Origin of the sequence: Chlorogloeopsis sp. ULAP02 (assembly GCF_038404745.2) — a bacterium.
Classification (GTDB): Bacteria; Cyanobacteriota; Cyanobacteriia; order Cyanobacteriales; family Nostocaceae; genus Chlorogloeopsis.
On the sequence record NZ_JAYKTT020000005.1, the window covers coordinates 173,015 to 288,357 of the forward strand.

119 protein-coding genes and 1 pseudogene (2 of these 120 running past the window's edge) are annotated in these 115,343 nt (G+C 41.4%); 43 read left to right on the plus strand and 77 right to left on the minus strand.

Features of this window, described 5'->3' with window-relative positions:
* A protein-coding gene (locus U2718_RS04695; RefSeq protein ID WP_341995519.1) for a response regulator transcription factor crosses the window boundary here: on the plus strand, positions 1 to 381 show its 3' portion. The gene continues 267 nt to the left of window position 1, outside the view; 381 of the gene's 648 nt are visible here — the last part of the coding sequence; the start codon falls outside the window, past its left edge; the stop codon is at positions 379 to 381.
* Positions 382 to 392: 11 nt separating this feature from the next.
* On the opposite strand, the gene U2718_RS04700 is transcribed toward U2718_RS04695, so the two are convergent.
* Together U2718_RS04700 and U2718_RS04705 are read right to left on the minus strand one after the other, a co-directional pair.
* A complete protein-coding gene (locus U2718_RS04700; RefSeq protein WP_016873032.1) occupies positions 393 to 602 on the minus strand; it encodes a hypothetical protein in 210 nt (69 codons plus the stop codon).
* Between the two features lie 210 nt (positions 603 to 812).
* On the minus strand, positions 813 to 1,331 hold the full coding sequence (locus tag U2718_RS04705; RefSeq protein ID WP_341995522.1) for a hypothetical protein: 519 nt from the start codon (positions 1,329 to 1,331) through the stop codon (positions 813 to 815).
* Positions 1,332 to 1,770: 439 nt separating this feature from the next.
* Between U2718_RS04705 and U2718_RS04710 the strand changes: the two genes are divergently transcribed.
* From U2718_RS04710 to U2718_RS04720, 3 genes are all read left to right on the plus strand, one after another.
* Complete coding sequence (locus U2718_RS04710; RefSeq protein ID WP_341995525.1) at positions 1,771 to 2,043, plus strand: GlsB/YeaQ/YmgE family stress response membrane protein; 273 nt, start codon at positions 1,771 to 1,773, stop codon at positions 2,041 to 2,043.
* 156 nt (positions 2,044 to 2,199) lie between these two features.
* Complete coding sequence (locus U2718_RS04715; protein WP_341995527.1) at positions 2,200 to 2,955, plus strand: thioesterase II family protein; 756 nt, start codon at positions 2,200 to 2,202, stop codon at positions 2,953 to 2,955.
* 214 nt (positions 2,956 to 3,169) lie between these two features.
* Positions 3,170 to 3,505, plus strand: coding sequence for a hypothetical protein (locus tag U2718_RS04720; protein WP_341995529.1), 336 nt, complete (start codon positions 3,170 to 3,172; stop codon positions 3,503 to 3,505).
* A gap of 271 nt (positions 3,506 to 3,776) precedes the next feature.
* Here the strand turns inward: U2718_RS04720 and U2718_RS04725 are convergent, their stop codons facing one another.
* From U2718_RS04725 to U2718_RS04740, 4 genes are all read right to left on the minus strand, one after another.
* Entirely contained in the window at positions 3,777 to 4,130 is a 354-nt protein-coding gene (locus U2718_RS04725) for a hypothetical protein (RefSeq protein ID WP_341995531.1), read from the minus strand.
* Between the two features lie 122 nt (positions 4,131 to 4,252).
* On the minus strand, positions 4,253 to 5,737 hold the full coding sequence (locus U2718_RS04730; protein WP_341995534.1) for a CIA30 family protein: 1,485 nt from the start codon (positions 5,735 to 5,737) through the stop codon (positions 4,253 to 4,255).
* A 38-nt stretch (positions 5,738 to 5,775) separates the two neighbouring features.
* The gene (locus tag U2718_RS04735; RefSeq protein ID WP_341995536.1) at positions 5,776 to 6,042 is read right to left on the minus strand and encodes a Ycf66 family protein; all 267 of its coding nucleotides are present in this window, start codon (positions 6,040 to 6,042) and stop codon (positions 5,776 to 5,778) included.
* A 144-nt stretch (positions 6,043 to 6,186) separates the two neighbouring features.
* A complete protein-coding gene (locus U2718_RS04740; protein ID WP_341995538.1) occupies positions 6,187 to 7,494 on the minus strand; it encodes a protein kinase domain-containing protein in 1,308 nt (435 codons plus the stop codon).
* A gap of 189 nt (positions 7,495 to 7,683) precedes the next feature.
* Between U2718_RS04740 and U2718_RS04745 the strand changes: the two genes are divergently transcribed.
* Positions 7,684 to 8,616, plus strand: coding sequence for an alpha/beta hydrolase (locus U2718_RS04745; protein ID WP_341995540.1), 933 nt, complete (start codon positions 7,684 to 7,686; stop codon positions 8,614 to 8,616).
* Here the strand turns inward: U2718_RS04745 and U2718_RS04750 are convergent.
* The 4 genes from U2718_RS04750 to U2718_RS04765 form a co-directional block, all read right to left on the minus strand.
* Positions 8,606 to 9,808, minus strand: a complete 1,203-nt coding sequence (locus U2718_RS04750; protein WP_341995542.1) for an alpha/beta hydrolase fold domain-containing protein — start codon at positions 9,806 to 9,808, stop codon at positions 8,606 to 8,608. The genes U2718_RS04745 and U2718_RS04750 overlap by 11 nt on opposite strands.
* A gap of 274 nt (positions 9,809 to 10,082) precedes the next feature.
* Entirely contained in the window at positions 10,083 to 10,973 is an 891-nt protein-coding gene (locus tag U2718_RS04755) for a Uma2 family endonuclease (RefSeq protein WP_341995544.1), read from the minus strand.
* 103 nt (positions 10,974 to 11,076) lie between these two features.
* The gene (locus U2718_RS04760; RefSeq protein WP_341995546.1) at positions 11,077 to 11,730 is read right to left on the minus strand and encodes a methyltransferase family protein; all 654 of its coding nucleotides are present in this window, start codon (positions 11,728 to 11,730) and stop codon (positions 11,077 to 11,079) included.
* 516 nt (positions 11,731 to 12,246) lie between these two features.
* Positions 12,247 to 12,642: a hypothetical protein gene (locus U2718_RS04765; RefSeq protein ID WP_341995548.1), complete on the minus strand. Its 396-nt coding sequence runs from the start codon at positions 12,640 to 12,642 to the stop codon at positions 12,247 to 12,249.
* Between the two features lie 452 nt (positions 12,643 to 13,094).
* On the opposite strand from U2718_RS04765, the gene U2718_RS04770 reads away from it, so the two are divergent.
* The 5 genes from U2718_RS04770 (at position 13,095) to U2718_RS04790 (ending at position 16,736) form a co-directional block, all read left to right on the plus strand.
* On the plus strand, positions 13,095 to 13,346 hold the full coding sequence (locus U2718_RS04770; protein ID WP_341995550.1) for a UPF0175 family protein: 252 nt from the start codon (positions 13,095 to 13,097) through the stop codon (positions 13,344 to 13,346).
* A gap of 12 nt (positions 13,347 to 13,358) precedes the next feature.
* A complete protein-coding gene (locus U2718_RS04775; protein ID WP_341995551.1) occupies positions 13,359 to 13,850 on the plus strand; it encodes a DUF3368 domain-containing protein in 492 nt (163 codons plus the stop codon).
* Positions 13,851 to 13,939: 89 nt separating this feature from the next.
* Positions 13,940 to 14,185: a DUF433 domain-containing protein gene (locus U2718_RS04780; protein WP_341995553.1), complete on the plus strand. Its 246-nt coding sequence runs from the start codon at positions 13,940 to 13,942 to the stop codon at positions 14,183 to 14,185.
* Positions 14,186 to 14,235: 50 nt separating this feature from the next.
* On the plus strand, positions 14,236 to 14,424 hold the full coding sequence (locus U2718_RS04785) for a hypothetical protein (protein WP_341995555.1): 189 nt from the start codon (positions 14,236 to 14,238) through the stop codon (positions 14,422 to 14,424).
* A 413-nt stretch (positions 14,425 to 14,837) separates the two neighbouring features.
* Positions 14,838 to 16,736, plus strand: coding sequence for a PBS lyase (locus U2718_RS04790; protein ID WP_341995556.1), 1,899 nt, complete (start codon positions 14,838 to 14,840; stop codon positions 16,734 to 16,736).
* Between the two features lie 12 nt (positions 16,737 to 16,748).
* On the opposite strand, the gene U2718_RS04795 is transcribed toward U2718_RS04790, so the two are convergent.
* Positions 16,749 to 17,303, minus strand: a complete 555-nt coding sequence (locus U2718_RS04795; RefSeq protein ID WP_341995559.1) for a pyridoxamine 5'-phosphate oxidase family protein — start codon at positions 17,301 to 17,303, stop codon at positions 16,749 to 16,751.
* 198 nt (positions 17,304 to 17,501) lie between these two features.
* Here U2718_RS04795 and U2718_RS04800 point away from each other — a divergent pair, with 198 nt between their 5' ends.
* Together U2718_RS04800 and U2718_RS04805 are read left to right on the plus strand one after the other, a co-directional pair.
* The gene (locus U2718_RS04800) at positions 17,502 to 17,801 is read left to right on the plus strand and encodes a DUF433 domain-containing protein (protein ID WP_341995561.1); all 300 of its coding nucleotides are present in this window, start codon (positions 17,502 to 17,504) and stop codon (positions 17,799 to 17,801) included.
* Positions 17,798 to 18,181 carry a DUF5615 family PIN-like protein gene (locus U2718_RS04805; protein WP_341995562.1) on the plus strand — a complete coding sequence of 128 codons (384 nt, stop codon included), beginning with the start codon at positions 17,798 to 17,800 and terminating at the stop codon, positions 18,179 to 18,181. The genes U2718_RS04800 and U2718_RS04805 overlap by 4 nt, the downstream gene beginning before the upstream one ends.
* A 95-nt stretch (positions 18,182 to 18,276) precedes the next feature.
* Here the strand turns inward: U2718_RS04805 and U2718_RS04810 are convergent, their stop codons facing one another.
* Positions 18,277 to 18,888, minus strand: a complete 612-nt coding sequence (locus tag U2718_RS04810) for a heme-copper oxidase subunit III (RefSeq protein WP_341995564.1) — start codon at positions 18,886 to 18,888, stop codon at positions 18,277 to 18,279.
* Between the two features lie 83 nt (positions 18,889 to 18,971).
* Between U2718_RS04810 and U2718_RS04815 the strand changes: the two are divergent.
* Positions 18,972 to 19,340: pseudogene (locus U2718_RS04815) on the plus strand (four helix bundle protein).
* Between the two features lie 81 nt (positions 19,341 to 19,421).
* Here U2718_RS04815 and ctaD read toward each other — a convergent pair.
* The 4 genes from ctaD to U2718_RS04835 all read right to left on the minus strand — a co-directional run bounded on the left by ctaD (position 19,422) and on the right by U2718_RS04835 (position 23,281).
* On the minus strand, positions 19,422 to 21,086 hold the full coding sequence (ctaD, locus tag U2718_RS04820) for a cytochrome c oxidase subunit I (protein ID WP_341995566.1): 1,665 nt from the start codon (positions 21,084 to 21,086) through the stop codon (positions 19,422 to 19,424).
* Positions 21,087 to 21,100: 14 nt separating this feature from the next.
* A complete protein-coding gene (locus tag U2718_RS04825; protein ID WP_341995568.1) occupies positions 21,101 to 22,105 on the minus strand; it encodes a cytochrome c oxidase subunit II in 1,005 nt (334 codons plus the stop codon).
* A gap of 73 nt (positions 22,106 to 22,178) precedes the next feature.
* Positions 22,179 to 22,784, minus strand: a complete 606-nt coding sequence (locus U2718_RS04830) for a DUF2231 domain-containing protein (RefSeq protein ID WP_341995569.1) — start codon at positions 22,782 to 22,784, stop codon at positions 22,179 to 22,181.
* Positions 22,781 to 23,281 (minus strand): DUF2231 domain-containing protein, encoded by a 501-nt coding sequence (locus U2718_RS04835; RefSeq protein WP_341995570.1) that lies wholly within the window; start codon positions 23,279 to 23,281, stop codon positions 22,781 to 22,783. Before U2718_RS04835 ends, U2718_RS04830 begins: the two co-directional genes overlap by 4 nt.
* A 646-nt stretch (positions 23,282 to 23,927) precedes the next feature.
* Between U2718_RS04835 and U2718_RS04840 the strand changes: the two genes are divergently transcribed.
* The gene (locus U2718_RS04840) at positions 23,928 to 24,389 is read left to right on the plus strand and encodes a hydrogenase maturation protease (RefSeq protein WP_341995571.1); all 462 of its coding nucleotides are present in this window, start codon (positions 23,928 to 23,930) and stop codon (positions 24,387 to 24,389) included.
* A gap of 132 nt (positions 24,390 to 24,521) precedes the next feature.
* Here U2718_RS04840 and U2718_RS04845 read toward each other — a convergent pair whose 3' ends face one another.
* The 3 genes from U2718_RS04845 to U2718_RS04855 form a co-directional block, all read right to left on the minus strand.
* Positions 24,522 to 24,893, minus strand: coding sequence for a hypothetical protein (locus U2718_RS04845; RefSeq protein ID WP_341995573.1), 372 nt, complete (start codon positions 24,891 to 24,893; stop codon positions 24,522 to 24,524).
* An 851-nt stretch (positions 24,894 to 25,744) separates the two neighbouring features.
* On the minus strand, positions 25,745 to 26,341 hold the full coding sequence (locus U2718_RS04850; protein ID WP_341995575.1) for a CBS domain-containing protein: 597 nt from the start codon (positions 26,339 to 26,341) through the stop codon (positions 25,745 to 25,747).
* 687 nt (positions 26,342 to 27,028) lie between these two features.
* Positions 27,029 to 27,670: a class I SAM-dependent methyltransferase gene (locus U2718_RS04855; protein ID WP_341995577.1), complete on the minus strand. Its 642-nt coding sequence runs from the start codon at positions 27,668 to 27,670 to the stop codon at positions 27,029 to 27,031.
* Between the two features lie 137 nt (positions 27,671 to 27,807).
* Between U2718_RS04855 and U2718_RS04860 the strand changes: the two genes are divergently transcribed.
* A complete protein-coding gene (locus U2718_RS04860; RefSeq protein WP_341995579.1) occupies positions 27,808 to 28,017 on the plus strand; it encodes a molybdopterin-binding protein in 210 nt (69 codons plus the stop codon).
* A 306-nt stretch (positions 28,018 to 28,323) separates the two neighbouring features.
* Here U2718_RS04860 and U2718_RS04865 read toward each other — a convergent pair whose 3' ends face one another.
* The 18 genes from U2718_RS04865 to nifB form a co-directional block, all read right to left on the minus strand.
* Positions 28,324 to 29,274, minus strand: a complete 951-nt coding sequence (locus U2718_RS04865; protein WP_341995581.1) for a heme o synthase — start codon at positions 29,272 to 29,274, stop codon at positions 28,324 to 28,326.
* Between the two features lie 710 nt (positions 29,275 to 29,984).
* Positions 29,985 to 30,284, minus strand: coding sequence for a 2Fe-2S iron-sulfur cluster-binding protein (locus U2718_RS04870; RefSeq protein ID WP_016872348.1), 300 nt, complete (start codon positions 30,282 to 30,284; stop codon positions 29,985 to 29,987).
* A 408-nt stretch (positions 30,285 to 30,692) separates the two neighbouring features.
* A complete protein-coding gene (locus U2718_RS04875; RefSeq protein WP_341995583.1) occupies positions 30,693 to 31,064 on the minus strand; it encodes an iron-sulfur cluster assembly accessory protein in 372 nt (123 codons plus the stop codon).
* Between the two features lie 186 nt (positions 31,065 to 31,250).
* Positions 31,251 to 32,039 carry a HesA/MoeB/ThiF family protein gene (locus U2718_RS04880; protein WP_341995585.1) on the minus strand — a complete coding sequence of 263 codons (789 nt, stop codon included), beginning with the start codon at positions 32,037 to 32,039 and terminating at the stop codon, positions 31,251 to 31,253.
* 10 nt (positions 32,040 to 32,049) lie between these two features.
* The gene (nifW, locus tag U2718_RS04885) at positions 32,050 to 32,367 is read right to left on the minus strand and encodes a nitrogenase-stabilizing/protective protein NifW (RefSeq protein WP_341995587.1); all 318 of its coding nucleotides are present in this window, start codon (positions 32,365 to 32,367) and stop codon (positions 32,050 to 32,052) included.
* Entirely contained in the window at positions 32,364 to 32,564 is a 201-nt protein-coding gene (locus U2718_RS04890; RefSeq protein WP_341995589.1) for a CCE_0567 family metalloprotein, read from the minus strand. Before U2718_RS04890 ends, nifW begins: the two co-directional genes overlap by 4 nt.
* Before the next feature lie 108 nt (positions 32,565 to 32,672).
* Positions 32,673 to 33,149: a NifX-associated nitrogen fixation protein gene (locus tag U2718_RS04895; RefSeq protein ID WP_341995591.1), complete on the minus strand. Its 477-nt coding sequence runs from the start codon at positions 33,147 to 33,149 to the stop codon at positions 32,673 to 32,675.
* Positions 33,146 to 33,559 (minus strand): nitrogen fixation protein NifX, encoded by a 414-nt coding sequence (gene nifX, locus U2718_RS04900; protein ID WP_341995593.1) that lies wholly within the window; start codon positions 33,557 to 33,559, stop codon positions 33,146 to 33,148. Before nifX ends, U2718_RS04895 begins: the two co-directional genes overlap by 4 nt.
* A 150-nt stretch (positions 33,560 to 33,709) precedes the next feature.
* A complete protein-coding gene (nifN, locus tag U2718_RS04905; protein ID WP_341995595.1) occupies positions 33,710 to 35,035 on the minus strand; it encodes a nitrogenase iron-molybdenum cofactor biosynthesis protein NifN in 1,326 nt (441 codons plus the stop codon).
* Entirely contained in the window at positions 35,035 to 36,537 is a 1,503-nt protein-coding gene (nifE, locus tag U2718_RS04910) for a nitrogenase iron-molybdenum cofactor biosynthesis protein NifE (protein ID WP_341995596.1), read from the minus strand. Before nifE ends, nifN begins: the two co-directional genes overlap by 1 nt.
* A gap of 166 nt (positions 36,538 to 36,703) precedes the next feature.
* A complete protein-coding gene (locus U2718_RS04915) occupies positions 36,704 to 37,030 on the minus strand; it encodes a Mo-dependent nitrogenase C-terminal domain-containing protein (RefSeq protein ID WP_341995597.1) in 327 nt (108 codons plus the stop codon).
* Positions 37,031 to 37,269: 239 nt separating this feature from the next.
* Positions 37,270 to 38,808 (minus strand): nitrogenase molybdenum-iron protein subunit beta, encoded by a 1,539-nt coding sequence (nifK, locus tag U2718_RS04920; RefSeq protein WP_341995598.1) that lies wholly within the window; start codon positions 38,806 to 38,808, stop codon positions 37,270 to 37,272.
* A 207-nt stretch (positions 38,809 to 39,015) separates the two neighbouring features.
* Positions 39,016 to 40,506 carry a nitrogenase molybdenum-iron protein alpha chain gene (nifD, locus tag U2718_RS04925; RefSeq protein WP_341995599.1) on the minus strand — a complete coding sequence of 497 codons (1,491 nt, stop codon included), beginning with the start codon at positions 40,504 to 40,506 and terminating at the stop codon, positions 39,016 to 39,018.
* A 171-nt stretch (positions 40,507 to 40,677) separates the two neighbouring features.
* The gene (gene nifH / locus U2718_RS04930; RefSeq protein ID WP_200862408.1) at positions 40,678 to 41,568 is read right to left on the minus strand and encodes a nitrogenase iron protein; all 891 of its coding nucleotides are present in this window, start codon (positions 41,566 to 41,568) and stop codon (positions 40,678 to 40,680) included.
* A gap of 249 nt (positions 41,569 to 41,817) precedes the next feature.
* The gene (nifU, locus tag U2718_RS04935) at positions 41,818 to 42,702 is read right to left on the minus strand and encodes a Fe-S cluster assembly protein NifU (protein WP_341995601.1); all 885 of its coding nucleotides are present in this window, start codon (positions 42,700 to 42,702) and stop codon (positions 41,818 to 41,820) included.
* 133 nt (positions 42,703 to 42,835) lie between these two features.
* Positions 42,836 to 44,050: a cysteine desulfurase NifS gene (nifS, locus tag U2718_RS04940; RefSeq protein ID WP_341995602.1), complete on the minus strand. Its 1,215-nt coding sequence runs from the start codon at positions 44,048 to 44,050 to the stop codon at positions 42,836 to 42,838.
* A gap of 176 nt (positions 44,051 to 44,226) precedes the next feature.
* Positions 44,227 to 44,568 carry a DUF362 domain-containing protein gene (locus U2718_RS04945; RefSeq protein WP_341995603.1) on the minus strand — a complete coding sequence of 114 codons (342 nt, stop codon included), beginning with the start codon at positions 44,566 to 44,568 and terminating at the stop codon, positions 44,227 to 44,229.
* Positions 44,569 to 44,722: 154 nt separating this feature from the next.
* Positions 44,723 to 46,174 carry a nitrogenase cofactor biosynthesis protein NifB gene (gene nifB, locus U2718_RS04950; protein ID WP_341995604.1) on the minus strand — a complete coding sequence of 484 codons (1,452 nt, stop codon included), beginning with the start codon at positions 46,172 to 46,174 and terminating at the stop codon, positions 44,723 to 44,725.
* 1,431 nt (positions 46,175 to 47,605) lie between these two features.
* Here nifB and U2718_RS04955 point away from each other — a divergent pair.
* Positions 47,606 to 47,824: a hypothetical protein gene (locus U2718_RS04955; RefSeq protein WP_341995605.1), complete on the plus strand. Its 219-nt coding sequence runs from the start codon at positions 47,606 to 47,608 to the stop codon at positions 47,822 to 47,824.
* 286 nt (positions 47,825 to 48,110) lie between these two features.
* On the opposite strand, the gene U2718_RS04960 is transcribed toward U2718_RS04955, so the two are convergent.
* From U2718_RS04960 to U2718_RS04980, 5 genes are all read right to left on the minus strand, one after another.
* The gene (locus U2718_RS04960) at positions 48,111 to 48,944 is read right to left on the minus strand and encodes a DUF2382 domain-containing protein (RefSeq protein ID WP_341995606.1); all 834 of its coding nucleotides are present in this window, start codon (positions 48,942 to 48,944) and stop codon (positions 48,111 to 48,113) included.
* A 302-nt stretch (positions 48,945 to 49,246) separates the two neighbouring features.
* Entirely contained in the window at positions 49,247 to 50,341 is a 1,095-nt protein-coding gene (locus U2718_RS04965; protein WP_341995744.1) for an AI-2E family transporter, read from the minus strand.
* A gap of 263 nt (positions 50,342 to 50,604) precedes the next feature.
* Positions 50,605 to 51,534 (minus strand): nucleoside hydrolase, encoded by a 930-nt coding sequence (locus U2718_RS04970; protein WP_341995607.1) that lies wholly within the window; start codon positions 51,532 to 51,534, stop codon positions 50,605 to 50,607.
* Positions 51,535 to 51,538: 4 nt separating this feature from the next.
* Positions 51,539 to 52,675 (minus strand): DNA replication/repair protein RecF, encoded by a 1,137-nt coding sequence (gene recF, locus U2718_RS04975; RefSeq protein WP_341995608.1) that lies wholly within the window; start codon positions 52,673 to 52,675, stop codon positions 51,539 to 51,541.
* Between the two features lie 181 nt (positions 52,676 to 52,856).
* A complete protein-coding gene (locus U2718_RS04980; protein WP_341995609.1) occupies positions 52,857 to 55,715 on the minus strand; it encodes a cation-translocating P-type ATPase in 2,859 nt (952 codons plus the stop codon).
* A gap of 289 nt (positions 55,716 to 56,004) precedes the next feature.
* Between U2718_RS04980 and U2718_RS04985 the strand changes: the two genes are divergently transcribed.
* A complete protein-coding gene (locus U2718_RS04985) occupies positions 56,005 to 57,675 on the plus strand; it encodes a transglutaminase domain-containing protein (protein WP_341995611.1) in 1,671 nt (556 codons plus the stop codon).
* Positions 57,676 to 57,928: 253 nt separating this feature from the next.
* Here U2718_RS04985 and U2718_RS04990 read toward each other — a convergent pair whose 3' ends face one another.
* Both U2718_RS04990 and U2718_RS04995 read right to left on the minus strand, forming a co-directional pair.
* Complete coding sequence (locus U2718_RS04990; protein ID WP_341995613.1) at positions 57,929 to 58,834, minus strand: LysR family transcriptional regulator; 906 nt, start codon at positions 58,832 to 58,834, stop codon at positions 57,929 to 57,931.
* A 114-nt stretch (positions 58,835 to 58,948) separates the two neighbouring features.
* Positions 58,949 to 59,074 carry a hypothetical protein gene (locus U2718_RS04995; RefSeq protein WP_341995615.1) on the minus strand — a complete coding sequence of 42 codons (126 nt, stop codon included), beginning with the start codon at positions 59,072 to 59,074 and terminating at the stop codon, positions 58,949 to 58,951.
* 27 nt (positions 59,075 to 59,101) lie between these two features.
* Between U2718_RS04995 and U2718_RS05000 the strand changes: the two genes are divergently transcribed.
* The 3 genes from U2718_RS05000 to U2718_RS05010 all read left to right on the plus strand — a co-directional run bounded on the left by U2718_RS05000 (position 59,102) and on the right by U2718_RS05010 (position 61,415).
* Complete coding sequence (locus U2718_RS05000) at positions 59,102 to 59,968, plus strand: oxidoreductase (protein WP_341995616.1); 867 nt, start codon at positions 59,102 to 59,104, stop codon at positions 59,966 to 59,968.
* A 354-nt stretch (positions 59,969 to 60,322) separates the two neighbouring features.
* Positions 60,323 to 60,985: a DJ-1/PfpI family protein gene (locus tag U2718_RS05005; protein WP_341995618.1), complete on the plus strand. Its 663-nt coding sequence runs from the start codon at positions 60,323 to 60,325 to the stop codon at positions 60,983 to 60,985.
* Between the two features lie 10 nt (positions 60,986 to 60,995).
* On the plus strand, positions 60,996 to 61,415 hold the full coding sequence (locus U2718_RS05010; protein WP_341995620.1) for a DUF6220 domain-containing protein: 420 nt from the start codon (positions 60,996 to 60,998) through the stop codon (positions 61,413 to 61,415).
* Positions 61,416 to 61,569: 154 nt separating this feature from the next.
* Here U2718_RS05010 and U2718_RS05015 read toward each other — a convergent pair whose 3' ends face one another.
* On the minus strand, positions 61,570 to 62,403 hold the full coding sequence (locus tag U2718_RS05015) for a PD-(D/E)XK nuclease family protein (RefSeq protein ID WP_341995621.1): 834 nt from the start codon (positions 62,401 to 62,403) through the stop codon (positions 61,570 to 61,572).
* Positions 62,404 to 62,506: 103 nt separating this feature from the next.
* Here U2718_RS05015 and U2718_RS05020 point away from each other — a divergent pair, with 103 nt between their 5' ends.
* The 3 genes from U2718_RS05020 (at position 62,507) to U2718_RS05030 (ending at position 66,058) form a co-directional block, all read left to right on the plus strand.
* Complete coding sequence (locus tag U2718_RS05020; protein ID WP_341995745.1) at positions 62,507 to 63,946, plus strand: phosphoglucomutase/phosphomannomutase family protein; 1,440 nt, start codon at positions 62,507 to 62,509, stop codon at positions 63,944 to 63,946.
* A 144-nt stretch (positions 63,947 to 64,090) separates the two neighbouring features.
* Positions 64,091 to 64,366 (plus strand): LapA family protein, encoded by a 276-nt coding sequence (locus U2718_RS05025; protein WP_341995623.1) that lies wholly within the window; start codon positions 64,091 to 64,093, stop codon positions 64,364 to 64,366.
* 660 nt (positions 64,367 to 65,026) lie between these two features.
* Complete coding sequence (locus U2718_RS05030; RefSeq protein WP_341995625.1) at positions 65,027 to 66,058, plus strand: class I SAM-dependent methyltransferase; 1,032 nt, start codon at positions 65,027 to 65,029, stop codon at positions 66,056 to 66,058.
* Here the strand turns inward: U2718_RS05030 and U2718_RS05035 are convergent.
* Both U2718_RS05035 and U2718_RS05040 read right to left on the minus strand, forming a co-directional pair.
* Positions 66,041 to 66,193 carry a hypothetical protein gene (locus U2718_RS05035; RefSeq protein WP_341995627.1) on the minus strand — a complete coding sequence of 51 codons (153 nt, stop codon included), beginning with the start codon at positions 66,191 to 66,193 and terminating at the stop codon, positions 66,041 to 66,043. The genes U2718_RS05030 and U2718_RS05035 overlap by 18 nt on opposite strands.
* Before the next feature lie 357 nt (positions 66,194 to 66,550).
* A complete protein-coding gene (locus tag U2718_RS05040) occupies positions 66,551 to 66,724 on the minus strand; it encodes a hypothetical protein (protein ID WP_341995629.1) in 174 nt (57 codons plus the stop codon).
* A gap of 485 nt (positions 66,725 to 67,209) precedes the next feature.
* Between U2718_RS05040 and U2718_RS05045 the strand changes: the two genes are divergently transcribed.
* Both U2718_RS05045 and U2718_RS05050 read left to right on the plus strand, forming a co-directional pair.
* Positions 67,210 to 67,833, plus strand: a complete 624-nt coding sequence (locus tag U2718_RS05045) for a hypothetical protein (protein ID WP_341995631.1) — start codon at positions 67,210 to 67,212, stop codon at positions 67,831 to 67,833.
* Between the two features lie 45 nt (positions 67,834 to 67,878).
* A complete protein-coding gene (locus U2718_RS05050) occupies positions 67,879 to 69,675 on the plus strand; it encodes a penicillin-binding protein 2 (protein ID WP_341995633.1) in 1,797 nt (598 codons plus the stop codon).
* 52 nt (positions 69,676 to 69,727) lie between these two features.
* Here the strand turns inward: U2718_RS05050 and U2718_RS05055 are convergent, their stop codons facing one another.
* Positions 69,728 to 69,868 (minus strand): hypothetical protein, encoded by a 141-nt coding sequence (locus U2718_RS05055; RefSeq protein WP_341995634.1) that lies wholly within the window; start codon positions 69,866 to 69,868, stop codon positions 69,728 to 69,730.
* A gap of 158 nt (positions 69,869 to 70,026) precedes the next feature.
* Here U2718_RS05055 and U2718_RS05060 point away from each other — a divergent pair, with 158 nt between their 5' ends.
* A complete protein-coding gene (locus tag U2718_RS05060) occupies positions 70,027 to 71,157 on the plus strand; it encodes an iron-containing redox enzyme family protein (protein WP_341995636.1) in 1,131 nt (376 codons plus the stop codon).
* Between the two features lie 134 nt (positions 71,158 to 71,291).
* Complete coding sequence (locus U2718_RS05065) at positions 71,292 to 71,993, plus strand: class I SAM-dependent methyltransferase (protein ID WP_341995639.1); 702 nt, start codon at positions 71,292 to 71,294, stop codon at positions 71,991 to 71,993.
* 396 nt (positions 71,994 to 72,389) lie between these two features.
* Here the strand turns inward: U2718_RS05065 and U2718_RS05070 are convergent, their stop codons facing one another.
* From U2718_RS05070 to U2718_RS05085, 4 genes are all read right to left on the minus strand, one after another.
* On the minus strand, positions 72,390 to 73,349 hold the full coding sequence (locus U2718_RS05070) for a chlorophyll a/b binding light-harvesting protein (RefSeq protein WP_341995641.1): 960 nt from the start codon (positions 73,347 to 73,349) through the stop codon (positions 72,390 to 72,392).
* Positions 73,350 to 73,460: 111 nt separating this feature from the next.
* Positions 73,461 to 74,495: a chlorophyll a/b binding light-harvesting protein gene (locus U2718_RS05075; protein ID WP_341995644.1), complete on the minus strand. Its 1,035-nt coding sequence runs from the start codon at positions 74,493 to 74,495 to the stop codon at positions 73,461 to 73,463.
* A gap of 335 nt (positions 74,496 to 74,830) precedes the next feature.
* On the minus strand, positions 74,831 to 75,349 hold the full coding sequence (locus tag U2718_RS05080) for a GNAT family N-acetyltransferase (protein ID WP_341995646.1): 519 nt from the start codon (positions 75,347 to 75,349) through the stop codon (positions 74,831 to 74,833).
* Between the two features lie 34 nt (positions 75,350 to 75,383).
* Positions 75,384 to 76,001, minus strand: coding sequence for a class I SAM-dependent methyltransferase (locus U2718_RS05085; protein ID WP_341995648.1), 618 nt, complete (start codon positions 75,999 to 76,001; stop codon positions 75,384 to 75,386).
* 57 nt (positions 76,002 to 76,058) lie between these two features.
* On the opposite strand from U2718_RS05085, the gene U2718_RS05090 reads away from it, so the two are divergent.
* On the plus strand, positions 76,059 to 76,376 hold the full coding sequence (locus U2718_RS05090) for a DUF2087 domain-containing protein (protein WP_341995650.1): 318 nt from the start codon (positions 76,059 to 76,061) through the stop codon (positions 76,374 to 76,376).
* 2 nt (positions 76,377 to 76,378) lie between these two features.
* Here U2718_RS05090 and U2718_RS05095 read toward each other — a convergent pair whose 3' ends face one another.
* The 4 genes from U2718_RS05095 to U2718_RS05110 form a co-directional block, all read right to left on the minus strand.
* A complete protein-coding gene (locus tag U2718_RS05095) occupies positions 76,379 to 77,425 on the minus strand; it encodes a serine hydrolase domain-containing protein (RefSeq protein ID WP_341995652.1) in 1,047 nt (348 codons plus the stop codon).
* Between the two features lie 70 nt (positions 77,426 to 77,495).
* Positions 77,496 to 78,611, minus strand: a complete 1,116-nt coding sequence (locus U2718_RS05100; protein WP_341995654.1) for a glutamate--cysteine ligase — start codon at positions 78,609 to 78,611, stop codon at positions 77,496 to 77,498.
* Between the two features lie 33 nt (positions 78,612 to 78,644).
* The gene (locus U2718_RS05105) at positions 78,645 to 79,463 is read right to left on the minus strand and encodes a class I SAM-dependent methyltransferase (protein ID WP_341995656.1); all 819 of its coding nucleotides are present in this window, start codon (positions 79,461 to 79,463) and stop codon (positions 78,645 to 78,647) included.
* 47 nt (positions 79,464 to 79,510) lie between these two features.
* Positions 79,511 to 79,636 (minus strand): hypothetical protein, encoded by a 126-nt coding sequence (locus U2718_RS05110; RefSeq protein WP_341995658.1) that lies wholly within the window; start codon positions 79,634 to 79,636, stop codon positions 79,511 to 79,513.
* 90 nt (positions 79,637 to 79,726) lie between these two features.
* On the opposite strand from U2718_RS05110, the gene U2718_RS05115 reads away from it, so the two are divergent.
* From U2718_RS05115 to U2718_RS05140, 6 genes are all read left to right on the plus strand, one after another.
* Positions 79,727 to 80,401 carry a Mo-dependent nitrogenase C-terminal domain-containing protein gene (locus tag U2718_RS05115; RefSeq protein WP_341995661.1) on the plus strand — a complete coding sequence of 225 codons (675 nt, stop codon included), beginning with the start codon at positions 79,727 to 79,729 and terminating at the stop codon, positions 80,399 to 80,401.
* A gap of 47 nt (positions 80,402 to 80,448) precedes the next feature.
* On the plus strand, positions 80,449 to 80,583 hold the full coding sequence (locus tag U2718_RS05120) for a hypothetical protein (protein WP_341995663.1): 135 nt from the start codon (positions 80,449 to 80,451) through the stop codon (positions 80,581 to 80,583).
* 16 nt (positions 80,584 to 80,599) lie between these two features.
* A complete protein-coding gene (gene obgE / locus U2718_RS05125; RefSeq protein WP_341995665.1) occupies positions 80,600 to 81,628 on the plus strand; it encodes a GTPase ObgE in 1,029 nt (342 codons plus the stop codon).
* Between the two features lie 209 nt (positions 81,629 to 81,837).
* Entirely contained in the window at positions 81,838 to 82,119 is a 282-nt protein-coding gene (locus U2718_RS05130; RefSeq protein ID WP_341995667.1) for a hypothetical protein, read from the plus strand.
* Entirely contained in the window at positions 82,116 to 82,535 is a 420-nt protein-coding gene (locus U2718_RS05135; RefSeq protein ID WP_341995671.1) for a nucleic acid-binding protein, read from the plus strand. Before U2718_RS05130 ends, U2718_RS05135 begins: the two co-directional genes overlap by 4 nt.
* Positions 82,536 to 82,540: 5 nt before the next feature.
* Positions 82,541 to 83,122 carry a Uma2 family endonuclease gene (locus U2718_RS05140; protein WP_411813228.1) on the plus strand — a complete coding sequence of 194 codons (582 nt, stop codon included), beginning with the start codon at positions 82,541 to 82,543 and terminating at the stop codon, positions 83,120 to 83,122.
* Between the two features lie 42 nt (positions 83,123 to 83,164).
* Here the strand turns inward: U2718_RS05140 and U2718_RS05145 are convergent, their stop codons facing one another.
* On the minus strand, positions 83,165 to 84,373 hold the full coding sequence (locus U2718_RS05145; RefSeq protein WP_341995673.1) for an acyltransferase family protein: 1,209 nt from the start codon (positions 84,371 to 84,373) through the stop codon (positions 83,165 to 83,167).
* A 122-nt stretch (positions 84,374 to 84,495) separates the two neighbouring features.
* On the opposite strand from U2718_RS05145, the gene U2718_RS05150 reads away from it, so the two are divergent.
* A complete protein-coding gene (locus tag U2718_RS05150; RefSeq protein ID WP_341995675.1) occupies positions 84,496 to 84,945 on the plus strand; it encodes a peroxiredoxin in 450 nt (149 codons plus the stop codon).
* A 124-nt stretch (positions 84,946 to 85,069) separates the two neighbouring features.
* Here U2718_RS05150 and hpf read toward each other — a convergent pair whose 3' ends face one another.
* A complete protein-coding gene (gene hpf, locus U2718_RS05155) occupies positions 85,070 to 85,720 on the minus strand; it encodes a ribosome hibernation-promoting factor, HPF/YfiA family (RefSeq protein ID WP_341995676.1) in 651 nt (216 codons plus the stop codon).
* Between the two features lie 533 nt (positions 85,721 to 86,253).
* Here hpf and lipB point away from each other — a divergent pair.
* Positions 86,254 to 86,922: a lipoyl(octanoyl) transferase LipB gene (lipB, locus tag U2718_RS05160; protein ID WP_341995748.1), complete on the plus strand. Its 669-nt coding sequence runs from the start codon at positions 86,254 to 86,256 to the stop codon at positions 86,920 to 86,922.
* A gap of 348 nt (positions 86,923 to 87,270) precedes the next feature.
* On the opposite strand, the gene U2718_RS05165 is transcribed toward lipB, so the two are convergent.
* The 4 genes from U2718_RS05165 to trxA all read right to left on the minus strand — a co-directional run bounded on the left by U2718_RS05165 (position 87,271) and on the right by trxA (position 90,151).
* Positions 87,271 to 88,368 (minus strand): alkene reductase, encoded by a 1,098-nt coding sequence (locus tag U2718_RS05165; protein WP_341995677.1) that lies wholly within the window; start codon positions 88,366 to 88,368, stop codon positions 87,271 to 87,273.
* 181 nt (positions 88,369 to 88,549) lie between these two features.
* Positions 88,550 to 89,251 (minus strand): glutathione binding-like protein, encoded by a 702-nt coding sequence (locus U2718_RS05170; protein WP_341995678.1) that lies wholly within the window; start codon positions 89,249 to 89,251, stop codon positions 88,550 to 88,552.
* Between the two features lie 86 nt (positions 89,252 to 89,337).
* Positions 89,338 to 89,505 carry an SDR family NAD(P)-dependent oxidoreductase gene (locus tag U2718_RS05175; protein WP_341995679.1) on the minus strand — a complete coding sequence of 56 codons (168 nt, stop codon included), beginning with the start codon at positions 89,503 to 89,505 and terminating at the stop codon, positions 89,338 to 89,340.
* Between the two features lie 319 nt (positions 89,506 to 89,824).
* Positions 89,825 to 90,151, minus strand: coding sequence for a thioredoxin (gene trxA / locus U2718_RS05180; protein ID WP_341995681.1), 327 nt, complete (start codon positions 90,149 to 90,151; stop codon positions 89,825 to 89,827).
* 77 nt (positions 90,152 to 90,228) lie between these two features.
* Between trxA and U2718_RS05185 the strand changes: the two genes are divergently transcribed.
* Entirely contained in the window at positions 90,229 to 90,567 is a 339-nt protein-coding gene (locus U2718_RS05185; protein ID WP_341995682.1) for an ArsR/SmtB family transcription factor, read from the plus strand.
* A gap of 164 nt (positions 90,568 to 90,731) precedes the next feature.
* On the opposite strand, the gene U2718_RS05190 is transcribed toward U2718_RS05185, so the two are convergent.
* Positions 90,732 to 91,214: a GNAT family N-acetyltransferase gene (locus U2718_RS05190; protein ID WP_341995684.1), complete on the minus strand. Its 483-nt coding sequence runs from the start codon at positions 91,212 to 91,214 to the stop codon at positions 90,732 to 90,734.
* A 128-nt stretch (positions 91,215 to 91,342) separates the two neighbouring features.
* On the opposite strand from U2718_RS05190, the gene U2718_RS05195 reads away from it, so the two are divergent.
* From U2718_RS05195 to U2718_RS05205, 3 genes are all read left to right on the plus strand, one after another.
* Positions 91,343 to 92,965, plus strand: a complete 1,623-nt coding sequence (locus U2718_RS05195) for an MFS transporter (RefSeq protein ID WP_341995686.1) — start codon at positions 91,343 to 91,345, stop codon at positions 92,963 to 92,965.
* 6 nt (positions 92,966 to 92,971) lie between these two features.
* Entirely contained in the window at positions 92,972 to 93,139 is a 168-nt protein-coding gene (locus U2718_RS05200; RefSeq protein WP_341995688.1) for a hypothetical protein, read from the plus strand.
* Between the two features lie 166 nt (positions 93,140 to 93,305).
* Complete coding sequence (locus U2718_RS05205) at positions 93,306 to 93,566, plus strand: hypothetical protein (protein ID WP_341995690.1); 261 nt, start codon at positions 93,306 to 93,308, stop codon at positions 93,564 to 93,566.
* A gap of 67 nt (positions 93,567 to 93,633) precedes the next feature.
* On the opposite strand, the gene U2718_RS05210 is transcribed toward U2718_RS05205, so the two are convergent.
* From U2718_RS05210 to U2718_RS05275, 14 genes are all read right to left on the minus strand, one after another.
* On the minus strand, positions 93,634 to 94,239 hold the full coding sequence (locus U2718_RS05210) for a hypothetical protein (protein ID WP_341995691.1): 606 nt from the start codon (positions 94,237 to 94,239) through the stop codon (positions 93,634 to 93,636).
* A gap of 147 nt (positions 94,240 to 94,386) precedes the next feature.
* Positions 94,387 to 95,439, minus strand: a complete 1,053-nt coding sequence (locus U2718_RS05215) for an AI-2E family transporter (protein ID WP_341995693.1) — start codon at positions 95,437 to 95,439, stop codon at positions 94,387 to 94,389.
* Positions 95,440 to 95,477: 38 nt separating this feature from the next.
* Positions 95,478 to 96,635, minus strand: a complete 1,158-nt coding sequence (devC, locus tag U2718_RS05220; protein WP_341995695.1) for an ABC transporter permease DevC — start codon at positions 96,633 to 96,635, stop codon at positions 95,478 to 95,480.
* Between the two features lie 28 nt (positions 96,636 to 96,663).
* On the minus strand, positions 96,664 to 97,845 hold the full coding sequence (locus tag U2718_RS05225) for an ABC exporter membrane fusion protein (protein WP_341995698.1): 1,182 nt from the start codon (positions 97,843 to 97,845) through the stop codon (positions 96,664 to 96,666).
* An 18-nt stretch (positions 97,846 to 97,863) separates the two neighbouring features.
* Positions 97,864 to 98,502, minus strand: coding sequence for a hypothetical protein (locus U2718_RS05230; RefSeq protein ID WP_341995700.1), 639 nt, complete (start codon positions 98,500 to 98,502; stop codon positions 97,864 to 97,866).
* Between the two features lie 604 nt (positions 98,503 to 99,106).
* Entirely contained in the window at positions 99,107 to 100,783 is a 1,677-nt protein-coding gene (locus U2718_RS05235; protein ID WP_341995702.1) for an alpha/beta hydrolase, read from the minus strand.
* 110 nt (positions 100,784 to 100,893) lie between these two features.
* A complete protein-coding gene (locus tag U2718_RS05240; protein ID WP_341995704.1) occupies positions 100,894 to 101,634 on the minus strand; it encodes a hypothetical protein in 741 nt (246 codons plus the stop codon).
* Positions 101,627 to 101,821, minus strand: coding sequence for a hypothetical protein (locus U2718_RS05245; RefSeq protein WP_341995706.1), 195 nt, complete (start codon positions 101,819 to 101,821; stop codon positions 101,627 to 101,629). The genes U2718_RS05240 and U2718_RS05245 overlap by 8 nt, the downstream gene beginning before the upstream one ends.
* A gap of 212 nt (positions 101,822 to 102,033) precedes the next feature.
* Positions 102,034 to 102,405, minus strand: a complete 372-nt coding sequence (locus tag U2718_RS05250) for a response regulator (RefSeq protein WP_341995708.1) — start codon at positions 102,403 to 102,405, stop codon at positions 102,034 to 102,036.
* A gap of 1 nt (position 102,406) precedes the next feature.
* Positions 102,407 to 107,563, minus strand: a complete 5,157-nt coding sequence (locus U2718_RS05255) for a PAS domain S-box protein (RefSeq protein ID WP_341995710.1) — start codon at positions 107,561 to 107,563, stop codon at positions 102,407 to 102,409.
* Positions 107,560 to 109,983, minus strand: a complete 2,424-nt coding sequence (locus tag U2718_RS05260) for a response regulator (protein WP_341995712.1) — start codon at positions 109,981 to 109,983, stop codon at positions 107,560 to 107,562. The genes U2718_RS05255 and U2718_RS05260 overlap by 4 nt, the downstream gene beginning before the upstream one ends.
* 269 nt (positions 109,984 to 110,252) lie before the next feature.
* Positions 110,253 to 110,426, minus strand: coding sequence for a hypothetical protein (locus U2718_RS05265; protein WP_341995713.1), 174 nt, complete (start codon positions 110,424 to 110,426; stop codon positions 110,253 to 110,255).
* Positions 110,427 to 110,457: 31 nt separating this feature from the next.
* Complete coding sequence (locus U2718_RS05270; RefSeq protein WP_341995714.1) at positions 110,458 to 111,240, minus strand: GerMN domain-containing protein; 783 nt, start codon at positions 111,238 to 111,240, stop codon at positions 110,458 to 110,460.
* Positions 111,241 to 111,497: 257 nt separating this feature from the next.
* Positions 111,498 to 112,172 carry an Hsp20/alpha crystallin family protein gene (locus U2718_RS05275; protein WP_341995715.1) on the minus strand — a complete coding sequence of 225 codons (675 nt, stop codon included), beginning with the start codon at positions 112,170 to 112,172 and terminating at the stop codon, positions 111,498 to 111,500.
* A gap of 117 nt (positions 112,173 to 112,289) precedes the next feature.
* On the opposite strand from U2718_RS05275, the gene U2718_RS05280 reads away from it, so the two are divergent.
* The 3 genes in view from U2718_RS05280 to U2718_RS05290 are tightly spaced (at most 33 nt apart) and all read left to right on the plus strand, a layout consistent with a single transcriptional unit that may run on beyond the window.
* On the plus strand, positions 112,290 to 112,415 hold the full coding sequence (locus U2718_RS05280; RefSeq protein WP_341995718.1) for a hypothetical protein: 126 nt from the start codon (positions 112,290 to 112,292) through the stop codon (positions 112,413 to 112,415).
* A gap of 33 nt (positions 112,416 to 112,448) precedes the next feature.
* Positions 112,449 to 112,715, plus strand: coding sequence for a helix-turn-helix transcriptional regulator (locus tag U2718_RS05285; protein WP_341995720.1), 267 nt, complete (start codon positions 112,449 to 112,451; stop codon positions 112,713 to 112,715).
* Positions 112,712 to 115,343 carry the beginning of a PAS domain-containing protein gene (locus U2718_RS05290; RefSeq protein WP_341995722.1) on the plus strand. The gene runs 2,789 nt beyond the window's last position, so only the first 2,632 of its 5,421 coding nucleotides appear in the window; its start codon is at positions 112,712 to 112,714; its stop codon lies beyond the right edge, outside the window. Before U2718_RS05285 ends, U2718_RS05290 begins: the two co-directional genes overlap by 4 nt.

Sequence of the window (115,343 nt, forward strand, 5' to 3'; positions counted from 1 at the left end):
CACTTAGCAGAGGCACTACGTTCTGGTGTTCGAGGTATATTGCCCCAAACCAGTAGCGAATCAGAAATTATTGCAGCTGTGGAGTCAGTAAATTTAGGTTTGGTAGTTTTGCACCCTGACGTCCTTGAGTCCTTATTATCTTTAAAAGATAGTATCCGTGACACAAGTTTAAGCAATTCCATCCAAGCTTTGACGCCGCGGGAAATCGAAGTTTTAGAAATGCTCGCTTCTGGATTGGCAAATAAGGCGATCGCTAAAAGATTGCAGATCTCAGAACATACCGTAAAGTTTCACATTTCTTCTATCTTTCACAAGCTTGGTGTTTCAACCCGCACTCAGGCTGTGAGCGTGGGTGTGCGATTGGGGTTGATTATGTTATGAAATCAATAAATTTAATCATCTAATAAACTCATTAATGCTTTAAATTCAAAGTCTTGCGGCTCTGAAGATTGACACCGTAATTCTAGTAATTGCCTCTGTAATGCTTCCGCTACATAGGGCATATTAGATTCTTGTGCAATTTTTAACTGATTTTCTTTAATTTTGATTTGTCTAAGCAGGTTGTTTTCAACGTGAATTAAATCGTAGTGTTGAGCAATCATAGCTTGACATCTAGTAAAAATTTATGGAGTGAAATTAATTAAAATTTACCGTCTATGTATTATCTGACAACTGTATCAAATTTTAGATAGATTGTATAAATAGTATTAGCGTATTAGTGCAAATGTATTATTAACAGCGATCGCCTCCAATCTCTCATATCAATTTTGGATTTTGGATTAAAACCATCGCCTCCAAGCAATCTCTGTTTTTTATTCATTACCAGCAGGTTCAGCTTTCTCAACAGAATTATCACCTACTCCTAAAGTCAACTGCAAAGGGGTGCGCGATGGATACGCCTTCACTACTTGTCGATAAACCTGATAATTAGTAGGTAATGTCCGCTGTTGCTCACCAACTCTATACATTAGTTTGTACTCCACAGCTTTCAATAATTCGGGTTTGCTCGCCTGTTCTTGGGATTTTTGCCGTTGCTCCACCTCATCAACAGAAGGTCGTGGTGGTAGAGTTGGCCACCATAAACCTTGATCATCAGGCCCAATAACTGCACCAGAAGGCTTTACGCCATTGCGATTGAGCAAAGAGGTAGTAGCAAAGGTTTCAAGACGCGGTGATTTTTCAGTAGTTAAGTTATAGGCATATTTTACTTGCCAAGTATAACTAGTAAGTGCTGTGGCTTCATATTGGTCAGTAGTTGGAGTACTGCAACTGGTGAGTGTCAGCGTGACTGGTACAACCAATGTTAAAAGTGACAATATTTGCTTGCGCATAAACTGATACCTGTAAGCTTGTGTCAGCTAATATATACTTAAACAACATTAATTACACATTCTATATATTGCTTCCTTGCCTTAAGCTATAACTTTAATTTCGTCTTACAACTTATTATTGAGATTGCAACTATTGATGGAACTTAGATCTAAAGACTAACAGCTTAATTCTTCAAGTGGAGGAAACAGATAATTAGAAATGCATATACTGCTCTTACCAAGCAATAATATAGCTCCTAGTTTAGACCTACTAGGAGCTTTTTCTTTATTTTGAGTGACCTCAATGAGGATGTACGTCCAAAGAAATGCTATTAATTCAAAGATTCCTTCATTTATTCCTTGAGATGCTCCTTAATTAGTTCTAAGGACAGATTGGATAACAAGGATTGAATTGTTACTCTGTAACTGTTAGTAAAAAACGTTGAATAAATTAAGGAAAATGAACATACTTGCTTGGATTGTTTTAGGTCTAATCGCTGGTGCTATTGCTAAGGCTATCTACCCAGGTCATCAGGGTGGCGGTATTTTGGGAACAATCTTACTAGGTATCATCGGTGCTTTTGTTGGTGGTAGTTTAGGCGTATTCTTCAGTACAGGAACTTTAACTCTAGCAGCTCCCACTTTGAGTATTCCTGGTATTTTATTGGCAATCCTTGGTGCGATTATTGCCATTTTTATCTGGAATGCGTTAACCCGTCGCAGTGCTGTATAAAAAGCCAATTTCTGGGTAATTTATTATAGTAAACCTCAGGGAATCACTTTTAATATTTTTATCCCTGAATTAATGTAAAAAAATAGCGCTTGCCTTGAGTAAGGTTGGCGCTATTATTATTTTCAGATAAAAATTATTTGTAGTCTTATTAAATTAATGACAAATACACAATTTTTGAATTGGATTATCTGCCCCAAACCTAATCCTCAAGCTTCAGTACGATTATTTTGTTTTCCCTATGCAGGAGGCAGTTCTCTAATTTTTCGCCCATGGCGAGACTATTTACCAGCAACAGTTGAACTTTGCCCCATAGAGATTCCTGGGCGGGGGACTCAAATGAAGTCACCTCCATTCACTCAGCTAGAACCGCTTGTAAAAGCGATCGCATCTGCTATTCAACCATATTTAGACAAACCATTTGCCTTTTTTGGTCACAGTATGGGTGGTTTGGTGAGTTTTGAGCTTACCCGTCTACTTCGCAAACAATACGGTATCAGCCCAAATTACCTCTTTGTATCTGGTCGCCACGCTCCTCAAGTTCCTAATTCAAATCCACCTATTCACAATCTACCAGAACAGGAGTTTTTGGAAGAACTGCGTCGTTTAAACGGTACTCCCAAATCTGTCCTAGAAAATCATGAACTGATGCAACTTTTTTTACCTATTCTGCGAGCAGACTTTGCAGTTCTAGAAACCTATGTTTATGCTGACGAAGCACCATTGAATTGTCCCATTACTGTTTATGGTGGTTTGCAAGACCAAGAAGTTAGTTACAATCAACTTCAAGCATGGCAAGAGCAAACAAGTAATTCCTTTTCTCTACATATGCTTCCTGGCGATCACTTCTTTGTGCATTCATCTCAGAAACAGCTACTAGAGATTATTTCTAGAACAATATATGGCGTTGCATAATTGCGGGATGATTTTGGAATTTGCATCAACCATAATCCCCGCGTCAGCCTCAATCATCCCCTGATTCAGCAACGCCCAATCTATTAACTGAGCAGGATTAAAAAAAGTAGCTATGTTTATGTACAAGCTTAATATTCGAGCATTACCTGGAACAGATGTTTCGGTATCATAAAAAAACTATTATGTCAAATGACCATTTATTCACCAAGAAAAAGTGCATAAAATTTCAAATCATAGCGCCCAATTGGCTGTTCAGCACTCATTGATAGCACAGAAGCACGGTGAGTTAGTATTTGCTTGTGGAAAGTATCTGCAAAGACGCAATAACCAAACGATAAGAGAATATGGTTATTTTATTGAAGAATATGGTCAAATTGTACAGCAGTACGCACAAGAATCACTAATGTATGCCCAGTTATTAATATACGATCAAAACTCAACAGAAGTATACGCAAAAGCTGTAGAGGCACATACAAAAGCGGCAAAAGCATACGGCATGGCAATGATAATGTACAAACGGGTAGTTGAGATGATAATTGAAGGGAGGTGAAAAACATTTCTGTTGGTAATAAGAATGTCGAAATTACAATCTCTTCAATCGAGTTGTGCGAAGGCTGGATTGAACCTAAAGATTATTAAGCAAAATTTTTCCACTCTGATAAAATTTATATCTATATTTAGAATTGCAAGTGTCGTAGGAACCGTGCTGCCCGTCCATCAAGACTATACATTACTTGGGATGGGTTAGCGCTGATTTTGCTATATTTTAGCGGGATGTACATTATTTATCGCAGTTAAGAAATCATAGGTACTTTTTCTTATTAACGCGACTCTAACTTAGCTACTCGTTCCTCTAGAGTGTTGACTTGTTGTTTCAATTCCACTACTAAAGTTGCCAGTCTATCAAACATTTTGTCTCGCTCTTGTGGGGAAAGATTTCGCCCCGAAGGAGATGTCTGGCGTGGAGTCAATGTTGTGGTTGGAGAGGGAGAGCGGGGTTGCCCTCGTTGAGATTGTAACTGGTTTAGCTGTGCTTCCAAACGACGAAAGTCTGCTTCCAAATTACTAAGGCGAGATTCTACTTGTTGTGATGCGGCAGGATAAGAAAATAAACTCCCCCAAATAATTATTGCTGTCAATACGCCGACAAATATTAACGCCCCTATTTTTCTCATTACTAACTCCCGCAATCAGCTAAGAATATTGAATTCTTAACTCATTACTCTTATAACTTTGGAAAAACCCTGGGGTGGAATGGCACGCTCTTAAGCAAATAACTGTGTATTCCACCCTCAATCTAATTATCGGGTTGCAGATTTGCAAACAACCTCTGCCAATCGGTAGAATTGCTGCTATTTTCTCCCTCTTTCACCTCTAAAGTAACATTACGTGCGTGGGGTTCTCTTAGCGCTTGCACACAAATTTCTGCCACATCCTCACGACTGATTTTTCCTCTCATATTATCGCCTTGCTCAAAGATTAACTCTTTGCCTCCTGGCTCTTCAGTTAATGCACAAGGTCTAATAATTGTATACGGAATACCACTTACTCTTAAACTATCTTCACCCTTTAATTTCCATGTTAAAATTCCTCCTAATTGGTCATTTAATCTCACAGCTGGTGGTTCTTCGTCTAGATTAATTCCCGGACGTCCTGGACGAGTTACCCCTGCGGAACTAACAAGAATAAATTGTGAGAAGGATTTGCCCTCATAAGCTTTAATCGACTCTATTTGTAGAGCAAAATCACCAGGTGAAAATTTTGGATTTAATGCCCCATCGTATTCAAACTTACTCAACATTAACTGGAAGGAAGAAATTTTATTGGCATCAATTGGTGGACAATCTTGTAAAGTTTTAGCCCGAAAGACAGGAATTAAATCAGCAAAGGGAATGCGAATATTCATCCAGGTATTTGCATCGGTATCGAAAGAGTAGCTATAGCCAATACCATCCCATTTTTCGTCGGTACGCAAAAAGAATTTATAACGTTTTCCATCTCCTTGGAGGCGCAATTCTATACCTGTATAACCAGATAAATTAAAGGGTGGAGAAAAATTTTTAGTTCTTACAGAAGCAAATCCTCCAGAGTTGGCAGTGGAGACATTGCCAGCAAATAAAGCTGTACCTTCTACCAATTGGATATTACTTTCACTTACACCACCCATCACCACATCATCGACTGCACCCCAGATATTTTTTATTTCTGTAGATGGATTAGTAAAATCAAATAATACTTTTTCGTCTGTTTTTGGCAAATATTTCGCTGCCGCTTCTACCAAATTTTTCACACCTTGATATTCCACATTTTCTGGCGTGTCGCCAACTATTTCTGGTTGGTAAAATTTGACGCCTTGATAATATTTAGCCCGTTCTGGAGTATCTCCTTCCACGGGTTGCACACGTACCGCCGTACAACAAACTACAGCTTGGATGTTAGCCATGACTAGGGGTGTCAAAGTTTCTGGCTTAGTGATATCTCCAACTACTAAGTCAACATTATCGCCAAGAATTGACCGGGCTTTGTCGATATCACGGACAAGCGATCGCACTCGATAGCCTCTCTCAAGCAGTCGTCGCACTACTCGCTTACCGACACCGCCCGTTGCACCTGCTACTAGTATTACACCCACTTGCTTTGCTCCATCCGGTTTATTTTGATTATCCTTGGCACTGTCTGGAAATAACTTTTGTATCCAGTTGAGGAAAGGTATAACCTCAAAGTAAGTAAGAGTTTGGATAAATCTGCCTAAGTCCCATTGTGAGCGATTTTTGTCAGTCATAATTTTATTTTTATCTGTTCCCCCAGCCCTGTCCCCTTTTATTCTAGATTTTTACTTCGTAAACGGAGGCTTTCAAAAGTGTAATAAAGAGCAGGTATAGATAAGAGTATTAAATTAAATTGTGTCAATTCTTTGTTATACCATCTTTTTTGAAAGAGCAAAATCGAACCAGAGATAAAAAACACTGCTATCAACACAATATCTTGACGTCGGAAGAGTTGGGGACGTGTAAAAGGTAGAGCGCATAGACTAATTGCTGCGATGATTAAAATAACGCCAATTAAATTGAGTGGATTGTTAAACATATCTATATATAAACTAAAGGTGTTAGAGTTTAGAGAATAGAGCTAGGGTTAGAGATTAAAGTACAAGATGTAAAAATTAAAGATTAACAATTCCGCTTTTTATCTTCATACCTAGTCCCTAGCTCCCAGCCCCTAGCCCCTTTTTTATTTTTTTATTCCACGTAAACGAATACATTCTGCTATTGAAAAAATACCTGCTCCTGATAGTAAAAATTGACTAATTGGTATTTCTTGATATCCAAAAGAGCGATATTCTTGAAATAAAAGCAGGATACCGCAAAGGCAAAATACTACAGCAAAAACAGCATCATAATCTCGCGCTAGTTTTGGATAAGAAGAACGGAGAAAAAATAAGCCAACTCCAAAAGCTGCAAGACCAATACCTAGCAAAACAATCCAGGTAGCAGCTTTAAATAAAAATAATCCTGCCGCACCAACAAAAGGTAAAAATCTAGCTACAGACAGAGTTTGGTTGATCCAAGCTGGTGATGTAACTTGAGATGAAGATGGGGAATTGTCTGTGGCACTAGAAGGAGATAATGGCGTTGATTGGGAGTAAGTATTAACAAACTGCGGTACAGTCGATTGTGTGTATCTATCAGGAGTAGATGGTTGCGTTGCTGGTAGTGGATAAAGCAATTGCTGGAGATCTTGCAATATTTCTGTGGCAGATTGATAGCGATCGCGCCAGTGGTAGCGAACCATCTTCTGCACAATTGCTGCTAATCTAGGAGAAATCTGGACTTGATTTGACCAGATAATTTCTCCAGTTTGAGGATGTTCCTGTAATTGAGTTGGCAACATTCCCGTCAAAGCTTGGATGGCAATCATCCCGACAGCATAAATATCACTGTTTGGGCGTGGTTTGCCTTGAGCTTGTTCTGCGCTCATATAACCAGGAGTACCAATCGCCACAGTCGCAGTCATTTGACTAGGAGATGCTGCTAGTTGGGAACGCATTTGTTTCACCGCACCAAAATCAATTAAAACTAACTTGCCGTCAGCATCGCGTCTAATTAGATTATCAGGTTTGATATCACGATGAATCACACCGTAACTATGAACAAACTCCAAAGCACCCAAAACATCTTGTAACATTTGGATAACTTGACTTTCTGCCCAAGATTGCCCTACTCGCATTTCCGCACTCAGCGGATGCCCAACAATTAACTCTTGTACTAAGCAAAATTCTTCGCTTTCTTCAAAATAAGCCAAAAGACGGGGTATTTGATCATGATTGCCCAGTTGTTCCAATATTTCCGCTTCACTATTGAACAAGCGCCTGGCAGTTTGTAAATAATAGGGATCGGAACTCGCGGGCTTCAATACCTTTAGAACACACTTAGGGTTGCCTGGGCGGCGGGTGTCTTCGGCGATATAAGTTTCACCAAATCCCCCAGCACTTAGGATTTGGATAACTTTGTAACGTCCGTCTAGTAGCTTTCCTAACATGGTGTGGCTGTGCAAGTGTTTCTATTAATCTTGCCACACGATGATAAAACGTTTGCTAGTGTAAGTGTGCTAGTGTAATCTAAGTTTAGTTGTTAATTATTCATCGAAATTAACTATAAACCAGTACCCAGTCTCCATTATCAGCCTTAAACTTAATAGGCAAGTTGAACAACTAAAGGCTGGTAAACTATGCTTCAGTTTCAACCTCCAGGCTTTGGACATAAAGTCATCAACTCCTCACTTGGGTCGATAGTTTACTATACCCAAACGACAGAACCGTGGTGTATTGCTGAGACTGAAGATTTACCACCGCTGATTTTTCTTCACTGCTTTGGTGGTGGCTCCTCTGCGTATGAATGGTCAAAAGTTTATCCTGCTTTTGCCACTACACATCGCATCCTAGCACCAGATTTAATTGGTTGGGGAGATTCTGCTCATCCGGTGCGAGACTACCAAATTAACGATTATTTGACAACGATCACAGAATTTATCAGACACACTTGTTCTCCGCCAGTAACGGTGGTAGCATCTTCCCTAACAGCAGCTTTTGTAATTCGCCTTGCTGTTGCTCAACCTTTTTTATTCAACGCGCTATATTTAGTCTGTCCTTCCGGTTTTGATGACTTTGGGCAAGGCGCAGGGCGCAGGCTTCCCCTTCAAGTCATTAATACACCACTGCTAAATAATTTAATTTATGCCCTGGGTGCGGAGAATGAATTAGCAGTTAACAACTTTTTGCAAAGTTTTTTGTTTGCCAAACCCGAACGAGTTTCTCCAGAGATGGTAGAGGCTTACTTGTTCTCTGCCCAACAGCCGAATGCTAAGTTTGCAGCATTAGCTTTTTTACAGGGTAACCTTTACTTTGATTTGAGCTTGTATATTCAGCAACTTACTATACCTACGATGATATTTTGGGGTGAGAAAGCCCAATTTACTAATGTGAATTTGGGAAGGCGATTGGCAAAGTTAAACCCAACTGCAATTCGAGATTTTCATGCGATCGCAGATACAGGAGTGCTACCACATTTAGAAATGCCAGAAGCTGTGATTGCTTTATTGCAACGCTATTTAGGAAGCGATCGCCAAGCAAGTGAAAACAATAATAATGAAATTATTGGCTAAATACCGCCCAAGCCAAAAACCTCTCGGTGTAATATAGCGCTAATTGATTGCTAACACCATTAAAAACAGCATCAAAAGCGTGTTCTGCCCAAGGAATTTCTAAAAAAATCGCCATGTTCCCAGATTTAAGTAAACTTTCATACATTTGTCTGCCAAATCTTACTTCTACTAAATGATCGCGACTGCCGTAAATTAATAGAGTTGGAGGTACAGGACGCGTTGCATAATTTATTGGCGAAGCAATTTGATATTGATTGGGAAACTCTTGTGGCGAACCACCAATAAATGTTTTTAAAACAGCACGAGTGTTAATAGGATCTGGAAAAGGCGGTTCATTATATCCTTGAGTTAGGTTAACAGGCCCATAGTAGTTAACTACAGCTAGAATCGAAGGCGCATCTGGTTGGTATGCTGCTAACATTGCCAGGTGTGCGCCAGCAGAACGTCCTAACAATACCATGCGTTCTGGATCTGCTTCATATTCTGTTGCGTGTTGCTGAATAAAATTGATGGCTGTAAGCACATCCTCTAACTGTGCTGGAAATCGATGTTCAGGTGCATGTCGATAGTCAATGGCAAATACAGTATATCCACGAGCTGCCATATATTGATTAAACTCAGAATTAGCACGAGGATTACCACTTTGCCAAGCTCCGCCATACATTACTATGAGTGCTGGGTATTTACCCACCTTTGGAGGTTGGTAAATTTCCATTTTTAAAGGCACTCCCTGGGGAGTAGCAAAAAGAATATCTGATTTGTGGCGTGTTTTATGGAGTGGAATACCTCGAAAAGTATTAACTAACATAAAGGGATAAGGTTGCATATTTGCGCTAACTTGGGTAGGAACTTGCTTAAGATAATCTGCACCCAAACCTTGTTCCATTGCTTTCGTCATCTGTATCTGAGTGATTGGGATATTTATTAGTACCCAGCTACAAATCAGTAAGCCTATCACGCTGAAAATACAAGCTAAACGCTTTAATTGATAACTACGAATATAGAAAAAAGCAAAAACTAGAGATACTAAATTTAAAATAAATAACCACGGGCTAACTTCTGGCGCTCCTACTCCTAGCATTAGTAAAGACATATTAGGAGCAGGAATAATAATCCAAACACTGAGAAATAGTCCTGAAATACTTAGGATTAATATGAGAAATGATAGAAATATCTTAGGCTTAGAAAACATAAATATTTGCTAATAAAACAGCAGATGCACGTATGCATTGGTGCTTGCCAAGAAATAAATTTCTTGGCTCAAAGCTAAAGTCAGTTAAAACTGACTAGGTAATATTTTCAGTCAGTTTTAACTGACTCAAACTATAAGCCTGGTACCTCAGTAAGGCATTTTAGGGGCGAGGTGCAAGATATGAATTTATACATTATCCCTTGCAGATTTTATTATGTTGCCGGACATGATATCCAAATCTAATGATAGAATTTCCGAACTTTATATAAAACCCTCATTCCTTGTGGAAGCGTTGCAGTAAATTACGTGCTGTTTGTAGCAATAAAGATTCTATTTGTTCGGCTCGTTGCCGTTCCTGTTCAGCCCGTTGTTGTTCTTGATCAGCTCGTTGCCGTTCCTTTTCGGCTCTTTGCCCTTCCCTATATGCAATTTCATCTGTTGTAGGCAGCAATTCTCCTTGTAATGTTGCCCAGCGCAACCAAGTTGCATGAATACCTTTGTAGTTTCCTTCCCACAACTGCAATGCCAACCTCAAACAACTACTAATTAATTGATTGTCTTCATTTAATACCAAAGGTTGATAAAATCCACTACTGAGAGAGAAACCAGCCCAATCATCAGGATTAAAAGGATCAAACCAAAAATATTCTGTAACACGGAGTTGGTTTTGATAAATCAGCTTTTTCTCACTCTTATCTATTGAGGCAGTATCCTCAGATAATAATTCAATCACTACATCTGGTGCTTTGCCTTCTTCCCATACCACCCAGCTGCGACGTTCTCCTTTGGGTACTCCTAAAACCGCAAAAAAGTCTGGGCCTTTAAAGTTAAGGCTATGCATCATAGGATCGCTGAGATGGACAGCTTTGTCAATTTGTACGTGTTCTTTTTCTGGCTTGGCGTAAGGCAGCAATGGGCGCGAGGGCATCTCTGTAGTAGCAACTGCCATTTTGTGCCGCACTTGCGCCATACTATAGTAGACATACATATTGCCACCTACAAACCCATCGTCTCTTTTTTGCAGCCAAGGCATTAAAACATCAATCAGCAAATCCATTTGCAACCTATGCCGTTGACTTTCCATATGCTTACCATCATCGTAGGGGAGTTGTGCCTGGGTTGGGGGTAATGGTATATACGGTGCAGTTGGGGTATTTTCTAACATGGCTGTTTACCTGTTGCCGCGCCATAACAGACATTTACTTATACTAGTTGATCAAAAGCACGCTAGAAATACGTGCTTGCGCTCATCATAATGGGAAAATATTCTAAACGGTAGTCTTTTGTTCCTGTTTTGTAACTTTTACGGCAAACAGTTTAGGAAATAAAAGCCCAGAACGCTTTTTGTAATCATCAAACTCAGGGTAGCGAGATAGAGATTTGTCTTTTTTGAGCATATTGGGAATAAAAACTGTACTGATAAAGACTCCAAGTATCACGAATGGTAGCCAGTGTTGAGTCAGCATCGCAAAAGCGGTATAAATAAATATTTCTCCCAGATAATTTGTGTTGCGACAACGAGCAAAAAATCCATCGGTAATCAGTCCTGGTTGGTACTTGAGAGTGTAGTATTTTTGAGTATCACTAGCAAAGTGCAGAAAAACACCAAAAATATTTAAGGAAATGGCTGCTGTCACTAGTGGTAATGGTGGAATGTTGCCGCTACTAATGAGAATAAAAGGTGCTATCCAATATAAGTTCACTAGAGCAAATATCAAAATACCTTGTGAAATAGAAACCTCTTGCTCCCACTGTTTGTCTGGAAACAGGATATCTTTGAGTAGCCACAGAAAACCATAAGTCCCATGAAGCGCTAAATACACCCAAGGGCCAAGAGTGAAGTTCTGATAAACTAACATCAGTCCCAGTATGAAGAAGAAAGTTAGCCCTTTGCTGAGATTAATAGCGTGTTTTGCTTTCATGATTTAAACAAGATGATTTAAGGTTGACTTAATTTCACTAACTATTAGTATCAACTGCAACCATAGCAATAGAGACACAGATCCCCAACTTCTTTGAGAAGTCGGGGATCTTGTTTTTCACTTGATATTTTGGCGTTGCATAATTGCGGGATGATTTTGGAATTTGCATCAACCATAATCCCCGCGTCAGCCTCAATCATCCCCTTATTCAGCAACGCCGATATTTTAAGTATTCTGCAACAGGATCTAATTATGAAAGCGCGATCGCATATATACTTAAACCAAAAATCACACTTATAGAACATGAAGGCGATCGCACAAAGTTTTTCCAAACACAGGAGCTAAATTTAATACAATTGATTTCACTCGCTATATCACTGAAGGAATTGTGGCAGTTGATCCATCCACAGTGTGAATCTGCTTTCCCAAAGTGCAAATGAGTGCGATCGCACTTTTTCATAGACTGCTAGTGAAAGAGGATAAAATGCGATCGCTTATTTTTAACTATTGAAGATACTACACGGTTTGACCTTTTTCAGTAGATGTCTCTTCTGCACCAGTTTTTAAGCGGCTTACCAAGCTTCTGCGGACACGTTCGCTTTTACGGACGCCACCTGCCATCTCATATTCGCGGCTATCTTTACCATACTTAAAGGCGACTCCAATCAACATCTGATCCATAAGTTCACCTAAGTTTTTTTCTAACTCTTTAATCTCTGTTTTGGAAGAGTTGATGACGGCTAAAGCAGTATTATAAGCATCAATTTTGCTACGTAACTGTTCCATTAGTTGTGTCATATTCTGGAGATTGCGACTATCCCCAAAATTTATGCCTGAATCAATTGCTTTTAATCCAGAGGATCTTAATTGAGCTTTTTCTAAAATGCGGGATGTGCGTTTGGGACGAGTCATGGATATAGTCCTTGCAAAGGGTTCTATAGCTAGCTTGTCCTACTGAACGTGGATTCTAAATCGGCAAAATTCACAAATAATTATATTTTCTTTGTTAAGATTTTAATAAATCTCAGTAATTTGTCTTAAGCCCTTTGTCATCAATATCTTGGTGCAACTAGAGTTAAGCATTTGAGCAAATTCATCAAATTATCGTGATCTAACGACACGAGTTAGGGATCTAACAACACGGGTTAGTGATCTAACAACACAAGTTAGTGATCTAACAACACGGGTTAGGGATCTAACGACACGGGTTAGGGATCTAACGACACAGGTTAGCGATCTAACGACAGCTTGTTGGGGAATAGCGATCGCTCTACTGCAACTATAACCATCAATGGTGCGAGAGAATCAAGTCAAGATGATTATTTATGATTGTATTGAGTTTCCTTCTTCTACAGTAATTAGCTATGAGTAAATTTATTCAGCCATTAAACTTACAAATATCACCTGATTCCTTAAATCAAGGTGAACATGCGATCCGTCAGGAATTAGCCTTACAGTTATATGCACAGAATATTTTTACCTTTGCTCAAGCACGCCAACTAGCTAACTTATCTGTATGGGAGTTTCAGCAACTGTTGGGACAGCACAAAATAGAACGTCATTACAATGAAATGGATTTAGCTGAAGATATTAAGATAATTGAATCAGGTTTTTAGAGATTAAAAATCGTGTCGGTTATTTGTAATGCAACACCTCTAATCAATTTTGCTGCTATCAATTGCCTTGATATCTTGGAGGCTGTATTCGGGCAAATTATTATTCCTCAGGCTGTCTATGATGAAACAAGTGTTGCAGGGTTTCCAGGCTCAGAGTTTGTGTTGCAGGCAATTGCTTCTGGGTGGTTGCAAATTCGCTCAGTTTTAACAATAGCGCCCACCATACCATCAGAATTAGATGATGGTGAACGGGAAGCGATCGCTTTAGCACTAGAAACTGGTGAACAGCGAATACTGTTAGATGAACGTGAAGCACGCCAAGTAGCTCAAAATTTGGGATTACAAGTAATTGGTACTCTAGGTATTATTTTGTTGGCAAAAAATAGGGAGATAATTACACAAGTTCAACCCTTGTTGGATGCCATGATGGATACTGCTCAATATTGGGTAAGTAGTACTCTCTATAAACAAGTCTTGAAACAAGCAGGAGAATTAATGGAGTAAACAACTGAATAGCTGCTCAGACAATCGTCAAACATCGCCATATTAGTTAAAATCCTAATTATTACTTTTAATATAAAAAATTATTGACTATGAACTGGCAACAATATATTCATTCTGACCCTAAAATATTATTAGGTAAACCAACGGTAAAAGGTACGCGATTATCTGTTGAATTTATACTTGGTTTATTGGCTAATGGTTGGACGGTACAGCAAGTTTTAGAAAATTATCCGACTTTGACACCGGAAGCTGTGCAAGCTGTATTTGTATTTGTTGCTGAGTGTATGCGAGATGAATCTTTGTATATGCTACCGTTTTTATCTGAGTCAGTCTAATCGATTTTTTGATTGATTTAAAACCCCTCTACTCAGACAACTGCAAAATTTTGATTTCTGCAAATGCGATCGCTTTTGATGGAGATGGTAAATGCGATCGCCGATTTTATTTTGAGCCTATTGGGTGCGATCGTTTTTTTGACTCTGTAAGAGAAACTTTTGCACAGTTAGCAAGAATGCCTGGAATGGGTAGTAGGTATTCTTCAGAGAAACTGCGTTTACAAGGTTTACGTAAATAGGCTGTCAAGGGATTTAAAAAATATCTAATTTTTTACTTTGAGCAAGGTGAAAGCATTGAAATTTTAAGAGTTCTCTATGCAAGCCAGGATATCGAAAGGATTTTAGAACAGGAATGATAACAGATAAGCGATCGCCCATTTTATTTTTAGCCAATTGAGTGCGATCGTTCTTCAAGCCCACAGGCTAGAAGCCTGAGGCTACACGTAGAAAGCCCACCTGCGTGGGCTGAAATTATTACAGGCTGCGGAGGCAGCTTTTGTTTGTATAGCCGCACCCTTCTAGGGTGCCGGATTTGGCGAAAGTATTATCTGCCAAAGTATATAAGTTAGCATTTAAACCAAGTAAGCTAAAAAAAGCATCTCTACAATGAGGTAGACAGATGGGCAAGAGGACGCTTAAGAGATTATTGGCTGTGAGTGCGGTTTTTTTTTCTTGCCTGTGCTTCTCTGTCGTGCCGATGGGTAAGGGATGGACGCAAAACAGCAGGGATGCAGAAATTTCTTCCTACATCCAACAGTTAAAAAACCACAAAGATGCAAAGATTCGCTCCAGTGCTGCTTCTGCTCTGGGGAAAATAAGTGAAAGCTTCCAAGACAAAGCAGGCACTATGTCTTTTGTAGATTTAGACAAAGCTATATCGGATTTAGAGAAAGTACTGAAAGCGTTAAAAGACACTCAGGATAAAAATTTTGAGGATTACATTGCATCTGTCAATCGCTCTCTCGATGCCCTAAAAACCAAAAGACAATCCCGCCTATTCGACAGAACCCTAGAATGGATGGCAAAACACCCTTGGGCAACAGGGGGATTAATTTACATAATCTTCTTACCTTCTCTATGGCTGATTCTTTTGCGGGTGCGCCCTTTATGGATTCTACATATCAATAACGCCCTCAAACCACTCTCCAACTTTAAATTACCTGATGCGTTGGGCGGTTTAACTTTCCCCATCCGCACGTTATTATTTATCGAGTTTTTTAACTATCGCCCCAGAGTACTTGATGCTTGGGTTGAAAAACGTATCGACTCTGCGAAAGAAGGATTTAACAAAAAGAAAACGGTAACAGAACGCTCGGTTTACATTCCCATCCCGGTGATTTTAGATGGTAATAATCTCGCTCAACTCACAGCCAAAGATTTACAACCAATATTTAATCAAAAACGAATTACTCTGCTAATTTGGGGCGAAGGTGGCGCAGGTAAAACCAGTCTTGCTTGTCATTTGGCGCAATGGGCAATGTCTGACAATGAAACTGAACGTCTGTGCCAACACCGGATGCTACCTGTCTTAATTGAACAAGAATTAGATAATCCTTTACAAGCAACTATTCACGGACAACTGCAAGCACTGATCGGCGAAGCGCAACCAGTAGATAACGAATTAATTACCCATTTACTTCGCCAACGTCGGATTTTGGTTATTGTAGACCACCTTTCGGAAATGGGTGAAGCCACACGCAAACAAATTCATCCCGCAGCAGCAGATTTTCCGGTAAATGCCTTAATTGTTACTTCCCGACTAGAAGAAAAGCTAGACGAAGTACCGAAAACTACAATTCAACCCCTACGCGTCGCTGGCGATCGCCTCTCATCTTTCATGGAAGCTTATTTAACCCAGCGTGGTAAGCGGGATTTATTCACCGATGTGGAATATTTTGACGCTTGTCGCCGTCTTTCGGTGATGGTAGGGCAACGAAATATTACCGTGTTGCTAGCGAAACTCTACGCGGAACAAATGATTGCAACCAAGGAAGGGAATGCGGTTGATTTACCTGATAATATCCCCGATTTAATGCTGGCATACCTCAACGAACTCAACCGCGATCGCTTGGAAACTGAACCAGATAATCGCACTGTACAACAAGATGCAAAGGTTATTGCTTGGCAATGCTTGAAGCAAAATTTTCGTCCCACAAGCGCCAAACTAGAAGATGTCTTAGCCGCACTTGATGACAGCGATACTGCCGAAGCACGTTTAAAACATTTAGAAAAACGCTTGCGTTTAATTCAAATTATCGGTGCAGCCCAAGATAAAATCCGCTTGGCGTTAGATCCATTAGCAGAATACCTCGCTGGCTTATATTTAATAGATACTTATGGCTCGGATGCAGCAGCTTGGCGAGATTTTCTCTTACAAGCCGACACAATGCCAGATGTTGAGTTAATTAAAGGTTTCCTGTTAGCAGTGCGGGATTGTTGTTTAGCAATTGGCACAGAAGCAAAAGTTCCCGACTTTGTTGCAGAGGAACTTGCCTTCAAGACGGGTTTAGCTCCTCAAGTTACTGCAAAATCTCAACTGGTGCAAACTTAACTAAAATATGGGTTAAATTAATTTTGAGTTTTGCAACTCTAGTAAATTTACCTGAATTTTTGTGTCAACTAATATATTGCCATTACCAACAGGCAAGCGATCGCCACTTACCCAAGCTTCTTGAGGTTGACACTGATAAATCCTGCGCGGTGAATCATCTAAATAATCTGCGACTGTTCGATTAACTTGTCTTCTTGCCCGATTTATAAGTAGCTTCATCACCTTTTCTGTTTCTTCTCGCTTTAGCTCAGAAGCACTTCCATACAAATACAATCCTTCTGGCGTGCCTTCTGAAACGCTCGAATTAAAAATAGCGATCGCGACTCTGCCATTGTTGTATATGTTCTGCGAATGCTTTGATACTATTGCCGAACTCCAATAGATATTCAAGTTATCATCGTAGGCAAAAAACAAAGGCGATACCCAAGGAGAACCATCTGCACCACAAGTAGATAAAGTGCAATAAATATTATCTGCTACGATCCGAGATGCTTTGGCTATGACTTCTGGATTTTTAGAATCGATTGTGTTAACCCATGCGTTTGTAGCGCTTGCAGGTTCCATCATCTTGACTCGGTTAATATAACTGCAACCTTGCAATATTAATACAGGGAATGGGGTTGGGGGAACACTTCGACAAGCTCAGTGCGGTGCAGGGAACAGTAGTGTGCTGCCAGTGGGGCTGCTCTGAAGAAATAGCGTCATAATATTAAGACAAATGCTAGCCTAGACCATGTAAGGGTGAGATAGCTGGGGAGAAAGATTTTGGCAACTATCACTGATATTGGCACGCTAATTACAAGAGATCCTAAATTGCGTGGCGGGCGTCCTATTATTGCAGGGACAGGTACATCAGTTCGCCGTATTGCTGCTTTGTACAAACAAGGTTACAGTGCAGAGGAAATTGCTGCTGATAAGGATCATCTAACACTAGTACAAGTTTATGCAGCACTGACGTACTATCACGCAAACCGAGAGGAAATTGAGGCTGATTTGGCAGAAGAAAAAGCGGAGTATGAGCGGTTAGCAGCACTACATGCAAAGAAGTCTCAGATTCAAAAATGAGCCTTATTCGTTTGTACTTAGATGAGGATGCAAGGAGTAATAGGCTTTTGCAAGCTTTGCGTGCTCGTAATGTAGATGTTATTACTGTTGCAGAAGCTGGAATGATGTCTCGTAGTGACGAAGAGCAATTAAATTGGGCGTTAGAAAATCAGCGAGTAATTTACAGCTTTAATCTTGGGGATTTTTATCGTTTGCATACTACTTTGTTAGAACGGGGAGAATCCCATGCTGGGATCATTTTAGGACAGCAAAATTATTCAATAGGTGAGCAAATGCGCCGCCTGCTGAGATTAATTACCCTGCTGAGATTAATTACAGTTAAGTCAGCAGAGGATATGCGAAATCAGGTGGAATTTTTAAGTGCTTGGGGTGAAGAATAATTCAAAAGCGATCGCACTATCCCAGAAAAAGACACTGAACAAAACAAGTGCGATCGCCTATTCAGTATTAGAAAGATTACTCAATTAGCTCGCGTTTACTGCCAAATGTAGAGAAGAACAAACAAAATAATCCAAATCACATCGACAAAGTGCCAGAATAAGGAAGTAGCATTAACTCCAAAGTGTCCAGAATCGTAGTTACCTGGAATGAAAGAACGCACAAAAATAATTAGCTGCAATAGGATGCCAGTAAAAACGTGCAAACCGTGGAAGCCTGTGAGTAGATAAAACATCCCGCCGAAAGCACCGGAAGTTAAGCTAAATTCCAGGCTATTCCATTCAACTGCTTGCCCAAATAAAAAGTAACTTCCCATTGCCATAGTCGCCAACAAATACAGGCGAAAACCCCACAAATTATGGCGTTGGAGAGCGCGTTCTGCAAAGTAAATCACAAAGCTACTGGCAACAAGAACTGCTGTATTAATTGCAGGTGCTACAACTTCTAGCCCTTCAACACCAGGTGGCAACCAATTGGGAGTTGTGGTTTTGTAGACAATGTATCCTGCAAAAAAGCTCAGGAAAATTACACTTTCAGACAGCAAGAACACGATGAAGCCAAACATTTTGTTGCCTTCTTCGTCGTGGCTATGCTCATCTGTATAATGTGGGAGATTCTGCAACTGATAAGAATTGAGAGAACTGTCCATAGAAGTTTAGGGGTATAAGGGTGTAGGGGTGTAGGAAGAGCTAGGCACTCTCATTAAACTTGAAGTAAAACAAATTAGAACCAATGAAAGAGCCATCAATACAGTCCTATAGAGATTTGAAGGTTTGGCAAGAGGCAATGAATCTTGCTGAATGTTGTTACAGAGCAACAAAAGCATTTCCCAAAGAAGAAACTTACGGAATGGTTGCACAAATTTGGTGAGCTGCGGCATCAATCCCAGCTAATATTGCTGAAGGTTACGGGCGAAGAACGCGTGGTGAGTACATTCAATTTTTGTACATTGCGCAAGGTTCTCTAAAAGAGTTAGAAACACATTTGTTGTTGTCTATTCGTGTCGAACTAGCTTCATCCCAAACTATTAGTCCTGTTGTCAATCAATGCGAATCAGTTGGTAGGCTCTTATCACTCTTGATTCGTTCATTAGAAAAATAGGGGTGTAAAAGGGTAAGAGTGTAAGGGTGCAGGGATGAGAGTCTAAGAAAAATCCTCCTACACCCCTATAACCCTATACCCCTATACCCTAGACTCTGTCAGTGGTTCTGACTTACCATAACCATAGGGTTCGCTAACAACGACGGGAATTTCTTCAAAGTTCTCTATCGGAGGTGGTGAAGAGACTTCCCATTCTAATCCAATTGCCTGCCAAGGATTATCTGGTGCTTTCTCACCAATCGTCCAAGCACCAATCATGTTGAGAATAAAAGGCAATGTGGACATTCCCAACAAAAATGCACCGACACTAGCAACGATATTCCAAAATTCATATCCTGCATCTGGTGCGTAAGAAGCGACTCTACGCAACATCCCCTGCAATCCTAATGGATGCATGGGGAAGAAGTTGAGGTTTGTACCGATAAATGCTAACCAGAAATGCAACTTGCCCAAGCCTTCATAGTACATCCGTCCAGTCATTTTCGGGAACCAGTGGTAGATGGCGGCATACATCCCCATCGTCACGGTGCCGTAAAGGACGTAGTGAAAGTGACCAACTACAAAGTAAGTATTGTTAACGTGAACATCGACAGGCACTGAAGAAAGCATTATGCCTACGATACCAGCGAAAACAAATAATACCAATCCACCCAGGGCAAATAGCATGGGTGTAGTTAAGCGCATTTTACCACCCCAAATCGTCGCCACCCAAGCAAAGACTTTAATCCCAGTCGGTACGGATACCAACATTGTTGTTAACATGAAAATCATCCGCATCCACCCAGGAGTGCCGCTGACATACATATGGTGTACCCAAACGATCGCGCTAACGACAGCAATCAAGAGTGACGATACGGCAACTACTTTATAACCAAATAGAGGTTTGCGGGCATAAACTGGGAATATTTCCGAGAAAACACCAAAAATGGGCAGAATAATCACATAAACGGCGGGGTGGGAGTAGAACCAGAAGTAATGCTGGAACATGACTGGATTTCCACCGTTGGCTGGATCGAAAAAGCCTGTGCCAACTGTGAGATCGAGTAGCAGCATCACCGCGCCTGCTGTCAGTGCGGGCAATCCAAAAAGTTGGATAATCTGAGCACTAAACACTGCCCAAACAAACAGAGGCATCCGGAAAAAGGTCATGCCTGGTGCGCGCATCTTGACAATGGTGGTGACAAAGTTTACTGCCCCCATAATCGAAGAGACACCGGATATTGCCACCGCCAACAACCAAATAACTTGTCCGTTAATCAAGTTACCCGTGGGATTTTGCAGACTGACGGGCGGATAAGACCACCAACCAGCTTGTGCCGGGCCGCCAGGCACAAAAAAGCTTGCCATTAAGAGGATTCCCACTACAGGCACCATCCAAAAAGCGGCAGCGTTGAGGCGAGGAAAAGCCATGTCGCGTGCGCCAATCATCAGTGGTACGAGGTAATTAGCAAGACCAACCAATGACGGAAATGTCCACAGGAACAGCATGACTGTGCCGTGCATGGTGAACATACCATTATAAACGGTGCGATCGACTAGATCTGATTCAGGGGTCATTAACTCTCCCCGAATCACCATTGCAAAGATGCCACCGACAAGAAAGAATATGAACGAAGTCACCAGGTACTGAATGCCAATGACTTTGTGATCGGTGCTAAAGCTAAAGTATCGCTTCCAGTTGTCTGGAATATCGTGATGAGATTGCTCATTCGCGATACCGATGCTTTCGATAGAAATGTTCGTCATCGCTTTGTTTCCTTTTAACCAGGATAATTAACCAAAGGAGCTTCTGCTGGGGCAACTGTCGCCCAGCCTGTTGGGAATGATTGATTGACTACTTGGGCATACTCAGAAGCGGCTTGATTGGATGCAGGAGATGGTTTGTGAGTTGCAGCTTTGGCAAGCCATTGGTGATAATCTTCTGGTGATTCAACCACTACATCAGCTTGCATAGTTGCAAAGTATGTACCGCTATATTGGGAATCTGTGAGTCGATATTTACCAGAGCGAATAGGGGTGAATTCAAAGTTGATAGTTTTGTTGGGAACTATATCTTGCTTGAGTCGAAAGGCAGGAACGTAGAAGCCGTGCAGAACATCCTCTGATCGCAATGCCAAACGTACTCTGCGATCGCTAGGCAAGTGTAGTTCGGTACTGGTGACATTTTTTTCTGGGTAATGGAAAACCCAAGCCCATTGTTTAGCAAGGACATCGATTTGTTCTATATGCTCTAAATTTGATGCGATTTCAGAAGACGCGGAGATATTATCAAAAATATTCCCCGCGTCCCCGCGTCCCCGTGTCCCCGTGTCCTCTTGGTTCCCCGCGTCCTCTACTGTTACCGCATAGGCTGATTCCATCCCCATCGGCATATGCAAGTGCATTAGATGATTTGGCCCTTGAATGCCCATTTGTTCGTAGATTTGGTAGCTGTAACCGGCAATCCAAAACACGAGTAGAATTGGGATTGCTGTCCAAACAACTTCTAATGTCACATTACCCTCAATAGGAGGGCCATCGCAAATCTCGCCCTTTTTCGCCCGATGGAAAATAATAGAATACATTAGCGTTCCGGTAACTCCCAAAAAGATGAATGCACCTAGAGTTACCAAGAAGCTAAACAAGTCATCAACTAGTCGAGATTCAGCCGCAGCTTCTGGAGGTAGCCAAGAGTAAGCCTGCTTCCCGATCCAGAGACTGGTTGTAGTGAGCGCGATCGCACTCGTGATCAATGTCAAAATCTTTAATAATTTCTGGATTTTCATAGCAACAAATTCAGTTATCAGTTACCAGTTATCAGTTATCAGTTGTTCACTGTTGACTGTTAACTGTTTTCGGTTATTTGAGCATTGCGTTCAAATCTCTGCCTACTCGCAGCAATTGATCGGCGGTATTGTGTACCCCAAACTCGGCAGCTAGTTGCGCTCCCAATGTGCCGTGCACATACATTACAGCCATGATTGCCACTCCCACAAATAGATAGCTCATCTGCACTTGTCTATCTTCGTGTTTGCGCCAAAGGAAGCGTTGGAATCCACGCCAAACTGTCATCCCAACAATCAGCGCTAAGAGTAAAACACCACCTACACCATGCCAGAGCATTGTTTCCATTGCCTGCATTCCCCAGGCGCTCTTAACATCTAGTGGTGCTTCTGCCAGCATGATTTCGTAAAAGCCTGCACCAACTGTAAAAAAGGTGATAATGGCTGAAGCGAGCATATTGTACCAGCCAACATCAAAGAAGTTGGCACGCTCAACTGGGATTGCTAAAAACTTGAATACCCATTTCTCCAAGGGGAAAAATACACCGACAATATCAAAGAAAATCCCGATAATAAACAGCCCTAAGGTGAGGTGAACTAAGTTGGGATGAATAGGAACAGAGTATGGCAGTCCATTTGTGCCTAATTGTACTTTTAATTGTTCAATCAGTTCGGAGTTCATCGCAAAATACCATCCTTTACTGCTTCAACAACTGGTACTGTATGCAATCCATACACCCAAACAAGTTGATCGCCCAGATATACTTGCATACCAACGATGACAGCTAATACTAACCCCATTCCTAAATATGCGATCGGTAGTTTGTAGGGATTACGTAGGCGAATCACATAACGCCAAGCTGTAATAGCAGCAATTATTCCTGAAAGTGACCAGCCAATCAATGTATGCATACTCAGTACCGATTTGGCTAGAGCATAAGGTTTTGCTAATCCAGCTTCAAATTGTCCAAAAATGATAGCGACGAAAATAGCGATTGTAGCGAGAAACATATTCCACCAACTCACCTCAAAAAGACGGTGATTGCTAGTAAAATAGCCAATTACATCACAGATAAAAGCAAACAAGACCATCGCAATTACAAAATGGACAATAATGGGATGAATCGTATCTGGATATGGTAAATTGTGGTCGTTCAGACGCGTAAAAAACTCAAGCATAGAATTCTCCTAAGCATATTTACGTGCATCATATAAGCCAAATTTCAAAGATTCACATCCAATCCAAGCAACACATAACCGATATCTATATTTAAATATCTGTGCAGCGGAATTCGGTTAACCTAAAATCAACTGGTTGTAGCCTTGGATGAATTTGCTTCTATTTCTACATTAATTTTAACAATTCACACATTTTCATAATATTCTTTAACAAAAGTAAAAAATGTATTTTTTAACCAAAATCATAAATACTAAATGTGAATAATAAACTATAATTTTAAGAATGTAATTATAGTCACTTTTTGTTACTAATAATTTGTATTTGCAGGTACAAAATATTTTTTAAAATGTAGACAATAAAACAGTTTAATTAGAAAAAAGTAATATATTCACCTGCTGCAACTAATTAAATTAATATTGTTGTTTTAGTCTTTGTTTTTATTTCAAAAATTTTTCGATAGGATACTAATATAACCTATATTTTAGGCTTGGTTATTTAAATCATGTAACATTCCTGTTTATCAAGAAATCAACCAGGAGGCAGAAGAGTTTACCAATTCTGTATGCTGAGTTCTTGATTCTGCGTTATATTTAATTGGAAATAAATGTGATGCGATCGCTAAAAATATTTAGTTGCTACCAATAAATGCTAACTATTATTGGTTGCGGTAATCTTAACCGTAGAGACGATGCCGTAGGCGTAATTATAGCCCAACGCCTACAGCAATATCTTGCCGCACATCCTCATTCCCATGTACAAGTCTATGACTGTGGTACTGCGGGCATGGAAGTGATGTTTCAAGCAAGAGGTAGCAAACAGTTAATAATTATTGATGCAAGTGCAACAGGTTCCAAAGCAGGTGCGGTATTTAAAGTCCCTGGAAAAGAACTAGAAGCACTGCCGGAACCCAGTTATAATTTACATGATTTTCGTTGGGATCATGCTTTAGCCGCAGGTAGAAAAATCTTTGAGAATGACTTTCCCCAAAAGGTAATAGTTTATCTAATTGAAGCGGAAAATCTTGACTTTGGTTGGGAATTAAGCCCTGCTGTTAAGCATTCTGCTGATTTGGTGTTTGCAGAAATAACAGCTATTATCGATGGGTAGTGGTTAGTGGGTAGTATTTAGTAGGAGCGGGTTTTTTTGATAATCTTGCCGTTCAAACTGATAATTTATCTTCTAAACCCGCCCGTACCGTGATTAGTAGTAAATAACCTACTACTTAAATTCCTGTTCCTTTTACCTGTTTCCTTCTCGATACACTGAGAGTTCATCTACCCTCATTTCAAAAGGCATTCCCAAATTAGTTGGTGGACAAACTCTAATCTTAGCACTGCTAATAATTTCACCCAGCACTGTTGCCATTGGTACTATTTTTTGTAAAACACGCCAGTTAGTAATTTGATCCGGACATTCAATTACCAAAGTCATAGCATTGGCACAGGTAATTACATACCAACGGCAAATAGATAACAAATTTTGTATAGTGCGATCGCAAGCATCATAAAAATATGTGCTAATAGAATTCTCTAGCTGCTGGCGCAGTATAATATCTGCTGAAGTTAGTTGAGTCGGGTGTGAGTCATCATGATTTAAGCAATAATTAGTCATTTTTTTCTCTCTTTACATCTGAGGCTGGTTTTGTATAATCACGACATATAGTATGTCCTTGTTTCTGGAAAATCCTGAATTTCATCTCTATACATAGAACTGATTTCACATCCGTGGTTGCGTGAAATCTTTCAAGTTTCAGGCTAGGAAACTCTAGTAACTTCTGAAAACTTTTCTGTATAAGTTTTTCTTGATAGCCTTTGATAACGTAATTTGACTGAAAATAGTTAGTTCCACAAACAAAAGCAACTTTCAGCCTTAAGCGTTAGACTTACTTTATTTATACATATCCAGTAATCGCACAAGCTGTGATAAACTCTTTTTCCCAAGATCTAAATCTATATTGAGAGTGAGTTTACCAAATAGAAAAATAGTACGTATTTGTCGTAGACATTAACTCAGTCAGTAATTGTACTCAGAAGATGTCTACAATCTCTAAAGCAATATCTCACGCTCCAGTTTTGTATCTCCAGCTAGATTTATAATAAACACAACTAATTAAAAAAAAGAATCCTCTGATACTATTAATCAGTAAAATATAACTCTCTAAACTAATATTAATTAATTTCTAAATTAACCTTAGATAATTATTCTCATTCTTTCAAAGAGAAGATACTATGTATTTTGCCATTAATTCTCACAATCTGTACGTAAGTTCCTTGTGACTAGCTCACTTTTGCTGATAATTTGATTCTTAACTATTGATAAATTTAATGTTGATAACTCTTCTCAAATAAATAAATTGCTTAAGCTTGATATAAAAGAGAAATGGTGGATTTTCTCCACCATTCTTTAAAAACTTGTAGCTACATCATTAAGTATTAAAGAGTATCGCCTACCAATTGAAGCTATTAACTAACATTTGCTAATTTCCGTTCATCAGAGAATAGCTCTCTAGCCGATTTTTCTGATTTTGGCGCGCCATAAAAACAAGCTTCTGCTTCTAGTTCGTCTACCAAATCCCAAGCTTCTATAGCTTTTTTAGAATCAGCACCACAGTTGCTGGAAACTGAACGAGCATTGGATATCGCTTTTTGGAGTTCTTTTTGCAAGAATGACAATTTGGGCTTTTCAAGGAAGTCACCTTTCATAATAATATCGGTGACGGAAATAATACCCAATAGTTCACCTTGGATAACAGGCGCACGCCATACACCTGTACTAGCAAATAGCCGTGCTACATATTCCACATCAAGATCGGGATTGACGACAATACAAGGCTTGCTCATAATTTCGTAGATGTGTACCTGTTTGGGATCTTTCCCATGAGCAACCACCTTGGAGACAATATCAGTCTCGGTAACAATACCGTAAGCATCCCCGTCGTGACGAGCTTCGACAATTAAGCATCGTAATCCTTTGAGCCTCATAAGTTTGACTGCTTCTGCGACAGTAGCCGAACCGCGAATGGTAGCTACATCTTGAGTCATGATGTGTTTAGCTCTCATAATTTCTGCTCCTTTTCCTTTTCGCAAGGAAACTGGTTCTACATTGCTGCAATTCTTTCCTTACTGCATATGCCTCCGGCATACACGCTTCATCTAAACTGACGCTGAACTGTAAGAAATCAGAGTTGCTATTTCAAAAAGCAATTACGAAACTTGAAATTGTGTCGTTTCATGTCTTAATAAATCTGGCTTTTACTGGAAGAAGAATTACGCATTTACCCGTGATTTTTACCTTGAAGATAACTTAATTTATTCTTGATCTTCAGTTTAGCCAAGATTTATTTATTCTTTAATTACATACAAATCTAATTGCTTTTTGCTGCTAGGTATAAGTGTTGAGACAATAATTGAGCCTACATTTATATATTATCTTTAGAGAAAATATGCGCAAGGGTTCAGTTATAAAACTTTGCAAAATTCACTAAGAGCAAAATCTTAAAACAAACAAAAGTATTTGTATTTTTTAACTTTATTAAGCAATCAAAGTATGAACTTAGTCTCTGCTTAAAAACATAAACAAAAGTAAAGTTGTAATTAAATATCAATAATAAATAGAAAGCAGAGTTGCTTCCCAAGGAATGGAGTATTATCTAAAAACAGTTTCAGCAGTATTAACTCGTATCAATAAGATATCTGACTTCTCACATAATTCGAGTATTTGTATCTTTAAGCATAACAACAATAGTTCTACAGTTTACGTGCAACTACGTGAAAAATATGCCAGTGTTTTTCTTCTCCTAGTGCCGTCTTACCAAGATGATCTTCTTCCTTGAACATTTCAACTTTAAAGTCTCGCAGCATCTGTTCTACCTGATCACGGGTATGATGGGTAATAGAAGTATAAGTAGCCCAAGAATCACGCTCTCCAAATAATTGAGCCGAAAAGCGACCACCAGAACTTAAAGATGTAACAATTTCTTTCCATAATTTCGGAAAAGATTCTGTCGGACAAAACGGTAGTGAAAAACTAGCATTTACTAAATCTACCAATTCTGGCAAAGTTAAATTTTCAAAGCGAACAACGCGGGTTTGTAAAAGTTTTAAATCAATATTAGGATAATTTAACAAACGGGTAATGGCTTCTTGTTGTCCATCAATTGCTAATACTCGCCAACCACGACGCAACAGTTCGACGGTATCTCTTCCTTCTCCACACCCCAAGTCAACTGCGAAATAAGACTTAGAAGTACTTGGATTTTCTTTATCAAAATAATCCAAAGCTGTAAGCAGAGTATCTCGTGGTGGACGTCCCTCTACAGCTTGATAGTAAGCTAACCACTTGTGCTCAAAATCTCCACTATCTGATTTATAAATTTTTGATTCTGACATGATTTATACAATTACAGTCGTAAATTATAAAAAATCTCTGAATTATTATAAACAAAATCTGAAATACACATAATGTATTATGTAAAAATAAAACTACTGTGATAGCATGAGCGTGTTAAAATTAGTAAATTTTAAATATGAAAATAAGTGCTCGTAACGCTCTCAAAGCTACTGTAAAAAAAATTGTTCCAGGTTCAGTAAATACTGAAGTCACTTTAGAAATAGCACCAGGAGTAGAAGTTACTTCAATTATCACAAAAGCCTCAGCCGACAGTCTTCAATTAGCAGAAGAAAAAGAAGCTTATGCTGTTATTAAAGCAACAGATGTAATGGTTGCTGTTGATTAAAAAATTAGTTAGTGGTTAGTAGGGGAGCCAGTGCGATGGTGAGGCAGCGCGCCCTTGGGGGTTAAGAGCGTTGTAGCGACTGCCGTAGATGCCCGGTAGACAGGCGTAGCCTGGCTTCTCGGAGAGTAGCGGCTTCTGTAAGTAAGGGTTTCCCGGCATAAAAGAGCGTAAGCGCCCTTGCGGGTTAAGCGCGTTGTCGCGACTGGCGTCAAGTGGCGTTAACTGGCGTGCGGGTTTTGCTGATAATCTTGCCGTTCGAACAGATAATTTATCTTCTAAACCCGCCCCTACAGTGGTCATTATCCACTATCTACTCACCAAAAACCCTAAAATTACCTCGATTAACTTATGGGTGAAAGGGAAACTATCAATCACCATTGCAGCACACAGTAACATCATGTAGAGAATCGAGAAAAGAAAGAGCGATCGCGCTAATTGTTTATCCTCTGAATTTTGTAACAACACCCAAGCTTTTTTGATAAAAATAGCTCCCAGTACAAAAGCAGTGCAGCCATAAATTGCACCCATGACGTTGAGAGGTTCTAATAATAAAAATGTCGTGGGAATTAGTAATAAACTGTACACCCATATTTGACGAGCGGCAGTAATATTATCAGCAACTACCGGCAACATCGGTACACCCACCTTGGCATAATCTTCGCTAATCATCAATGCCAGCGCCCAGAAATGAGGAGGTGTCCATAAGAAAATGATCGCAAATAAGAGCCACGCTGTCCAGCTTACACTACCTGTAACTGCTGCCCAACCTACTAACGCTGGAATTGCCCCAGCCGCCCCGCCAATGACGATATTGAGAGATGTATGGCGTTTGAGTAAATGAGTATAGACGCCCACATAAAACAAAATACCGGACATTGCCAGCACAGCACTAAGCAAATTCACAAAGACTGCAAGCAACGTGAAAGAGATACAAGCTAGAGCGATCGCAAATATTAAAGCATGAGCAGGCTGCACCCGCCCGGAAGGCAAAGGGCGGTGACGCGTGCGTTCCATTTCATAATCAATGTCGCGATCATAAATGCAATTAAACGTCTGGGCGCTAGCAGCAGCAAAAGTACCACCAGCTAAGGTGAATAGTAGCAATACAAAGTCTAATTTTCCCCTAGACGCAATAGACATACTAGCAGTTGTGGTAATCAGCAGTAGGGGAATAATTCGGGGTTTAGTGAGTTGGTAATAACTCTGAATAACTTGTAAAAAATTCTGATAGTGGTGCGTGACAGTATTACCTATCATATTGTTAACAATACCTCATTCGTGAAAAATATCTGCCGCTGACAGTTTAACTACCTATAAATAACTCAGATATAAACGCTGCCGGCAATTTTTAGATTAATTATCAAGCTTTTATTTTTTATTTTGATAACAAAGTAGAGAAAGCATACTTCTAAAGTAATAAAATTATCTAGCATCAATCTTAAATTTATTACTTGACTTAGAATCTTTCTTCCTAGATTTGATATAAACTAACGATTCTTGTTCTCTCATCCTGAACAATTCTAATCAAGAACTCACAACCTAAATCTGACAAACATTGATAAGTATAAAAACTCAAATCCTACTCTATGACCACTATCTTTTGTGTTCTGATGTACAGAGTATTTAGTTGTTACTTACTATATTGTTTAGCTATTGACTAGTTCTATGCCATTAACAAAAAATGAACTTATTTTCAGTATACTAGTTAAGTCAAAAAAATAAAACATTACTTGCTTGATTATTTATAAAATAAAAATAAAAAAACGTTAAAACAATTACAAAATAGATTATAGTTAAATAAGAAAAGATATTTTTGAATATAACAATTATTCATGAATATACTTTTCATTAACTAGTAAATAGTGTTAAATCTTCAAAATATAAATAAGAAGTCATAGCTGTGCAAAAGCTATAACTTCAAGATTCGCTAGGAAAAGAGAAAATGAAGGGAAGAAAGAATAAAAACTTTAGACAAGATAAGGTTCTTGATGAGTCTTAATCGTGCAATTAGAACGTGGATAGGTTACACAAAGTAAAGCGAAACCTTTGGAAACCTGATCGTCATCAAGGAAGATTTGCTCAGATTGATCGATTTCACCTTCAACTACCTTACCAACGCAGCTAGAGCAAGAACCAGAGTGACAAGAGAATGGCAACTCAATTCCATTTTCCTCTGCTGCTTCTAAGATGGTAGTCTCTTCATCAACTTCGATTGTTGCGTCAAGGTCTTCTTTTTTGTTGATTAATCTAACTTGATAAGTTGCCATTTTTGTGTTCTCCTCAAAAAACTTGATAGTTGTTAGTTGATAGTTGTTAGTAGTTAGTTATTTGAATAAGGCAGGAGGTGAGCCAGATTGTTTATGCATTCAGTAGTTTAAAGTTGATGAGCGAATACCTACTAATTACTACCCACTACCTACTGTACGGGCGGGTTTTATTAATTATCTCTGGGTGAAAACCGACGATTTATCTTCTAAACCCGCACGGCAGGTACTAACCTCCGGGTAGACACGTAGACGGACGTAGTCCGGCTTCTCGTAGAGTAGTGGCTTTTGAAAGTAGCTGCCCTGACGGGCGTCTACAAGTCGGCACAGCCGCAAGGGCGCACTGGCTCCTTTATGCCGAGGAACCCGTCCACCGTGCTGCCTCCCCTACTAACTACTAACTATTAGTTATTAACTGCAAGGTACGCCCGCAGAAGAACAATCACTTGTTTTGAATGACTTGCCGCACCCACAGGTTTCAGTTGCATTAGGGTTGATAAACTTGAAGCCGCTTTCCATGACGCCATCAATAAAATCAATGACAATCCCTTCTAATAGGGGTGCACTTTCAACATCAACATAAATGGTTACCTTACCTTGCTGAATCACTAAATCATTTGCTTGTGGCTTACTAGTGACATCCATTGCATATTCGTAACCACTGCAACCACCATCTTTAACAGAGATGCGAATGCCTTTAGTTGTGTCGTTGGCATCGGGAGTAGAACCTGCTAAAAATGCTCGCAATCGAAATTCTGCTTTTTCCGTCAAAGTAACAGACATCTGACCTCCTGACTATTGAAAATTTGTCCTCTGTCATTCGTCATTTGTCCTTTGCTGCTCGTTATTTGTTGATGTTTCCAATCATTTTTCAACTATTAACTAACAACCAATAACTAATGACTATTGTACGGGCGGGTTTAACGAGACATTACGTTAGCCCGCACAGAGTGACGGCTAAACTCGCCCCTACTGACTAATGACTGTGGATTTTGATTGCAAGTATCTCCAAGGCGCATTATTACCACACACTGGGCAAGAGCGATCGCGGTAAGAATGACGCTTGGCAAATTCCATCCGAGCCAGATCTATTGTCAGCAGTTGTGATAGGAGAGGTTGGCTAAATCCAGTAATCAGCTTGATTGCTTCTAATGCAGAAAGACAAGCAAGAGTTCCAGATACAGCACCCAACACTGAAAATCCACGCCGATCCCAATCTGGTTTTTCGGGAAACAGGCAAGATAAACAAGGTGTTACACCGGGAATAATGGTAGTTAGATAAGCTTCCATCCCATCCATCGCTGCTTCCACCATTGGCTTACGCCAGCGCACGCAAGCTTCATTCAACAAATCGCGCTCCGTAAAATTATGGGCGCAGTCAAGTGCCATATCTGCGGATTGCACCAAAACATCCACATTCTCCGAGGTGACATATTCATGAACTGCTTCTACCTTGACATCAGGATTGATTGCTTCTAAAGTTTCCTTTGCCTTAAAAACCCTTGGCTTACCAACCCAATCATGCGTCATTAAAATCTGACGATTCATATCATCAAGCCGCAGATCGCCACCTCGAACTAGGATCAGTCGCCCAACGCCTGCTACTGCTAGGTAAAGCGCTGCCGTACCGCCCAATCCCCCCACACCCGTCACCAGAACAGTTGCTGACTTCAGGCGCTTTTGTGCAACTTCGCCAAAAGTAGGGAGCATCATTTGGCGACGGTAACGTTCTAACTCGGTAGGCGTTAGGTCTATCACTTTTTACCTCCTAATCAGAAGTGATTTCTGTCAGCGTAATTACATTTTTAGGCTTCTGGTTAAACACTTTGAACAGCTTTTGTTCTTGAGGTGTGGATTCGAGAAAAACCTGATAAGCCTGTTGTAGCGCTTCACAATATTTACTTAACTTATCTTTGGAACTAAGGTCAGTATAATTCTCATCAATTTCTTGAATATATTGGGAGAATTTTTTTAGAATATGTAGACGATTTACATTGACAACCTTTTGGTCATAAGGTAGCTGAAAAAACTCAAAATATTCCTCTGCTTCTGTAAGCTTTTGGAACTTATCCCAATCTTCGCTCATTTATTTCGCTCCATTTGTTTCAGTTGTTGCTTTAATTCATCTAACTGACAATAAATTTTATAAGTTGCAGCAGCAACATCCATAAGTTTTTCGTAATCTGTTGGTAATCCCTCTGCTAAATCGTGCAGATCCATTTTCATTTGACCCGCCTTACTATTAAGACGTTTAATTTGAGTTTGTATTTCTTCAATTGTCATTTGTCATTGATTGAGCATGGTGAACACAATAGTCAGAGTCGTCATTTGTCATTCATCATTTTTTACGAATGACTCATGACCAATGACCAATGACTAATGATGAATTATTTACAGTTTTCCTACTTCTGGAAAACGTTGAGCTAATTCCACGCCTTTTTGTACTAATTTTTCTCCTTCTTTCGCTACCTTTTCTAAAGATTCAAACCCAAAACGATGAGCATCTCGTAAGGTTTTAACAGCTAGTAGTAAACGACCTGAGAATACTAGCGCCCAGCCAAAACCCTCATGGCTTAAATCAACTACAACCTGAGATAAAAGACCCGTTTCTTGTTCAATCCGGGCTGCAACAGCTCGATAAAATGCTATAATTCTTGCTACTGTGATCGGATCTACTTCACCCTCAACAGAAATTTCACGTTTCTTTTGTTTGGTAACAATAAAAGGTTTTAGTATCAACTCATCCGACCAATTGCGATATACTCCATAGCTATCTTGTCCACGAATTTGTTGCACTATTGCTTTCAAGAAAGGTGATTTTAAAACTTCTGTTGTAGCTGTTCCATTCACACTATTAGTTGCGCTCATACCGTTGCTTCCTCCTCTAATTCATCTTCAAAGTTGCGAGATTTTTGCTGTAGGGCTTTACGCAACCAAGGTGGAGGACTCCCCTGCAAAGTTCTGACTAGGTTTTCCAGAACATCAGTTATTTTTTCTTGCTCAGTTCGTGCTTTAACTGGAGTAACGCCTTTCTTAATTAAACGTGCAGCAGCATTTCCGCCAATTGCAGATACATAAACAATTGTGCAATCAACAAGTGCATCCAATTTAGGAACTAATTTATCCTCGTTCCCATCTTCTTTGAGATTTCCACCAAAGTTTAAGGTTTCTACAAACTGAAATCCTTCGGATGATATCTCATAAATATCAATTGTTTTAGCCCAGCCAAAGTGAGCATTAATATGAACTCGGTCGTTAGTTGTGAAGGCTATTTTCATTTTCTTTCTCCTACATTAGGGGCTAGCCTTTGGTGATTGGGTATTGGGGATTAGATAATTAAATTTTGAATTTTAGATTTGCGATTGTGGATTGGAATTTAATCTAAAATTCCTAATCTCTAGTCCCTAGCCCCTAGCCCCTAGCCCCCATTACCAATCACCGTAGATGTTAGTATCTTTGATACTTGCTTCCTCTGCCTCTAAAAAGAGGTTGCCAATGTCAAATAACATTTGGATCGTGCCTTTGTAGCCCACTTTGGTAGATTGACCATTACCCAAACGGTCAAAAATGGGAATTCCCTGGCGATAAAGAGGGATGCCAAGTCGTTTGGCGATCGCTGCAATGTGAGAGTTGCCAATTAGTAAGTCAGATCCTGCTGCTAATTGCTCAAAGTCTTCTAGATCGCTAATGATGACTTTATCAATGGGGAGTTTTTCCAATAAGGGCGATCGCGTTGTCGTTACAGCTGCTTGTATTTCTGTCCCCATTGATTGTAAGAAACAAACTGTTGACCACAGTAAATCTGGCTCCAATGCTAGAGAAACTCGTTTGCGTCCAAAGTAAAAGTGAGTGTCTAGCATAGCATCTTGCAACTGGCGACGTTGGCGACGGTATTTTTCTGGTACGCTATTACCACTCAATTGTGCCAGACATTGCAAAAATCGATCTGTTGGTTCTAACCCTGTCAGTTCAGCAAATACCTCAAACGGCATGCCGAAGCGTTGTTGCAAAATTTTTGCTGCATTCCGCATACTTTCGCCCAATGCCAAAGTGAAAGCAGAACTGCCAACTTTATGCAGTTGTACCAGAGTTGTGCCACCGCCTGTAATCGGACTGTAAGAATCATCTAAGTGACCATCCAAAGAAGCGGAAAGGTCAGGTACGATAATCGGTGTAAATCCGAAAGCAGTGACTATCTCTTTCACCTGTTGCACATCCCCTGGTGCAAAGGCAGAACTCATCAAAATCGTGATTTGCTGTGCCTTTTTATCACCTGGTAGGGGAATCTCTTTGACTGTGCTTTCCACCGCAGCAGCAAAGCCATCTTGTAATGCACCTTTAAAATCTGGAGAGGAAACCAAGATAATTGGCAATTCATCCAGTTCTGGATGACGTTTGCGGAAATCTTTGAGAATACCTTCCATATCATCCCCTCTGGTTTCCGTTAATCCAGTCGTACACAAACCGATGATTTCTGGTTGTGACTTTTGTACCAGAGTTAGGATTGCCTCTTCAACATTCTCCTCACCACCCAAAATTGTGGTTACTTCGGTCATTGCCGTGGTCGAGAGGGGAATTGCCTCCCTAAAATGCCGCACCAATATCACTTTAGCGAAAGCAGTACAACCTTGGGAACCGTGGAGTAAAGGCATCATTCCTTTCAGTCCTAAGAAGGCAAGGGCTGCACCCAAAGTTTGGCTTTGTTTGAGAGGATTAACTACAACTGGTTTATTGGGAACAACGACAGTCGCCATCAAACTTCCTCCTCGAAAGATGCAGAGAGTGGGAGGCGAATTTCAGGCGATACGGAGACGCAAAGAAACGGAGACGCGGAGATATTCCCCGTGTCTCCACTTCCCCGTGTCCCCGTGTCCTTATTTCCTGCGTCCTCTTCCCAAGGTGCTGGCTTACGTACTTGCTCCCATACCGGACTGTAAAGCGCTTCATCTAGCTCACGCGCCATTTCTACCATCCCCACATAACCTGCATAGGCGTGGTGGCGTTCCTGATTGATATCTAAAAAAGGAATCCGGGCTTTGAGAGCAGTGTATTGATTACGACCACCAGCAACTAACATCTCGGCTTTTGTTTCACTAATCACCCGCAGTATTTCTTGAGGATTGCCCTTTTCCAGGGTGATGCCATCTTGACCGAGTAACTCTTTAATACGGGTTTTATCTTCTTCCGTACTTTTTTTAGTACTGGTAGCAACAACTTCCATTCCCAAGTCTTTCGCCGCAGAAATAATTGACCAGCTCTTCACACCTCCAGTATAAAGAACAACGCGCTTGCCTTTAAGACGGGCGCGATAGGGAGCTAGTTTTTCTTGTAATGCAGCGGTTTCTTCAGCGATAAGCTTTTCCGTGCGTTCCTGTAGAGCAGGGTCACCTAATTGCGCGGCAATATTCCGTAAACAACGGTTCATGTCCTCCACACCGTAGAAAGACTCTTCAATGTAGGGAATGCCGTAACGCTCCTTCATTTTTCTTGCCATATTAATCAAGGCTTTGGAGCAAATCATTACATTGAGCTTGGCACGGTGGGCATAACAGATTTCTTCGTAGCGAGAGTCACCGGTCATTTTTGCCAAAACACGGATGCCCAATTTTTTTAGCAGTGGTAAGACATTCCACATTTCACCGGCGATATTGTACTCACCGATAAGGTTGATATCATAGGGCGTGGTGTATTCAGGTTCAGCAGTACCAACAACGTGTTCTAACAATACTTCACCAGCAATTCGGTTGCCAAGATTTTTGCTACCTACAAAACCAGGAGAATTGACAGGGATAACAGGGACGCCTATTTTCTTGGCAGCAGCTTGGCAAACTGCATCCATATCTTCACCAATTAAAGCAGTGACACAGGTAGAATAAACAAATACTGCTGCTGGTTGGTAACGTTGGTAAATATCTAAGATAGCTTTGTAAAGCTTTTTTTCACCTCCAAAAATTACATCATTTTCACTTAAATCGGTAGTAAAGCCAAACTTATAAAGTTGAGGGCCAGAAGAAAGACTACCACGACTACCCCAGGAATTACCAGCGCAGGCGATCGGCCCGTGGACTAAATGAGCAGCATCAGTAATCGGTACTAGGGCAATCATTGCACCGTCAAAGGAACAGCCCCCTTGAGCAGCCCCAGGTTGAGCTTGTTGTTTGCAAGTCTTATTTTTTTTGTCTCCATGAGTATGATGATTATGCTCGCATCCTGGTTCAGAGAGCAGCTCATTGATTTTGCCTTGGGTGATTGTCATCTGTTTCCTCGCGCTGGATGAAAGTTGTTAGTTGTCCTTGGTCATTTGTCATTGGTCATTTGTTTTTGTTATCGGTCATTTGTAATTTGCTAATGACTAATAACTAATGACTCATAACTAATTAGTAATCGATAATGAGTATTGAATAATGAGTAATATGTAACGACTAGCAAATATATTTCGTGACATCTTCTCCACATTCATCGCTGAGATAAGATAAAGCACGAAAACGTAATCCCACAAAATTGTCATATAAAGGATTTAGCTTGCACAGTGCAGGAATATTAAATGTACACCCAAATATTTTAATACTCCGCTCAAAGGGACAACAGCAAGGAATGAATTGGCAAATTAGATGAGCAAGATGATGGTTTTTTACTTGAATATTATCCACGAACCGACGCAATGGATATAGAATATCAAAACCACCAGATTTTTGATAGTTTGGTGGATGAAAGTTAGGGTGGTTGTGAGTGTGATTTACAGAGGCCATCTTTCACAAATTGGGTAATAATTTCAAAGAAAAAAGGAATTGGGGATTGGGAAGAGGACACAGGGACATGGGGACGCGGGGACACGCAGAATTGATCAGCATGTTCTTGCCCCTTGTCTACGCCAGTCGCTACAACGCGCTTAACCCGCAAGGGCACTTACGCTCCCTTGTCTTCCCCTCCCCTTGTCCTCTTCTTTGCCCCTAATCCTTCATTGGCACGTTGCGAGTTGATGAGATTCTTAACGAATCAAATCAAAGGAGATATCGGTCTTACCTGCAATGTTGCTGCTGCGATCCAACTCATCAAGGATGGTGTTAACAATCCAGTTGAGTAAGTTCAAACCACCTTGGTAACCAAGTGTAGGATAGCGGTGTAGGTGGTGGCGATCAAATAGAGGATAACCAATACGTACCATTGGAATCTTGGTATCACGCCATAGGTACTTACCGTAGGAGTTACCGACGAAGAAATCTACAGGTTCGGTAAACAGCAAAGAGCGTAGATGCCACAAGTCTTTGCCAGTCCAAACAGTTGCTTGCTTACCGAAGGGGCTAGCGCTGAGGATTGCTTCCATTTCTTTCTTGAATTCCTCGTCACCGTTGTTGCAGAGGATGTGTACTGGTTCAGCACCCAATTCTAACAAGAAGCTAGTGACGCTATAGATTAAATCTGGGTCACCGTAGATAGCGAACTTCTTGCCATGAATCCACGCGTAGGAGTCAGTCATGGCGTCAACCAAACGACCACGCTCATCTTCTAATTCTTGAGGAATGGGCTTACCGGTCATTTCAGATAAAGTCATCAAGAACTCGTCAGTACCTTTCACACCAAATGGGCGCAGGACTTTGGTTTGCTGTTTCCACTTAGTTCCAATGTATTCACGAGTTTTATTAGTAGTGTAGCGCTGTAGGGCAACGGTAGCTTCTGCATTAATAGAATCAGCAGCATCTTCCAGCTTTGTACCACCTGGGTACATATCATACTCACCAGTGTTGGGAGCATCCAGGTAGTCGCTGTTATCCGCTAAAACGGTGTAATCGATACCCATTAAACCCAACATCCGCTTTAATTCGCGGTTGTTACCAACATAGGTATCAAAACCAGGGATAAAGTTAATTTTGCCGTTGGTTTTGTCCTTCTTCTTACCTTCTGTCAAATTAGACAGAATCCCCTTCATCATGTTGTCGTAGCCAGTGGTGTGAGAGCCAACGAAACTGGGGGTGTGGGCAAAAGGTACTGGAAAATCTTGGGGAATCGAACCAGCATTCTTAGCGTTAGTGATAAAAGCACCCAAGTCATCACCGATAACTTCTGCCATACAGGTGGTGCAGACGGCAATCATCTTGGGCTTGTAGAGTTGGTAAGAAACTTGCAAGCCTTCGATCATGTTGTTCAAACCACCGAACACGGCTGCATCTTCAGTCATTGAAGAAGACACGGCTGAGAATGGCTCTTTGTAGTGGCGGCTGAGGTGAGTACGGAAATAAGCAACGCAACCTTGAGAACCTTGAACAAAGGGTAAGGTGCCTTCAAAACCGACAGCAGCAAAAATAGCGCCTACGGGTTGGCAACCTTTAGCAGGGTTGACAGTTAATGCTTGACGGGCAAAGTTCTTTTCACGGTACTCCCAACCTTTTGTCCATTCAGAAACCCGTTGAACTTCTTCTGGTGAGTGTGCGCCTTCAAACTGCTCGTGCTTGTTCTTAAAGAGTTCTTGGTACTCTGGCTGTTGAAATAGTTGTACGTGATCTACGATTTTTTCGGGATTCTGTGGCATTTGTGTATCTCTCTATTGCTTGCTGAATGGGTGATGGTGGGTGAGCAGTGCGGGGATAGCCGAGGGGTCGAATCCCGGAGGGAGTTACGAGTGGTGAATGATGAATAATGAATGAAACCAATTATTCCATCCAGCATTCAGCATTCATCATTCTTCCCTTTGTAGCTGGGGTGTAAACCCCAGGCTATCCATCTATTTCCCTTTGAACTAGGCAGCGTTAGCCTTCGCTACGGACTTTTTCCAAGGAGTGCCTACTAAGCTCCAAGTGGGGCTGTTAAGAGCCAAATCCATGTCACGAGCAAAAACTGCGAAGCCGTCGTAACCGTGGTAAGGGCCGGAGTAATCCCAAGAGTGCATTTGACGGAAAGGCAAGCCCATCTTCTGGAACACGTACTTCTCTTTGATACCAGAGGCAATTAAATCGGGTTTCTTAGCCTTAACAAATTCCTCGAATTCGTAGGCGGTAACGTCGTCGTAGATGATAGTAGCGTTGTCGATGTAGTGGGTTGTGCGCTTATAGTCGTCGTTGTGAGCGAATTCGTAGCCAGTACCAATTACTTTAATACCCAAGTCTTCAAAAGCGGGAACAACGTGACGAGGACGCAGACCGCCAACATACAGCATGACTGTATTGCCTTCAAGGCGAGGACGAAACTTCTCGACGATCGCATTCATTGCCGGTGTGTACTTAGCGATCACCTTCTCGGCATTTTCTTGGATCTTGGAGTCAAATTTAGCAGCAATCTCACGCAGAGATGCAGCAATTTTGGTAGGGCCGAAGAAGTTGAATTCCATCCAAGGCATACCATAGGCTTCTTCCAAACTACGGCAGATGTAGTTCATCGAGCGGTAGCAGTGGATGAGAACTAATTTAGCTGCTGGCCCTTGGATCAACTCGTTGAGAGTACCATCACCAGACCACTGGGCAACAACACGCAAGCCCATTTCTTCTAATAACATCCGGCTTGCCCAAGCATCACCACCGATATTGTAGTCACCGATTAGTGCTACATCATATGGCCCTGGCTCGAAGTCGATTTTATTTTCTTTCTTCGCTTTATCAAATTGGGGGAAGATCCAATCACGGATAGCGTCGTTAGCAATGTGGTGACCGAGAGATTGAGAAACACCTCGGAAACCTTCGCAACGCAGAGGTACTACAGGTTTACCAATTTGTTTAGCAGCTTTCTTAGCTACGGCTTCGATGTCATCTCCAATCAGACCAATGGGACATTCTGATTGAATTGAGACACCACGGTTGAGGGGGAAGAGTTCTTCAATTTCTTCGATCATTTTGGTGAGTTTTTTATCACCACCAAAGACGATATCCCGCTCTTGGAAGTCGGAGGTGAAGTGCATGGTACCGAAGGAATCGACGCCAGTTACACCGACATAATAGTTACGACGACCAGACCAAGACCAGTAACCACAACCAACAGGCCCGTGGCTAATGTGGATCATGTCCTTAATCGGCCCCCAGACTACACCCTTAGAACCTGCATAGGCACAACCACGAGCGGTCATTACACCAGGAACAGATTTGATGTTAGACTTAACACCGCAATCAGCCTTGCCTTCTTCGTGAACGTTGAGGTGTTTTTCGCGCTTTTTGCGAGATTTTTCGGGGTAGGCTTGGAGAACTTCTTTAATTAGTTCTTTGTGTTCTTCTACAATATTCTTGTTTTCTGGAGGTGTCATAGTCTGCCTCGATTACTCTTAACGGATCGGGAAATAGAAGGATGGAAGTGAGAATAGAGAAGAGGGGAGGAGAAGGATGAAGGTTGAAGGCTGAAGGCTGAAATGAAGGGAGAATTTCATACTTCATACTTCACACTTCACACTTTCCTTATCTCCTGATTACGGTATTAGCTATTTGCTGGTAGCTTCAGCAGGCTTACCGATGATTTCAGCGTGCTTGGTATCGTCGTCGAGGATACCGTATTCAATCAACAATGCTTCTAGATCGTCCATTTCCATTGGTGTGGGAATGGTGAGTTTATCGTTGTTGATGATCTTCTTAGCTAGTGCGCGGTATTCTTGAGATTGGTTACTGTCGGGTGCGTACTCGTTAACGGTCATACGACGCAATTCTGCGTGTTGAACGATGTTGTCACGAGGTACGAAGTGAATCATCTGGGTGTTGAGTCTTTCAGCCAGGTTTTCGATCAATTCGGCTTCACGGTCAACTTTACGGCTGTTACAAATCAAACCACCCAAACGCACACCACCAGAGTGAGCGTACTTAAGAATACCACGAGCGATGTTGTTAGCAGCATACATCGCCATCATTTCACCGGAGGTAACAATGTAGATTTCTTGTGCTTTACCTTCACGGATAGGCATAGCAAAACCACCGCAGACAACGTCACCCAACACGTCGTAAGATACGAAGTCTAAGTCTTGGTAAGCACCGTTTTCTTCCAAAAAGTTGATGGCGGTGATGATACCACGACCAGCGCAGCCTACACCAGGCTCAGGGCCACCAGACTCCACGCACTTCACGCCACGGAAACCGGTGAGCATTACTTCTTCGAGTTCTAAGTCTTCTACTGCGCCGCGCTCTGCGGCGAGGTGTAACACGGTGGTTTGAGCTTTACTGTGCAGCATCAAACGGGTAGAGTCAGCTTTGGGGTCACAACCTACGATCATAATGCGCTGACCCATTTCTGCCATCGCAGCTAGGGTATTTTGGGAGGTGGTAGATTTACCGATACCGCCTTTACCGTAGAATGCGATCTGTCTGATATTCTCAGTCATGATTAATGTTTCTCCTGCTATTGGTTTGGTGGGTAATCGAGTATTTGTTTTAGAGGTTCACGTTGATTGGGTCAGCAGTGACCGCTTGATAGAACGTCGCCGGTGGTTAAGGTGGCGATCGCTCTACCACAAAAACAGTTGGAATGTTCAGCATATTTGTCCTTTGTCATTTGTTCTTTGTCATTTGTCCTTGTGTCATTTGCTAATGACCAATGACTAATGTACAGACGCGATTAATCGCGTCTGTACTAACTAAACTGCTTCAACGACAATGTCTTGGCTGACGCGATCGCGCAATCTGGATTCGATCGCAATCTTGAGTGTGGCGGTGCTGCTTGAACAAGAACCACAAGCACCTTGCAGTATTACTTTGACGCGATCACCTTCTACGTCGTACAGTTCCACATCTCCCCCGTCGGCAATCAAAACGGGTCTGACTTCCTCATCTAGTACTCTTTGAATAAGAGCAATTTTTTGCACTGATGTCAATTTCTTTGCAGATGTCTGTCCATTGGTGTTGGGGGAAGCACTGACAAGGGTAACGGCTTGTTGTTGCACGGATGCAATAATGTCATCGATATTTGCCAAACACGATCCGCATCCGCCACCTGCTTTGACGTAGTTTGTTACATCTTCGGCAGTAGTAAGGTTATTTTCAACAATTACGCGCCGGATTTTTGACTCGCTGATGCCAAAGCAGGTGCAAATTAGCGCTCCTTCGTCATCGTCGTCATGAGCTTCTCGCTTGATACCCCGGTAATTATAAATAGCTGATAAGAGCGCTTCTTGTCCCATTACCGAGCAGTGCATCTTTGCTTCTGGCAGTCCGCCAAGATGGCTGGCAATATCTTTATTAGTAACTTTTAGAGCTTCATCTAAGGTTTTACCCTGAATTAGCTCGATCAGAGCTTCAGAAGAAGCGATCGCACTAGTACAACCAAAGGTTTGAAAGCGAGCGTCGAGGATTGTTTCGGTGTCTTGCTCAACCTTAAGGTGCAGTCTGAGGGCGTCTCCGCAAGCAATGCTACCTACGTCACCAACAGCAACTTTAACTCCTGGTTCACCCTTGTCTTCTATTACTCCCTGATGTTTGGGATTGTAGAACAAGTCCAATACCTTATCTGTGTAGTCCCACATAGCCTATTTTGGATTTTGGATACTTCGACAAGCTCAGTACAAGTTTTGAATTTTGGATCGGGGATCGGGGGATTGGGAGAAATTTTTATTTACATTCCCCTTGTCTCCCCTTCCTCTTTCTAGCCCCTAGTCTCTAGCCCCTAGCCCCTATTACTGCTTGCTCTTGCTCTTGCAGCCAAGCAGCTTCATCATTCTTAAAGGGTGAGAGGGCACGCAGATGCTCGACAATACCGGGCATTACCTCCAGCACAGTATCTATTTCAGCGTTTGTTGTGTAGCGAGAAAGACTGAAGCGAATCGAGCCGTGCAAAATTGTGTAAGGTATGCCCATTGCCCGCAGTACGTGGGAAGGTTCTAGAGAGCCAGAGCTACAAGCAGAACCAGACGAAGCACAGATGCCGTGTTTGTTCAGGTGGAGGAGAATTGCTTCACCTTCGATATACTTGAAACCGATATTGGTGGTGTTGGGCAATCTCTGCGTAGAATGACCGTTAACTTCACAGTCGGGAATTGTGGCGATGATAGTTTGTTCTAGGCGATCGCGCAGTTTCTTTTCTCTAGCAGTTGCTTCTTCTATATGTAGTGATTCTAATTCTGCTGCTTTACCTAAACCGACAATTCCCGGTACATTTTGTGTTCCCGAACGGCGTCCGCGTTCTTGTCCACCACCAATTAACATCGGGCGGAATCTCACACCACGTCGCACATACAAAGCACCAATTCCTTTGGGTGCATGAATCTTATGACCGGACATGGTTAACATATCAACGGTGCTAGCCTTCATATTCATCGGAATTTTACCGACTGCTTGCACCGCATCGACGTGGAAGAGAGCGCCATGCTCTTTTACCCGCATCCCAATTTGTTCAATTGGGAATACCACACCAGTTTCGTTGTTCGCATACATAATCGACACCAGGGCGGTGTTACCTGTTATTGCGGCTTCCAATTCATTAAGATCTAACTGTCCCTGGCGGTTTACCGATAGATAAGTAACGGTGTAACCTTGGTTTTCTAGTTGTTTACACAAAGTCAGCACCGCAGGGTGTTCGACTTGGGTGGTAATAATGTGTTGCTTTTGCGGTTGTGCTAATAGTGCAGCTCGAATCGCGGCGTTATCTCCTTCCGTACCACCACTTGTAAAAATAACTTCTGATTCGTCTGCACCAAGTAGGGCTGCGACTTGTTCTCTTGCTTGGTTGACTACTCTGCTAACTTGTCCACCAAAGCTGTGCATACTAGAGGGATTGCCATAATAATCCGTCAAGTATGGCAGCATCGCCTCTACAACTTCTGGATCTACTTTAGTGGTGGCATTATTGTCGAGATAAATACAATTCTTTTGCATTGCTCCAATTCTCTATAACAAGAGCCAAAAACTTTAGATTTTTCTTTTAGCTAACAGTGTGATGAAGGAGAACAGGGAAGGGGAGAGTGAGGGAGTGGAGAGTGGGAAGAATTCTTCTCCGTGTCCCCTTGTCTTCATGTCCCCCCTTCCTCTTCAAGTGTCTCTAATCCCAAACTTTACGCCACTTGTTGCTGATGCTTTTTTAATTGTTCGGAGAATTTCTGAGAATAAAGTTTATACCAATTCTCCCAATAATCTGGTTTTTTAGTTAATTTTGCAATCAGGCGATTATAAGTGTTAAACCAGTTTTCCCAATAATCGGTTGTAATTTTAATGCAGCCATTGCCCGTGGGACAACTAGCTTTGCACTGAGGTACAGTATGGATACTATCAACGCAGTTTGTACAAAGATTGGGATCAATCCAAAGATGATTTTCAACCATTTTGATTGCGCCGGTAGGACATACAGACTGACAAAGCTTACAGGAAATGCACTCGCTGGTTATTTGATAAACCATGATGATCCTCCATAAAAGAGAACAAATTGAGGATTAGGTACTGGGTAATGAGTGCTAGATAATTATTTGGTAATGGCTAGTAGTTAGTGGATAGTGGTTAGTGGAAATTTGACTAATTACCAACAACTATCTAATAACTACTAACTAATAACTACTAGCAACTAACTAGTTCCTGCACGTATTGCTGGTAATATTCCAGAGCGACCTTTTCAATCGCATCGTAGGTTTCAACTGTTTGTATGCCAGCAGCGTGCAATTTTTCCTTGGGGCATTCGCCAATCTTCGCGACTAATACGGCTTTGCAATCGGCGATCGCTTCGATGATCTTTTCAAGAGTAGCTGTCTCTCCATAGCCACCTTGGCAATAGTGGTCTATTCTACGATGACCAACATACTGCACTTGTTTACCATCCACTTCGTAAACCTGAAATTCTTTGGCATGACCGAAGTGCTGATTTACTAGTCCGCCGCCTTTTGTTGCTACTGCAACCATAATTTTCACATTGTTTTGTACAGACACGCTATGGCTTGTCTCTACAGACTTTTTGGCAGCTTTCAGTTCTTCTTTAAACTTCTCAATTCCTGCGTGAACTTCTTGGCGTTTTTGCAAGTCATATTCTGGAGCCATTTCCAAGAATTTATCTTTAGTAAATTCTTGGCTGCGGTCTTCTCCCAATAATCCTACCGCATCGGCACGACACTGACGACAGTGGCGCATCATCTTCATGTTACCAGCGCATTTGTCTTGTACTGCCTTTAGTTCTTTGGGGGTAGGCCCACGCTGACCGGTAAGTCCGAAGTGAGTGCCGTGTTCTGGGGCAGAAATCAGCGGCATAATATTGTGTAGGAATGCACCTTTGGAGCGAATTACCTTGTTCACTTCTGCAAGGTGTTCGTCGTTAATCCCCGGAATCATCACGGAGTTAACTTTGCACAAAATATCGGCTTCTTGAAGGGCTTGCAATCCTTCCATCTGCTTTTCGTGCAGAATTTTTACCCCTTCAATACCTCTGTAGCGCTTACGCTTGTAGTGAACCCAAGGATAGATCATTGCCCCGATTTCCGGGTCAACCATGTTAATAGTGATGGTGACGTGATCTATATTTAGTTGTCTAATGCGATCAATGTATTCGGGAAGCATTAAACCATTGGTTGATAAGCAAAGCTTAATGTCAGGTGCTTTGTCTGCTATTAACTCAAAGGTACGAAAAGTCTTTTCTGGGTTGGCTAGTGGATCGCCTGGACCTGCGATTCCCAAAACTGTCATTTGAGGAATTTTACCTGCAATCACCAGTACTTTGTGTGCGGCTTCTTCCGGTGTTAGCAATTCGCTAACTACTCCCGGACGGCTTTCGTTAGCACAATCATATTTGCGATTGCAGTAATTGCATTGAATGTTGCAGGCAGGGGCGACTGCAACATGCATCCTAGCATAATGATGATGGGCTTCTTCACTGTAGCAGGGATGCTTGGCAATGCGTTCTTGTAGTCTTTCGTCCACTTCCACGGTGGAACCACTGCTGCATGGGCCGCAACCTTTAGATTTGACTTCAGGTCTGATTTCCGTAACTGGGGAGTTGACAATTCCTGTAGAAGGTGGTGTCATTGAATTTCGCTTCGCAAGGGGTCGGTGATGGGAATGCTACTGTTTAATGAGTTAGGAATGGAAGCCGCGTCTGTTTTGAGCGCTGCCTACCGGGGTTCGGGGTAGGCTATAAACCCAAGTTTTCTCGGCTGGTGTGTGTCTGCACAAGATGTGGGTGGAAGACAGCGCCTACAGCCACGACTTCGATTTCACAGGGGCATGGTGCTATCTCATCCCTCCACTCACTTATCGCTCCTTGATTGGTGCGTCAAGTGATTGGCGATATCTGTTTTATATCAGTCGTCGGAAATAGACCTGAGCTTATAACCAGGATAAGATTTATTAGATTTATTAAGTTTGTACTCAAAATGTGAAACCCAGATTTCCAAAGCATTAAAAGAATTGGAAATTTTTTTTGGGGTAGGGGCGCTAGTATTTTGGGGTGAAAGTACAAGTATTTATGGAGAAGGGGACAAGTGTTTTTGTACTCAGATCAAACCCAGCTTCAGCAAGGGTTTTAAATCAATTTGCAGTTTTTTTAGCTGACAGGGAGTTGTACTCAAAAACCCTTCTTAAAATAGCCCAGACCACTGATTTTGACGCGGTTTTTACTTTTGGAAATCTGGAGTAGGTTACGGACTCTACTCCAGAAAATTGCGAAATTCAATTCTGTATCCAACATATCACTTTATTTTTTGATAGAAAATGCGATTTAATTTTTTTTAATTTTTGGAGAGGTAATTATAGACTTTGCAAGAGAGAAGCCTGATTCTGAGACACTTCAAGCAACTTTGCCAAGCGAAAGATGAGAATTCGTCGCAAAATCTGGTAGCTAAAGTTCTGGCTGAACTTCTATGTCCCTAAAATACTGTATTGCCAATTGCAGAGAATTGCTAGTTGAGGACTAGGGATAGTGAACAGTGATCAATAAACTTTCAAGAAATAAGGCAAAGGGCAGAGGGCAGTAGACAGTAGATACGTAGCGGTGAGGGAGTCGCAGTCTTGGACGCCCCATGACACCAGTCGCTACAACGCGCTTAACCCGACGCCAGGTGACGCCAGTCACTACCAACGGATACATCGCTAGCTAACGCAACGCCTGACGGCGAACGCGCCTACAAGTCGGCACTAGAGGCGCAGTGGATTCCCGGAGGGTAGCCGCCCAACGCGCTGGCTCCTTTATGCCAGGAACCCGTCTATCCTCCGGGTACTCTACGAGAAGCCCTTCGGATTCGGGGGTTCGCCGTCACGCGTTCTCGCAGGGTACCCGAAGGGCTTCCGCAGGTAGGAAAGAGGATTTGACTTGTTTGTTATTCGTAGCGGATGGTGTGCCGCTAGTACGTCTGCTCTCAAGAAAAGCTGATAAATGAACTGCTACCAACTAAATACCAACTATTATAGAGTAATATTAAAAAGTTGAGCGCTGATGTGGGAGTGTTTAAGGCGAAAATTTTGGCGAACAATTTATATCGAGCAATTGGTAAAAAAATTGATGTTAAGACAAAGAAATTGACACCAGCAAATACAACTCAACAACTCAAAGATATCCAGTTAATTGTCGACGTTTTTGACAACAGTGTGGCACGTCAGGCGGTGAAGGATTATGCAGATCAATTTAAGCTCCCTTGTCTTCATGCTGGGCTATCAGCAGATTATGGAGAAGTGATTTAGGAATCAGGTTTATCGTGTTCCTTCTGATGTTAATGATGATATCTGTGATTATCCACTGGCACGAAACTTAGTAGTCTTGACTGTTGCTGTTGTCTGTAAAGAAATAACTTCCTTTATTTTTACAGCACAACAGCATAAATTTACCATCACCCTAAAGGATTTAACTGTTCAATCTCTTTGTTTATAAACAAAGCTACAACCATCCCTATGTACACCACCGACTTATGCCCATCCTTAAGGTTAACAGCACTGAATTCGTAATAGTGCTAACATTTTTGAGCGCTTATTACCTAGAACGTTCTTGGGTATCTACGTCTAGTTCTTCGCGTCGGATTGTGTCAGTGGCTTCAGCAGTATCAGTCTCTACAACTTTCTTGACTCGCACTTCTTCTCGTACCACAGCTTCTTTGTGGATGTCGGGCGTTTCTTCGTAAATGTCCATGCGAGCTACTTCACCTTCTTGGAAGTCGGCTTGGCTTGGATCTACTGGTGTAGCATTTGTAGGATTTGTTCGCTCGATTACCACTCGCTCTTGTTCAACAGGTACTGCAACACGAGCAGTTTCTGTTTCTACGTGTTTACCAATGCTTACTTCCCCAGCTTTACGACGTTGTTTATTGGCAACTAGCCGTTCTTCGTATAGCTTCAGACTCTGATGATCGCGATCGCTCATGTTATACAACGACGGTTCTTGCTCGTAATTGTAGGTGTTGCGATCGTAATCGTAAGTAGTTGATTGATTTAGAGCAGAAGTATCAGCCATTGGGCGATATACACCGCGGACTTGCTCTTCATAGTCATAATCAATTCTTTCAAGATTGTCATAGTCAGGCAAATTTTCTACTTGCTCTTTAGTCAGTCCAGAGGCATAAATTCGTCCATCTGTGTAGCTAATATTAGCGCGTCCAACTGGTAGCAAGACTTTTTTGCCAAAAATCCAGAAACCTGTATCTACGACAAAATAGCGGAAGCGACCAGTATTTTCATCAACTAAGATATCGAATACTGAACCCACTTTCTCATTGTTCGCTCCATAAACATCAAAATTTTTGAGATTGTCGATATCAGAGCCATATTCACTATAGTCAGGGTATAAGTCTTCTAGTTTGACAAGTGCCATACAACTAACTCCTTTTTTATTAGTTACTTTCATTTTCAAAATATGAACAATTTATTCCTCTCTCTTTTGAAAGATTAAAAGATAATCTTTTTATGACTATTGTCATAAATTTTGTTCAGATTTAACTGGATTTCAATCATTTATGATTGAAATATAGGATTACTATTTGATGTTTGAACAACACGTAGGGTGTGTGATTGCAAAGCGTAATGCACCCTACAAATACTTAATTTTTTCAGAAATCAAACCTGATTCCGATCGCAACATCGTTATTAGTCTAATTTTTATCAAATATTTCAGATTTAACTATTTTCAAACACAGACTTAGATTTACTATCATTTGCAACTGATTCATCTTCAAAATGCTCTTTTTTATTTTCTTGCCAATGATTGAGTATATCTTTGACTAAAACTTCTTTTATCCAAATTTGCAGCACAATTACTAAAGGAACAGCTAGAAATACGCCTAAGAATCCGAAAAAGCTACCAAAAATTACTACCGCCACTAAGGTGACTGCTGGTAATAAAGATACTTGACTTTCCATAATCAAAGGTACTACAACCAAGCTTTCAATTTGTTGAATTCCAAAGTATAAAGCGATAACTGCAACTGCCTTCCAAGGTGCAACGCCCAATGCCAAAAGGGCTGGTGGAATTACACTTAATGTTGGGCCTACATTCGGTATAAATTCTAATAAACCTGCCAAAGCTGCATTTACTAATGGCAATGGTACCCCTAAAATCAATAATCCAAAATAACTTAATGTGGCAATGATTAACATTGTTAGGAGTGTGCCTTTAATCCAGCCAGTTAAAGAAGTGGCACATTGATCCAAAATTTCATTTACTCTTCTGCGGTAGAAAGCAGGAAATAGTAGTATAAAACCTTGTCGATATGGTAGAGGATTGGCTAAAAGCATGATTGTCAACACAAAAAATAGCAACAATCCCACAGCAACAGCTAGTGATCTGCTAACTAAGTAAAAGAAATTGTTAAGCAGTTGATTTAACCAATTTTGTAAACCTTGAGTGAGATAACCAAGCCCACTAATATTTTCTATAAATTGCTCTGGAATTACACCCCGCAGCCAGTTATTCCATAAACGTAATTGTTCTACTGTTAAAGGTAGAAGTCTAGTCAGTTGTTGTGATTGCTCGACAAGACGCGGCACAATCAATGTAAAAAAACCGAATAACACAAGTAGTACACAAACAACTGTGAGCGCAACAGCAAAGCCTCGTTTGATCCCAGCTCTTTGAAAAAATTGTACCAATTGATTTAGTACTGTTGCTAAGACGACAGCCGCAAATACCACCAAAAGGATAGTGCGAATTTGCCAGAGAATATAAATAGATATAACAAGGGCGAGAAAGCCGATTAATTGCCCGAAACGCACTATGTAGCCTCCAGATTTTTGCACTTTCCAGCAATTGTGCTGACTTGAATGTTTTTAAAGTAGCTCTAATGTCTTTGCTATAAAAGCCTCTTCAAGGCTGATTTTCCAACGGCAATGATTTTTCCAACCTCAGATAGAATTTCAAGGCTTGATCGGACAGTACCTTAAAAAAGACAACAACTGAAGGCAGTAGCCCAACAAATGCAAGATCCACGTCCCAGCAATGTTTGGAATTTGTTAGGGTTTAATTTTTAATAGGTTTTTTAAGAGCGTAAACAAGTATACAAATGCTCTTTCCAACGAGGTACATTTATAGCCCAGACTACATTTATGTTTGGGGTTTTGTGCAGTACGCCCAACTCATCGACAACTGTTGCACCTCTTGTAAGTTCACTTGTAATTTCCACATCCACAAAGTATTTGCCTTGACGCATGACAATATCTGGATCGAGGGCAACAGCGATCGCCACAGGATCGGGTAGCATCAAACCAGGAGCAGACTGAATGTTCATGCTGGTATCTAAAGCTATTTTGTTGCACTCCATTGCTAAACGTGCTGTTTGTGTACCGAAGTTAGTAATTGTCTCTATTTCGGCAAGGGTTAAGGCTGCATCGTGGCGGCTTAACTCCCAACCTACCATTTCTATTGGCATCCCACTATGAAAGACAATTTTGGCGGCTTCTGAATCTACCCAAATGTTATATTCAGCAGCTGGCGTAACATTACCAACTGTATTAGCTGCACCACCCATAACTACACAACGCTGTACCAATGAGGCAATTTCTGGAGCGCGTAGTAATGCAGTCGCTATATTGGTAAGTGGCCCTAACGTGACAAGTGTAATTTCATAGGGATAAGTTTTAAGTGTGTCAATAATTACTTCTGTAGCGTGTGCTGATTGAGCTTTAGTTTTAGGTTCACAGTAATAATTATTACCCATACCATCATCACCGTGAAACCAATGTGCGTAGCTACTCGCTCTCAAAATGGGCTTGGAGCAGCCGATATATACTGGTGTATCAGCATTACATACTTCGAGCGTATACAGTGCATTTTTAACTCCCTGCTCCACAGGTACATTACCGTTCACAATTGTTACTGCTTCAACATGAATGCCCGGCCAACGATGTGCCATAATTAGAGCCACAGCATCATCAGAAGCAGTATCTGTATCGATTAAAAATTTGCGCATATAGCTAAAAATTGATGAAAGTCTTACTACTTATCTCTCCACTCTGAACGAAAAGAATTTGAGAAGAATTTAACCATTGAGAGTCAAAAGAACCCAGATGAGTAGTAGTAATCAAGGTTTGAAAGCGATCTTGGATAGTATCAAGTAATTGATTTTGACGAGACAAATCTAACTCTGCCAAAACATCATCAAGTAGTAGCAGTGGAGACTCTCCAACGACTTCTTCAATTAATTGCAACTCCGCTAGTTTTAAAGCTAATACCAGCGTTCTTTGCTGTCCTTGAGAACCATATTGACGAGCTGGTGTGCTATTAATTGTCAACTCTACTTCGTCGCGGTGCGGCCCGACAAGAGTAGTACCTTGTCTCAACTCAGCAATAGCTCGTTGCTGAATTTTGGCTAAAAAAGCTTGTTGTACCTGCTCTGGTTGATTTTCTTCTAAAGGAACGTTTGGTGCATACTTTACTTGCAGTGTTTCTGTACTGCCGCTGATATTAGCGTGCCAAGCCTTAGCAATTGGGGCTAGTCGCTGTATGGCTCGTTCCCGACGTCTAATCACCCGTGTACCTGCATTAGCTAATTGGGCATCCCACACGGCTAATTCAGATTGTACAGATGCTGTTGGGCGTATTTCTAAATTCTGCCTCAAAAAAGCATTACGCTGCCGCAGCACTTGGTTATACTGCTGCAAGATGTGAGTGTAAATAGGTTCAAGTTGAATTAATAAAGTATCTAACCAATGACGGCGAACCTCAGGTAGCCCACGCACTAGTTCTAAATCTAAACTAGAAAACTGTACGGCATTAAGAACGCCGAGAAAGTCCATTTGACGCCGGAGATTTTCGCTGTTGAGGGTAACAGTACGGCGACCATTGCGCCGTAGCGTTAAACTGAGGCTACTAATACCAGTTTGTCGCTTCAGGGAAGCACTAATTTGGGCAGTATCTTCTCCTTCACGAATTAAATCGCGATCGCGTCCATGTCGGTGCGATCGCAATGTTGCCAATAACTCTACCGCCTCTAGCAGGTTCGATTTTCCTTGAGCATTATTACCTACCAAAATCGTTTTTGGAGCAGTAAATTCAATTTGCTGCTCTTTATAGTTACGAAACTGTCGAAGTTGGAGGGTTTTGAGGTACATGCGAGGGGCTAGGAGGGGTAAATGGGAGATTAACTGACGCAAAGACGCGGGGAGCTTGGGACGCAAAGAGATGAGGACAAAGGGAGAGAATGTGATTCACGCTTCCCCTTATCCCATGCTCATCTTACCTCCCGATCCTCTTTCACCGTGTCCCCGTGTCTTTACCTCCCCGTGTCCTCTTCTAAACAGTTTTCTTGCCAATCAAACGGAAAAATAGCTTCTCCCCTTCAATCCAAATAAACATTAAGGCACTAAAGCCAAGACAAACTCCCAATTCTGACATACTTAGTACATGAGTACCAAAGAAGGCGCGTAGGGGAGGAACGTACACTAACATCAACTGCAAAATTGTTGTTAGGATAACCGATCCTAGTACATAAGGATTAGAGAAGGGATTCATCTCTATTGTCAAGCGCGAGTTAGAGCGAATTGCGATCGCGTGTCCCATTTGAGCAAGACACAGGGCAGTAAATACCATTGTTTTCCAACGCTGTGGATCGAGTCCTGGCGCTTGTACTGTTTGAACATGATAATATGCCCACTGCATCAGAATTATAGAAATGATCGCGAAGATAATCCCAATCCGAATCATGTAGGAACCCAAACCCCTCGCAAAAATGCTTTCGCGGGGACTGAAGGGTGGACGCTTCATAACGTCGGGTTCCGGTGGTTCTACTGCTAGTGCCAAAGCTGGTAAACCGTCAGTAACAAGGTTCATCCACAGAATTTGCAGCGGCGTCAGAGGAACGCCTCCCAGTCCGAGGATGGGTGCAGCGGCAATGGTGAGGACTTCACCGATGTTACTACCCAGAATGTATTTGATAAAGCGACGGATATTTGTATATACAACCCTACCTTCTTTGGTAGCGGCGACAATTGTGGCAAAGTTATCATCCAGCAACACCATGTCACTAGCTTCTTTACTAACGTCGGTGCCGGTGATACCCATTGCAATCCCGATATCAGCTTGTTTAAGGGCTGGGGCATCGTTTACGCCATCGCCAGTCATTGCCACAAATCTGCCCCGACGTTGTAATGCCTGCACAATCCGCAGTTTGTGTTCTGGGGCAACACGAGCATAAATATTTATTAAGTCAACATTTTGCTCTAGATCTTGGTCATTCATTCTTTGCAAATCTTGACCTGTGAGGGCGCGATCGCCTTCCGCAGCAATACCCAAATCCGTGGCGATCGCTCGTGCTGTTAATTGATGATCGCCTGTAATCATAATCGGTCGAATGCCTGCTTCTCGGCACTCTTGTACAGCGGCTCTCACTTCTGGGCGTGGTGCATCTAGCATTCCCACTAATCCCAACCACACTAAGTCTTGCTCATATGTTTCTTCTGAGCCTTCGGGAGGAACTTCCACAAGAGGTTTATAGGCAAAACCCAGCACCCGCAAACCCTTAGAAGCCATACGGTCATTTTCTGCGAGAATCTTATCCCGTTGTTCTTGGCTGAAGGGAATTACACTATTACCTACAAAAATATGAGTGCAACGAGCCAAAGTTAGTTCTGGAGAGCCTTTGGTAAACATTAAGTAACCTTCGGAGTTCACCAGGTGACTGATTGTGGGATCAACATCACTTAAAGGCGATACACCAGTTTCTACTTGCTCTATTTTGGTAATCACGCTCATCCGCTTGCGTTCGGAGGAAAACGGGAATTCGCCAACACGAGGTAACTTACTGTTCCACTGGTCTTTTTCAATACCTCCCTTTCCTGCTAGTGTTAGCAGGGCTCCTTCAGTTGGATCTCCCAAAATTGTCCATTGTCCTTTGTCCTGTTGCAATACCGAATCGTTACAAACGGCACAAGCAACTAATAAAGCTTGTAATCCTGGATAGTCTTGTAGTTCTACAGTTCCCTCTTGCTGTTTAAATTCACCTGTGGGAGCGTAACCTTCCCCTGTAACGCGAAAACTTTGATCATCAGCGGCTGTGTAAACAGATTGCACTACCATCTTGTTTTGAGTCAGAGTACCAGTTTTATCAGAACAAATAGTAGTTACAGATCCAAGAGTTTCTACCGCTGGCAGTTTGCGGATCAAGGCATTGCGCCGCACCATCCGTTGGGTTCCTAGTGCTAGAGTCACGGTAATTACGGCGGGCAAACCTTCTGGCACAACAGCCACTGCCATCGAGAGCGACACTTGCAACAGTTCTCGCAAGTTGCCACCACGCAACAAACCAAGGGCAACAACGATGGCGACTAGAACCAAAGAACCCGTTACTAGAACATTACCGAGTTGTGCCATCCGCTGTTGTAGGGGGGTAGGTTCACTTTCTACCGCCTGCAACATCGCGGCAATTTTCCCTAGTTCTGTCTGCATCCCGGTATTGGTGACTAGAACCCTAGCCCTTCCTTGGACGACTTCTGTACCTTGAAAGACTAAATTAATGCGATCGCCCAATCCTGTTTCGTCAGGCAATGTGATTTCCGCCTGCTTAACAACCGCCTCGGCTTCACCAGTAAGTGCCGACTCCCGCACTTGCAAGTTGGATGCTTCTAGCAAACGTCCATCTGCTGATATGTGTACTCCCGCTTCTAAGAGCATCACATCTCCCGGCACCAAATCTTTTGCTACTACCTCCATTGGTTTGCCGTCACGGATGACTCGCACATTAGGAGAGGCAAGTTTTTTTAGGGCTGCCAGAGCTTTCTCAGCACGGCTTTCTTGGACGTAACCAAGGATGCCATTCAGAATAACAATCGCTAAGATAGCAATAGTGTCTTTAAATGGCACCTCACCTGGTTTCAGTTGCCCCGCCCGCCAATCTAAAAGGTCTAAAACACCGGAAATTATAGCTACAGCGATCAGCATTAACAACATAATGTTTTTAAACTGATCCACCAAAATTTCCCAGGCGCTGCGACCTCCTGTTTCCTCTAGTTCGTTTGGGCCATATTTTTGCAGCCGTTGTTGTACTTCTTGAGGTGATAAGCCAGTGTCTGCATTGCTAGAGAGCAGTTCTATAGATTTATCAACTTCTAAATTATGCCAAACGGCAGCTGAATCAGGCAGAGAATGAGCAGACATCTTATAGGTTACAGGAAATGGTTACCGAATTCGATCATAATTTAGTGAAGGCTGGAAAAACCATCTACTAAAGTTACATTAAAGATGTTACCAACCTGGGTGGATGTAGGTGTGATTCCTGACATCTATAATTTTTTCTACAGCAATATTCATAAGTTTTTGCTGAAGTAAATGTATTTATAGCACTTATTTGTGGTGATTATGACCAATTGAACTTGCTAATTCAATTGCATAATAAATACCACAATTAATCCAGGCGTGCTCAACCTCTAAGTAAAGTTAGTTTAATATGAGTTTTGCTCTTCCCAGTTTTTCACCTCGCCAAATGTTTGGGCAAAAGACTATTCGACCCATTGGTGCTGCCGTCTTGAGTGGCATCGCCTGTTTTGAGGATAACCTCATTGCCATTGACTCTGCCAAAGGTTTTCTGCTGCAAATAGATCCTGTTTCAGATAACACTAAAATCCTCAATCCTCACCAAACCAGAGAATTTACAGACATCACAGGTTTGGCAATTTGGGAAGATACCCTTTGGGTAACGCGCGATCGCAGTGTTTATGCTTGTAAATTAGGTTCTTTTGGTTTGGAGCATTTTGTTACCTTGCCTTATACCGCTGATGGTATTGCTGTTTGGAAATCAACTGTTTATGTTAGTTGCCAAAAGTTAGGATACATTCTGATTTTTGATCGCAATACGCGCAAAGAAATTACTAGGTTCTATGCTCCGGGAGTGGGAGTGGAAAACTTGGCAGTGAGTGAGGAGACTCTTTGGGTTTGCGACAGCACCGAACAAACAGTTTATTGCCTTGATAGAGCAACTGGGGAAGTTCAATTTAGTGTACTGACGCCATTTGACTCTCCCACAGGTATAGCAATACACACAAATGCGAGTACGGGAGAGCAAACTCTTTATCTCGCCTATGCTTCAGAGGAGCCTTATGTGCGAGATAATCCCAATGCAGATCCTAATCACGAGCTAGCATACCGCGATCGCACGTTTATTCATCCACTTTACTATCACTACGAACCACAAAAACACTACGCCCTCTCCAATGGCTATCTGATTGAAATGTCCTACGCAGAGGAAATTTCGCCGATTGAAGAAGTGTATTTACAAGAAGTTGAGTGGAGAATTGCTCTGCCTAGTGACACCGATCGCCAAAAGGTAAAACACGTTGAACCGATTGGGTTGCCTTTCGAGGAAGAATTTATAGATGGGCAACGGGTAGCAGTGTTTAGATTTGATGCTCTGGCTCCAGGCGAGCGACATATGTTTGGCTGGAAAGCAGTTTTAGAAGTCCGAGGTATCAAATATCGCTTTACTCCAAAAGATGTAGAAGATATTCCCAAACTATCGCCAGAATTTACAAGCCGCTATCTAGTAGATAATGATGAATTAGCAATGGATACTGCCATTGTTCGTCGTGCTGCTGAGGAAGCAATTGGTACTGAAACCAATTTGTTGCGCAAAATGTACAGTATCCGTAATTATGTTTACGACCAGTTATCTTATGGCATCAAACCCCACATAGATACTCCAGATAGAGTTTTAGAACGAGGAGTTGGTTCTTGTGGCGAGTATGTCGGTGTCCTGCTGGCTTTATGCCGTTTAAATGGAATTGCTTGTCGCACCGTCGGTCGTTACAAATGTCCTCCTTATGCCGAACACCAGCACGTACCCCTACAACCAGATTACAATCATGTCTGGCTGGAATTTTATATACCGGGTTTTGGCTGGTTGCCAATGGAATCTAACCCCGATGATATTGGCAATTATGGCCCTTATCCGACACGGTTCTTTATGGGCTTGTGTTGGTATCACATTGAAATTGGCAAAGGTATCCCCTTTGAAACTTTAACAAGTAAAGGTGTGCGGCTGACAAAAGAAGATATTTCAATTGGCGAGTTGGCGATTAATCATATCCGGTTTACGATTTTGGAGGAATTACCGCCATTTTAGAGACAGTTTGTACCAGACGCGATTAATCGCGTCTGGTACAATTCGTCCCCTTCCAAGCGCAACGCACCGCCAACAATTTAAGCAATTTTTGTAGGGTGGGTACTACCTAAACTTTCCTCAAACCCTTATGTTTTCGTTGTATAACAGTGTCCACCTTACGCTGATTGAGATGCAACACACCGCCAACAATTCAAGAATAGTAGTCCGCTACGCAAGTAATGAGAGGCTATAGATCTCATTGATCCCTAACTGCTCACGTATCGTCACGATTTGACTCCCATTTTGTCGTCTTCCTTGCCAAGCTGAGAAATGCGCTTATGACTGGGGAGGAATCATGCTGCCGCCAAGTCAGATAAAGTCCGGTTTTAGGTGTCTGCTCTTGTAAGGGTCTGTAAATGACTCCGCTTCTGTGGAAGTTTTGCAAGGAGGCGGGAACAAAAGCGATGCCCAGTCCTGCTGCAACCAAGCCGATGATCGTTTGCATCTGAACTGCCTCTTGAGCCACTTTCGGATGAAATCCTGCTTGCTGACAAATATTAATAATCTGTTCGTAAAAGATGGGTCCCATTTTGGCAGGAAATAGAATAAATAATTCATCTGCCAATGTAGAGAGAGATACTTTAGTTTGGGCAGAGAACGGATGGGTTTCTGGCAACGCCAAGACCAATGATTCTTGCAAAATGCATTCCACACTCAAACCTGGCTCGCTGATGGCAGAACGAACAATGCCGATATCAATTTGTTTGTCATACAGGGCTTGAATTTGTTGAGCAGTCGTCAGTTCATGCAATCGCAGTTCTACAGCCGGAAACTGTTCTCGAAAGACCCTTAAAATATCTGGCAGGACGGTATAGGTTGCAGAGCCGACAAATCCGATCGCCAACCGTCCAACCTCACCCCACCCAATCTGTTGGGTCGCTTCAATCGCTTGTTCGAGTTGCGCTAACACCAGGTATGAACGCTCTAAAAACACTTTGCCTGCTTCAGTTAGATGCACTTGCCGTGTCGTGCGATGGAACAGTTGCACGTCGATTTCTGCTTCTAACTCCTGAATTTGCCGACTGAGAGGTTGTTGCGCCATTTGTAAGCGTTGGGCAGCGCGACCGAAGTGTAATTCTTCCGCCACAGTTACGAAGTAACGCAGATGCCGCAATTCCATTTGAACCTCTAGGGTGTTAATGCTACCAAAATCAGTGTTGGACAGTTCTAATCTTACTTTTTAGCATGAATGAAGAGGCAGAGAGAGGAGGGCATCCGACATGACTAGTAACCGTCACTTAGGCGCATTGGAATCAGACCATCGGGACGCATTTTCTGTTTCTCGATCAACCAGAACGAGGGCGCGATCGCTTTGTTCAAGAAGTTCTTTCGTTTTTGGGGTAAACAGTTTTGCAGTCACTATTAATCTTAATTGGAGGAAAAGCAAATGAACTCAGACAAAAATCGTGTCACTCCTAAAGTTTGGTTGATTACAGGATGCTCAACAGGATTCGGACGTGCTCTAGCAGAAGTTGTATTAAAAAAGGGCGACTACCTGCTAGCTACTGCTCGTGAACCAGAGCAACTTCGCGCTTTGATTGAACACTATCCACAAACCGCAAAGGCTGTCCGTCTGGATGTAACATCATCCCAAGATATACAAACTGCGGTTGATACCGCGATCGCTACATTTGGTCGAATTGATGTGCTGGTCAACAATGCGGGTCATGGACTCATTGCCGCCCTCGAAGAAGTCAGTGATGGTGAGATTCACCAATTTTTTGAAACCAACTTCTTTGGAGCACTCCGTCTGATGCGAACGGTCTTACCTGTGATGCGTCAGCAAGGCAGCGGTCACATTGTGAATATATCATCCACAGCAGGATTAGTGGGATTTGCTGGAAGCAGCCTCTACTGTGGTGCTAAATTTGCCCTGGAAGGTACGTCTGAAGCCCTAGCTAAGGAGGTTGAGTCCTTTGGAGTAAAAGTGACTTTAATTGAACCTGGGGCATTTCGCACAGACTTTAACGGACGCTCTCTAGCAGCAGCCGAGCAATCCATTGATGCCTATGCTCCGGTGAGCGGTGCGTCATTGCAGTGGTTCAAAGAGATGGATGGTCAGCAACCTGGCGATCCACGATTAGCGGCGCAAGCCATCATTCAAGCTGTGGAAAGTCCTCATCCACCGATGCGACTGGCATTAGGCACTGATGCCATGAGCCTGATTCAGGAAAAACTGGAATGGGTCAAAACCGATTTGGATGCTTGGCAGCAGGTTACTGTAAGTACGGATTATACAGATAGTAACAACTGACGTAATCATTGGAGAGTTAAGGTCTGAGCGAGCTATGAGGCGGTGCATATGCCCACTAAAGTTCAGAATCTAAATCAGGAGAAAGTTCAGTTTCAGCAACAACTCAACGGCTCTGCACAAAGCTGAAGTCGATCAAAGAAAAATATCCCTGATCGCTTGCCAACAAAATACTCACCAATCTTTGGCGCAAGGTGCGATTGTAAGTCGTCATCATCCTTATGCTTGATAAATTTCTTCAAATAGAAGCTTCAAAGAAATTGTCATGATCGTGAAAAGAGTACTCGATCGAGGACTAGGCGCGGTGGAATGTCATTTTTAGTATAGAGTTACAAACCGCATCAGGAGATTTGATTTATGAGTCACTCACAACAGTATGTTGTTGGGTTGGTTTTTTATCCTGGCATGACAGCACTCGATCTCATTGGGCCGCAAACCGTATTTAATGCTCTGCCAGGTATCCAAATCCACCGTATCTGGAAAACGCTAGATCCAATTCAAACTGATGATGGAATGAGAATTATCCCAGATACCACCTTTGACAATTGTCCGCCCCTAGACATTATTTGTATTGGCGGTGGTTTAGCCCAAAGTGCAGTCGTAGACGATCCAGAGATCCTGGCATTTTTGCGGCAACAGGGTGGTATGGCAAAATTTGTCACCTCGGTTTGTGGTGGTTCTGAATTTCTGGCAAAAGCAGGATTGCTTCAAGGATATCGTTCTGCAACTCACTGGATGTTTCGCGAACAGCTGGCAGCAGCAGGAGTTCAAGTCAGTACCGAGCGAGTGGTAATTGATCGCGATCGCATGAGTGGTGGTGGCGTTACCGCAGGGATTGATTTTGGTCTAGAGGTTGCCAAAGTACTTTATGGTGAGGAAACTGCCAAGATGGTTCAGCTATTAATAGAATACGATCCCGCCCCGCCCTTTGATACCGGTTCGCCAGAAAAAGCAGGCGCAGATCTGGTTAATAAAGCAATGTTATATGCTGCTGAAGCATTGAATTTAAAAGTCAAGTAGGTAGTTTAAGATGACCGCAAATTCAGAAATAGATCGCGATATTGCTGCTAAAAGCTGGATCAAAATTGGTTTTTACGCCACTTCAATCCTCTTTAACGTCTGCTTAATTGCTCAGGTATTAACGGTTGGTGTTGCATACTTTACCGATCCTAGCTGGTGGAATATTCATGTGTGGCTCGTGCGAGGGTATAGTGGACTGTCGCTAATATTGCTAGCAGGGTTGGCGATCGCTCCATTCTCGAACTCAATCCGATCGCTTACCGTCAGTCTACCTACACTGCTTGCTCTCCAGTTTTGCAGCATTCGTCTTCAGACTCCTCTTCATTTGGAGGTGCTTCATCCTCTGATTGGATTCGCGTTATTCTATGTTTCTTCAAGCCTTGTACATCGTGTATCACGTCAGGTTTTTAATAAGTCAGACGCTGACTAAATTTTAGCAGGAGCTTATAACAATTATTTACAGCAGATTTCAAGTTTATGAGGTATTAAACTCAGTCTTAAAGTTAATATATGCTGCCTATTTTACTTCTGGCTCCTAAATTCTGCTGTATAAGTTTTACTAGCAGGAATTAGTGAAGCATAGGTTAATGTTGTACTTTTTGCGAAGCTTTAAAAGCCGAAAACTCACAAATTGAATTAAACGGACAGAACTTACAGTGATAACCAGGATTAGGCGGAAAAATCTGGCTAAACTTATGATTTTGCTGTTGATATTTTTGTAAATCTTCTTGGTGCTTTTGGGCAATACTAGCTAATTCAAATTCAACAAAATCCAATTCTCCCCTAGTTACACTGATTAAATCCGATTTTTTGCAAAACTCCAAATTATAAAAGGAAGCGACAGCTTTTTGCCTGGGATAAAGATAACGAGCAGCTACCAAATAAACTAATGCTTGGCGACGGTCAAATGTAGATTTACCTGTTTTGAAATCTAAAATATGTAAAGTGCCAGTAGACTCAATGAAAACACAGTCCATAGTCGCATACAAGCGGAAAGAATAATGCTTTTGCTCAACCCAAATTGGTTTGGGGAAACCTTCATCACCACGAGTTAAGAGAATAACCCTTTTTCCTGAAAGTAACGGCTCATCTTGATATTTTGTTAAGATTTGCAACACGCGCTGCTGGACTTCTTGTGAAGAGTTAGCGAGTTTGAGTAACTCTGCTATTTTTTGCACGCCATCTGATTGATTTAACAGATGCCTATTGTGATGAAATTCATAAATACCTTTCTGCGCCAATAAACCAATACGCTGGGGTGCAGTAACTTTTGCTAACAGTGATTGAACTTGTGGCTCGTGCTGGCGCGCTTTAATAAATCCCCGTCTCATTTGGCAATGTAAATGTTGCTGCCCTGCTGATGGGGCAACTAATGACCAAAGATGATAACTGGCGAAAGGTCGCTCAGAAATTGACATTGCTCAATAACGGTGAGAAGACAAAGGGGATAAATTAGGATACACGCATTTTGCTGAAAGCTTCATGTAGTATTTAGATAATGGATGAGAAAAAGTGGCAAAAATGAACGCCAGTAGCAACTCCAGCAAAATAAAATTTGGAACTGATGGGTGGCGAGGAATAATTGCCGATGACTTTACTTTCTCTAATGTACGGAAAGTAACGCGAGCGATCGCAAGTTACATTGAAACAGCCTATACTAAAAATCGACCAGTTCTTGTTGCCTACGATACTCGCTTTCTAGCTGAACAATTTGCCCTTACCGCAGCTCAAGTCTTAGCAGACTTGGGCTGGACGGTTAAAATCACTGAGCGGGATTGCCCAACACCAGTAATTGCCTACAATGCCCGTTACTTAAATTCTGCTGGGGCATTGATGTTTACTGCCAGCCATAACCCAGCACCATACTGTGGGATTAAATATATCCCCGATTATGCCGGGCCTGCCACTCCAGAAATCACTGATACTATTGTGGCAAATATTGAAGGTGCATCGGATGCTCCACCCCCGAATCATCCAGTTAGCTCTATTTCTACCTTCGATCCTAAGCCAGACTATATGCGATTTCTCTACACTTTGCTTGATGTACAAAAAATTCGCAATGCTCGATTGAAGGTAAAGTATGATGCCCTCTATTCTACTTCTCGCGGTTATCTTGATGAAGTTTTGCAACATTGCAGCTGTGATTTTGAAACTTTCCACGCTTGGCGTGATGTTTTATTCGGTGGAGATATGCCAGAACCCAAGGAAGAACAACTCCATCAGCTAGTAGAAGCAGTGCGTCACGACAAAGCTGATTTGGGTTTGGCTACTGATGGAGATAGTGATCGCTTCGGTATTGTTGATGAACAAGGAAATGTTCTCACTCCCAATACTGTGTTGTTAATTTTAATACGTCATTTAATCAAAAATAAAAATAAAACAGGTGCTATTGTTCGTACTGTTGCTACTACTCATTTGCTAGATCATCTGGCAGCTAAGTATGGATTAAAAATATTTGAAACACCAGTAGGTTTTAAATACATTGGTGCAAAAATGCGTGAAACTAATGTATTAATTGGTGGAGAAGAATCTGGCGGTTTAAGTATGATCGGACACATTCCTGAGAAGGATGGCATTTTAGCTAATATGTTAGTGGCAGAAGCGATCGCCTACGAAGGTAAACCATTAAGTGCTCTTGTCCAAGAAGCAATTGCTGAAGCAGACGGGCCTATATACAACAAGCGTCTTGATTTACACCTAACTGAAGCCCATAAAGCTGCTATCATTAATTTTTACACTAAATACACCCCTGCCGAAGTAGCAGGAATTAAAGTTAAACAAGTAGGGAAAAAAGACGGTGTTAAACTCTATTTAGAAGAAGGTAGCTGGGTGCTTTTGCGTCCATCTGGAACAGAACCTCTCATGCGTGTTTATGTGGAAACAAAATCTCCCGAAAAGTTAACCCAAATTGCTCAAGCAATGGAATCTGTAATCAATCAACTCCAACCAGTAGCTGTGTAGAGAAATTAGGGGCAGTCGGAGACGCGGAGAAATATGAGGACAAGGAGAGAGAACCTGATTCACTATTCCCCGTGTCACCGTGTCACCGCGTCCCTGTGTCCTTTTCCCAATCCCCAATTCCCATTCCCCTGTCCCCTTCTTCATATGAAATCCTTTGTTACTCTTGTCACAACAATAGTTATAGCTGTCTGGGTGGTGACCGTTGCTATTCTATCTGTTCAAAATGCTACCCCGGTATCTTTAAGATTTATCACTTTTCAATCTATTCAGCTTCCTGTGGGTTTACTACTAGCTTTTTGTGCTGGAGTAGGCATGATTGGGATGGCATTAATACAACCTCTGTGGGGTATCGCTGATTCTGGGGAGAGAGCTTCTACCAGAGAAGATGATACCGAATTTTTTGTAGATGAAGATTTTTAAACCTTATGAAATATACCCAAAAATAGAACTAAGTAGCCTTTATGAATTGGGTACAGAAGAGGACAAGAAGACAAGGTGACATGGAAGGAACAGGAGTGTGAGCTACGTCTTTCCCCTCATTTCCCCTCTCTCCTTGTCTTAATTCCCTCCTGCCTTCTGCCTACCTACCTAATCTGGGGGAAGGGCTACTCTGCGAGAAGACGCTAGCTAACGCAACGCCTGACGGCGAACGCGTCTACCGCGTCTACGTGTCTACTGCCCTCTGCCTTCTACTTATTGCCTTTATATTTCTAGCCAATCACTCAATTAGCTATTGATAAAATTTCTCTATTAATACTTACTTGCCGATCGCCGCTATTCCTAGTAGAGTTATATGTAATTGAAAATAAATTTCAACAAATTCTGAATGAGGTAAATAGACGAGTATCAGCCAGCCAAATTACGTAAATGCAATTTTCCTCCTCTGACCGAGCCTAGCCTAAAAATATTAAATCTAGTGGAGGGCGCGTCCTGACGCTCTATTTGCAGCCGCTGTATATCCAGTTGAGTACAGCGGTTTTACTTTATCTTGCTTATGTGAGATTCAATAATTAATTTTATTTTTGTGCTAAAAATGAAAAAAATTATTATTAGCTGTCAAAAGTTCCAAGGAGTTTTCAAATGAAGTTGACAATCAAGCCGGAAAATATCTTGGAGGCGATCGCACTCAATAGCCGCAAGGAACTGCAACCTTTTCTCTTGGGTATGCTCGGCATGGGAGTTAGCCAGGTTTTAGTGACTGCCATAGGAATGAACGTGTTCGATGCTCTGCAAGACAATCCTAAAACGGCTGCTGAATTGGCAATACAGATGGATTGCGATCCTCACGGAATGCAAGTTTTACTAGAAAGCCTGGATGGCTTTGGTTTTCTGAAGCGACAAGGGCAGCACTATCAACTTACCCAAGATTCTGCTCGTTGGCTGACAAAGTCGGGTGGGTTAATTTATGACTTTCTCAGGTTAGGTGGCGACATTAGTCATCAATTGGTGTTGCTAGAGAAGGATATTCGCACTGGCGAAGTTCCCAATTTTCACTTCAATCCTCAATCTGCCACCTGTTTTGCAAACTACTACACTATGCTCAAAAGTAGTGGGCAGCAAAGCGCCCCAAATATTCTCAAGTGGGCAAAGCTCAATCCACCCCCCAAGCGCTTGCTAGATGTAGCAGGCGGCCCCGCAGAATACAGCATAGCATTTTGTCAAAAGTATCCAAACTTGAAAGCCGATATCCTGGATTTACCCAACGCAATCCAAGCAGGATTACCCCAAATCGAACAGGCAGGATTAGGCGATCGCATCCAATACATTGAAGGTAATTTACTGGAGACTGATTGGGGCAACAATTACGATGTTGTATTCCTCTCGAACATCCTCCACTGCCTTACAGCCGAGCAGTGTGAAATCGCACTCAATCAGGCATTCCAAGCACTGCATTCAGGCGGTACCGTATTGATTAACGACTTATTTCATCCTGGCGAGCAGGGAAAACTCTCTTCGCCAATTAGCCTGTTCTCCCTTATCTATTATGTTACTTGTGGTGGACGTATTTGGCCACAACCTACGATTTTGGATTGGCTAACCAAAACGGGTTTTCATCAGATTCGCATAAGTAAGTATAGATTGGCTTTATTTGTATCAGCACAGAAACCTTAACTCTAAATCAGCAATGCCCATAAAAAACAAACAAACCTGTCTCTCCATAATAGGGGAGATTGCCTGATCTAGGGATGGGATTTGTAGTAAACCTTTGAAAGATGATTTGGCGATCGCTACTGGCGAGTTTTGCATACTTTTACAATCTATGAGCCAGTAAACTTCAATCACTCCACCGTGTTTTCTAGATGAAAAATATCAACAACGTAAAACGCTCATACTTGTATACGCTGTTGATATTGGAAACAGTTTATAGTTTACGTATGATGTCTTTTCCGTAAGATTAGGAAATTGCAGTGGCAATCTCAAGAATCTCTGACTGTATATCGCTAAGTGAACTGCAAAATCCAAACAAACGCGAGTGAAGCTATGCTAGAAGCTCGCGTGACTCAACGTAAATATTACTTGCCGACAAAATAGGAAACAACTCAATCATTGTGTAGTGAGGAGCGCCGTGAGAAACCAGTTTTTAAGCTGATTTGAGGCTGCTATTTAGGGACTCTTAGTAGGAGTGGCAGCAGGAGTAACAGGTGCCTTAGTAGCAGCGTCAGTCGGTTCACCAGGTGCTGGAGTGGTAGTAGTAGTACCATCTTGAGCATTTTCACATGCTCCAAGCGCTGAAGCTAAACCTAGCAATAAAGCAAAACCAAGAATTTTTATTTTCATAACTCCTCTTTCACCAAAAATTGGCACAATTTTGAGCTTCGTTGACTACGATACCTCATTTGTTGCTTTTTTTTAATTATTTTATATCAAAGATTTAAAGCTGATTTTGGATTTTGGAGTGCAGATTCGGTATATAGTCGCAAACAACTTGATTTTAGGACGGCATAGGTAAGATTGCCAAAATGGCTAATAAAATCGTCAAATATACCAAAAGATATTATCTTTATGTAAACTATTGCTCTTGCTGTTCAGCGTTGCCATACTTTTAGATGCGATGCTTAAATGCTAAAGTATCCGTTTAAGGTTCAAAATTGCCGCAAGTAATATCCACATTAGATGCAAACATTAGTGTAGCTATCTAGACTCAAAACAAGAGAGTAGGGTGTTATTCGTAGCTAATTGCCCAAAAAGCAATTGTCAGTTGAACCAAAATAGACAATCAATTATTCAATAAAACTTCAATTTTTTACCTAAAAATAAAGATTATGGCTGTTGCTCGTAAATCAGATGTTTCTACAAAGCGCAGTTGGTTCCGGCGGCAAGGTTCTCTATTTGGAGGAAGCACCACTAGAGAACAACAACTCAAATCACTTAGAACTACTACAGAAAAAGCTCTGTCAACAACAGTTTCCTCTCAAAGGCAAAAACGTTCATTGCAAAATGTATCGGTGAGTGCAACCCAGTTCAAAAATAATGCAGGTGCAGTCACAACTACTACTGTTTCTGATTTAAGCAAACAAGGCTCGGCACCTTTATGGTTACTGCGCTTGTACACTTTATATCGTCACTCTTCAGTGATGACATTTTTACTGGTAGCAGCCATGCTCGTAGTTTATGGTTGGACGGTTTATTCTCAGCAAATGTGGAGTCAGGCATACCGGAAGTTGCAAACTTTACAGCGTGACGAACGACAATTGACAACAAATAACGAAGTACTAAAAAACCAAATGGCACAGGAAGCACAAACATCAGCAGCAGGATTGGTAACACCTTCTCCTGCCGGAACAGTGTTCTTACGTCCAGCACCTGAGAGTTCAAATCCCGTCGTGCCTAATGTAACTCCCAATTCTGAACTACAACAGCAAAAACTTACACCACTAGGATATTAAAGTCATTAGGGTGAAATAAATTGCTAATGACCAAGGATAGTCCTTATGCAGAAGTCACCAACCAGAAAAGTCAGGCAAAGAAAGCGTTCTAGCACTAGAAAAAGATTTTTTTCATCATTTTTCTCTAAGTTTATAGTACAAACATCGAAGGTTAACTCTCGGTTGTTCATCGTTTGGGCTGTATTGGTTATTGCTGCGTTTGGCCTAGCTGTTAATTTGTACAATCTACAAATTATACGCGGGCCGAAGCTTACCCAGAGGGCGCGAAACCAACAGATGGTTAATTTGCGACTTTTTGTGCCTCGTCGCCCGGTAGTAGATCGGAATCGAGATATGTTGGCGATGGATCGACCTGTATATACAATGTATGTTCATCCCAAGCTATTTGATAAATCTAATCAAGAAATTGCCAAGCTACTTGCTCCGATTATGGGTAAGGATGCTGCGGAGTTAGAAACAAAGTTTGAAAGTAAAAAAAGTGGTATCTTACTTTCCTCTACCCTGCCAGAAGAAGTTGCCGATCGCATTTATTCATTACGTTTAAATGGCATAGAGTTAACTCAAAGATACTCTCGATTTTATCCGCGACAAGATTTGGTAGCAGAAGTAGTAGGCTATGTAAATGTTGACCGTCGCGGTCAAGCAGGTGTGGAGTATAGTCAAGAGAAGTTACTGGAACGTTCTTTAAAAACAGTACGCCTCAGTCGTGCAGGCAATGGGGCGTTGATGTCAGATCATGCTCCAGAGGGTTTTCTGCATTTTGATGATTTGCAACTACAACTGACTATTGACAGTCGCCTGCAAAGAGCAGCTCGCAATGCATTACAAGAGCAGATGGACAAATACCATGCCCAAAGGGGAGCGGTAATTGTAATGGATGCGTGGGATGGTTCTTTGCTGTCATTGGTTTCTTTACCCACCTATAATCCTAATCAATACTCTAAAGCCAATGTCTCACTGTTCAAAAACTGGACTGTAGCAGATTTATACGAACCTGGTTCGACTTTTAAACCTTTAAATGTGGCGATCGCCCTAGAAGCAGGAGCGATTAAATCTGAGGATACATTCAACGATCCTGGTTTTATTAAAGTAGCCGATCGCACCATCAGAAATGCCCAAAATAAAAGTTACGGGCAAATCAATATTGCCCAGATTTTGCAACATTCCAGCAATATTGGCATGGTGCAAATGATCCAACGCTTGCAGACTCCTGTTTACCATAGTTGGCTAGAAAAGTTGGGGTTGGGGCAAAGCCTCAATACAGATTTACCTTTTGTTGTCGCTAGCCAACTTAAAAGTCTAGAAAAATTTGCTGCCTCGCCCGTAGAAGCAGCAACTACCTCCTTTGGTCAAGGTTTTTCCTTAACACCTTTGCAATTGGTACAATTACACGGAGCCTTAGCTAATGGTGGAAAAATCGTCACACCCCATGTAGTAAAAGGTTTGATAGATAGCAAGGGGCAAATACATTACACTCCTTCTTATGCAGCGCCACGCCAACTGTTCTCACCTATTACTAGTCAAAAAGTTGTAGAAATGATGGAAACAGTTGTCGCCAATGGTACTGGTAGAGTATCACAAATTTCGGGATATCGCATTGGAGGCAAAACTGGCACCGCCCAAAAAGCTGGTAGCTCTGGTGGCTATATCAGTGGTGCAAAAATTACTAGTTTTGTGGCTATCCTGCCTGTAGAAACACCGCGCTATGTAGTACTGGCATTAGTAGATGAACCAAAAGGCGCAAATGCTTATGGTGGTACTGTGGCTGCTCCAATTGTCAAAGCAGTAATGGAAGCATTAATTACTATTGAGCAAATTCCACCCAGTCAATCAATACAGTAGTCATTTGTTAGTAGTTAGTAGTAGGGGCGGGTTTTATTGATCATCTTGCCGTTCAAACAGATAATTTCTCTTCTAAACCCACCCGGTAGTCGCTACAATGCTTAACCCGCGCAACGCGAGGGTTAGTTGTCTCCTCCTCTCCCACTCCCCGCGTCTGGATATCCCCTTGTCCCCCCCTCTCCAGATAGTACATATTTATTGATTCTCCCCTGCTCCCTTAGGTAGAATCTTTAATCGTAGTGCTTAATTGTTCTTTACAACCCAGGGGAGAGGTAGAGAAAACTACTAAATGGAAATCTAGGTATATAAGGTGAAAGTTATCAACACCGATTGCAAAGAACCAAAGATTCCATGCAGAGCAATTTAGTTAAATTACCTCCTCCTACTGCGGAGGGAAGCTTACCAATAGGGGTAACAGAAGTTACTATTTATGATCGTGGTGAGCAGCAATTTATAGAACTGCTGATTACAGACAACTTAGATCAAAAACTTGATAGAGAACCCTCACTTGCCAGTGAATTTGAGAGTGCGCTTTCTATAGGAATTCGTGCTGCTTATCACAATGGTTCTGGTGATGATAAGGCTCATCTTTTTCTCCAGCGTATACTGTATCGGATTAATCGCTTAAACCTTTTTTGGTATGACGATTTGCGGCACTATACTAATGAGCGATCGCTCTATCTATACAAGGTGCGTGATCAAATTGAGGCGGCTTGGCAAGAATGGGAAATAGCAAAAATCGATGTGGCAGCCTTACAGCAGTTAGATGTCAAGCAAGCGCTGATTGAGCGTACCGCATACGATTTAGAGCCACCTTTATCAGCAGGAAGCCGCTACATTCGTGAGGAAATGACAGAAATTGGCTATCGTCATTTATTAGCGATCGGCTCATTTGATGGGTTAGTTGAGGGCAGTCGTCTTTCCCGTATTCTTGGTGGTGCTGCTAATCCAGTCCAATGTACTCTTGTAAAGGTATTACTGGAAGAGTACGGTAACGGTCGCTTCTCTCGCAAGCATTCTACATTTTTTGCTCAAATGCTAGCTGAGTTTGGCATGAATACCGAACCAGAAGGATACTTCGATTTAGTACCTTGGGAGGTTTTAGCCTGTGCCAATCATAACTTTTTACTGACTGAGTGTAAGCGTCATTTCCTGCGTTATAGCGGTGGTTTAACCTATTTTGAGGTTGCAGGGCCTTCTGCTTACAAAAATTATCTTACAGCTGCCCAACGTTTGGGATTGTCAGATGCGGCGATGGGTTATTGGGAACTGCATATTCGAGAAGATGAACGTCACGGGCGCTGGATGTTAGATGATGTGGCTTTGCCTTTAGCAGAATTGTACCCCAATGATGCGTGGGAGCTAGTGCTGGGATACGACCAAGAAAAGTTAATGGGCGATCGCGCCGCCGAAGCGGTTGTGCAATCAATACGCCAAGTAGAACAAAACACTCCACTCGCTTCAGAAACACAACATCACTAATCCTAGATTTCTAATTTATTTAATTTGTCTTTATTCCTTTAGTCAAAAATTCTCTACTAAAGGAGTAATTTTTGCTTGTGAATGAGATGTATGCCTTACCAAAATCTAACTCATTGTAATACTCACACAAACATATGAAAGATATATTTTTTTGTCCGGAAGAGTCTAATTTCTACTCTAATTGTTTGGAAAACTTTGCATTGAGAAATTGTCAAAAATCTGAATGTATTGTGGAATTTGGTTCAGGAGATGGCACTCCAGTTATTAATTCGCTACTTAGAAACAGATTTGATGGCATTATACATGGATTTGAATTAAATACTTCTGCTTGGAAGGTTGCTAATTCAACCATTGATGAATATAATCTGGGTCAAAAGTACGTAGTTCATAATTCATGTTTATTTAGCTCTTCTAATCTCAAAGCTGACTATCTTGTAGCCAATCCGCCCTATCTACCTGCACCAGATCAAGATATTTATATGCCACTTTTATTCGGAGGTATAGATGGAGCTACTGTTACCAATAACCTTTTGTTATTAGGTTATGAAAAAGCTTTACTTTTAATCTCTAGCTTCTCTCATCCACAAAGTACGATTAATCATGCCAAAGCCAATGGGTATCATGTTAGTAATTTCATAGTCTTACCTTTGAAATTTGGCTACTACAGTTCTGAGCCAAAAGTCAAAAAACACATAGAAGAATTACGCAAAAACAAAATGGCGTTTTATTCTGGAGATTATTACTACCTAGCTGGTGTTTTATTTACAAAGTCCCAGGAAGAACTAACTACAATTGATTTATCGAAAGAGTTAATGCAATTACTCACAAGCCTGTAGAGATTAACTCTTGTGTTTTTGAGAATAATTCTGACAAACCCTGCAAGTGTAATTTTTGGGTTCAAAGTCACGACAGCCTATTGCTTCCTCTGTACAAGCATTTATAGGATGTACTGTACATTTCAGGCGGTAATCATTTGTAAAATATTCACAACCAGAACAGGGAATTTCATGTAATCTTTTCAGATGATATATCCCTTTTTTAAAGGATAGGATAATAGTCCAAAAACTAAGAATTGAAATTCCCCAAGCACAGGTTGTAAAAAAGATTTTACTTAGCATGATTTGTCCTCAATTAGGTCTGAAAAAATAGCCTGCGACTAACTGCTAGAAACCGCAGGCAGAAAACAAGACCTTTCTAGGTCAAGTTCATAGATAGGGGAAAGAAAACTCAGCTTAAACTTGACGAGAACGCCAATAATGCCACGAGAAACCAGCAAGTGCCAATATACCTAAGCAAAACTGGATAAAAACAGACCAAAGACGGCGATCGCCATAAAATTCTTTGGGAAAAACAGTAGTGTTATGCTCCACAAAAATGGCAGAAATAAAAGCCATAAAAGCTAAACCAAGCAAACTATAAGCAAGAATATCCTCGCCATTTTCAATCGGTAAAATCCGTCTTACCCACGCAAAAGGTTGTACAAGAATGTGCCACACACCACCTAAAACTAGTATTAATCCAATCCAGATGTGGCCACCGATGACATCTTCTAGATTGTCAACACTTGCCATTCCTAATAAAGTCCAATGATTTTCTTTAATTCCAACTAAATAACCAAAGATTGTCATTGGATTAAGAGTGGGGTTGGCAATTAAGCGGACATCTCCCAGATGGGTGTCATAAATTCCGCCAAAAAACATTGCCTTTAATACCAGTAAAAATGCACCAAAACCTAGAATAATTAGGTGATTTCCCAAAATGAAACCTAACTTTTTTGGGTCATTCCATTCATAGTGAAATTTAGCAACTAATCCTCCGCCATTATGTAAAATTGCCGGAGCGCGAAAGATATGAAAAAGTCCACCTGCACCCAACACAGCAGATGCGACTAAATGCAAAATACCAATTACAAAATAAGGATAAGTATCGACTACTTCACCCCCAGCACCTACACCCCATCCCAAAGTTGCTAAATGGGGCAATACAGTAAAATTCTGCTCATACATTGGTAGGTTGGGAACAAAGTGCGTTACCTCTGAGATAGTAGTAGCTCCTGCCCAAAACATCATCAAACCTGCATGAGCAATGTGAGCGCCTAATAGCTGACCTGAGAAATCTATTAAACGAGCATTACCAATTAACCAGGGTAAAGTTGTGTCTGCTGCGAAGGTTTTATCAGTCGAAATTGCCACAATTGAATTCCTTTTTCAACATGGAATTTTGAACTTTAAGATTATGAAAAGGTACCGGGTAAATTTTTCTATCCCCAATCCCCAGTACCAGTCCTCAGTCACCTTTAAGATTTACGAGCTAGTCTCAACTACATCTAATGCTCTTTCCACTCGTTTAAAGTCAAAACCTATTGCTCGTAGAGCGTGCCAGAGATGTCCTTGTAGGAAAAAGAAAGCAAGGAAGAAATGAGCGTTTGCTAACCATGCTCTTGCGGTGTGATTCCCGTAGGGTAACTTGATAGTGTCAGCAAAATAGGGACACACTCCAAACTTGAGTTCTAAGGGAGCGCCATAAAATTCCACAGGATAAGCTAAAGTGTTGACTGCACAAAAGTAAGCTGCAACAAACCCTGCTAAGGCAATACCACCCAAAGAATAGGAAAGAATAGCTTCACCAGAAAAAATCAGGAGTTTTTTCGCCCAAGCAAAAGGTTCTGTCAGGATATGCCATATACCACCACCAATTAGAAGCAAACCTACATAGATATGACCACCGATTAAATCTTCTAAGTTGTCAACAGTGGCAAAGTGAGTCTGATAGCCAAAAATGACGAATGGGTTGAGGGTGGCATTGGTAACGACACGGACATCATGAGTTGTGGCATCGTACAGTCCACCCCAGTACATCGCTTTTGCCACCAATAACAAAGCAGCAGCTCCTAAGAAAATCAGGTGATGTCCCAAAATAAAGCTGAGTTTCTTTGGATCGTCCCATTCAAAATGAAATTTACGTGCTCGTCCTGTTGCATCTTTTAAGTTGCGAGGCCCTTTGAAAGTATGGAACAATGCACCTGCACCCAAAACAGCTGACGAAATGAGATGTAACGCTCCAATTACAAAATAAGGATAAGTATCAAATATCTGTCCACCTGCCCCCACACCAAAACCCAAGGTAGCTAAGTGCGGCAACAAAATTAGCCCCTGCTCACCCATCGGTACGTTAGGGTTGTATCGAGAAATTTCAAACCAAGTAAAAGCTCCTGCCCACAAAGTCGTCAGAGCGGCTTGTGCCACATGAGCACCAATGAATAAACCAGAAAGATTTGCAAAACGGGCGTTACCAGCCCACCAGTCATATTTGACGTTGGAATTACCGTAGGTTTGCATTGGTTAGCTGTTTACTCCTTGTTGATATTTGTAATCAAGAAAATACCTGCTTGTAAAAGAAGGCCATTTACAAGCAAGCTCTTTGCTCGGATATTGCAAGGAAAAATACTATGAGAGGAAAAACCGCTCTATGGCTTCTTAGATTTAGAAAGCCATAAATTATTTACAAACGGATCGTTCGTAAATGAAGATACACCCTGATTTATTGAAATCAAGAACCAATAGCTTGGACTTCAAAAATAAGTCTATTGAGAATCTATTCTAATAAGCAAGCGTATTTACAAAACTTAATATTTACTAGGTGAATGGAGAGTAGTAAGTTTTCTTGAACTGAACTAGCTGAAAACTCGGCAATATCGTAACTCTGTTAAAGACGCATCTCCACGTACATCTAGCTTAGATGCACCATCTGGATCAAATCCCAAGGCTGCATAAAACCGACGCGCTCTAGTATTGCTATCAAGTACCCAAAGAGTAATTTCATGAAATCCCTGAGCGAGAATATCTTGTATAGCTTGCTCTAGTACCACCTTGCCTAGCTTGCGCCCCCAGTGAGATGCCAGTAGATAAATCGCGTTTATTTCGGCGGTTTGATGAATATCTTTATCAGAGTCACGAGTCGCACCAAAATTTACGAAGCCAAAGATATTCTTGTCTGCAATTACCAGTGTTTTTGTCTTGCCTTGAGCTAATATCTTTGCCCAAATAGTCTCTCTGTGCTCTACGGTATAACTTTCTATTACTGATGCTGGAATTAAGCCATGATATGTTGATTTCCAAGACGCAACATGAACCTGAGCGATCGCAGCAATATCTATTTCCTCAGCTTCTCTAATAGTCCAAGATTTTTCCATTCCTTCAAAACCTTCTCACACTTGGTGGCAATGCTCAGTAATTTTTTACTACTGCGATTCTCGTTAGTTCCTTGCCTTCATAGCAGCCAGATTTACAATCATCTACTTTAAAGTTCCAAGCTCGTAAGATATCATCTACCCAAGGCTGTGAATGAGTGTCTTTACGAGAGCGGTAATCAGCTACCAAAACCTTGCCATTCGGCTGAACAAACAACTCTAGTAAGCGCCTAACAAAGCCTTCTCTCAAATCTTCAGGAACGTACAATAATTCAGTTCGGACAAAATCAAAATTGAGCGGTGGTACAAATGTCCAAGTATTACCAATAAAAATATTACTGGCGAACTTTGGCAATCTTTGCTTTGCTAAATCAGCAAGTCTTGTTGAAATATCCAAGCCATAAGGCTGAATTTTAATCCCTCTAGCAGCTGTCCATTGTAATAAGCACTCTAGTAAATAACCATTAGCACAGCCGATATCCAAAAAATTTCCGGGTTGATTTACACAATCAGCAATTGGCTTTCTACAAGCAATCCAGCGTTCGTAAGACCCAGAAAATCCTGATTGTTTCCATGGTTCAGTTTCTAATGTGTAAGCATTCTCTAGTAAAGTTTTATTAGCTACAAACCATGCAGATAATTCTTCTTGATTCATTTAGATAATAGTTCTCTTATACTTCGTGATGATATCTCATAATGCTAGGTGCAATGTATGAGTAATCTCAAGTTGGAAGCATGGGAAGAAAAAGTACTCAAAACTTACCTTGATGGTGTAAACCTTATCAAAATTCCCGCTACTCGCAAAAAACGCTTAGTCGTACTTAGATGGTTAGTAAGAAAATTTGAACAAAAAGTAACTTATACAGAACGTCAAGTCAACGAAATTATTGCCCATCATCATTCTGATTACGCAACTTTGCGACGCGAATTAATTGGCTATCAATTGATGGAGCGAGAAAATGGTTTGTACTGGCGATTACCAGCATCACTTTGGAAATCAGAGACTGAAATTATGAAGTCAACTCAATAAATTTAATCGTTTTCTAATGGAGGCTGAAGCGCCAATCCTGCAAGGGATGGGCAGTAATATCCAGCAATATATGCCGCAATTGCATCTGATCGCGTTACTGTATCTAAATTACAGAATAAAATCACGGTAATTTTGTCATCGATAAAACGAGTGATATTACTGGCGAAACCTAGAATCGAACCATTATGAGCAACTACTCGGCGATCGCTATAATTAATCACCCACCAACCTAAACCCGCCACACATTTGAGCTTGTTCCAATCATCACCAAGTTTGGGAGGATGGGGAGTCCACATTAAATCGAGAGTTGATTGCCTCAATACAGTTGCATTGTAAAGAGCTTGTTCCCACTTCACCATATCTTCCACACTGGAGAGTTGCCCTCCTGCTGAATAGGTGACTGAAGGACTGTAGTAGGGTTTGTTCACAAGCTTATCATTGGGCCAACGGTAACCAGCAGCCCGGTGCGGCACAATATCTCTGGGGTGATTCATTACGGTTGCATTCATGCCCAAAGGAGCAAAAATGCGATCGCACAATAAATCTCCATAGGATTGCCCTGTTATCTTTTCTAGGATTAAGCCTAATAGATAATAGCCTGTGTTGTCATAGGCAGTGAATTCCCCTGGTTGGAACTTGAGGGGTAAATCAGTAACTAAAGCCAAAATTTCAGATTTGGATAAATCCAGACGGGTAATTTCCCAGTAGTTTTTGGCATCAGTATAGCTGGGAATTCCAGACTGGTGAGACAGAATATGCTTGATTGTAACGGGCTGCCACGCTAGAGGTATGTTGTCTAGATAATTGGTGATCGCATCATCGAGCGAAATTACTCCTTCCTCAACCAACATCATTATGAGTGTGGCAGTGAACGTTTTGCCAACAGACGCGATTTCGTAAACTGTGCGTTCAGTTGCCGGAACCGAGTGTTCAATATTTGCCCATCCATAGCCTTTGACTAAAACAGGTTCGCCTTCCTGCACTACTGCAACAGAAAGTCCAGGAATTTGGTTTTGAGTCATAATGGCTTGGATGTAATCGTCAATCATGCCAGTGCAGAGTACAGGGAACAGGCTTGAAACTCTCTTGATGTTTGGTTTTTATCATTAAGTTAATGTCCTAATCTATCTGGCAACTGCTATAAGTATTTTTGAGTACTTGTTCTATTGAACCCAGCTTGTTGAAATCACGAATAAGTTGATGAGCTTTTGTTTCTCGGTTTTCGAGCATCACTTTTAATGGTGCTAGCAAATTTACATCTGGATCGTTACCAAGGGCAACTTCGGCAGCTTGCAAAACTTGTGAGGCGATCGCATAAATATCTTGATTATCAAAACCTTGTTGTGCTGAAAGTTGATGCTTTTCGATATCTGGTATTGTTGCTCTACCAGAAAGTGATTCATCTAAAATTAGACCTTTTAATAAAGCTAATAAACCAGCATAAATTGAAAAATCATCACAACTATCAAAAGCCTTAAATTCAATCCGACCAACTTCCGCAGGCAGACGTGCTATTTTTGTCAGTGAAGGCGTAGACTTAATAATTTGTTCTGGCTTTTCTACAAAAACCATTGCCGCTGCTCTTTTTCCAGTTCTAACAAAAGTCCTCACTGATAGTCCTTCCCACAAACTGCCTTGATAAAATGGTGAACTATAACTGAAAGGAACAATGTAAGGACTGTAATAAGTTAATTTTTTCCCAATATTAATCAGACTTTCATTTGATAAATCTGTCATTGATATATTTAAATCTGGCCCATAAGTCACCATATAAATGTTAGCCGTTTGTTCTTCCGGATCAGCCTGTTGTATTTGCTTAATTTCATAATCATTTAATGGTGGTTCCGGCTCAAAAACTGTTTTGTACGGATTAAAACTAATTAAAACTGGCGCAAAGCCAAACTGTACGGCTATTTTACACAGCAAGCAGAAACTTTCTGTCAGTTCATTAATTGTGCTTTGAATATCAGAATTTATTGTTGTTCTAATTTCAATGCCTTTGGGAGTGCAATCTACAATTGTTTGAGAATCTGCAAATCTTTCAAATCCTTCAATATACCATCTTTTTTTTCTAATCCCAGCGTCTCCAATTCTTAATTGGAGGTGGTCATTGGGATATATGGGAAGTTGCTCGATAATTTGATTAAAATCAGCAAATTTTGCACGAGAAAAATCAACAAACTTTCCTTCTGAATTGAGGAAAGCAACTTCATGTTCGATACCAAAATTAAACATGACTTATATCCTAAAATTTTTTTGTTATTTAAATTAACCCAGTTTAACTAATGCTAAACGATAAGTATTTTGTAAAGGTGAAATATAGGAAAATAAGAAACGATTAATTAAGGAAAAACGTTTTAAATATTTTGTTGGCAAATCTTTAAAAGTACAAACTTCCATAATGTGATGACGAGAGTCCCAATTTTTTATGTTACGAATATCTGAAATTCCCCAATCGAACTTTGCTGCCATGTGTTTTATTGCATCATGGTGCTTTTGATTCTTCACGAAAAGTGGTGATATAGAGTCAAAGGCAAACCACGAACCAGGGAATTCTTGTAAGAGATTGCTAAAAAGCTGTCGTACTTGTCGTTCGTTAAGATACATCAACACACCTTCCGCTATAAACATATAAGGTTGTGTACCAATGGCTTTAACACGCTCAAACCAGTCTGTATCTAGACAAGAAGCACTGATAAATTGACGTCGTTCCGTTTCTTGAAAAAACTGCTTGCGCAAAGCCATTACATCTGGCAAGTCTAAATCAAACCAGCGCACTTGGTTGTTATCCACTCTTTCAAAGCGCGTATTTAATCCTGCGCCTATCTCAATAACCGACGATTGAGGATGCTGTTGAAGGAAATTACGTGTCCAGTTGTCGATGATCATTCCTCGCAAGCAAGCACCTACTTGAGAGTTCTTGGCACGAGCAAATTTTTCAAAATCATAATCAATTGCTGCGACAATCTCAGCCGATTTAGAGTCTACTAGAATTGGTTCAACTTGCTCTAACTCTGTAGCTCTAGCCCATAGAGGAATTAATAGTGTTTCTTGAATTACACCAAGGTCAATTTTATTTTTTATCATTAAAAATCCCCTTTTGAGGAGATTAATTAAAAAAAATCTCAATAATCTTAGCACAAGAGCAAAAAATAGTCTCTATTTACTTCTTGCATCAGTGCCAACTGCCACCAGGCACAGCCACCAAGCCTAACGAGAAATTCTTCTCCTTGTCCTCCTTCGGGTACGCAATAGTTCATAGTTAATTAAAAGATTTAATAAAACAAATAACATTATGTGAAGTAAGCGTCGGCTAGTATGGACTTGGGAAAAGCTAGAGGCGTGAGTTTATGACGAGTGCTGTTCAATCTCCCTATAGCAGCGAACAAATAGCCGCTTGGCTGCGTGGATTACTGACTATTGCTTGGGCAGATGGTGACTTTGATGACCAAGAAAGACAATTAATAACCAGTATTACCCAGGATGAATTAGCTCCTGGAACTAACTTGGAATCGTTTGATGCCATTGAACCAGAAGAGTTAGCTGCAATTTTCGGTGTAGGCACACCAGCAGCAGAAAATTTCTTACGCACAGCGGTGATGGTAGCGATCGCAGACGGTACCTATTCTAAAAGTGAAGACTATCTCCTGCACCAGTTTTGCAAAGCGTTAGGAGCACCAGAAAATTTACTGGAAGCCTTGCGCCATACTTTGCCACAACCAACAGGAAAGACACAAACTCCTGTTTTTGCACCCACAAAGCGTCAACTTGATGCATTACATCCTTTGCGCGATTGGCTAGACGGATTAGATATTCAAGATCCCAGAGTAGCCCGTTTTTTGTGCAAAATGATTCCCTCTCAGTGTCCTTTTGAGCGGGATATTAAACTATTTGGACGCAAAGTAGTTCATATACCGCCCCTATGTAAACTCAATCCACTTTATGAACAACTTGTAAGTTTACGTTTTCGCGCCCTCTCCTATCTGGCAGATGATTGTGGAGAGGATGTTTCGGAATATATTTAGTTATTAGTCATTAGTCATTAGTTATTAGTCCTTAGTAATGGAGGAGAATGTCGAGCAAGAGGTTACAAGAATTGTGGGTGTATCAACTGGCGGAAAAATTAGCTACCAATTACGTTCATACCTTAACTCAATTGGCAATTCACCCAATGACTAATGACCAATGGCTAATGACCAATAACTAATGACTATTGACTAATTATGCAATTCATCGATCAAGCAGAAATTGAAGTTGAGGCAGGCAAGGGAGGCGATGGTATTGTCGCTTTTCGACGGGAGAAGTATGTGCCAGCAGGTGGTCCTTCTGGCGGTAATGGGGGAAAAGGTGGTTCAATATATTTCTTGGCGGATGAGAACTTGCAAACCTTGCTCGACTTTAGATATAATCATAAGTTTAAGGCAGAAAATGGTGGTCGTGGTGGGCCAAATAACCGCACTGGGGCAAATGGCAAGGATTTAATCATCGAAGTTCCCTGCGGCACAGTTGTTTATGATGCTCAAACAGGTGATTTATTAGGGGATTTAGTAGAACCTGGGCAGACTTTGCTGATTGCGGCTGGTGGTAAGGGTGGATTAGGAAATCAGCATTTTTTGAGCAACCGCAACCGCGCTCCCGAATATGCCTTGCCAGGGCTGCCAGGAGAAATTAAGCAACTACGTTTAGAATTGAAGCTTTTGGCAGAAGTGGGAATTATTGGGCTACCCAATGCCGGAAAATCTACATTAATTTCAGCTTTATCAGCAGCACGTCCGAAAATCGCCGATTACCCCTTCACTACCCTAGTACCAAATTTAGGGGTGGTACGCAAGCCAACAGGTGATGGTACAGTTTTCGCTGACATTCCCGGATTAATTGAAGGCGCTGCTCAGGGAACTGGCTTAGGACATGATTTTTTACGCCATATTGAACGCACGCGAGTATTACTGCATTTGATTGATGCCACCAGTGATGATGTTATCAGAGACTACAATACTATCCAGCAAGAATTGCAAGCCTATGGCAGGGGTTTGGCAGAGCGATCGCAAGTTTTGGCATTAAATAAAATTGATGCGGTAGATAGGGAAAGCGTAGATTTAGAGGCACTGGCGACACAGCTGAGTCATCTTTCCCATGCCCCTGTTTTTTTGATTTCAGGAGTTACGGGTGCTGGATTAGAGCCAATGTTACAGGAAATTTGGAGAATTCTCGATCAACTTAATCCTGCTGAAGAAGTAGAAATTTTGGGGTGATTAATGCAAAAATTTTTGAGAATAAAGTAAAAACAAACTGATTACCTCAATCCAGTTTATTTGTTTATCTACCTAAACAGTATTGCTGAACAGTTTTAAGTTGAGAAATATCTAAAAAGTTTATCAACAGTTTGGATGAATCAACAGTTTACAGCCTGTTAGGTATTAATTACCTAACAGATTAGAAAAATCTGAAATGAGGTAAGTTTATGACTGCAAAAGAAGAATTAATGAAGGAAATTGCTCAAGCGCCAGACTTTTTAGTTGAAGAAGTCTTAAATTTTTTACTTTTCATTAAAAATAGGCTTAAACAAAGAGTTTCTGAAAATACACCTGTAGAGTCAAACCAAAATTTACCATCTCAATCATTTTTAGAGTTCATTGATGAGATTAGTCTACAAATTCCTCAAGAGGAATGGGTAAAACTCCCAAATGATCTGGCAGCAAATTTGGATTACTATCTATATGGCTCACCCAAAAATGAGGAATGAAAACAGTATTTGCTGATACAGGTTACGGGATTGCTTTACTAAATCCCAACGACCAACTACATCATAAAGCCAAAAATGTTACTGCATGTCTCATGCCTTCTTTACATATAGTTACTAGTGAAATAATATTCACTGAATTATTGAATGCTTTTTCTAAGCAAGGCAGTCTATTCAGGCGAGCAGCAGTCAATCTGATTAATCAATCCATCAGCAATCCTAATATCGAAGTTGTTTCCCAAACAAGTGACTTGTTTCTCAGCGCACTAAAGCTTTACAGTCAACGTTTGGATCAAGCTTGGAGCCATACAGACTGTACCTCCTTTAAAATCATGGAACAGCAAAATATTTTGGAAGCGCTTGCTTATGATAAACACTTTGAACAAGCAGGTTTTATAGCTCTGTTACGTCAAGATTAAATATTATGCAATTACAAGAACAACGCTACTATTCACCTGAAGAATACCTAGAACTAGAGGTTAATTCAGAGGAGCGCCACGAATATATTGATGGACAAATTATTTTAATGGCAGGTGGAACACCCAATCACAACCAAATTGCTTTAAACTTCAGCAGTACGCTAAATTTTGCTCTCAAGCGTCAGCCTTATCGAGTTTTTGTCGCAGATCAGCGTCTTTGGATTCCAAATAAGCGCATTCACACCTATCCTGATGTCATGGTTGTTGCAGGTGAACTGCAATTTACAGAAGAAAGGAGAGATACTATCACTAACTCAGTGATGATTGCTGAGGTGCTGTCAAAATCTACTAAAAGCTATGATCGCGATGAAAAATTTGCAGCTTACCGCACCATTCCCACCTTTCAGGAATATATTCTTATTGACCAGTACACGATGCACGTTGAGCAATATTGCAAGGCTGACAACAATAAATGGATATTTTCTGAATATGAAGATGGAGATATAAGTTTATCTCTAGCCTCAGTTCCTTGCCAAATTTTACTGGCAGATATTTACGATAAAGTAGACTTTAATGCAGAAGAATAGAATAAGCGATCGCTTGCAATATACTGACCAATAAAAGCAAATTTAAACTTTAATAAACCAGCGTTGGCGATACATTCCATAGGCAACTGCTAACCACAACAGCACAGACGCGATCGCAAATAACATTGAACCGTTGAACGCACCCGCCCAAGATGCAAACAGATTTTGATAAATCCAATTGTAAGTGCTAGGAGCCTTTTCTCCAGTCCCAACGGTGGTTCTAACCAAAATTTTAATCAACAGCACGGATGCGACGAATATAGATATGGCATTTAATCCCAAGACTTCAAAAGGTTTACCCCAACGCCGCACTCGTCGCACTTCTATTAATTCATAACAAGCAGCAAGTAATAATAAAGCCCAACCAGTAGTAAATACTACGTAGGAACTAGTCCAGAGCTTTTTATTAATTGGAAATGCCAAATCCCAAATTCCACCGATAACTAGACAGCTAAGACCAAATAAAACTAAATCCATGCTAGTTTCGGAACTTATCTCTTTTTTACTACGTATCCACTCCCCAGTAAAGTAACCAGCTAAGACACTAATAATAGCGGGAATAGTGCTAAAAAGTCCTTCCGGATCTCCCATGAAGTTGAAGCCATCGCCTTTGTAAAGATGTGCTTTGGGAATAATCAAGCGATCTATATAAGCGCCAAAGTTGCCTTCTCTTGTCAGCACACCAGCACCGTAACCGGGAACAGGCACATACATCATCGCCACCCAGTAGCCGATGAGTAGCACTGCTGCCAGTATCCATTGCCCTTTACGCGGTAGGTTGAGAACTGCCAAACTTGCCAGCAAGTAGGTAAGGCTGATGCGCTGCAACACTCCCATCATCCGGATGCTGCTGAAATCAAAAGTCCAAATACCTTGATTCCAAAAGCCATTGAGGAGTAATCCCAAAGCAAAGAGAATAGCAGCACGGCGTAAGATGCGCCCGTAAGGCGGAGGCAAAGATGTAGGGGTATTAGAACGTGATGACACAGAGAGGTTTTCAGTCTCAGCGTCTCCTCCTCTGCGCGTCTGTGTGTCTGTTTTAACGTCAGTGTATTTAGAGAAGGAAAAACTCATGGCTACACCAACTATAAACAGAAAGAAGGGAAATACTAAGTCAGTTGGTGTCCAGCCGTGCCATTGGGCGTGGAGTAGTGGAGGATAGACATTAGGATCGGCAATACTAGCCATGTTGACGAGAATCATGCCAGCAATGGTAATGCCGCGAAACACATCAAGAGAGGTGAGGCGCATAAATGAAATTTTCAGTTGGAGATTATAAATTACCTCTCTTAAGACAGACTATCAAGGAAAATTTTAGACCAATACACAAGTTAAAATTTTGTAAAGGAATGTTGCACTAGCTGAAATCGCTTATGTCTGTAAAAGTTGGGGATACTGCGCCTGATTTTACCCTTCCTTCCCAGGACGGTACATCTGTTAGTCTGAAAGATTTTCGTGGCAAATCAGTTGTCCTTTATTTTTATCCCAAGGATGACACACCCGGATGCACGGTGGAATCTTGTGCTTTTCGCGATCGCTATGAAGTATTTCAATCTGCTGGTGCAGAAATCATTGGCATCAGTGGTGATTCGCCGGAATCTCATCAAAAATTTGCTGCCAAATACCAGCTACCATTTACTTTGTTGAGCGATAAAGGCGACAAAGTACGGAAGCTATATGGTGCTACCACAGCTTTTGGTTTGATTCCCGGTCGGGTAACGTATGTGATAGATAAAAATGGAGTTGTGCAATATGTATTTGATTCGATGTTGAACTTTAAAGCTCATGTCGAGGAGTCCCTAAAGGGACTAGGGGCTAGCTAGGGACTAGGGACTAGGAAAGAAACACCAGCAGCACCTGGAGCAGGGGAACAGAGGGTCAAAACGTCAAGCACGATTCTCAGTGTCCCCGTGTTCTCTTTCGCCTCTAGCCTCTAGTCCCTAATCTCTATTTATGCACGTGCGGCTGTTCCGGCGTGCTAGTGTGAGCATGAGCTGTTTTGCCGTTTTTGCTGTTGGTATGTCCATTGCCATTGCGGGGTTGAATCACACCATATCCACCATGATTGCGTTCGTAAATAACGTTAATTTCGTTAGTTTCTGAATTCCGGAACATATAAAAATCGTGATCTACCAGTTGCAGCTGCTCCAATGCTTCGGCAACGCTCATTGGTGGCATGGAAAAATATTTTGTGCGAACCACTTCTTCTGGTAATTCGGGAGTGCGATCGCCTATTAAATCTTTGACTACAGTTTGTTGAACAACTCCTTCAATGGTAGTTTGGGCATGAGTTTTCTTCTCATGACGCCGTTCTTTGTATTTACGCAGTTGACGAGCTATTTTATCCGCTACCAAATCGATACTGGCGTATAAATTCTCGCTGCTCTCCTCGGCACGGATGACACTTCCGTTAGCATAAATAGTGACTTCTGCCGATTGCTTGGGATTAATCCGGGGATTGCGAGCTACGCTCAAATGCACATCCACTTCATTTGTGATGTTCTGAAAATGATTCACTGCCTTTTCAATTTTTTGATGCACATAATCCCTGATTGCATCGGTGATTTCAATATTTTTGCCGTGGATGACAAGCTTCATGTAAACTCTCCCGCTCAATGTTTGATGTGTATTTGGTTTGGAGAAAAGGAATTGCGGTAAGGTCTATCACTGCCGCCGGGCTAAATCGGAAAATTCCTACATCCTGCTGTTGGTGTACTTATCCTCAGCCAACTTTAAATCACTGGCTTGAGAATCTCTGCAATTGCTGCAACTGCAACAAAGGCATTTATACACGCACGCAGATATCATCAGCTTTACTCCTCCAAGTGGGGTGGATTTGTTTTTCTGTTCATAGACAACACGTGTCTGGTTGTAAGTTTTATCCCGTCTTAGATGCGAACAACTGATTAGACACCATCAGCTAGCACTTTCATCTTTTTTGTTAGCATGATGGTTCTTGCAGAGAATTCCTCCCAACACCATTGAGGTTATATATTCAAACTAGCATTTTGTATTTTACAAAACTGCTTCCCTTTACTTTCCTTTAAAATCCTTTGCATAGCTTGAGGTTCTGTGCCGAAGTTTATGTAATTTCTAATACTCACATTTTGACACATCAGTTATTTTTTGCAATGTTCCGTAGTAATCCTTCATATTCTCATCGATGTTTTTTATACAACCAAGGCTTAACACCTTACATAGATGCTTTAAACTGGCAGCGATCGCTAGTTGCTGAACGTATCAAAGACAAGAGCTTGGATGATGTGTTAATCTTGCTGGAACACCCTCCTGTCTATACTTTAGGGCAAGGAGCAAATTCAGAATTTCTTAAATTTGATATTGACCACAACAATTATGAAGTACATAGAATTGAGCGAGGTGGCGAAGTCACTTACCATTGCCCTGGTCAATTAGTGGGGTATCCAATTTTAAATCTACAACGTTATTACAAAGACCTCCATTGGTATTTACGACAGCTAGAACAGGTAATAATTAATGCACTAAATACTTATGGTTTACGAGGAGAGCGCATATCTGGTTTGACTGGCGTTTGGGTGGAAGAACGTAAAGTCGCTGCTTTTGGCATAAAAGTCAGTCGCTGGATTACCATGCACGGATTTTCATTAAATGTTTGTCCTGATATGACTGGCTTTGAAAGAATTGTTCCCTGTGGTATTTCGGATAAGTCTGTAGCTAGTTTGACTGAATGGATACCAGATATCACTTGCGAGCTAGTACGTGCAACGATAGTGCAGTCTTTTGCAGAAGTGTTTGATGCAGAATTAGTTGAGCCGCAGTAATTAAGACGCGGAAGAGGACACGGGGACAAGGAGAAGAATTTTCCACTTTCCTCCTCTGCTCCCCTGCCTCTTTTGTGCGTAATTCAGCAAGGCTATTTATTAGCTTTTTGAGCTTTTCTATATAATTCGGTTATTTCTGTAGCCTTATACTTGCTTTATTGAAAAACTGTGTTAGTCAAATTTCCGGTATAACAAAATTAAACGTGTAATTGTTTAATTTGGATTCATGCAATTCCCCTGTTTCTTGAATAGATAGGCGATCGCTTTTACCTAAACTATCGATGAATGTGGGAAGAGAGTACACATGAATACTTTTACCCTTCCCAGCTAGATAGTCAAGCTGTTTGGTTAACGCACTTGTAGTTCGAGTGTTGGGTAATCGGTATAGCCCTTCTCTGTTCCACCATAAAAAGTCGATGGATCGGGTTGATTCAGAGGCGCATTTAGAGCAAAACGTCGGGGTAAATCGGGATTGGCTATAAACAGTCTGCCAAATGCTACTAAATCTGCTGCTTTTGTTGCCAAGACGGTATTACCTTTTTCTAAGGTATAGTCTCCATTAACCATCAATGTATCTTTGTAGCGTTCCCGGATGTGACTTGTAGGTACGACTGTTCCACCATATCTAATGTCTGCCTCCGTTGCCTCGTAGATGTGTAAATATGCCAAATCAAACTGATTTAGTGCTTCTGCTACATAACCAAATGTTGCTAGTGGATTGGAGTCAGACATATCATTAAAGGTTCCACTAGGAGAAAGGCGTACTCCTACCCGCTTTGCACCCCAGACACCAGTTACTGCTTCTGTTATCTCCAATAGGAATTTGGCACGATTTTCTAGCGAACCACCGTATTTATCTGTACGCTGATTTGTTCCATCACGGAGAAATTGATCAATTAAGTAACCGTTAGCACCATGAATTTCTACACCATCAAATCCGGCGGCTAAAGCATTTTCTGCCCCTTGACGATATTGTTCTACAATTCCTGTAACCTCCTCAGTTTCTAATGCACGAGGTGTGACAAAGGGTTTCATTCCCTCAAATGTAGAAGCTTGCCCTTTGGCTGGAATGGCAGAAGGCGCTACAGGTAAGGCTCCGTCTGGTTGCAAATCGGGGTGAGAAATACGTCCTACGTGCCACAGTTGCAGGTAAATTCTTCCTCCCCGTTGATGTACAGCATCGTTGACTAGCTTCCATCCTGCGATTTGTTCGGGCGAATGAATACCTGGTGTAAAAGGATATCCTTGTCCTTGGGGTGAAACTTGAGTTGCTTCAGAAATAATTAGCCCTGCTGATGCACGTTGAGCGTAGTATTCTGCATTGAGTTCGTGGGGTACGTTGCCTTCACCCGCACGGTTGCGGGTAAGAGGAGCCATAATAATGCGATTGTTTAGTTCGATGTCGCCAAGTTGGTAGGGAGTGAATAAATTAATGTCAGTGTTCATAGTTGATTGCCAAAAAATTTACTTTTTACTTTGTTTTAGATGAAAGTGAGTACTTGCAATATTGAGCAGGTGAAACAAGTTCGTAGTAAGGACTTTAGTCCTTAACTCCCAGAGCGCGTGCATCGCTTACTAAGAACACCTCAAAACTTATGCGATAGACTACTATCCCCAATCGCCTTTATTAACGTTTCACTGTATTCGCCGATTGGTTAAACAACAATTCTCGTGACTTGTCGGGATCAAGCGCCTGATTTTTGAATGCTTCTGCTTTTTCATAGGCGCGAATTGTTGCCGGACGTGCTTTAATCGCTTCAAACCAGCGCTTGAGGTTGGGAAAATCTTCTAAATTTTGCCCTTGGCGCTCATAAGGTACAATCCAGGGATAGGCTGCAATATCGGCAATTGAATAGTTATTGCCAGCAACAAATTCGCGATCGCTTAGTCGTTTGTTCAGCACTGCATACAATCGCCCTGTCTCGTTCACATAGCGGTTGATCGCATAAGGGATTTTTTCGGGCGCATATTGGCTAAAGTGGTGATTCTGTCCCGCCATTGGCCCTAAGCCTCCCATTTGCCAGAATAACCATTGGAGAACTTCTACACGTTCTCGTGTGTTGCTTGGAATTAGCTTGCCAGTTTTTTCTGCTAAATACAGTAAAATTGCACCAGACTCGAAGACTGATATCGGCTCGCCGCCATCAGTCGGTTCTTTGTCAATAATTGCAGGGATGCGATTGTTGGGTGAAATCTTGAGAAATTCTGGTTTAAATTGATCGCCCGCACCAATATTGACAGGAATAATGGTGTAAGGAAGTTCGGCTTCCTCAAGGAAGATTGTAATTTTGTGACCGTTAGGCGTTGTCCAGTAGTAGAGTTCTATCATGGATTTTTCTCCTGATTTTTTAAAAGATGACTCTGGGCTAAACTATTGAACGCACAACACCACCATCTGCTGGCAAAGCTGCACCGTTAGTGGCTGAGTTTAATTTTTTCTAATGCTTGTGTAACTCGTTGCTCAGATCGACCGGTGATAATAACTGATGTACCCTCTTGCACTAGCATTTGGGCAATTGCAAAACCAATACCTGCGGTTGAGCCGCTTACCAGCGCTGATTTATGATCTAGTTTTAAGTCCATACCAAGGAAAAAAGAAGAAGAAATAGAGCAACAAGGGTAAATTAGGGCGTTGCTGATTTAGGCTATGAAAATAATTTTTCGTAATGCCAAAACCCCTGCCCAGACGCGATATATCGCGTCTCTAGACATCAAATTCATACCGCGATTCAGCAACGCCTAAATTAGACTTGGTTAGTTTATCCTTTACACTTGTTGCTTTTCTATTACAAATTCACTAGGACGGAGAAGTAACTAGGCGGTCATGTGATAAATCAGACAACAAGGGAATGAAAATTATTTATTTCCCTGTTCCCTGTTCCCCGTTCCCCGTTCCCTCTTTTCAAAACAGATGCTGTGCTAAAGTTTTAGCTAGGGTTGTTTTTGGCACTGCACCCACAACCGTATCGACTTGCCGCCCGCCTTTAAACACCATCAGTGTGGGAATGCTACGAATCCCGTAATGACTGGCAACAGTAGGGTTTTGATCTGTGTTCAGTTTCACCACTTTTACCTGTCCTACGTACTCGGCAGCCACCTCATCCACCACCGGAGCCACCATGCGACAAGGGCCACACCACGGCGCCCAAAAGTCTACTAATACCGGAACTTCACTGTCGAGGACTTCTTGCTTGAACGTGGCTTCTGTCACATTCGTAACGGATGACATATTTGCCCTCCCTTTATTCGTTAGTTCGATATAATCGAATAATTAAAATATAATCTACTTTATGAGATAATGCAAGTATGAGATTCTTATATCACCCAGAGCGAAAAAATATTTCTTTGACAGGAGTGTTGTATGCCTTAGGCGATCCTGTGCGGTTGGAGATTGTCCGGCAGTTGGCGACTAAGGGAGAGCAATGCTGTGCCGATTTTGATTTTGCGATCGCCAAATCTACCATGTCCAACCACTTTAAAATTTTAAGGGAATCGGGCGTAGTCTGGACGCGCAAAGAAGGAACACAGCATATAAATTCTTTAAGGCGGGAAGATTTAGAGGTATTGTTTCCAGGGCTTTTAGATGTGGTTTTGCGATCAGCTCCAGAATTGATGAGTCAAGAGTCAATAGTTATTAGTCATTAATCATTGGTTATTAGTTAACACCAAGCACTATCCACTATCCACTGTACGGGCGGGTTTAAAAGATAAATTGTCGGTTTTAACCGTTCATATAATCAGCAAAACCCGCACGGTAGTCGCTACAACCGGGGGAACCCCCAAGGGCGCGCTGCCTCCCCTACTAACCACTATCCTAAAATATCTAATCGCATTTCATTGTTTGGCAAGAAACCAAGACGCTCGTAGACTGGTTTACCTGATGGTGAGGCGTGGAGGATTGCTCGTGTACAGGCGATCGCTTTGAGATACTCAATTGCCATACTTGTAAGCTGCGTAGCAATTCCCTGACTACGGTAAGGTGGTTCAACATAAACACCCCAAATATAGCCATATTTGCGGTAATCTTCTGTAAATGGCATAGGATAAAGACCAGCAAACAGCTGACAACTAGCAGAGCCGACTACTTTACCACTAATCTCTGCGACAAATGCTTTGTAGTATAAATCTTGACGAGCATTGCTGATAAATTCAAGAATCACCTCAAGCCAGTCAGAGCGGATAAATTCATCTGAAACGTTATTGTCTCGCCACAACTGATAAAAGTGTTGAGCAATTAGAGAATCTTCTTGGCAAGTGGCTTCCCGGAAACTAATATTTGGAAATATTGACATTAATTTAAAGCACACGGAGTTGCTTTCCGTTCTATTATTTTTATATTCTCAAAAAGTATATATTTTTTCTCCTACCCCCCCAGGGTAGTCATAAGGCACTGTCTTTACCACCCTCTCCCCCTCCTTTTATGACCGCACCAGCAGTATCTACATCAATGTGGAGTCCCCTGCGGCAGCCAGTCTTTCGCGCTTTGTGGTTTGCATCAGCGGTATCAACCATTGGCACTTGGATGCATGATGTTGGGGCAGCTTGGTTGATGACTACTTTGGCTCCCGACTCACCTTTTCTGGTAGCGCTGATGCAGGCAGCTGCAAGCTTGCCCTTTTTTTTACTGGCATTACCAGCTGGCGCGATCGCTGATGTGGTTGATCGTCGCAAGCTTCTGCTGTGGACGCAAACTTGGATGCTGGCAGTAGCAACAGTACTGGGAGTATTAACCCTGGCAAATATCATTAATCCTTGGATACTCTTAGCGTTGACTTTTGCCTTGAGTATTGGTAGTTCTATCAATATGCCCGTATGGCAAGCCATTACTCCAGAATTAGTAGCAACACAAGATTTGCCGCAAGCTATAACTCTCAGCGGTATAGTAATCAATTTATCACGCTCAATTGGCCCGGCGTTGGCAGGTGTAATTATTGCCGCCGCTGGTACTGGAGCAGTTTTTCTACTCAATGCTGCTTCTTTTGTCGGAGTAATATTGGTAATATATCGCTGGCAGCGCACACCCCAAAGGAGTGCCTTACCTGCGGAGCGGTTTTTGGGAGCTATGCAAGCTGGAATTCGTTACGTGCGTTATGCTCCACCCTTACAGACTGTATTAATTCGTACATCTGCCTACATTTTCTTTGCAAGCGCTTTATTTGCCCTCCTGCCACTGCTGGGACGACAAGAATTACAGTTGGATGCGCTTGGGTATGGAATTATACTTGGCTTTTGGGGCATTGGTGGCTTGAGCGGAGCTTTTATTTTACCTAAGCTGAGACAACGGCTTTCTATTGACCAGCTAGTTGCTTTATCATCTTTGCTTATGGGAGTGATGATGCTGGTGCTTGCCTATCTGCGTAATCTTCCCTTGGTATGTGCTTTGATGATGCTAGTGGGAATTTCTTCTCTCAGTGTGATGGTGAGCTTGAGTGTAGCAGCACAAACATCCGTTCCCACATGGGTGCGGGCAAGAGCTTTAGCAGTGCAATTGTTAGTGTTTCAAGGATGTTTGACTTTGGGCAGTTTGTTGTGGGGTACAGTCGCTCAAAACACAAGTATCTCAATTGCTCTTGATAGCGCTGGCGTAGGTTTGATTGTTGCTGTCATGCTGACAGTGCGTTATCGCCTTCGTTGTGCAGAAAAATTAGACTTGCGCTCATCCTTACACTGGGATCAACCAGCGATCGCTTTTGAACCTTGCCCAAATGACGGCCCAGTTTTAATTACCTTAGAATATCGTATCGATCCTGCCAACGCCGACGAGTTTACTAAAGTTATGAAGGCACTCAGCAATATTAGGCGACGAGATGGCGCAATTTATTGGGGCTTGTATCAAGATTTATCAGAACCAGGGCGATTTGTGGAAACTGCGGTTGTAGAATCTTGGGCGGAACATAAACGACAATTTGAGCGAGTAACTCATGCAGATAAAATGATAGAGGAACGTGCTCGTGCTTTTCATATCGGCGATGAACCACCAAAGGTTTCTCAAATGATTTACGCCAATTACACAGATGGTAAAGGTTTGAGGCAACCGTGCTAAAGTGACATGAATACTCCTAGCCATGCTATTCTCAACCTAGCAATTCTCATCACTCCACAGCAGCCAACAGCTACTTTACCTATAATTTTTTGTGCTGTGTTACCGGATATGCCGATGTTTATAATGTATTTTTGGGCGAAAGTCATTCGTCGGCGACAGAGTATCATAATTTAGTCAGAAACTTACTTTAGTCCTTTTTGACACAGTAAAAGAATTACAGGCAACTTAAATAATATCTCTCTAGCTCTTACTCCTCTGTGTTTTCTGTGCCTCTGCGGTTTTTTCAACACTCTAGTTTTTGTAAGTCGATGCATTAACAATCCGAGTCGATGCGTTAACAATGCAAGTTGATGTATTAACAATCCGAGTCGATGCATTAACAATCCGAGTTGATGCATTAACAATCCGAGTTGATGCATTAACAATGCAAGTCGATGCATTAACAATCCGAGTTGATGTATTAACAATCCGAGTTGATGTATTAACAATCCGAGTTGATGCGTTAACAATGCAGGAGGTTGTATTTATAACTTATACGATTTCTCTAAATTTTGGCTACAGATGGAAAAAGGTTTGTAATTGCGCTAAAGCGCTACTATAAACTAGGCAGAGAATATCGAAAGAGCGATCGCTGCATACACTGCTGCTTTGGAAGTAAGAACACGCCTTCAAATCAGCTGTAGAGAATCAAACCAAGTAAAGTGCAGATGTCCAATCATCAGAAAATCAATTAGAATGTGCATGGCAATAATTGCCACAATAGCTCGATATCTCCATGCTAACCACATCCAAATTAGGGACATAGTAGCCAATGTTGAAATCATGACAACAGTTGCAGGTTTATGTAAGGGAAGGACTTTTGTCCAAAATAAGGCATGGATTAATCCAGAAAATATAACATAACTAATGTATCCAAAGATAAAAACTAACTTATGATTTTTTGACAATGTAATATGTCCTATATAACAACCTAATAAAAACCAAAAGATAAACATGAATTGTTCTAAAACACCATTGGTAAATGAAAACACTAGAATGTCTGAAAACTTATAAGTTCCTGTTTCGTACTTGCGTGTAAATAAAATGTATACAGTAGATGTTAAGAAAGTTGCTATCCATCCCAGAGTTAAGGAGATTGTATAGCCTTTGTCTAGATAGAGTGATGCTGAATAAGGACTCAGTAATTTATAAACAAATTTCCTGTTTGCAACTATTAAAGCTGTAGCCAGCAAACATAAAAGCCAATAAATCCAAACACTTGTTTCAATAGCCATTTTTCATCCTTTGAACGATATTTAAGTTTGGTTTTTCAGAATTTACGGCAACACGATTTACTTCATGCACAGACTCATGAAGAAAAGAGAAAAAGAAAGTGATTGTTTTTTAAAATTAAATAGAGTTTCTATAGCTAATAGCTATAACTAAAAATCTTGACTTAGCACTTCCTGTGATTTTTCTGATAAAGATTTCTGTGTTTCTAGTGCATCTGCTCTTAACCAAGCAGCAATCATTCCAGCTATGGGAATTGACAGAAATACACCTAGTAAACCAGCAATTCGCTCACCAATAAAAAGAGCAAGAAAGAGTATAACTGGACTAATTTCTAAAGCATTTCCCATAACTTTAGGACTCACAAAGTTATCTTGAATCTGCTGAAGAATGATGCAAGCAACAACAACCTTGAGAGCTAATACCCAGCCTTGAGATGCCAAAATTAATAAAGTAACTATAAGAACTGCAAGCGTTGCTCCAATTCCGGGAATGGCATCTAAAATACCAACAATAATTGCTAAGAATAATGCATAGTTTACTCCTAATATTGAAAAGATGAGAAAACTTGTAGTAGACAAAAATAGCATTAATAATAATTGTCCTCGGAGAAATCCCAAAAAACTTCTCTGAAAAGTATTAGCAAACCGATCGCGTGAAGGAGTAGGTATCAACTTTAAAAAAGCAGACCAAAGTTTTTCGCCATCGATTAACATATAAAGACTAATAACGGCAAGAAACACAAATGTAAACACGCTGGAAAAGACATTCTGAGCAATTCCTATGCCTGACATCAAGCTAGTTTGCAAGGCTTGCAAAATTTTTTCAATACTTAGGTTACCTAGAAATTCCTGAAGTGGTAGTAAGTTTTGGGTATTCAGTGCTTGAGTGATACGAGCCACTAATCCTTGTCCCTGATTCATCACTTGTAATCCCAAAGCTGTGACTAGGGTAAGGAGAATCACAACAGTACCTAAAAAAGCGATCGCAATTGCTAATCCTTTCGGAACATAGCGAGATAACCACTGAACAGGATAATTTAGTAATGCTGCAACAATAGCAGCAGTGGTAAAGATGGCAATAACGTTATAAAAATAACCAATCAGTACAACTAGCGCCCAACCACAGGCGAATAGCAATAACAAACGTAATAGAGTAGAGTTATTTAATTTTTGCCAGAGGTTTAGTTTGGGAGATTGGCTCATGTCAGTTAAAGCCTTATACCAATTTTTGATTTTAGATTTTAGAATATTTCAGCTGGATCGGCAGACCTAATTTTATTCATAGCGATCGCACCAGAAATTGAACACATTAAAACAGTCAAAACAAAAACTACGACTGCACGGCTAATTGGCATAAATAAAGGTAAATTAGTAGCATTTCTAGTCAAGGTATATAGATAGAAAGAAATAGCACACCCAGGTACATAACCTAGAATTGCTAAAATTAATGCTTCTTGAAAAACAACACCCAATAGATAGATATCTCGGAATCCCATTGCTTTTAGGGTTGCGTATTCGGGTAAGTGTTCTGTGACATCACTATAAAGAATTTGATAAACGATAACTGTGCCAACAATAAATCCTAAAAATGTACCTAGACTAAAGATAAAGCCAATAGCTGTATTTTTAGCCCAATAATTTTTTTCAAATTCTATAAATTCTTGCATTGTCAACACTTTTATATCATTAGGTAAATTATTTTGTAAAGCTACTGCCATTAATTTTGGTTCGTAACCTGGTTGGAGTGTAATTAAACCTACATTAACTTCAGATACTGTTCTTCTTGTCGCAAATAAACGTAGAAAGTTATGATCGCTGGTAATTAAATGACCTTCAGCAGCAAAAGAAAATCCAATCTTAAATAAGCCATTAATTGCAATCTTGCGCTTTTCAATTTCGATAAAAACAGTTTTATTTTTTGTAATTGCAGTAACAATCTCTTGGGAAACGCCTCGCGTTCCTCTATCAAGTAACATCGTATCGCTGAATCTGATTTTATCTAAATTTTGACTTATTTCAGGTAATTTAAAAACAGATTTTTCCGGATTAAATCCTATAGTTAATATTGTATTAAATTGATGAGTACGAGGATTTTTCCATTTAGCAAAGTCTAGATACAATGCATCAGCCGACTTTATACCTTTAAAGTTCATTGTTTGATATAAACGACGACGAGGAAAGGATGACATATTAATCATGCTGCGAGTATTGGGACTGATTAAAACTAAGTCTCCTTGCAAGCTACGTTGCAGCCTCGTGTTGCTATCGTAAAGTGCAGACTGAAAACCCAATTGGATAAATATGAGAATGTCTGCAAAAGTTATTCCTGCCATCGCAACTAAAAGGCGATTTTTTTCTCGACTAAGTTGTAACCAAGCTAGTGGTATTCTCCTTTTCATATTTTAAGTTTGCTTTAATTACTTAAATTTACTGATGAATTAATGCTTTTACTTGTAAGTTCGTTAAACCTGCAACCTTTTGACTACTGGCTTGGTCTAATTTGATTTTGACTTCCACAACCCTAGCATCTATACTTGCTGTTGGATTGGGATCGAAAATATCTTTTTTACCAATTTGCAAACCAATTTCTTCAACAGTTCCATTTAATTCTTTAATCAATACATCACTAGTGATTATGCTTTTTTGACCAACGCGGACTTTACTAATATCTGTTTCATAAACTTCAGCTATAACATACATTTTATTTGTTTGACCAAGTTCAGCAATTCCTTCGTTACCCACAATTTCTCCAGCATAAGTGTGTATTTTTAAAATTTGTCCATTTTGAGTTGCTCTTACATATGCCAAATTTAAGTTCGCCTGTGCTTGTTTTACTACTGCTTCGGCGCTATGAACTTCTGCTTGGGCTGCTTGCACATCAACTGTACGAACTTCTTTGATGCTGGTTAAAGTAGATTTTGCTTCGTTTAATTGCTCCTGTTGAGCTTGTTTGATTCTTTGCAAGTTTGCTTTGGCTGCATTTATTTGTTGAGTAATGGTTTTTATTATTAAGTGCTTACTATCAAGATTAGAATCAGAAATAGCACCATTTTTGTACAAAAATTGATAGCGTTTATATTCTTTTTGAGCATTGGTTAACTCAGCTTGCCAACGTGCTATCTCTGCTTCAGTTGCTATGATTTGTCCTCTTTGTTCTGCTTCTATGCGAGTGATATTTGCTTTTTGAGCGTTAATATCTCCTGCTTTTGCTCCAGCTTGAACCTGAGCTAGACGAGCTTTAGCGACTTTCACATCTTCTTTGGCTTTTTCTAAAGTTGCAATTAGGCGATCGCGATTATCTAAAATGGCAATAATTTGACCAACTTTTACTTTGTCTCCTTGTTTAACCAATAATCGCTCTACTCGATTACCCTCAATAGAACTAGGTGCAGAAAGTTTAATCACCTCTCCCTTTGGCTCTAAACGTCCTAATGCAGCCACACCTATAAATTCAGGAACTTTAGCTACAGATGCTTTTGGATGACTTTGGTGAGTAGAAGCAAAGCGCAAGACTGTATAAGCGATAGTTCCACTAGTCGTTAAAATTGCAACTATGCCGAGAGTTGTCACCCATCCAATTACAGATTTATTAATTTTGGGAATTTGCATTAAATTAGTCTGGGTAAATCAGTACAGTATTAACTCTGTTGCCAGCAATCCCAACATAAATAGAAAATCACTTGCCGAACTAACTACAACACCAAAAGCATTTTTAGGTAAAGCATTACAAAAAAGCATTATCACTGTACCTACAAACATCCACGGACATTGGATTTCTTGCCAAATGCAAAACCCTGCCACAGCTACCAGAATTGCAGTCAAGATAGTTAGAATTGGCACTCCATAAATTTGAGGCCTGTAACGCAGAGTACCACCAATATTTACTGGTACAAATTCCTGGTGTCGAATTTCATTTATTATGCCTAAAGTAATGATTCCAATAGTAAGTGTCCAACAACCTTTGGAAACAATAGGGTGACTTGCCCAAGTTACGCCAGCATCACAAGCTTGTTTGAATGCGTTCACCACCAAAAGAGGCACAAATAAATTGTGGAATATAAAACGCAAGCGATTCAGTAATTTCAGCAAACCTCCTTCTGCAATCAAAGAACCAACTGAAACTATAAGATTGTCGTAAGTCATTCCAGCTAATACAAAAATCAGCATTATTGTGCTTACTTTATGTTCTTGCTGAAATAAGCTAATTGCCCAAATTGACAATACCAAACTTACTAATGTATAAATTGGATATAAGAAAGCTGCCATAAATTTATTCACAGAATACTAAGCTTTATAGACTTAATAATCTAATTGCGTATTTAGATTTCTAGAAATATTTACTTCAACTAGATGTTGAACATTTTCAGTCAAAACTGTAAACCTAGCCCTGATGAACGTATAAAAAAGATATTTTCGTAGGGAACTTGGGAATCTAATCAGTATGGGCTTTTCGATTAACAGTCAAAAATATACCACTGGTAAATTGAACAAAATACCGTTAATCTACGTATCTTGTTAGTGTCGTAAAAAGCGAAATATAGAATATTAATACTTACTGCTTTTGGAAGTACGATTGATATCGCGATCGCTCTAGAAACAACAAATGTAAGTCTTTAGCACAGAGTATTTATACTTTTTCAATCAATGTTTATTTATAGATATGTGCGGTCACGTTACAGTTAATACACAAGATTTTTGTGTTAGTAAAAAATCAACATAAATGCACACATAAGTAGTTGTGCAAAATAAATTATCTATTTAGGCAAGGGAACGGGGAACAGATGAAGAGGACACGGTGAGGTGGGGACACGGAGAATTGATCAGCACGTTCTTTCCTGGGCTGGAGCCTGATCAAGAGGAAGCAAAGCCATCACATTTTAGGTACGAACACCTCAACTGGAGCAGGAAAAAATTCTAGCGGCGGGGAATCTCCGTAGGCTTGTTGAAGTTGGGTGGGTGTTAGCGATCGCACTAACTTAAGCTGAATAGGCTCTTGGGTGATAGAGTTGACATAGGAGGCTCTTAAATACTTTTGATATTCAAGGCGATTACCAATATATATCTGCATAAAAGCTAAACTTAATGCCTGGATATACTCCCGTGTTAAATTTGGAGCAGGGCCAGCAAATAAGATATCTCTAGATGTTTGGGGAAGATTGGGGTTGCTTCCATCTCCTTGATCTGCTGCGGTATGCCCTGCTTCAATCATCAAAGCTAGATATTTTTCAGGAGTTTTCAGCCACAGAAAAGGATGAATTTGTTCTGGTACAGGAGCTGTGAGAATATCATTAGTAGCACTCATGAGCATAGTTGGTATCTCAATTTCGCTCATCCCTTCTGGGCCAAAAACTATACTAGTCAAAGGATTCACTGAAATTACTGCTCGAATGCGAGGATCACCCAAACGCCCATCTGTTGCAGGCAATTGTTGACTTAGGCACTGCAAATAAGTAGAGAGATTGTTACGCGTGCGATCAATAGCACAATCGTGATAAACTCGTGTCATGTTGAGCCTTGCTCCTGCCACTGCTAAAGCAGTGTAGCCACCAAAGGAATGTCCGATCATGCCTACATTTTGCAGGTTGAGACGTCCTTTCAAATTGGGATCTGAATGAGATAGCCATTCTAGTTCATCAAGTGTTTGTTGAACATCTTTAGGACGTTCAACAAAGTCTGTTGGGTAAACATTGGTGTTAATTAAACCTGCAAATAATGCCTCTTTGATCGCTTTACCACTGCCAATATGTTCCGGTATAGCAACTGCAAAACCATGAGTAGCTAAATGCTCACCCAAGTAACTAAATCCACTGGGTGTAGATCCCATGCCGTGAGAAATTACTACAACTGGAGCGGGTTGAGGCAAACTTTCAGGGATGTATAAATTTACCTTGAACTTACGGATAATTCGCTCTCCTCTGAGCGTTGGCATAGAACGCTGTAATTCTAGCGTGCGTTGAAGAAATTGGAATTTTCCTGATTTTCGTGGATCGGGTGATAGCGAAAAGTTTATTTGAGGTTCGGCAGCAGCTTCAACTTTAGCTTGCAAAGCGATCGCCCCAATTACTGCATTTTTATAATTGATTAGTGTTAATAATAAATTTTGCAATTTTTGGATATTTGCAACATCAATGCGAATACCTTGTGCAGGGTAGTTTCGCATCACATCGATTAGTGTATAACTATTTGATTTGCTGGCAGACAAAATCCAGGCGGCGCGAATTGCATGAAAACCATTTATACCAGATTCCGTTTGGACATAGTGGCCTATTCGTTGCAGAAAATCCTCTGACATGGGAGCATAGGTGAGTTGAGAAACGGTTGTCACAGGAAGCTGACTGCGGATCTGCAACATTCGACGCAATCGAGCCATTGCTTGCTCACCTGCAAATCGAGCGTAAAACTTTAGCTCGTTGTCTACTTTACCAGTCTCAGCAAAAGTTCTCAGAGAATCTACTGTGAGAGAAAGCTTAAGTGGCCCATAAATAATGTATACTTGCTCCGCACCAAAAGCTGGTTTTGGCTTCAGTGTGATTGAAAGTATCCCCAAGCTTATACAGCAGAGGATTGAGAAGCAGTGAACTGCTGAGTTTCTCATGTCTTGAATAATATGTAAAGCTGGGTGTGAAGTCGCAAGTATAAATCAAGTATCAATATAAACTAACTTTTTAGTAATTCAAATGAATCTAAAAAAGCATTTACAGCCCGTGTCGGTGCATTTGCCTTTGGATATTGAACTCCCAAAGCATAAATTCGTCCTTCAATTAGGTATGTTCGCAGAGCGATCGCCTGATTCTTATTTTCAAACAGGAAGTCACGACCATTATATTGAGATGACTTTACAGGATTTTCCTGCTTGAGGCTAAACTGATTTGCAGATGTAATTTTCTCCTTGATAGCGTTAAAGATGAGTTCCGGGGAATTGCGTTGCGCTTTTGTGAGGTTAGAGGCATATGCTGCCAGATAACGCCCTTGATTAGAACTAGAAGACAAAGTGCGAAAGCTCAGTTTATCAGCTTGAGTGTTCAGAATCAGTGTTTCGTGACTGATCACCCCTGGTGGCATCCAGAAAGAGCAATTACCTTCTCGAAAGACAACTAGTTGCCAACTCTTGCCAGTTGGATCAATGCTGATAGCTGGATTGGAAGGGCGGTTGAATTGCAATCGATTCTCCGAACGCAGTCTTCCTTCTTCAAAAAAGCTGGCAAAGTCACTTTGTTGAGCAATGATTAATATTGCTGGATTCGTCATATCTGTTTGCGTCTGGCGCATCTCGACATTGAGTTCTGTTAATACGTTCAATGCTGATAGTGCCGCCTGATTAGCCAATGTTGTTGTCAAAACAGTTGTCACGCTCAACAAGACAACGATCGTACTGTGTGGAAGCTGAGAATTATTCACAAGTAATTCCAGAATATTTATAAGGTTGTGGTTTCTCGCCTTCAAAATCAGGCGTTGCTAAATCATAGTATGAATCTAGATGTCCAGACACGAAATTCTTCTGAGGGAGTACTTGTGGTATGGGCATCTCTACAAGGGTTTGAATAATTAACATCATCATTGTCATATCCCAAATCGGCAATGCCAAAATTCAACTCATAAGAATTAGATCACAAAATTATCTACCTTAGTGAGCTACTAGAGATGCTGGGAATGAATACTTCAGTCTGACAGTTTAATTACCATGTGTGTCATCTTTCTAATATCTCCATCAGAATCTGCTGAATCTATAAATGAACAGATAGCTCAAACAAATAAGAGATTAATAAGAAAAAAATAAGAGTTTTATATGTATCAAGCTCACCAACCTAGAATCTCTGCTACCCGACTCCATACTGTCATGGGATCAAATGGTTTTGTAATCACACCCGCAACTCCCATCTGTTCAAAGCGTTGGCGATCGCTGGGTAATACTTTTGCCGTCAGCAGTACCACTGGTATTAACTTGGTAGCAGTATCAGCCTGGAGTTGTTCAAAAAACTGAAACCCATCCATATCAGGCATTGACACATCTAAAAGAATCGCATCTAAGCTTTCAGTTTTAACTTTGAGCAATCCTTCTTGCCCCGATTCAGCCATGATTGCTTGCCAGCCAGCAATCTTTTCTAGGGAAATTTGCACAACTCTGCGGATATCTTTTTCGTCATCTACAACAAGAATACGTTTACTCATCCTACTTTCTAATAATTGGCAATGTGAAATAAAAAGTGCTTCCTTCTCCCACGCTGCTTTCTACCCAAATGTTTCCACCATGTTGTTGAACAATAGTTTTGCAGATAGCTAATCCGAGCCCTGTTCCTCCTTTGGAACGTGAATCGGAGACATCCACCTGCTGGAAACGTTCAAAAATAGTTTCGAGCTTATCTGAGGGAATACCACGTCCTTTGTCTTTGACGGAAAACAGAAGTACAGGAGATGGAGAGGGTGGAGAAGTCAAAAACTCAGAGAAAATCATCTCACTGTCTTCCTTCGGGTTTGCCTGTTCTGTTACTTTGTCGGCAAGTCTGTGTGTGTCTTGTATGTCTACCTGATCACCACCGCTTTTGAGCGGAATGATTTCATTTGTTGTCTGTTCCACCCTTAACCAAACAGTACTACCAGCAGATGAGAATTTAATAGCATTGCTTAACAAATTGATCAAGGTTTGCACGATCGCATCTGGAGCTACCCAGATTTGGATATTTGCAAATTGTACAGCAAGTGTGATGTCAGCGTCATCGGCAATTGTCTGTACTGATTCTGTTGCCTGCCTCACCAAATTAGCAACTTCGCATGCTTCCATCACAAGTTTGACTTTACCCGACTCCAGCCGTTCCAAATCGAGGATATCGTTGACAAGACGCACTAGGCGATCACTGTTGTTAAGTGCAATTTGCAGCAATTCTTTGGCTTGCTCAGGTTCATGATCTAAAACACCCATTTCTAAAATTCCTAGAGAGCCGCGAATCGCCGTTAATGGAGTACGAAGTTCGTGAGAGACAATTGAGATGAACTCATCTTTCATGCGATTAACCTTGTAGCGATCGCTAATATCTTGAATTTGCGCAATAAAATAAAGCGGTTGCCTTTGTTGATCTCTGACAAGGGAGATTTTCAAAAGCACCTGGATCGTTCTGCCTGATGAGTGGATGTAACGTTTCTCTGCCTGATAGACACGAATTTCACTTGCTAAGATCTGTCTTCGGCTTTCGAGATCGGGTTCGAGATCGTCGGGATGAGTGATATCCCCAAAAGTGAGTGCGAGCATTTCTTCGTCGTTATATCCAACAATTTCGCACAGGGAGGCGTTGACTTTGAGGAACTGTCCGCTCAGTGACACCAATGCTATGCCGATTGGTGCATTGTCAAATGCCTTACGGAATCGTTCTTCGCTACGACGGAGTGCTTCCTCTGCTTGTCGGCGTTCAGTTAATTCAATTTGTAACTGATTGTAAAAGTTAGCTTGCTGAATTGCGATCGCCAGTTGATCTGCGACTGCAATTGTCAAATCCACTTCAAACTGCTGCCAAGCAGAGGGTGGATCTTTAACTAGCGTCAGGCTTCCCCATACTTGCTGTTCAACTTTAAGGGGAACTGTCAAACAGGCTCCTTGATATTTCAAACAAGCTCCTTGATATGTTTGGGCAATTTCGTCTTCTGAGATAGGAGCATCAATCACAATTTGTACAATCTCAAACTGCTTGAGTTTTGTGGCTATGGGGTTAGTTGTATCAGGGATTTCTAACCCGACACTACTTTCTAAGCTCGGATCTTGGACATAATCTGCTACACTCACCCAAACACCGCGCTCTGGTAAATACTGCATAATATTTACCCGCATCACTTGTAAAAGCAAACCCACTTCCGAGACTGTAGTTGCAAAAATCGTGTCCAAATCTAGAGAATTGCGAATTGCTTGCACCACCCGATTGAGCGTTTGCTCTCGTTGAGCTTGCTGGCGAGTCTGCTGATATAGCTGACTTTGCTGTATTGCAATTGCCAACTGATTACTAATTTGTTGCAAAAAGTTTGCTTCTGATTGTTGCCACTGACGATGTTGAGAGCAGGCATGAACAATCAACAGCCCCCAAACTTTAGTTGATGAGTTTTCTGTGGTTTGCACAATAGGCGCAACTATTTTAGATTTAACTCCAATTTCTCGCATAAATTCTACCAGACAGGAGCTAAAGTTTTCTGCAAACACATCATTAACAACACGAGGTTGCCCTTGGCAGTAATATTCATAGCATTCTTTAGGAAAAGACTCATCAGCAAAAAGCATTGACTCGGTAACTGGGTATTCTGGAAGTACAGCCTCCTGAATTACTTGCCCTGAGCCATCTTCACAGAGGCGGAAAATCAATGCCCGATCAGACTGGAGTGTTTGCAGCACTTCATTTACTGTTGTGCGTAAAATTTGCCCTAAATCGAGTGATTGACGGATGCGTTGAGTAATTCCTCTTAGTAAATGTTCGCGTTCAGCTTGTAGTCGTATTGCTTCTTCAGCTTTTTTGCGCTCTGTGAGATCGCGAATCAGCACTAAAACTTCATCGGCATCGAGCGGCGTGACTCGTACTTCTTGCCAGAGAGATTTTCCTTGAACGACAAATGGAAACTCGTAAATTTGAATTTCTCCTGTTTGTAGGGCATTTTCTATGGCAGCCATTCTTTGTTGTGCTACTTGAGGAGAAAGAACGGCTCGCACATTTTGCCCTACTACTAGGGGTGAGGCAGAGGTGAGAAATGCAGTTGTTGGCTTGACATCTAAATAAGTTCCATCCCGATGCATCCGAATCATCAAATCGGGTAGGGCATTGACGATCGCGCGATTCAGAGCTTCGCTTTGGCGTAGGGCTTCTTCTGTCCATTTGTGATCGCTAATATCTATTGATGTACCAATTACTTTAATGACTCGTCCTTGGGCATCACATAAAGGCTCACCTCGATAATCCAGGTAGCGAATAGAACCATCTGGGCGCAAGATTCGTAAATCTAGAATAAAGGGAATTCCTTGAGCGATCGCCTGTTCAAAAAATTGGTTGAGAATTTCTCGATCTTCAGGATGAACCCTTTGCAGCAGTTCGGGATAACTTGGTTCGCCTTGAGTTAGATCGAATCCCCAATGATAGAATGTTTCTTCTGACCAAGTAATATTTTGGTTCTCTAGATCAAATTCCCAACTGCCTACTTGGGCAACGCGTTGAGCCATTGTCAAGCGAGCTTCGCTTTGGCGCAAGACTTCTTCAATGTGTTTGCGATTGCTAATATCAAACGTAATTCCTAATATTTGTTGAATTTCGCCTTGTTCATCCAGTAAAGGTACATACTTGACAATAAATGTGGAAGGCTTTTGTCTAGGTAACCTAACGGTAAACTCTCCGGTTTGTAATTTTTTTGTCGAAATTGTTTTTTGCAGAATCGGCAGATAATGTGTAGTCAACTCAGGTGCGAACAAATCTTCGTCTCGATAACCAATAAAGCGATCAAGTGTCCATCCTGTTCGTTCTCGCGCTTTTTCATTGACGTACAAATAACGGCGATCGCGATCATAAATTACAAAGACATCGGGGGCATGATTGATAGCCAATCGAAATCTTTCCTCGCTTTGGCGCAAGGCTGCTGTTTTTTCGTCAACCCAGCGTTTTAGTTCTCGTTCGTAATCTGAGCGCAGTTTTTCAGCTTGACGTCGTTCTGTAATATCCTGGAAAGCGTTAATAACATAAGCTACATTGCCACTATCGGTAAACACGGGAATAGTGTGTACCTCTAACGGTTTTCGTCTCCCATTGACGACAATTTCAAGATCATCGATTAATGCGGTTTCTCCCTGCAATCCTCGTGTCGCTGGTAACTGCTCGGTAGGGTAAAGCTGATTGGTTCCTGCCACGTAAATCTGATATTCTTGAGAGTGTTGAGCTAGCCGGATGTCAGATACTAAACCGCGTCCGAGAATTTCTTCACCAGCTTTATTAATCAGAATCGGATTTTCTTGGGCATCAAAAACGCTAATTCCAATTGGAACATTACTCAAAAGGATTGCAAATTTGTGCTCGCTGGCTTTTAGGGCTTGAAAGGAACTATCAAGCTGATTTGCCATGAGCTGGAAAGCTTGAGCTAATTGAGCAACTTCTCCAACTCCACCTGTGGCGATCGGATGAGCCAAATCTCCTTTCGTAATAGCCTTGGCTGCTTTTTGCAAGCGACGCATGGGAAGAGCAATCCAGCAAGCTGTGACAATTCCTGTGCCAATTGCTAATACTAGAGTGAAGCCAGACAAAAATAGTATTCGTTGGTTGTTACTATCAATGTCTATGATCAAATCAGATTCTGGCAGTACTGTGACGATAAGCCAATCAAGATTAAAGCGATCCCGAAAAGGGTTGACTTGGAGAAATAATCGTTTACCTTTGACGTCAAACTGAAGTTGCTGTGGTGTTTCAATCTTGGTTAAGTCACCAAAATAGGAAAGCAAATGTTGGGCTGTAGAACGAACTAAGAGATCCTGACTTTCAATGGCTTTGAGTCGTCTGGTTTGGCTTTGATTAGCACTTATAAAAAAAGGTAGTTCGGAGGTTGAAGAAGCTACAATCAGTCCAGACCGCTCTAAGATTAAAACCTCTCCTTGTGTGAAAATATTTAGATTACTCAGGAATTTATTAATTTTTGTCAGGTTTATATCAGTTGATAAAACGCCTTGGAGTTGATTTGCTTGATCGTAGAGAGGATAGCTAGCGGCAATCCCTAAACCCATAGAAGCAGGGATGTAGTTATAAATGGAAGTCCATATCGGTTGACCTGCTTTGACAGCATTTTGATAGAATGGTCGCTGACTAGCATCATAATTTTGTTTATAAATAAATCGCTTTGTGCGGTTACCTTTGCTATCTACTCCGTATACATAAAGAGTCCCTTTGACAAAATTGTCTGTGAACGCAACTGAAAGCCCACGTTCATCATTCCCAGCGGAAATGTATCCGCCTTGAGGATTGCTAAAATGAATACTACTTACCGAATTAAATGTTTGAATTTGTTGTAAAAAATGGCGTTCTAAACTTGTGGAATTATTGATATCTATTTGTTCTAAACGGATAGCATTAGCGTTGAGACGATTAATGAGTTGAGGAGTTTCTAAATAATCACTCAAATAGTGCTGTACACGATCGCCAACTTCTTTCATTACCTGATTTGCCACTTTTTGTGTAGAGCGCTGCCAAGCTGCGTAGCAAATATAGCCAATGACTCCAACACTCGCTAAAAGCTGCAAGACAAATGGAACTACGAGTATTACACATAGCGGAATTTTGGCAAAATATTCTTGCAGGCGTTGAAATGAATTTGACGATTCGGTCATGATGGATACAAGCAGTAAGTATTGCCTCCTCTTGATTTGGCAGCATACAGTGCTTGAGTGGCGATCGCAATTGCATTTTGGAGAGATTTTTCTGGTGTTGGTAGAGTACTGGTGACACCTAAACTCACAGCAAACTGATGAGTTGTATTTGATGAATTATGGGGAATCTGTAGATTCGCAACTCTAAGTTGAATCCGCTCTACAACCTGTAATGCCGCGTTGGGGCTAGAATTTGGTAAAATCACGGCAAATTTATCCCCTCCATACCGAGCTACGAGATCGCTGTTGGGGTTAATGCATTCTTTGACTGCGTTGGCAATTTGCTGCAAGCAAAAATTTCCTGCTTGAAAACCGTGACTGTCGTTATAAGACGTAAAGTTATCTACATCACATAAAATCAGGGAAAGAGGGGCTTGCTCACAGCTAAGACGTTGCCACACCTGAGCGAAAAATTCATAAAAATATTGTCCAGAGGCAACCTTTGTCAGTGAATCTGTATTTACCTCACGTTGCACTGTCTGAGGTTCATCTTGGGGTAATTTTAGCTGTTGTTGCTGTGAGCGCGAATTGCCACCAGTAAAGCTACGCGATCGCTCAATCCGATTAATCACGCGAGTTACTAAGTCTGAACCGACGATCGGCTTGCAAAGAAAATCATCAGCGCCTGCTGCCAATGCTTGCTGAATGGAATCTATATCAGTATGAGCAGTGACAACTACAATCGGTAAATCTGCGTAGGCAGAATCTTGCCGCACAACACGACATAGGTCGATTCCGTCGAATGTCGGCATCTTCAAGTCTAACAGTAATACATCTGGTTCTGTAAATTTAAGTACGTGCCAAAACATCTCTGGATGAGGAACAGTCGTGACTTGAAGTCCGCAAGGTTGCAACAGCGCAGTGAGCGTTTTTAGCACTACTGGATCGTCGTCAACAACCATCACCTTGGCATCGGAGATTGTATTTTGTGCCAGAATTGTGGCGATCGTCTCAAATAAATCTTCTGCTACCGTTGGTTTGAGCAGATAACGAACATTCCGAAAGCGAGCAACACTAACTCGCTCATCCAAACGATCTTGCTTGGCAAGTACTAGCACTGGTATAGCTGGGAACTGCGACTTCAGATTTTGAAGCACAGACAGTTCATTCTCTTGCATAGAAGTACCCTGAAGACTCAACAAAATTACGCTGGGAACCTCTTGTACTTCCCAATGCCAGTCATTTACTTGCCCAGGAGCAACATCGACTCGAAATCCTCGATTTTTTGCTTCTTGTCGTAATGCTTCTAGGAATGAATTGTCATGATCAATAACTAACACCAATGGAGTAGAAGCAGTTTGTGGAGTATTAGTAGTTAAATAGGTTGGTGGTTTGGCAATTTCTTGCTTAAGTTCCTCCAACAAGTAACAGAACTGGGTATAAAGCTGCTCCCCATGAAGCGTTTCTTCCACCAACAAATGTTCAAGCGATCGGGCCAATTCCGATCCCCTGATATATCCAAATGTTCCTAAACCACCAGCCAATCGATGTGCTTCTTCTACGACTTGTTCTCGTTCTGAGGAGTCGAGATGATTTAGTTCGAGTAATGTTTTGGTTCTGTCCAAAACTTCAAGCCGTTTCTCCAAGGAAGCTTGAAAATCTTGGAGCGCTTCATCAAATAGAACCAACCCTTCTTGTCTGAGGTAACTTTCTTGTTGCTGTGTCCAATATACCTGTTCTTCGTTCTGTTTTTTTTCTCCTAGTGGTGGAACTCTTAACCGATATCCCAATCTATACACCGTTTCAATCACATCCTCCATAATGCCCGCCGATTTTAACCTGCGTCGCAAATCTTTGATCAGGTTAGTCACAGCAGCATCGGTGGGTGATTCATCAATTGACCATAGATGATCGATAATGGCACTACGACTAAAAATGCGTTGAGGATGGCGTAAAAATAGCTCTAGTAAACTATATTCCTTGGGGCTAAGAGTAATGATTTGTTGTTGATAAGTTACCTGAATTAAACCTGGATCGAGACACAACGATCCCCATTTTAAAACTGGAGATGAGACAGCACTTCCCTGGCGGCGCAACAAAGCACGAATTCGTGCTATCAACTGAGAAGGCTCACAAGGCTTTGTCACATAAACGTCCGCTCCGGCATCAAGTCCAGTTACAATATCCTCGTCTGAGTCTTTCGCTGTCAGGATCAAGATTGGAGTTTGACATCCCTGACGGCGTAAATGACGGCAGAGGCTGAGTCCATCTATCTTAGGAACCATGAGGTCAAGTAAGATGGCAGCATACTCTCCTTGATTAGCCAACTCCAAGCCCAACTGACCGTCTGCTGCGGTATCTACAGTATACCGATAGGCAGTCAGCGTGTTGGAAAGAAATTGAGCTACAGATGGATCATCTTCTATTAATAATATTTTCATGAAGGAATGACCTTCACCCAAGTGAACTCCTAGTAATGGTAATGTCCAGGGTTTCAATAAATCTGGATCAGAGTCAATAATAGTTTTTTGGGAATTACATCATCTTATATTCTTATCTACCCGTAACAGTATTTTTTAATCATCCTTTGGATAGATTTATATTGATGAACTTATAATTTGTCATTAGTCATTATTTCACACGAAGGACAAAACACAAATGACTAATGACGTTTATAACGAAAGATATACAACATCCAGCGTACATGATTTCAGTCTTTTTTCTTCGCGGGTTCTCCCTCAAATGGTTGTACTCCTGTTTCTGGGTAATTGTCATCTGGGGGACTAAAAATTCTTACGGCTGCGCTAGAAACATAACGAATAACTTTCTGAGGAAGCTCTAATATTGCTTGCAAGATTCCATGTTGCTTTGTATTGTTATTCATACAAACTTCTCCTGATTTTTTAGTTGAAATTTTATGCTTGAATGGCAAAATCTTGAGCAAACTGCTGTCGTGTGAGAGGTTCTGTCAATATTATTCCTTCACCACCCAGAGGATTCTCCTCATTTATGAGTTGCCCTTCTACAGAAAGAAATACTCTGGCTTCAGGCTCGACACTAGTGGCGGTATAAAGTACCTGCGCCACTCTACCAATCATCGAAGTACTGCCTCCTCCTTGAGTGAACTCTCCAGAGAGGTTCACATAAATTCCTGTTTTAGTAACTTGCAAATCAAGTAATCGAGTACCAGCAGGAATGGTAGTAGTTAAGTGAGAAGGTTTAGAACTGGTAAAAAGATTGTCAAATGCGGTTTTAAGAGCAACTTCTGATGAATTTTCTGGTTTAAGGGCAACTTCTTGTGGTATTAAACGAATTTGCTCACCTGTCACTTGCAGCCAGTAAATTTGTGCTTGGAGTTGTGTTACTGGCTGGTTAATTTCTGGCGTTGATGTCTTTAATGGCGTAGGAATTACTCTTGGCGGTACCTTTGCAACAGGTGGTTTTTGGGTTTGGTGAGGAATTACTCTTGGCGGTACCGTCATCACAGATGGTTTTTGGGTGTGGTAAGGAATTACAGTTGGTGGTACCGTTGCCACTGGAGCTTTTTCTACTCGTGAAGGAATAGGTGTTTGATTTACTGATTTAGGTGTTGTAGTTTGCCATGCCCACCACGCACCTCCTCCCACGGCAGCTAGCAGGAGTAGTGCAAAACCAACAATAGTCTCTTGATTAATTAAATGAATATGTTGGGTTTTCATAACTATCTCCCGCTGATTAATAAACTTAAAAATTTTTCCAGAAATATCTATGCTTTTTCTGACAATTAGCTCTCTAATAAAGACTTTTAAGTAGGCATAAGTAGGTAGGCAACAATCAAAGCAATGTGCGTTCAGGAATGTAAAATAGCTGGAAATACGGGCGGGTTTTAACAACAATTTCTCTCAAATAACGAAATATCTAAATAAACCTGTCCCGACGAATGACGACCTACCTAGTTAACTCTATTTGTACTAGCCTATTTATCAGGTGTACTGACTTCAGCAGCTGCACGAGTGTGCATTGTACCTTGCAAGTGTTGTTTGTACTGGCGCTGTTCAACTAAGGATTCTCTGGCTTCTTCTTTAACGACATTGCTAGTTTGATTTTCTAATTCTTTTAAGGTGCGGGCGTGCATTGTCTGTTGCAAGTGTTCTTGGTGTTGACGTTCTTTAGTCATTGCTTGACGTGCTGCTTGTTCTGTACTGAGATCGAGTTTTACTACGTTGCGTTTGGCTGCCTCAACTTTGGGAAGTGTAAGTGTGAGAACACCATTCTTAAATTCCGCTTTGATCTGATCGTTTTGTATTGGTATGGGTAAAGGTACTACTCGCTGGAACTGTCCATAACGAAATTCAGAGCGAATAAATCCTTTATCTGGTTCGCGTCTTTCTCTTTGATATTCTCCAGTAATTAACACTGCATCTGTGCTAACTTCTACATTTAAATCTTTAGCTTCAATACCTGGAATTTCAGCTTTTAGGATAATGTCTGTGTCGGTTTCTTTGAGTTCAATTGCCGGAACCCAAGCCAAATTTGATGTTGGCAACAAGCTTGTTGTACGCTCACCATGCATCCACTCATCAAACAGACTATTCATTTGTTGCCGTAGAGCATTAATTTCTCTTAAAGGTTGCCAATGAATTAAAGACATATCCTTTTCCTTTTTTACGCTTTATAAAACTTTGCTTTTGAACTAGTCAATTAACGGGGATCAACCGTTGTAAATTCCGGCTCTATCTTCAAGTTAGGAAAATAATTTGAGGAACTTGTGAGGATAGAAGAAGGGGACGCGGGGACGCGGGGACACGGGGAAGTAGAACAGATAGCATCAAATTTTCGGTTTACTGTCTATCTTGAGGTAGATAGAGATCGCATTACATCAGTTCAAAATTGATAAATATAAAGCTCTTTATACCTAATTGTGGCAATGGCTTTGAAGGTAAAGCGGCTGAGTCCAGAACAACCGCTGATCGGCAAACTGGTTCGAGAATTACGGCAAGCAATGAATTTATCTCAGGAAAAGTTTGCCCAGGAATTAGGAATGACTTTCCCCACGATTAATCGTTGGGAGAATGGACACGCTACACCTTCTCCTCTAGCACTGAAGCAAATTGACATTTTGCTAGGACAGTTAGGCGATCGCGGCGAGGCATTGCGAACAAAATATTTTCCAGAAGGCGAGTCAAAATCATGAGTGCAACGCAACCACAGGCGATCGCGGCAGAAATTTTTGTTGGCGACAGTGAGATGGCGCTACTCATGCGCTTGCACGATTGGACACAAACGCCCCTTGGCAGTGTTGAGCATTGGCCACAGAGTTTAAAAATAGCAGTTAATATCTGCTTGAACTCGCGTTTTCCAATGGTGATTTGGTGGGGTGAAGAGTTGACTCTACTGTATAATGATGCGTGGCAACCAATTTTGGGCAACAAACATCCGCAAGCATTAGGAAAACCAGGACAGGAAGTTTGGTCAGAAATTTGGGACATTGTTGGGACACAGCTGCGTAGCGTCCTCACGACTGGCAAAGCAACTTGGTCAGACGATCTATTATTATTAGTCAATCGGTACGGATATACTGAGGAAGCCTATTTCACCTATTCTTACAGTCCAATTTATTTAGAAACAACAGAAGTGGGAGGAGCCTTCACCGCAGTTGCTGAGACAACCCAGCGAGTCGTAGGAGAACGTCGATTAGCCACATTACGTAATTTAGCTGCTCAAACTGGGCAATCCAAAACGGTTGAGCAAGCCTGTCAAAAGGCGATACAGACTCTTTCAGAAAACTCATCAGATATTCCTGTTGCTCTACTTTATTTGTTAAATTCTGAGCAAACTCAGGCAAATTTACAAGCCCAAACTCCTCAAATTCAGGCTTTAATTGCCCCGGCAGAACTGGATCTGAACCAACCCAATGATTTATTTACACAAGCACTTGCTTCAGTTGTACAAAACAATCAACTGTTTATTTTAGAGAATGTAGCGCAATGTTGGGGAGAATTTCCAGTCGGCCCCTTACACATTCCCCTTAGGGGGGCGATCGCTATGCCAATTCGAGCTTCAACTCAAGACTCAATTGTGGGGGTGCTTGTGCTTGGGGTGAATCCCTATCGGGCGTTAGATGACGATCAACATCAATTTTTGGAGATGACAACGGGGCATATTGCTAACGCGATCGCTAGCGCCTTTGCCTACGAAGAAGAGCGCAAACGGGCTGAGGCTCTAGCAGAACTTGATCGCGCTAAAACCATATTTTTCAGCAATGTCTCTCACGAATTCCGCACACCACTAACGCTCATGCTAGGGCCTTTAGAGGATATGCTGGCAACTGAGAGCTTAATTCCACCCGAACAACAACAGCAAATTGAACTCATCCATCGCAACTCATTGCGATTACTAAAACTGGTGAACACCCTCCTTGACTTCTCACGCATCGAAGCTGGGCGAATCCAAGCGGTATATGAACCAACAGATTTAGCCGCATATACAACCGAGTTAGCCAGTGTGTTTCAGTCGGCGATCAAGCAAGCAGGCTTACAGTTTATGATCTCCTGCAAACCACTATCGACAGAGATTTATGTTGATCGCCAGATGTGGGAAAAAATTGTTCTAAATCTCCTCTCAAATGCTTTTAAATTCACCTTTTCAGGCGAGATTGCAGTAACTCTCAAGCAAGTGCATAACCAGGTTGAATTGACTGTGCGCGATACCGGCATTGGCATTCCAACCGCAGAATTGCCTCGTTTGTTTGAAAGGTTTCACCGGGTGGAGGGGGCAAGAGGAAGAACCCAAGAAGGTTCTGGAATTGGTTTGGCACTCGTGCAGGAGCTAGTACGACTACATGGAGGACAAGTACAGGTTGAAAGCATTGAGGGAGAAGGCACAACTTTCACTGTCACGATTCCGACTGGGATGGCTCATTTGCCCTCGGATCGAATTCAGGCAACACGAAACCTGGCTTCGACTGCCTTAGGTGCAGCTCCTTACTTGGAAGAAGCTTTGCGTTGGCTACCGGAAGAGGACACGGGAACAAAAAAACAAGGGCAGGGAGGGAAAGAAGACACGGGGAATTTTTCTCTCTCCGCATCTTCAGAAGCGTTTCCCCATCACCCTGTTACCCCATCACCCCTTACAGCTCGAATCTTGCTCGCCGATGACAATACCGATATGCGCAACTATGTAAAACGGTTATTGATCAGCCAGGGATATGAGGTAGAAACTGCCGCTGATGGGATGGCGGCGTTAGCTGTAATTGAGCAACAAATCCCCGATCTCGTCCTCACGGATGTGATGATGCCCCGATTAGATGGCTTTGGGCTATTGCGAGAGTTGCGAACAGCCTCAACTACGAGAGAAATTCCCATTATTATGTTGTCTGCTCGCGCTGGGGAAGAAGCTCGCGTCGAGGGGCTAGAGGCAGCAGCCGACGACTATTTGATCAAGCCATTTTCTGCCCGTGAATTGTTAGCGCGAGTTGAGGCAACCTTGAAACTGGCACAACTGCGACGAGAAGCCAGTCAACGGGAGCAGGCACTTAGGCTGGAAGCAGAAGCCGCCAAGCAAACCGTAGAAACCATTTTGTCGAGTATCAATGATGGGTTTTATGTCCTTGATCGCAACTGGTGTTACACTTACGTCAACGATCGCTATTGTGAAATGGTAGGAATGCCGCGATCAGCGCTGCTGGGGCAAAGCATTTGGCATCTTTTTCCTGATGCCGTTAACACCGATGCTTACGTGCAATTCCACCGGGCAATAACTGAGCAAACGCCACTCCAGTTTGATTATCTTTACGTCCCTTGGAATTGTTGGCACGATCATC

Bases quoted from the DNA above. Each gene is read 5' to 3' on its own strand.
- U2718_RS04735 (WP_341995536.1), bottom strand. From the start codon at position 6,042: ATGTTTAACAATCCACTCAATTTAATTGGCGTTATTTTAATCATCGCA.
- U2718_RS04805 (WP_341995562.1), top strand. From the start codon at position 17,798: ATGAGCCTTATTCGTTTGTACTTAGATGAGGATGCAAGGAGTAATAGG.
- U2718_RS05060 (WP_341995636.1), top strand. From the start codon at position 70,027: ATGCAGAGCAATTTAGTTAAATTACCTCCTCCTACTGCGGAGGGAAGC.
- U2718_RS05270 (WP_341995714.1), bottom strand. From the start codon at position 111,240: ATGAAAACCCAACATATTCATTTAATTAATCAAGAGACTATTGTTGGT.
- U2718_RS05115 (WP_341995661.1), top strand. From the start codon at position 79,727: ATGACGAGTGCTGTTCAATCTCCCTATAGCAGCGAACAAATAGCCGCT.
- U2718_RS04765 (WP_341995548.1), bottom strand. From the start codon at position 12,642: ATGACTCGTCCCAAACGCACATCCCGCATTTTAGAAAAAGCTCAATTA.
- U2718_RS05195 (WP_341995686.1), top strand. From the start codon at position 91,343: ATGACCGCACCAGCAGTATCTACATCAATGTGGAGTCCCCTGCGGCAG.
- U2718_RS04970 (WP_341995607.1), bottom strand. From the start codon at position 51,534: ATGCGCAAATTTTTAATCGATACAGATACTGCTTCTGATGATGCTGTG.
- U2718_RS05005 (WP_341995618.1), top strand. From the start codon at position 60,323: ATGAGTCACTCACAACAGTATGTTGTTGGGTTGGTTTTTTATCCTGGC.
- U2718_RS05080 (WP_341995646.1), bottom strand. From the start codon at position 75,349: ATGGAAAAATCTTGGACTATTAGAGAAGCTGAGGAAATAGATATTGCT.
- U2718_RS04730 (WP_341995534.1), bottom strand. From the start codon at position 5,737: ATGACTGACAAAAATCGCTCACAATGGGACTTAGGCAGATTTATCCAA.
- U2718_RS05095 (WP_341995652.1), bottom strand. From the start codon at position 77,425: ATGATTGACGATTACATCCAAGCCATTATGACTCAAAACCAAATTCCT.
- U2718_RS04715 (WP_341995527.1), top strand. From the start codon at position 2,200: ATGACAAATACACAATTTTTGAATTGGATTATCTGCCCCAAACCTAAT.
- U2718_RS04755 (WP_341995544.1), bottom strand. From the start codon at position 10,973: ATGTTAGAAAATACCCCAACTGCACCGTATATACCATTACCCCCAACC.
- U2718_RS05285 (WP_341995720.1), top strand. From the start codon at position 112,449: ATGGCTTTGAAGGTAAAGCGGCTGAGTCCAGAACAACCGCTGATCGGC.
- U2718_RS05075 (WP_341995644.1), bottom strand. From the start codon at position 74,495: ATGCAAACCTACGGTAATTCCAACGTCAAATATGACTGGTGGGCTGGT.
- ctaD (WP_341995566.1), bottom strand. From the start codon at position 21,086: ATGACGAACATTTCTATCGAAAGCATCGGTATCGCGAATGAGCAATCT.
- U2718_RS04895 (WP_341995591.1), bottom strand. From the start codon at position 33,149: ATGAGCGCAACTAATAGTGTGAATGGAACAGCTACAACAGAAGTTTTA.
- nifN (WP_341995595.1), bottom strand. From the start codon at position 35,035: ATGGCGACTGTCGTTGTTCCCAATAAACCAGTTGTAGTTAATCCTCTC.
- U2718_RS05015 (WP_341995621.1), bottom strand. From the start codon at position 62,403: ATGTCAATTTCTGAGCGACCTTTCGCCAGTTATCATCTTTGGTCATTA.
- U2718_RS05215 (WP_341995693.1), bottom strand. From the start codon at position 95,439: ATGAGCCAATCTCCCAAACTAAACCTCTGGCAAAAATTAAATAACTCT.
- U2718_RS05050 (WP_341995633.1), top strand. From the start codon at position 67,879: ATGCAGAAGTCACCAACCAGAAAAGTCAGGCAAAGAAAGCGTTCTAGC.
- U2718_RS05025 (WP_341995623.1), top strand. From the start codon at position 64,091: ATGAAATCCTTTGTTACTCTTGTCACAACAATAGTTATAGCTGTCTGG.
- U2718_RS05065 (WP_341995639.1), top strand. From the start codon at position 71,292: ATGAAAGATATATTTTTTTGTCCGGAAGAGTCTAATTTCTACTCTAAT.
- U2718_RS05100 (WP_341995654.1), bottom strand. From the start codon at position 78,611: ATGTTTAATTTTGGTATCGAACATGAAGTTGCTTTCCTCAATTCAGAA.
- U2718_RS05120 (WP_341995663.1), top strand. From the start codon at position 80,449: ATGTCGAGCAAGAGGTTACAAGAATTGTGGGTGTATCAACTGGCGGAA.
- nifE (WP_341995596.1), bottom strand. From the start codon at position 36,537: ATGACAATCACCCAAGGCAAAATCAATGAGCTGCTCTCTGAACCAGGA.
- obgE (WP_341995665.1), top strand. From the start codon at position 80,600: ATGCAATTCATCGATCAAGCAGAAATTGAAGTTGAGGCAGGCAAGGGA.
- U2718_RS04780 (WP_341995553.1), top strand. From the start codon at position 13,940: ATGAACTGGCAACAATATATTCATTCTGACCCTAAAATATTATTAGGT.
- lipB (WP_341995748.1), top strand. From the start codon at position 86,254: ATGTTCCGTAGTAATCCTTCATATTCTCATCGATGTTTTTTATACAAC.
- U2718_RS05030 (WP_341995625.1), top strand. From the start codon at position 65,027: ATGAAGTTGACAATCAAGCCGGAAAATATCTTGGAGGCGATCGCACTC.
- U2718_RS05135 (WP_341995671.1), top strand. From the start codon at position 82,116: ATGAAAACAGTATTTGCTGATACAGGTTACGGGATTGCTTTACTAAAT.
- U2718_RS05185 (WP_341995682.1), top strand. From the start codon at position 90,229: ATGAGATTCTTATATCACCCAGAGCGAAAAAATATTTCTTTGACAGGA.
- U2718_RS04740 (WP_341995538.1), bottom strand. From the start codon at position 7,494: ATGTTAGGAAAGCTACTAGACGGACGTTACAAAGTTATCCAAATCCTA.
- U2718_RS04850 (WP_341995575.1), bottom strand. From the start codon at position 26,341: ATGAGAGCTAAACACATCATGACTCAAGATGTAGCTACCATTCGCGGT.
- U2718_RS04770 (WP_341995550.1), top strand. From the start codon at position 13,095: ATGAGTAAATTTATTCAGCCATTAAACTTACAAATATCACCTGATTCC.
- U2718_RS05225 (WP_341995698.1), bottom strand. From the start codon at position 97,845: ATGCAAATTCCCAAAATTAATAAATCTGTAATTGGATGGGTGACAACT.
- U2718_RS04845 (WP_341995573.1), bottom strand. From the start codon at position 24,893: ATGACTAATTATTGCTTAAATCATGATGACTCACACCCGACTCAACTA.
- U2718_RS05190 (WP_341995684.1), bottom strand. From the start codon at position 91,214: ATGTCAATATTTCCAAATATTAGTTTCCGGGAAGCCACTTGCCAAGAA.
- U2718_RS04710 (WP_341995525.1), top strand. From the start codon at position 1,771: ATGAACATACTTGCTTGGATTGTTTTAGGTCTAATCGCTGGTGCTATT.
- U2718_RS04875 (WP_341995583.1), bottom strand. From the start codon at position 31,064: ATGTCTGTTACTTTGACGGAAAAAGCAGAATTTCGATTGCGAGCATTT.
- U2718_RS05130 (WP_341995667.1), top strand. From the start codon at position 81,838: ATGACTGCAAAAGAAGAATTAATGAAGGAAATTGCTCAAGCGCCAGAC.
- U2718_RS04750 (WP_341995542.1), bottom strand. From the start codon at position 9,808: ATGTTTTCTAAGCCTAAGATATTTCTATCATTTCTCATATTAATCCTA.
- U2718_RS04980 (WP_341995609.1), bottom strand. From the start codon at position 55,715: ATGTCTGCTCATTCTCTGCCTGATTCAGCTGCCGTTTGGCATAATTTA.
- U2718_RS04835 (WP_341995570.1), bottom strand. From the start codon at position 23,281: ATGCTTGAGTTTTTTACGCGTCTGAACGACCACAATTTACCATATCCA.
- U2718_RS05255 (WP_341995710.1), bottom strand. From the start codon at position 107,563: ATGACCGAATCGTCAAATTCATTTCAACGCCTGCAAGAATATTTTGCC.
- nifK (WP_341995598.1), bottom strand. From the start codon at position 38,808: ATGCCACAGAATCCCGAAAAAATCGTAGATCACGTACAACTATTTCAA.
- U2718_RS04840 (WP_341995571.1), top strand. From the start codon at position 23,928: ATGCTAACTATTATTGGTTGCGGTAATCTTAACCGTAGAGACGATGCC.
- U2718_RS05020 (WP_341995745.1), top strand. From the start codon at position 62,507: ATGAACGCCAGTAGCAACTCCAGCAAAATAAAATTTGGAACTGATGGG.
- U2718_RS04915 (WP_341995597.1), bottom strand. From the start codon at position 37,030: ATGGCCTCTGTAAATCACACTCACAACCACCCTAACTTTCATCCACCA.
- U2718_RS04855 (WP_341995577.1), bottom strand. From the start codon at position 27,670: ATGTCAGAATCAAAAATTTATAAATCAGATAGTGGAGATTTTGAGCAC.
- U2718_RS05085 (WP_341995648.1), bottom strand. From the start codon at position 76,001: ATGAATCAAGAAGAATTATCTGCATGGTTTGTAGCTAATAAAACTTTA.
- U2718_RS04865 (WP_341995581.1), bottom strand. From the start codon at position 29,274: ATGATAGGTAATACTGTCACGCACCACTATCAGAATTTTTTACAAGTT.
- U2718_RS05110 (WP_341995658.1), bottom strand. From the start codon at position 79,636: ATGAACTATTGCGTACCCGAAGGAGGACAAGGAGAAGAATTTCTCGTT.
- U2718_RS04760 (WP_341995546.1), bottom strand. From the start codon at position 11,730: ATGAAAGCAAAACACGCTATTAATCTCAGCAAAGGGCTAACTTTCTTC.
- U2718_RS05140 (WP_411813228.1), top strand. From the start codon at position 82,541: ATGCAATTACAAGAACAACGCTACTATTCACCTGAAGAATACCTAGAA.
- U2718_RS04795 (WP_341995559.1), bottom strand. From the start codon at position 17,303: ATGATGGAACCTGCAAGCGCTACAAACGCATGGGTTAACACAATCGAT.
- hpf (WP_341995676.1), bottom strand. From the start codon at position 85,720: ATGAAGCTTGTCATCCACGGCAAAAATATTGAAATCACCGATGCAATC.
- U2718_RS04945 (WP_341995603.1), bottom strand. From the start codon at position 44,568: ATGGTTTATCAAATAACCAGCGAGTGCATTTCCTGTAAGCTTTGTCAG.
- U2718_RS04960 (WP_341995606.1), bottom strand. From the start codon at position 48,944: ATGGCACTTGTCAAACTAGAAGACTTATACCCTGACTATAGTGAATAT.
- U2718_RS05055 (WP_341995634.1), bottom strand. From the start codon at position 69,868: ATGTACTATCTGGAGAGGGGGGGACAAGGGGATATCCAGACGCGGGGA.
- U2718_RS04745 (WP_341995540.1), top strand. From the start codon at position 7,684: ATGCTTCAGTTTCAACCTCCAGGCTTTGGACATAAAGTCATCAACTCC.
- U2718_RS04825 (WP_341995568.1), bottom strand. From the start codon at position 22,105: ATGAAAATCCAGAAATTATTAAAGATTTTGACATTGATCACGAGTGCG.
- U2718_RS04725 (WP_341995531.1), bottom strand. From the start codon at position 4,130: ATGAGAAAAATAGGGGCGTTAATATTTGTCGGCGTATTGACAGCAATA.
- devC (WP_341995695.1), bottom strand. From the start codon at position 96,635: ATGAAAAGGAGAATACCACTAGCTTGGTTACAACTTAGTCGAGAAAAA.
- U2718_RS05000 (WP_341995616.1), top strand. From the start codon at position 59,102: ATGAACTCAGACAAAAATCGTGTCACTCCTAAAGTTTGGTTGATTACA.
- U2718_RS04860 (WP_341995579.1), top strand. From the start codon at position 27,808: ATGAAAATAAGTGCTCGTAACGCTCTCAAAGCTACTGTAAAAAAAATT.
- nifD (WP_341995599.1), bottom strand. From the start codon at position 40,506: ATGACACCTCCAGAAAACAAGAATATTGTAGAAGAACACAAAGAACTA.
- U2718_RS04810 (WP_341995564.1), bottom strand. From the start codon at position 18,888: ATGGACAGTTCTCTCAATTCTTATCAGTTGCAGAATCTCCCACATTAT.
- nifB (WP_341995604.1), bottom strand. From the start codon at position 46,174: ATGACACCACCTTCTACAGGAATTGTCAACTCCCCAGTTACGGAAATC.
- U2718_RS05040 (WP_341995629.1), bottom strand. From the start codon at position 66,724: ATGAAAATAAAAATTCTTGGTTTTGCTTTATTGCTAGGTTTAGCTTCA.
- nifX (WP_341995593.1), bottom strand. From the start codon at position 33,559: ATGAAAATAGCCTTCACAACTAACGACCGAGTTCATATTAATGCTCAC.
- U2718_RS05170 (WP_341995678.1), bottom strand. From the start codon at position 89,251: ATGATAGAACTCTACTACTGGACAACGCCTAACGGTCACAAAATTACA.
- U2718_RS05200 (WP_341995688.1), top strand. From the start codon at position 92,972: ATGAATACTCCTAGCCATGCTATTCTCAACCTAGCAATTCTCATCACT.
- U2718_RS05150 (WP_341995675.1), top strand. From the start codon at position 84,496: ATGTCTGTAAAAGTTGGGGATACTGCGCCTGATTTTACCCTTCCTTCC.
- nifS (WP_341995602.1), bottom strand. From the start codon at position 44,050: ATGCAAAAGAATTGTATTTATCTCGACAATAATGCCACCACTAAAGTA.
- U2718_RS05210 (WP_341995691.1), bottom strand. From the start codon at position 94,239: ATGGCTATTGAAACAAGTGTTTGGATTTATTGGCTTTTATGTTTGCTG.
- U2718_RS05265 (WP_341995713.1), bottom strand. From the start codon at position 110,426: ATGAATAACAATACAAAGCAACATGGAATCTTGCAAGCAATATTAGAG.
- U2718_RS05010 (WP_341995620.1), top strand. From the start codon at position 60,996: ATGACCGCAAATTCAGAAATAGATCGCGATATTGCTGCTAAAAGCTGG.
- U2718_RS05175 (WP_341995679.1), bottom strand. From the start codon at position 89,505: ATGGACTTAAAACTAGATCATAAATCAGCGCTGGTAAGCGGCTCAACC.
- U2718_RS05275 (WP_341995715.1), bottom strand. From the start codon at position 112,172: ATGTCTTTAATTCATTGGCAACCTTTAAGAGAAATTAATGCTCTACGG.
- U2718_RS05260 (WP_341995712.1), bottom strand. From the start codon at position 109,983: ATGAAAATATTATTAATAGAAGATGATCCATCTGTAGCTCAATTTCTT.
- nifU (WP_341995601.1), bottom strand. From the start codon at position 42,702: ATGTGGGACTACACAGATAAGGTATTGGACTTGTTCTACAATCCCAAA.
- U2718_RS04890 (WP_341995589.1), bottom strand. From the start codon at position 32,564: ATGACAATTGAAGAAATACAAACTCAAATTAAACGTCTTAATAGTAAG.
- U2718_RS04705 (WP_341995522.1), bottom strand. From the start codon at position 1,331: ATGCGCAAGCAAATATTGTCACTTTTAACATTGGTTGTACCAGTCACG.
- U2718_RS05250 (WP_341995708.1), bottom strand. From the start codon at position 102,405: ATGAGTAAACGTATTCTTGTTGTAGATGACGAAAAAGATATCCGCAGA.
- U2718_RS05230 (WP_341995700.1), bottom strand. From the start codon at position 98,502: ATGGCAGCTTTCTTATATCCAATTTATACATTAGTAAGTTTGGTATTG.
- U2718_RS04985 (WP_341995611.1), top strand. From the start codon at position 56,005: ATGAGTTTTGCTCTTCCCAGTTTTTCACCTCGCCAAATGTTTGGGCAA.
- U2718_RS04870 (WP_016872348.1), bottom strand. From the start codon at position 30,284: ATGGCAACTTATCAAGTTAGATTAATCAACAAAAAAGAAGACCTTGAC.
- U2718_RS05165 (WP_341995677.1), bottom strand. From the start codon at position 88,368: ATGAACACTGACATTAATTTATTCACTCCCTACCAACTTGGCGACATC.
- U2718_RS04700 (WP_016873032.1), bottom strand. From the start codon at position 602: ATGATTGCTCAACACTACGATTTAATTCACGTTGAAAACAACCTGCTT.
- U2718_RS05145 (WP_341995673.1), bottom strand. From the start codon at position 84,373: ATGCGCCTCACCTCTCTTGATGTGTTTCGCGGCATTACCATTGCTGGC.
- U2718_RS05205 (WP_341995690.1), top strand. From the start codon at position 93,306: ATGCAAGTTGATGTATTAACAATCCGAGTCGATGCATTAACAATCCGA.
- U2718_RS04830 (WP_341995569.1), bottom strand. From the start codon at position 22,784: ATGAACTCCGAACTGATTGAACAATTAAAAGTACAATTAGGCACAAAT.
- U2718_RS05105 (WP_341995656.1), bottom strand. From the start codon at position 79,463: ATGATAAAAAATAAAATTGACCTTGGTGTAATTCAAGAAACACTATTA.
- U2718_RS05035 (WP_341995627.1), bottom strand. From the start codon at position 66,193: ATGCAAAACTCGCCAGTAGCGATCGCCAAATCATCTTTCAAAGGTTTA.
- U2718_RS04990 (WP_341995613.1), bottom strand. From the start codon at position 58,834: ATGGAATTGCGGCATCTGCGTTACTTCGTAACTGTGGCGGAAGAATTA.
- recF (WP_341995608.1), bottom strand. From the start codon at position 52,675: ATGTACCTCAAAACCCTCCAACTTCGACAGTTTCGTAACTATAAAGAG.
- nifW (WP_341995587.1), bottom strand. From the start codon at position 32,367: ATGAGCGAAGATTGGGATAAGTTCCAAAAGCTTACAGAAGCAGAGGAA.
- U2718_RS05090 (WP_341995650.1), top strand. From the start codon at position 76,059: ATGAGTAATCTCAAGTTGGAAGCATGGGAAGAAAAAGTACTCAAAACT.
- U2718_RS05045 (WP_341995631.1), top strand. From the start codon at position 67,210: ATGGCTGTTGCTCGTAAATCAGATGTTTCTACAAAGCGCAGTTGGTTC.
- trxA (WP_341995681.1), bottom strand. From the start codon at position 90,151: ATGTCATCCGTTACGAATGTGACAGAAGCCACGTTCAAGCAAGAAGTC.